The following is a 115068-nucleotide window of genomic DNA, read 5'->3' as shown; positions in this document are numbered from 1 at the left end:
ACCCAGGACGACTCCCACTCGTACGTGACCGCCGAGCAGGCCTCGGGCGAGATCAAGCACCTGCTCGACTTCGTGCTGTCGCTGCTGCGCGACTTCGGCCTCGACGACTACTACCTCGAGCTGTCGACCCGAGACCCCAAGAGCGACAAGTTCATCGGTACGGACGAGCAGTGGGCCGTGGCGACGAAGGTCCTGGAGGACGTGGCCACCGAGAGCGGCCTCGACCTGGTGCTCGACCCGGGCGGCGCGGCCTTCTACGGCCCGAAGATCAGCGTCCAGGCCAAGGACGCGATCGGCCGCACCTGGCAGATGTCGACGATCCAGTACGACTTCAACCAGCCGGCCCGCTTCGGCCTGGAATACCAGGCGGCCGACGGCACCCGCCAGGAGCCGGTGATGATCCACTCGGCCAAGTTCGGTTCGATCGAGCGCTTCTTCGGCGTCCTGGTCGAGCACTACGCGGGCGCGTTCCCGGCGTGGCTGGCCCCGGTCCAGGTCGTGGGCATCCCGATCCGCGACGACCACGCCGACTACCTGACCGGCTTCGTCACCAAGCTCCGCGAGGCGGGCATCCGCGCCGAGGTCGACTACTCGGACGACCGCATGCAAAAGAAGATCCGCACGGCGCAGCAGCAGAAGATCCCGTTCATGGCCATCGCCGGTGACGACGACGTGGCCGCGGGCACGGTCTCCTTCCGCTACCGCGACGGCTCCCAGCGCAACGGCGTTCCTCTCGACGAGGCCGTCGCCCATGTCGCCGAGATCGTCCGGTCGCGCACCAACGTCGGCCCGACCGCCCCGGTGGCCGTCGCCGAGTAGGTCCTGCTTTCGGAGTCCGGCCCCGGTTGCTTCTGGCTTCCGGGGCCGGATTTTGGTTGGTGAGTTTCTTGCGGTTGACGGTCGGGGGCGAGCCGGTGGCGGCTGAGGGATCGGTCGCCGGCTGCTGATTGCCCGGGTGAGCCGGGTGGTCACCTGACGGTGAGGGGTCCGGCTGCCGCGCTGTGGTCGCTGGACAGCGAGTCGCTCGGGCGGGCGGGCCTGGGTGGTGGGTCAAGGGAGCAGGACCGTGCCGCTTGCGGTCAGCATGGTGCGCCTGGGTGGTGGGTCAGGGAGTCTGCTGTTGTGGTCGGCAGGTCGCGCCTGAGCATGAGTCACCGCAGCTGAGCAGGTCATCGTTTCGCGCTGGCTGGATGTCGGTCATGGCCCGATGGGTTCGCGCCTCCCCGTGGGCGGGCGGTTCTGATCTGCTTTTCCTCCCCTCAGACTTGGTTGATCTCCCCGGGGCGGCAGCCACAGCTCATCGTGAGCGAGGGCGGGACGCAAGCGCAGTTTGCTTGCGTCCCGCCCTCGCTTGCGATTCGCTTCGGCAGCCGACCCGGGGAGATCAACCAAGGCACCCACCGCAAGAAAGCTTCATCCATCTCCCCAGGCGGTCGGGGTCTGGGGCAGCGCCCCAGGGTCTACCCCCGACGATGGTCGAGGCCAGCAGCAAACCGGAACGAGGCCCGCGGGAATCGACCTGACCGACCCGGCCGACAGGCTGCCCATCCTGTGGTTCCAGCAGTCCGGCGACGAGGAGCCTCGCCAGCGCTGGCGAGCGGACTTGTGGACCGACCCGGCCGAGGCCCAGCCCCGCATCGACGCCGCAGTCGCGGCGGGTGGTCGCCCCGGCGTACTGGGTTCTGGCCGACCCGGAAGGCAACAAGATCTGCCTGTGCACCTGGCAGACCCGCGAACGCTGACGGGCAGCCGCACTGCTAGCTGAAGCGTTTGGCGTCGACCTGGGGCGCTGCGCCGAAGGCGCGTTTGTAGTCGCGGCTGAAGTGGGCCGGGCTGGCGTACCCCACGGACGCGGCGATCTGCGCGAGGCTCGCGTCTTTCACCGCGACCAGTCGCCGCGCCTCGTGCAGCCGGAGTTGCTTGTGATAGAGGATCGGCGTCGTGCCCGTGGCCGCCTTGAAGCTGCGGTGGAACGAGGTGACGCTCATCCGCGCCCGCCCGGCGAGGTGATCGACGTCGACGGGTGTCCCCAGATGGCCATGCATCCACGCGGTCACCTCTCCGATGCGGGCGAGCACGGAGTCGGCCCGCACCAGATCGAGCAGGATGTCGCCCTCGGGGGCGGTCAGCACCCGGTACAGGATCTCTCGTTTCACCCCGTCCGCGAGGATGCGCGCGTCGACCGGGTCGTCGAGCAGCCGCAGCAGCCGCAGGACCGGTTCGTGCACCGCGCCGGGCAGCGGCTGGATCGTCAGGGCTTGGCTCGGCCGCGGCGGGGGAGCCGGCAGTTCGGCGGCGAGGGCGCCGAGCACCCGGTGATCCAGGGCGATCTCGACCGCCAGGTACGGCGCCTGCTCCGAGGCCTCGGTGACCTGGGCCAGCGCGGGCAGGTCGACGCCGGCCATGACCAGGTCACCCTCGCGGTAGGCGACCTCCCGATCGCCCAGCAGCAGGCGCTTGGCTCCCTGGAAGACCAGGTACAGGGACGGCCGGAAGATCAGGGGGATCGGCGGCTCGGGCGCTCGGGCCCGGTACAGCTGAAGCCCATCTATGCGTCCTTGGGCGTCCGGCCGGTCGGCCGCCGCCGCGATCCGTGCGCGTATCTCCGTGTGCAGCGTCGTCATTCCGGCTCCCGGATGATCAAGCGTTCCCGCAGTACGACACCGTTGTGAGCGGGTATCACCCCAGGTGGGTGCCGAACCAGTCGAGGATGCGCTCCGGGTGACGCTGGAACCATTGGTAGCCGTCCCATCGGTTGGGTGTTCCGTCGATCCAGAACATCGACTTCTCGGCGGCGCCGATCGCGGCGAAGGCGTCCTCGAGGTCCGACGGCCGGGTGAGCGTGTCGTCCCGGACCCCGTACGTGAGCGTCGGCATGGTCACCGAGGGCGCCCAGCGGCTGGTGGTGCCGTCGCTCAGCGAAGCGCCGGTCCGCAGCCGGAACCGGCGGTCGACCTCGTCGGCGTGCTCACCCAGGCCGTCGCGTTGGAGCGCGGTCTCGAGGAAGGCTCGGGGTGACAGCAGCAGCGGCGCGACGAGGCAGCGTACGTCGGTGAAGGCTCGCGGGTCGGTGTCGATGGCCCGGAACGTGGCGTTGGCGCCCATGCACCGGGCGAACAGGCCGAGGGCCATGGACGCCAGGTCGGGGCGGGAGCGGATGTAGGCGAGGGTCCCGAGGACGTCGCGCGCCTCGAAACGATTGTTGGACTGGAGGTTGCCGTTGGCCGCGCTGCTGTGCCCGCAATTGCGGAAGTCGAAGGCGAGCACGTTGTAGCCGTTGTCGTGCAGGATCCGGTAGTCGCGGATGAAGTCGACCTCGGTGTCGTTTCCGGGCCCGAAGACGGACTTCCACGGTTCGAGGTGGGCCGGCAACCCGTAGCGGTTCATGGTGAAGGCGTGCATCGACACGATGAGCTTCGTCGAGCCCTCTCGCGGGATGTACCAGGCCTCGAGCGGCGTGCCGTCCGACGACGGATAGGAGATGTCCTCGTGGTCGAGGCCCTCGTCGGCCGGGGTGCGCAGCAACGGGGAGCGCGAGGAATACGCGAGACCGGTCGCGTAGGAGTCGAGAGTCGTGTCGAGATCGAGAGTGCCGATGGTGGTCTTGTCGGGCATCGGTGGATCCTCTGTTCCGGTGCGTTCAAAGGGCCGGTTCCGGCCCTTCGAAAACGCTACGCATCGGTTCAGTTCGAATGAATGTCTGCTGTCGCCGCATCCTTGCCAGATCCTGCGGGCCGTTCCGCCGCGGCGGAGGGCGTCCCGGACTCGGCGCGCGAGATGCGCAGCCACACGACGAAGCCCCAGATCACGAAGACGGCGTAGACGGCGTACAGGACGGCCGACGGGTAGTAGCGGAAGTGCAGCAGCTCGGGCACGCCGACCAGGTCGACGGCGATCCAGCAGAGCCAGAACTCGACCCAGCCGCGGGCCAGCGCGTACGTGGCCAGCATCGAGCCCACGAAGATCCAGGAGTCGGCCAGGTAGTACCACCAGGGGACCGGGAAGCCGGCGCCGACCGCGCGGAACACGTAGAAGCACAGGACCACCGCGAACAGGGCCAGGCTGCCGTAGACGACGCGTTGCCGGGCCGTGGCCCAGTGCGGCCGGACGGCCGTGCCGTCGGAGCTGCGCCGGCTGTTCTGGTTCCACCGCCACCAGCCGTAGACGCTGGCGATCACGAAGAAGACCTGCCGGGCGGCCTGGCCGAACAGGGGCGTGCCCTGGTCGTTGCCGATCGCCTGGCCCGCGAAGACGGTGAACAGCAGCACATTGCCGACGATGCCGACCGGCCAGGCCCAGACGCTGCGGCGCATGCCGAACAGCGCCGACCCGAGCCCGAAGGCGTTGCCGACGATCTCGCGGTAGTAGATCGCCTGGTCGGCGGTCACCTGCCACTTGGCGTCGTAGAAACCGGAGAGCAATTGGTCGGCCCAGTGCACGGTTCATGGTAGGCCGCCGGTGGCGGGGGCATAGTGGTTCCGTGACCGAACCCACCTGTCCGATCGAGACCCGGCTCTATGAGAACGGGAAGCCGATCGCCAAGGACTTCCGGTACGACCAGGTGGCCGGCCTTCTCGAGCAGCACCCCGGCTCGGTGCTGTGGATCGATCTGTTCGATCCCGGCGTCGACGATCTCGCGCTGGTGGCCAAGGAGTTCGAGCTGCACCCGCTGGCCGTCGAGGACGCGGTGGCCGACCATGAGCGGCCCAAGATCGACCGTTACCCGCACCACGTGTTCCTCAACGTCTACGCGGTCGACATCGCCACCGGGGACGCGGGGACCCAGTTCGGCAAGACCGAGATCAGCGTCTTCGTCACGCCGCGGGCCCTGATCACGGTCCGCAAGTCGACCAGCGACACCACCAAGTTCGTCGAGCGCTGGGACGCCGACGGCGAGCTGGGCGCCGACGGCAGCGGGGTCGGCTTTCTGCTCTACGGCCTGCTCGACGTGGTCGTCGACGGGCAGTACGCGGCCACACAACGGCTGGACGCCGCGATGGACCAGGTCGAGGACCAGCTGCTGGAGGAGGGCGGCGCGCCGCGGGCGACCCGCATGCGGGGTGTCGAGATGCGCAAGCTGCTGGCCGCGCTGCGCCGGGCGGTCGCGCCCATGCCCGAGCTGGTGAGCCAGACGATGCGGACCGATCTGGGCCTGGTCGACGCGAACCTGCGGCCCTACTACCGCGATGTCGAGGACCACGCCACCCACACCGTCGACGACGTCGAGCACCTGCGCGACCGGATCGACGCGCTGCTGCAGACCGACCTGGCCGAGCAGGGCAACGTCCTCAACGACACCACCCGCAAGCTGGCCGCCTGGGCCGCCATCATCGCTGTGCCGACCGCGGTGACCGGTTACTTCGGCCAGAACCTGCCCTATCCGGGCTACGAGAAGCTCTCCGGTTTCGTGGTCAGCACGGCGACGATCGTGGCCGTCTCGGCCCTTCTCTACCTCTATCTGAAGAGGCGCGGCTGGCTCTGATCGACGGGACCCCGTACGCCGTCCGGTTGGCGTAACCTGCCGGTCATCCGGCGGGGGAGGGCAGGCATGTTCGCGCTCATCTGGGGTGCTGTGCGAGCCCGGACCGCGCAGGTGCTGACCATCCTGGTGCTGACCGCGCTGGCCGCCGCGGTGGCCGCGGCCGGTCCCTGGTACGCCTACGCGAGCATCAACCGGGCGGCCGCCTCCGACGTGGCCGCGGCCCCGGCCGAGCAGCGCACCGTGTCGGTGCAGCAGATCGCCGACCTCGACGGCGACCCGCGGGCCGCGATCGCCGGGCTCACGTCGACGGTGCAGGGGCAGCTGCCGTTGCCCCAGGTCGATCCGGTCACCGGGCTCGCATTGCCGATGACCGTCAACGCCGGTGGGGGCGTCACCGTCATGAGCGTCGCCTACCGCGACGAGTTCTGCGCCAACGTCCGCCTCGACGGGCCGTGCCCCGCGTCGCCCGGGCAGACGGCGATCAGCGTGGCGGCGGCCCAGCAGCTCGGCCTGGGCCTGGGCGACAAGCTGACCCTGCGGTTCTCGCCGAACGCCCGGCCGGTCGACCTCACCGTGGTCGCGCGGTACTCGTACACCGATCCCGGCGGTCCCTATTGGAGCAACGCGCTCTTCGAGGCCGGCCGCGGGCTCGACCCGGCCTTCACACCGCTCGACACGTTCCGGCTGGAGCCGCTCTGGGAGCCCACCGTCACCTTCGACCTCACCGTGCCCGAGCGGCTCCTGCGCGGCGACGGCGGCTTCCGGCTCGGCCGGGTCCTGCGCGAGGCCGACGCCCGCATCGCCGCCTCGGGGCTGCGCCTGGTCAACGCCACCGGTCCGCTGCTCGCCGCGATCGACCGCGACCGCGAGGAGATCCGGCTCGGCGTGGTGATCGCGATGGTGCAGACCCTGGCGCTGACCTGGTTCGCGATCGGGCTGGCGGGCCGTTACACCGGGCGCGACCGGCGCGGCGACGCCGCCCTGCTCAAGCTGCGCGGCAGCACGCGGTCCGCGATCCTGCGGCTGGTCTGGGGCCAGCACCTGCTGCCGCTGACCGCCGGCGCGCTGATCGGCCTGCCGCTCGGGTGGTTGCTCGCGCGGGGGCTGGCCGGGCCGGTCAGCTCGGCGGTCCAGCAGCGCGAGGCCCTGCTGCTCTCGCTCGCGGCCGTCGGCGCGGTGCTGCTCGGCGGTCTGGTGGTGCTGGCCGCCGTCGAGGCCGTGGCCCTGCGCCGCCCGGTCGCCGATCTGCTGCGCCAGGCCGGGCCGGGCCGCGGCGACTGGCGGGCCGGCCTGGCCGACCTCCTGCTGCTGACCATCGCCGCCGCGGCCGTCTATCAGGCCCGGTCGAGCGCGCCCGACAGCGGTCTCGCGCTGGCCGCCCCGGGCCTGGTCGCGCTGGCCGTGGCGCTGGTGCTGGCCCGGCTGCTCGGCCGCGTGGCCGACCGGGGTGGCAGCGCGGCGATGCGGAGCGGGCGTCTGCGGCTCGGCCTCACGTCGGTGCAGGTCTCCCGGCAGCCCGGCAGCGACCGGGTGTTCGCCCTCATCGTCGTCGCGGTCGCGCTGTTCGCCACGACGCTCGGTCTCGCGCTGGGCGACAGCCGGGCCCGCGTCACCCGCAGCGCCGCCGAGCTGGGCGCCGACCGGGTGGTCCCGGTGCAGGCGCCCAACCGCACCGCGCTGCTGAACGCGGTGCGCCGCGCCGATCCGGAAGGCGACGAGGCCATGGCCGTCGTCGTCGATCGGGTCAGTGTCCCGCCGGTGCTCGCGGTCGACAGTTCCCGGCTCGCCGCGGTGGCACGGTGGCAACCCGGGTACGGTCCGGCCGGGTTGCTCGCGGCCGCGACCGCCGAGAGCCCGGGCCCGCCGCCCACGGCCGCGATCACCGGCGACCGGCTCACCCTGCGGCTGCGCAACGAGGGCCGAGATCCGGCCGCGGTCGGGCTGTCGCTGCAGCACGAGGGCACCGGCGCGCCGGTTCAGGTCCGGTTCGGCACGCTGCGCCCGGGTGAACAGACCCTCACCGCGCCGGTCACCGGCTGCGCCCGGCCGCCCGGCTGCCGTCTGCTGCGCTGGCAGCTGAGCAGCCCGGTCGAACCCAACGGCAACGTCCCGCCGGCCCTGCCCGGCAGCGCGATCATCGTGCGCTCGCTCGACCAGGCGAACCCGTCCGCCGCCCTCCTCGGCCGGACGGAACTCGGCGACCTCGCCCGGTGGCGGCCCGGCACGGCCGGTGCGGAGCTCGACATCGCGGCCGTGGACGGCGGGCTGCGCATCGCCCGCGACCGCAACTTCGCCGGCAACCCGGACATCGGCATCCAGGTGTACGCCGTGGACAGCGCGCTCCCGCCGCCGGTCCTGCTGACCGGGACACCGCCCGTGGACTGGCGTTTCGGCGAGCCCTCGCTCACCTCGTTCGGCGGGCAGCCCCTTCCCGTACGGGTCGCCGGCGTCACCGGGGTGCTGCCGGTGCTGGGTCGCGACGGCGTGCTCGCCGATCTCGACACCGCCCGCCGGATAGCCGGCGACGCCAACGCGCCCGGCCAGTTCCAGGTCTGGCTCGCGCCCGGCGCCGGGGCCGGGGTGATCGACGCGCTGCGCGGGGCCGGGCTGATCGTCGGGGAGGCGGAGACGGTCGCCCGCCGGTCCGACCGCCTGGCCGAGCAGGCGCCGGCCGCGATCGCCCGGTTCGGGCTGATCGCCGGCGGGGTCGGGCTCCTGCTGGCCGCCGCGACCATCGGGGTGGCCGGTGCCGTCGACCGCCGCAGCCGGCTCGACCAGCTGCGCGCGCTGCGGCTGCAGGGGCTCCCGCTGAAGGCCGCGGTCGGCACGGCGTACGCGGGAACCTGGGTGTTGATCGTCACGGGTCTGCTGGCCGGGCTGCTGGCCGCCGCCGTCGCGAACCCGCTGGCCCGCGTGGCCGTGCGCGGCTTCACCGACGGCTGGAACGTGCTGCCGCCGCCGGGCGCCCTCGGCTGGGCCGCCCTGGGCCTGGCCGGGCTGATCGCGGTCGTGGTGCTCGGGCTGGTCGGGTGGTTGTCGGTGCTGCCGCTGGTGCGCGGGCTGCGCGGGCGGGTGGGCGCCCGATGATGTCGCTGGTGCTGGCGATGGTCTGGACCAGGCGCGGCCAGGCGGTCACGCTGGCGTTGCTGGCGCTGTTCGCCGTGGCCTCGGCGGTGGCGTCGCCGGCCTATCTGGCCGCGGTCGACCGCGCGGTCGCGGCCGGTCAGATCGAGACCGCCGTGCCCGGCGAGCGCAGCCTGGTCATCGCCGGCACCCAGGACGCCCGGGTCGACAGCGGCGGACCCGAGTTCGCCGACGTGGGGGCGGCCCTGGTCGAACTGCCCGGCTTCAGCTATGTCTACGGCTCGTCCTACCCGACCATCGGCCTGGAGAAGAGCACCGCCTCGGCCCACCGGATGGTGTTCCGCCAGAACCTCTGCACCCACGTGCGGATCGTCAGCGGTCGCTGCCTGGTCGGCGAGGACGACGTCATCGTCGGGGCGCGGACAGCCGAACGCCTCGGGCTGGCCGCCGGCGACCGGGTCACCCTGACCTACGCGGCGTTCGTCGACGACCGGAACGACCCGCGCTGGCAGAAGGACGGCGAACCCAGGGACCTCGTGATCGCGGGCACCTACGACGTCGCCGACCCGGACGACGCCTACTGGGGCACGCACGGCTACTTCACCACCGTGCCCGGTCTCGGCCCGGTCGAGCCGGTCTTCACCGGGCAGACCACGTTCGAGACGATGGACCACGGGCTGACCGACCTGTCCATCGACGGGGTGGCCGGCCCGGAGGCGCTGAATGCCGACCGGCTCGGCGAGCTGCGCACCGGGCTGCTGACGGTGACCCGGAGGGCCACCGAGATCGGTGTCGATCTGCAGGTCGACACCGCGATCCCGGCCCTGCTCGACCGCATCGAGTCGGGCCGCGCGGCCGCCCACCTGCTGGTACCGGTGCTGGCCTTGCCGCTCGTGCTGCTGGCCTGCTTCAGCATCTTCCTCGCGGTCAGCTACGGCACCCAGGGCCGCCAGTCCGAGCTGGCCGTCGTCGCGCTGCGCGGCGCGCGCTGGTGGACCCGCTGGTGGCTGGCCACCGGCGAGAGCCTGGCGGCGATCCTGGCCGGGGCCGTGGCCGGCTGCCTGGCCGGGCAACTGCTGGTCAACGCCGTGGCCGCGACCCGGTTCCCCGGCGTCGGCGTCGATCCGGGCTGGGCTTCCCTGCGGTACGCCCCGTACGCGGCCCTGGCCGCCCTGGCCGCGGCCGTGCTGGCCCAGCGCCGCCAGCTGCTCAGCCCGGTCGCCACGCTGCTGCGGCGTCCGGTGACGGTGAAGGGCCATCGCGCGTTCGCCCTCGACGCCGTGATCGTGCTGCTCGCCGTGGTGTTCGCCGGGCAGCTGGCGATCTCGGGCGGGTCGCTCACCGGCGTCGGTCTGCTCGCGCCCGCGTTCGTCCTGCTGGCGCTGGCGCTGGTCGCCGCGCGGGCCGTGCTGCCGCTGGTCACCCGGTACGCCACGCGCTCGCTCGCGGCCGGTCGGCTCGGGCCCGCGCTGGCCGGTTTCCCGCTGTCCCGCCGGCCCGGCGCCCAGCAGCTCTTCGCGCTGCTGGTCGCCACGGTGGCGGTGGCCGGCTATGCGGCCTGCGCGATCGACGTGGCCGCCCGCGGCCGGGTGGTGCAGGCCGAGCTGGGCGTCGGCGCGAGCCGGGTCCTCGAGATCGAGCCGGTCGACCGCAGCCGGCTGCTGCACGCCGTGCGCCAGGTCGACCCGGCGGGTGAGTTCGCGATGGCGACCGCCCGCCTGCGCAACAGCGACGGCCGCGAGCCGCTCGGCCTGGCCGTCGACGCGACCCGGCTGGCCGCCGTGGCCACCTGGCCCGACGGCGGGCCGCCGGCGCCCGAGGTGGCCCGCGACCTGCGCCCGGCCGCCCCGGCCCCGCCGGTGATCGGCGGTCCGGAGCTCACCGTCGAGGCGACCACCACCGGTGTCGTGAAGGGCAAGGAGCTGCGGCTCGGCGTGGCGCTGTCCTCGCTGACCGGGCTCGGCGACAGCTTCGTGCAGCTCGGCGACCTGCGCCCGGGCACGTCGACCTATCAGCAGCGGGTCAGCGGGTGTGCCGAGGGCTGCCGGATCAACGGCTTCCAGTTCATGGTCAACGGCTCGGTGGTCGGCGTGACCGGCGGGGTGACGATCGAGCGGGTGGGCAGCGGCGGCCCGGGTGACACGGTGGCGGTGAGCGACGCCGCCGGCTGGCGGATGTCCCGGTACGGGACACTCAGCTCGGCGCCCACGGGCTTGCGTATCGACGTGGACGCACCGGGCGGGCTGCCCGAGGGCGCCTGGGTGCAGCCGGTCGACACGCCGTACCCGCTGCCGGTCGCCTACGCCGGCGCCGCGCCGCCCGGCGACGTGCTGACCGGTCTCGACGGAAAGGCCATGTCGGTGACCGGGGCCGGCGATCTGCCCGCCGTGCCCCGCCTCGGCCGGCACGCCAGCCTGGTCGATCTCGAGTACGCCGACCGGCTGGCCGTGGACGCCGCCCCGGCCCTGCTGCCCGAGGTGTGGCTCGCCGCCACCGCCCCGGCCGACGTGGTCGACCGGCTGACCGCCCAGGGCCTGACCGTCCGGTCCGACTCCCGGTCGGCGCAGGTGCTCCGTCAGCTCGGCGAGCAGGGGCCGGCGCTGTCGCTGTGGTTCCACCTGCTGGCCGGCGGGCTGGCCGTGCTGCTGGGCGCCTTCGCCCTGGTGCTGGCGGCCGCGGTCGACCGGGGCCGCCGGGTCGAGGACCTGTCCGCGCTGCGCGTGCAGGGCCTGCGCCGGCCCACGATGAGCCGGGCGACGCTGTGGACCTATCCGGCGCTGGTCGGCATCGCCGCGGTGGCCGGCATGCTCACCGCGCTGGCCGGGTGGGCGGCGACCGGGTGGGCGCTGCCGCTGGCCGGGGTCGCCCCGGCCGACCTGCCGTTGCCGTCCTGGCCGCGGGTCCCGGTGCTGGCCGGCGCGACCGTGCTCGTCCTTATGCTGCTGGCAGCCGTGGCTCTGGCCACCGGTCGAGACCTCCGCCGCCGGATAACGCCCTGACCACCTGATCCTTGGAGGAACCGATGAAGACGCTCAGCGTGGTGGACGCCGACCTGGCCTGGGACAGCGATCTGACGGTGCTGCGCGGCGTCTCGGTCGAGGCCCGCCCGGGCCAGATCCTGGCGATCACCGGCACCTCCGGCGCCGGCAAGTCGACCCTGCTCAGCGCGATGGCCGGCCTGCTCATCCCGGCCCGGGGCGAGGTGCTCGTCGACGGGGAACGGCTCACCGGCCGGGATCAGGCGGTCAAGCTCGGCGTGGTGCTGATCCCCCAGGACAACGGGCTCGCCGCCATCCTCACGGCGGCCGAGAACATCGCGGTCGCGGTCATCGCCACCGGCGGCACGGCGGCCGAGGCGCGGCGGCGCACCGCCGAGGCGCTCGAACCGCTGGGCCTCTCGGGTCAGGCCAACCAGCTCATCGAGGAGCTCTCCGGCGGGCAGCAGCAGCGCACGGCGATCGCCCGCGGGCTGGCGTTGCAGGGCGACATCGTGCTCGCCGACGAGATCACCAGCGAGCTGGACGCGGCCAACCGCCAGCGGGTCATGGAACTGCTGCGCGCCGAGGCGGCCCGCGGCGCGGCCGTCGTCTTCGCCACCCACGACCCCGAGGCGGCCGCGGCCTGCGACCGGGAGCTTCACCTGGGCGACGGCGAGGCCGTCTGGGTGCGCTCCTAGCCGCCGGTCCCGGCGCCGGTGCCGGTGTCGCGGGCGAGCTTCAGGCGACGGGTTCGGTGCCGCCGGGGACCAGGGTGACCTCGCCGTCGATGTGCTGGACGGTGAAGAGCGTGCCCGGCGGATAGCTGCCCAGCACCTCGGGCGGCAGCTGCACCGTGCCGTCGCCGGCGACCACGGCGAAGTCCTGGCCGTCACGGCCCTCGGCGCCGACCCGGCCGTCGCGGATCGTCACGGCCCGGCCCAGCCGGGCGCCGACCTCGTTGTCGTGCGTGACCACGACGATCGTGGTCTGGCGTTCGGCGTTCACCGTCTCCATCGCGGCGAGCACCTCGTCGCGGCCCGCGGTGTCGAGGCGGCTGGTCGGCTCGTCGACGAGCAGCAGGCCCGGCCCGGTGGCGATGCCGACCGCGAGCGCGGCGCGCTGCCGCCCGCCCGGGGTCAGGTCGGCCAGGCGCTGACGGCCCTGGCCGGGCAGGCCGACCAGGTCGAGGATGCGGTCGGGGTCGTCGAGCGTGATGCCCCGGGTGTGCGCGGCCCGGCGCTGGGCCAGCCAGATGTTGCGGTGCAGGGACGCGTACGGCAGGAGGTTGCGGGCCGCGCCCTGCAGGACCACGCCGATCTCGGTGCCGCGCAGGCGCGAGATCTCGCCGTCGGAGAGCTTGCCCATGTCGTAGGTGCCGATGTTGATCCGCCCGGCCGAGGGCCGCATCAGGCCGGCCAGCAGCGCGATCAGCGTCGACTTGCCCGAGCCGGACGGGCCGACGAGCGCCAGCGTCTCACCGGGCGCGATGGAGAGATCGACACCGGCCAGCGCGACCACATCGCCGGCCTCGGCGCGATAGATGTGCACCACGCGCCGGCACGCGACAGCGAGTCCGTTCATGCCGGTCACGCTAGCGTTTTTTCCCGCCCGGTGAGGACCCGCGAACCGGCCGCATTCTAGGCTGTGCGGGTGCGCGACATCGCCGTTTTCTCCGGATCCGCCCACCCTGAACTCGCCGCCGAGATCTGCGACCACCTCGGAGTGCCGCTGCTCCCGATCCGCACCTCCCGCTTCGCCAACGACTGCATCGAGGTGCAGCTGCAGGGCAACTGCCGCGAACGTGACGTCTTCCTGATCCAGCCGCTCGTCCCGCCCGTCCAGGAAAATCTCGTCGAACTGCTCTTCATGCTCAACGCGGCCCGGGGTGCCTCGGCCGGGCGCATCACGGTCGTGCTGCCGCATTACGCGTACGCCCGCAGTGACAAGAAGGACGCCCCGCGCATCTCGATCGGCGGCCGCCTGGTCGCCGACCTGCTCACCACGGCCGGCGCCGACCGGGTGCTGGCCATGACCCTGCACTCGCCGCAGGTGCACGGCTTCTTCAACATCCCGGTCGACCACCTGCACGCGCTGCAGGAGCTGGCCCGGCACTTCCGGCGGTACAACCTGAGCAACGCCGTGGTCGTGTCGCCCGACCTGGGCAACGCCAAGGAGGCGGCGGCGTTCGCCCGGCTGCTCGGCATCGGCGTCGCGGCCGGCGCCAAGCAGCGCTACGCCGACGACAAGGTGGTCATCAGCACGGTGATCGGCGACGTGGCCGACAAGGACGTGATCGTGCTGGACGACGAGATCGCCAAGGGCAGCACGGTCTTCGAGTTGCTGGACAGGCTGCGCGAGCGCAACGTCCGCAGTGTCCGGGTCGCCTGCACGCACGGCCTCTTCGCGGGCGACGCGATCCAGCGGCTGTCGGCCGAGAAGGAGATCGAAGAGATCGTCAGCACCAACACGGTGCCGATCCCGGCCCAGAGCCACACGGAGAAGCTGACCGTGCTGTCGGTGGCCCCGGCCCTCGCCGAAGCGATGCGCCGCATCCACAACGGCGAGTCGGTCAGCGCGCTGTTCGCATGAGCGTCGGCCGGGTGCTCGACGCGCTGCTGGCCATGCAGCGGCAGAGCTGGGAGCAGGGCGTCGCCGCCCAGGCGGCGCTCGACCTGGGCCGCGACGACCTGGCCTTCCTGATGGCCGAGTCGGCGGTCGCACGGCAGTCGGCCGACGGCCGGCTCGGCGGCCCCGACGACAACGCGGTCAACGGCGCGGCGTGCGGGGAGGCGGTCGTGCGGGCCGGCTTCACCGGGGCCGCCCGGCGTCAGCTCGACTTCCTGCTGCGTTCCGCGGGGCGTGCGGACGACGGGACGATCTTTCACGTGGTCGGGCGGCGTGAGGTGTGGGCCGACACCATCCACATGGTGGTGCCCTTCCTCGCCCTGAGCGGTGAGCTGGACGAGGCGGTCCGGCAGGTCCACGGGCATCGGCGGCACCTGTGCCGGGACAATCTCTACTCGGCGATCAGCCCGGGGCGGCCGGCGCGCTGGGGCGGCGGCAACGGCTGGGTGGTCGCCGGGATAGCGCGGGCCATCCGGCTCGCGCCCGCGCTGCGCTCGACCGACCTGCCCGGGCACGCCCGCGAGGTGCTCGACGCCTGCCTGGCCTTCCGGCGCGCCGACGGGCTGTTCCACGACGTGCTGGACGACCCGGAGTCGTTCCGCGAGAGCAACGCCGCGCAGATGTTCGCCTATGCGGCGCTGACCGGCGTGACCGACGGCTGGCTCCCGGATGCGTACGCCGCGGTGGGCCTCGACCTGCTGGCCGCGGCCACGAGAGAGGTGGATGAGCACGGGCTGGTCCGCAACGCCTGCGGGACGCCGACCTTCGACCGCCCGGGCACGTCGGCCGAGGCCCAGGCGTTTCATCTGCTCGCGACCACAGCCGCCGAGCCGTTCGCCGCGGCCCGGTGAGGGCCGCCGCGAACGGCTCGGGTGCGCATCCCTGGGGAGGCCCGGTTACTTCCCGGCGCGGACCGGGAACCAGCTCGACCGGTCGGCCGGGTCGGCGATGGTCGCCGAGCTCAACATCGCCTTCAACGTCGCCTGGGTGATGCCTGTGCCGGCGTTGTTGACGCTGCCGTCGGCGGCGGTGGCCGTGATAGCCGCCAGCCAGGTGCGGTCCGCATTGAGCCACACGCACCAGTCCACCTTCGGGCACCTGACCTCACCGGGCGCGATCTCGAGGTTCGCCTCGCTCGCCCGGTACGGCCCGGCCGAGATCACGATCGAGGCCAGGCCGGCCGGCGTCCGGAGCTGATCGACGTCCTGATAGGTGTGCGAGCCCTGGACCAGCCGGAGGTGGGAGTCGTCATCGAGCAGTCCGTAGGTCGAGCTCAGCGTGCCGGCCGAGTCCAGCGACCAGCCGGACGGCAGCTCAGGGAGCTTGACGCCGACCCGCAACGGCTCGGCGGTGTCCGTGGTCCGCACCGCCGCGGCCACGGTGGTCAGCTGGGCCTTGTCCATCCACGGCGGCCCGGCCTTCGGCGGCTCCGGGTAGATGGTGGTCGTGTCGCTGGGGTCCGGCTCCGGGACGCCCGCCCCGCGCCCGGTCCGGTGGTAGGCGGCGACCAGGGCGTACGCGTTCTCGGCGTACTCCCAGACCAGGGCCGGCCCGGGGTCCGGCTCGTCGGCGAACCTCACCTCCGGCACGTACCACCCCGGTCGGCCGTCGACGTCCACCTTCTGCCCGCCTTCGGTGTACGCCTTCGCCGAGAACACCCCTGGCCGGAAGAGAGCGACCAGGCCGGCGGCCCGTGCGGTGTCCTGGGGCGTGGTGATCGTGGCGAGCTGGTAGCCGTCGGTCACCTGAGCGGTCTCGCTGATCGTGAAGCCGGCCGCCTCGGTCGTGACGATGGTGCCCTGGAACGGGCCCGCCACAGTCAGCATCGCCGGTCCGCCGGCGGCCGGCGCCAGGTCGTCGCCGCCGCCGAGGGCGTTCGGCGCCACGGCCACCACCGCGACGGCCAGCGCCGTGGCCGCCGACGCCACTGCGGCGGCTCGCCGGTTTCGTTTACGCCGCCGGCCCAGTCCGAGGATGTCGTCGGGCGTGAACCGCATCGGCGGCGCATTCTCCTCAACCATCGGCAGAATGTCGTGCAAACGCTGTGACATGCTTGTCCCCCTCCAGGTCGGTCAGGTTCGGGCCGAGGATCCTGCGCATGGCTTCCAGCCCTCGGGATGTGTAGTTCTTGACGGTTCCTTCGGGACGGCCGAGCGCCTCGGCCGTCTCCGCGACGCTGAGGCCCTCGATGAACCGCAGCACCAGCACCGAGCGCAGACCGACCGGGACGCGCAGCAGGGCCGCGTGCAGGCGAAGGCGTTCGTCGACGGGCCCGGAGTGGTCGGCCAGGCTCACCTCGGGCAGGGCGTCACCGGCTGACCGCTCGCGCCGCCACCAAGGCCGGCGCTTCTCGGAGATCGCCGCTCGCACGACGGCCTGACGCGCATACACGGCCGGCTGCTCGATGCGCTCCCACCGCGGGTACATCCGGCTGAGCACGGTGGCCACCGCGTCCTCGGCGAGTTGCCAGTCGCCGCACGTGATGTAGGCGAGGGCCCGCAGCCGTTCCAGGTGCGCCGCCACGAACTCGCGGAAATCTCGGTCGGTTTCGCTCACGTCAGTAAGACGGCCTCGAGGCGCGGGAGGTTATAAAAAATTCTCGTCCGATCAGGGGCGCAGGCGAAGGGCGGGGCCGAGTGGCCCGCCGTGGCCGCGTCTCATCCTGTTCAGGAGCGAGCTCGGTGCAGGTGCTGAAGACGGGGGACGAGGAGGGCAGTCATCGTCCCCCGCGGCTTCGAGAAACAACCGCCGGGTGGAACGGGGAACTCCTTTCGGCCGCTGATGTCGAGGTGCGCGCCCTTGGTCTGGGAGCGCTCCCAGAAGCACTTTAACGGCTGGCGGGAAGTGGCGCCAGAGGCCGGCGGCACGGCGGCTGCCGGCCTCTGGGTCGGTCAGGTGGTGGCGGTGCAGGTCACCGTCGGGGCCGAGGCCGTACCGGAGGCGATGAACCCGAAGCTCGCGGAGCCGCCGGCCGGCACGGCGCCGTTGTAGGCGACGTTCTTGGCCACCAGCGAGGTGCCGCTCGCCGTGACGGTCGAGCTCCACGACTGCTGGACCGACGGCGCGCTGCCGTAGGCCAGGTTCACCGTCCAGCTCTTCAGGGCCGCCGACCCGGCGGTCACCTTGACCTCACCCTGGAAGCCGCCCGACCACTGGCTGCTGGTCGAGTACGTCGCCGAGCACGCGCCCGAGACCGGCGGCGTGGTGGTCGGCGGGGTCGTCGGGGGAGTGGTGGGCGGTGTGGTCGGCGGAGTCGTGGGCGGCGTGGTCGGCGGGGTGGTGGGCGGTGTGGTCGTGCCGCCGAAGTTCACGTCGCTGCAGAAGTAGTAGGACTGGTCGAGGTGGCTGGCCTGCCAGATCGTGTAGACCAGGGCCCGTCCGCTGCGGCCCGGCGCCGAGACCGGGACGTCGATCTCCACACCGTCGGCGCGCTGCGTCCACTGCGCCGCCGGCGTGTTGCCGATCTCGGACACCTCGTCGAGGTCCGACCACTTCAGGGCCTGGGTCACCGGGTTGAAGCCGGGCTTGCTGACGTACACCCGGATGTAGTCGGCGCCGTGCCGCGCGCCGTCGAACAGCTTCACGTTGAAGCTGGTGCCGACGTTCGTGGCCTTCCAGTCGCCGAGGGCGTCCATCGCGTTGTAACGACCGTTCTCGGTACGCCCGCCGCTGCACAGCTGGCCGTCGGGGATGGCGCCCTGGTGGTTGCCGCCCACGTTCTCGCGGAACAGGCCGTTCCAGTTCCACATGGCGCTCGGGTTGGCCTGCCAGGCCTGCCAGCACATGGGGTCCTGGGTGGCCATCGCCGGGTCCTGGAACTTGCTGCCCCAGCGCTCGAAGCAGCCGTAGTTGCGCGACGCCGGGCCGGTGATGTTGCCGTGTGCGCCGGCCGGGGAGGACGGCGCGAACAGGAAGGTGAGGCCGGCGAGCAGAAGGCCCGCCAGCGCGCTGAAGACGATTCTGGATTTCATGAGGGCATGCGCTCCGCATGGTCGGTGGCCCGGTGGACAGGCCAGGGGAATCCGGCGAGAGCTGCCCTCTGCTCCCGGATCACAGACACCGGCGGGTGTCGTAACACGGTCGCATAAAATCGACGAGTGTCAATAGTGTGACGATGGGCGGATGGATCCCGTACGCGAGGCGGCCGAGCTGATCGGCCGGGCCCGCCGGCTCGTCGTCTTCACCGGCGCCGGCATGTCCGCCGAAAGCGGCATCCCGACGTTCCGCGATGCGCTCACCGGCCTGTGGGCCCGCTTCGACGCCGAGGCGCTGGCCACCCCCGAGGCCTTCGAGCGCGATCCGGCTCTGGTCTGGGGCTGGTACGAGGGGCGCCGCGCCGCGGTCGAGCGCGTGCGGCCCAACGCCGGCCACGAGGCGATCGCCCGGCGCGACTGCACGGTGATCACCCAGAACGTCGACGACCTGCACGAACGGGCCGGTTCCGCCGACGTCGTGCACCTGCACGGCAGCCTCTTCACGCCCCGCTGCTCGGTCTGCGCCACGCCGGCCGTGCCGCCGGCGGCGCCCGGTGGATCGGCCGGCGCCACATCGGCCGGCGCCACATCGGCCGGGGCCATGTCGGCCGGGGCCATGTCGGCCGGCGCCGCGCCGGCTGTGCTGCCCGGCGGGGATGAGGGGCCCATCGAGCCGCCGGCCTGTGCGGTCTGCGGGGCGGCGGTGCGGCCGGGCGTCGTGTGGTTCGGTGAGCAATTGCCGGCCGAAGCTTTCGAGCGTGCCGTCGACGCGGCCGCCCACTGCGACGTCCTGCTCACCGTCGGGACGTCGGCCCTGGTCTACCCGGCCGCCGACCTTCCGTGGGTGGCGGCCCGCAGCGGTGGCGCCGTCATCCAGGTCAACCCGCAGCCGACCCCGCTCGACCCGATCTGCGCCGTCAGTCTGCGGGCCCCGGCGGCGGCCGTGCTCCCCGAGATCATCAGTTGAATGGTTGCAAACCTGGCGAACCGGCACCACGCACCCCGTAGCGCGCGGATCATGTCGTCATGGGTGTCATGGCTTACCCCCTCCGGTACGCGCTCGCCGATCTTGCCCTGGCTCTCAGCCGGGTCTCCCACGAACCTGCTCTCGTCCAGTCCACGGCGGCCCGCGCCGCCGCCGACATGATCGGTGACGGCGCCGGCGTGCAGTTGCTGCGCGACGACGGCCGTTACGACTCGATCACCTACCACCACATCGACGACCAGCGGTCGGCCTCGCTGGCCCGGGTGCTCGACCACGTCGACCAACTGCCCGACGACGACTTCTCGACCGCGCTGGCCGCCAGCCGCCGGCCCATCGTGCTGGCCGGCGACGGCATCGAGCCGCTGGCGGGTGAGGAACACGAGATCCACTCCGCGGTGCTGTGCCCGGTGATCGTCGACAACACGTACGCGGGTTATCTGGTCCTGACCCGCGAAGCGCCCGGCTCGTCCTATTCGACGGCCGAGGTCGAGCTGGCCCGGGACATCGCCGGCGAGCTCGCCCTGGCCTGCTCCAGCGCCCGGGCCCTGGAACGGCTGCGGGCCAGCGAGGAGCGCTACCGGCGGGTCCTCGAGACGATCCCCGAGGGTGTGCTCCAGATCGACCCGGACGCCGTGGTGACGTACGCCAACGAGCCGATCGGCGTCGTGCTGGGCATGCCCCGGTCGCAGCTCGTCGGCGTCTCGTTGCGGGGGTTCCTCAACGACCAGGGCCAGAAGGAGCTGAACCGGCGGATCAACGAGTGCCGCGACGGCCGGTCGACGGTCGGCGGCACCCGTCTCATGCGCGCCGACGGCTCACAGCGCAGCGTGCGCATCAGCATGATGCCGCTGATGGGTGATCACGGTGAGTTCACCGGGGTCGTCTGCATGGTCACCGACACCACCGACCACATCGACGCGCGCGGGCTCAAGCGCCAGCTCGACCACCTGCGCCGGCTGGACAGCCTGGGCCAGCTCATCGGCGGCATCTCGCACGACTTCAACAACCTGCTGACCGTGGTCGGCGGCTCGGCCGAGATGATCTCGTCGACCACGGACGAGAGCAGCCAGCAGCACAAGCTGGCCGTCGACATCCTCGACGCGGTCGGCACCGGTCGTTCGCTGACCCACCAGCTGCTCGCGTTCGGTCGCAGCGACGGCAACCGCCCCGAGATCATCCCGATTCCCGACCTGCTCACCGACGTGCAGTCGCTTTTCAGCCGTACGCTCGGCGAGCACATCGGCCTCGACCTGGCGTTCGGCCCCGACGTGTGGGCCGTCCGGGCCGAGCGCGGCCCGCTGGAGCAGGCGCTGGTCAACCTGGCCGCGAACGCCCGCGACGCCATGCTGCACGGCGGCATGCTGCGGGTGGCGGCGATGAACGAGCTGGTCGAGCCGGGCAAGGGGCCCGAGGGCGTACCGCCGGGCCGGCTCGTGCACATCGTCATCACCGACACGGGTGTGGGCATGACCGACGAGGTGCGTCAGCGCGCGCTCGAGCCGTTCTTCACCACCCGGCCGACCGCCGCGGGCCTGGGGCTGGCCACCACGGCCGGCATCGTGCAGGGGATCGGCGGCCACATCGAGCTGGAGTCGGAGCCCCGCATGGGCACGACCGTCCACCTCTACCTGCCGGCGGCCGAGGAGAAGACGGTGACCGCCTCGGGCCGCCAGGGCGCGCCCGCCGTGATCGGCCGGGTCCTGATCGTCGAGGACCAGCCCGAGGTCGCGCAACTCGTGCAACGCCTGATCGAGCCGGCCGGTTACGCCATCACCGTGGCGACCGACGCGCTGCAGGCGGTGACCCAGGTGGCCGCCGGGGCGCACCCCGACCTGCTGATCACCGACGTGGTGATGCCGACGATGACCGGTCCCGAGCTGGCCGCGGCCCTGCGGACGCACCAGCCGCACCTGCCGGTCCTCTACATGTCCGGCTACACCGCGGCGTCGCTGGGCCCGCAGCTGCAGCTCGACGACAACAGCATGCTGATCGAAAAGCCGTTCACCCGGTCGACGTTGCTCGGCGCCATCCGCACGCTCGCCGGCACCAGCCCGACCGACGCCGCGGCGCCCAAGTGAGCACGCTGTCCGGCACCATCTCGAACGACACCGGCACGTCCAAGTAACGGGAATTTCGCTACTCCGACCGAAGGGGCGAAACCGGGCGCGAACGCTTGCCTTGCGATACGGACAAACAGCAATATTCCGGAGCACTGTCGGCTTCGGAAGGACCAACGAGTGACTCAGCATGGCACGCGGGACCGGTCGAGCGTCGGATCACGCGCCGACACGCACGGCACGTCGACCATGGACTTGAGTGGACGGTGCGTCGGCAGCGCGTACATGCTGCAGCGGCCCCTCGGGCAGGGCGCGACCGGCACGGTGTGGGAGGCGCTCGACCGGGCCACCGGCGAGGCGGTCGCGGTGAAGCTGCTGCACGAGAGCCTGCTGCGGCAGCCCCGGCTGGTCACTCGTTTCGTGCAGGAACGCACGATCCTGCGCATGCTGCGGCACCGCAACGTGGTGCGCGTGCACGACCTGTTCAGCGTGGGCGAGACCATCGGCCTGGTGATGGACCTGGTCAGCGGGGGCAGCCTGCGCGACCTGCTGCGTGACCGGCCGACCGTGGCCCCGGGCGAGGCGGCCCGGCTCACCGCGCAGGTCGCCGCCGCCCTGGCCGAGGCGCACGACCTGGGCGTGGTGCACCGCGACGTGAAGCCCGACAACATCCTGCTCGACACCACCGACGGCCGCCTGGACACCCGGCTCACCGACTTCGGCGTGGCCCGGATCCTGCACACCCCCAGCATGACCACCCCCAACGCGGTCGTCGGCACCCCGCACTACATGTCGCCCGAGGCCTTCCACGGCGCCGCGGCCAGCCCGGCGACCGACATCTACGCCCTCGGCGTGCTGTTTTACGAACTGGTCAGCGGCCGGCCGCCGTACCTGAGCGACTCGATCCCCGACCTCATGCGCCGGCACCTCGAGGGCAACCCCGTCCGCCGCTCCGGCCTGCCCGACCCGGTCTGGGACGTCGTCCTGGCCTGCATGGCCCAGAAGCCGCGCCTGCGCCCGACCGCCGCCGAACTGGTCGCCGACCTCTCCGACGTGGCCCGCCGCTTCGCCGGCACCCCCGCGCTGCCGCCACCGGCGGACGCGCTGGCCGAGCCGCCGCGCTCCGAGCCCTTCCTGCGGCCGGCCCTGGCCAGCATCGATTTCCCGTCGCCTTCGTTCGCGGCCGTCGACGACGGCTGGCGCTTCTCCCCGACCGGCGACCGGTCCGCACCCGCGCCCGCCGACCGTCCTTTGATCCCGGCGGCCGCCGACCGTTCCTCGAACTCGTCGGCGTCCCACCGCGCCGCGCTTCCGCCGGCGACCGACCGGGCCTCGCGTTCGTCCGGCTCTCCGCTCGCGTCGGACCGTGACCGCGCTCCGCTCGCGTCGGACCCTGACCGCTCTCCGCTCGCGTCGGACCCCGACGGGTCGTCGCCGGCGTCGGGCGCGCACCGGTCGGCGTCGGGCGCCCACCGGTTGTCGCTCGTGCCGAGCGCCGACGGGTCGTCGCCCGGGCCGGCGGCGGGCCGTTCCGACCGCGGGCCGGCCGACGCCGACCGTGCCGCGCCGGCCGGCTCCCGCGCGGCGGAGTCGATCGTTCCCCCGCAGCGGCACCCCGGGAAGCGCAACGCCGTCCCCAGTTGGCGCTGGGCCCGTCCCGGCGCCACGATGTCGCTGATCGCCGCGGCGATGGTCGCCTCCGCCGTAGCCACCATCGCCTGGAACCTGGGCCGCGCCGACGGCGAATCCCGTGACCTGGCCGCACCCCAGATCATCGTCGCGCCCGCTTCCGCAGCCGCCGCCCCGGGCGCCGCCCCCGTCGCGCGGCGCAGCGCCACCACGCCCGCCACCCGGGCCGCCGACCGTCGCCTGACCGGCAACACCCGGCCCCTGGCCACGTCGAGCGCTCCGGCCGCCGCGGAGCCGGCTCCTACCGCCGTACGCCCGAAGGCCGCGCCCCGGCCGACCAAGCGCAAGCCCACCCGATCGCCGCGTCTCGAAGCCCAGCCGTACGGTCCGTGGCAGTGCAACCAGAGCTTCGCGATCGACCTCCGCAGCAAGAGCGCCGCCCGCGTCCAGCCCTGCTACATGCTCGGCCGCGACGTCCGTTACCAGGCCTCGGTGACCGCGCCCGGCGGCGGCCGGGGCCACATCACGGTGGCCCTGAGGGACGCCGACACCGGCCGCGTCGTCGGCGCCACCAAGAGCTGCGACGGCCTCGCGTTCGACGGCGACATCGCCACCCGCACCTGCGGACCGGCCTCGACCCGACCGGCTCGCGGCCGCAGCTACGCCGTCGTCATGTCTTTCAACTACGACCGCGACGGCCGCACCCTCACCAGCGAAGCCCGGAGCGCCACCTTCACCTGGTGATCCTGTCGGCCCACCGGGCGTCTCGGCCCGCCGGCCCGCCGTCGCCGACGGGGGCGGAATTAGGTGGAGGGGTTCTGCGTTCTGGCCTACCGTGATCCGCATGTTCGCACTCGGTCTGCAGCTGCCCCCCGGGGCGGCTCCCGTGTGCGCGCGTTTCCTCAGCGGCGCCGATACGCGAATCTGACCCTTCCCCACCAGCAGCAGAACCGTAGGGGGAGGGTGGTTCCACCCTGCGCGGTTCTGGCGCGCTCTGCCTGGCAACAGGCGCGCATCCCCAACGCCCTTACATCCAGTGAGGACAGAGAAAACCATGGCCAAGAGCCAGTTCATCCGCACCAAGCCGCACGTCAACATCGGCACGATGGGGCACGTCGACCACGGGAAGACGACCCTGACCGCCGCGATCACGAAGGTTCTCGCCGACCGCGACCCGGCCTCCAACCGGTACGTGGCGTTCGAGGGCATCGACAAGGCGCCGGAGGAGGCCGCCCGCGGCATCACCATCACCATCGCGCACGTCGAGTACGAGACGCCGGCCCGGCACTACGCGCACGTCGACATGCCGGGTCACGCCGACTACGTGAAGAACATGATCACGGGCGCGGCTCAGGTCGACGGGGCGATCCTGGTCGTCTCGGCGCAGGACGGCTCGATGCCGCAGACCCGCGAGCACGTGCTGCTCGCCCAGCGGGTCGGCGTGCCGTACCTGGTGGTGGCGCTCAACAAGAGCGACGCGGTCGACGACCCGGAGCTGCTCGACCTGGTCGAGCTCGAGGTCCGGGAGCTGCTGAGCGAGTACGGGTTCCCCGGTGACGAGGTGCCCGTGGTCCGGGTCAGCGCGCTGAAGGCCCTGGAGGGCGACCCGCGGTGGGTGAAGTCCATCGTGGAGCTGCTCGACGCGGTCGACAGCTACGTGCCGGTCCCGCCGCGCGAGCTCGGTGAGCCGTTCCTGATGCCGATCGAGAACGTGCTCACGATCAGCGGCCGGGGCACCGTCGTGACCGGCAAGGTGGAGCGGGGCACGCTGCGCGTCGGCGAGCCGGTCGAGGTCGTCGGGCTCGGCCCGACCATCGCGAGCGTGGCGACCGGTCTCGAGACGTTCGGCAAGTCGCTGGAGTCGGCCGAGGCGGGCGACAACGCGGCCGTCCTGCTGCGGGGCATCAAGCGTGAGCAGGTGCAGCGCGGTCAGGTGGTGGCGGTTCCGGGCACGGTGACGCCGCACCAGAAGTTCGAGGCGCGGATGTACGCGCTGACGAAGGAGGAGGGTGGCCGGCACACGCCGTTCGAGACGAACTACCGTCCGCAGTTCTTCTTCCACACCACCGACGTGTCCGGTGGCCTGGACCTGGGCGGGCTCGACCTGGTCATGCCGGGCGACACGCTCGACAAGGTGACGGTGACGCTGGGCAAGCCGGTCGCGCTCGAGGTGGGCGCCGGCTTCGCGGTGCGCGAGGGCAACCGTACGGTCGCCGCCGGCACAGTGACGGCTCTGCTCGACTGAGACAGCGGGAATGACGGGTGGCCGGTGAATGCCGGCCACCCGTCTCGTCTTGGGTCACGTCTTGGGCCGGGGCGCCAGGGCGACCAGCAGCAGCAACGGGATCAGCGCGGCCATCGTGGTGTCCAGCCCGATCCGGTCGGCGACCCAGCCGATCAGGGCCGGGCCGAGCAGGATCCCGGTGTAGGTGAAGGTGGTCAGCCGCGACACCAGCACCGCCGTGGCGGCGCCGGACAGCCGGCCGACGGCGCTGAACGTCAACGGCACCAGCACCGACGAGCCGAGCCCGGCCAGCGCGAACCCGGCCACCGCCACGGCCGGGCGCGGGGTCAGCACGGCCACCGCGAGCCCGCCGGCCGCCGTCATCGCCCCGAGCCGGAAGAGCGCGTTGCCGCCCCGGCGGCCGGTGAGCCGGTCCCCGGTCAGACGTCCCAGGGTCTGCCCGGCCGTGTACGCGGTGATGGCCGCCGCGGCCAGGCTCAGCGAGGCACCCCGTTCCTCGTGCAGGAAGATCCCGCCCCAGCCGAGCGTCCCACCCTCACAGATCATCAGCACGGTCGCCGTGAGACCCAGCACGACCAGCGATCGGCTCCAGCCGCCGCGCGCGACGGTGCCGGTGGTGGCCGGCTCGGACGCGGCCCGGCCCGTGTCGGGCAACCGGCGGCCGACCAGCAGACCGCCGACAAGCAGGACGGCGGCCGCACCGACGAGATGGGTGGCGAGCGAAACCCCGGCCTGGGCCAGCGCGGCGGTGGAGAGCGAGGCGACAACCGCGCTCGCGCTCCAGGCCGCATGGCAGCCGTTGAGGATCGGTCGTCCGGCCGCCCGCTCGACGCCGACCGCGCTCGCGTTCATGGCCGCGTCGGTGGCGCCATGGACCGCGCCCAGCACCGTCCCTCCGGCGATGAACCACCACGGCCCCGGCGCGACGGCGATGCCGGCCAGCAGCAGCGGCATGATCCCCAGGGCCACCCGCAGGATCGCTCTCGTGCCGACCCGGGCGGTGAGCGGGCCGACGGTCTGCATGCAGGCCAGCGCGGCCAGGGCGAACAGCAGCCCGCTGAGCCCGAACCGCGCGTCGCTGAGATCGTGGGTGGTCTTGAACGACGGGGCGCGCACGATGTAGGTGGACAGCGTCAACCCGTTCAGAAGGAAGACCGCGGTGACGGCCCACCGGTCGTGTCTCTGCTGTGGCGTGGGTCGATCGAGGGTACGGGGACTGACGGTCACGCGGGCCTCCCGTTGCCGGACGCGGAACCCGGGCGGGTCCCATGTCTCCGACGAACGGCGCCTCCCGGATCTGGACACCAGCAGCGTTCTTTAAGGTTGACGCGTGATGTTGCCGCTGCCCGAGGGCGAGTTCGACGCGTACCTGTTCGACTGCGACGGCACGATCGCCGACTCGATGCCGATCCACTACCAGGCCTGGCAGTTGGCATTGGAGGAGTGGGGCGCCGAGTTCCCCGAGGAGCTGTTCTACGCGTGGGGCGGTCGCACGCCGGCCTCGGTGATCGCCGACCTCAACGCCCAGCAGGGCCTGGCGATGCCGGTCGAGGTCGTGGACGCCCGCCGCGAGCAGATCTTCCAGGAGCTGCTGCCCACGGTCGAGGCGGTGCCCGAGGTTCTGGAGCACATCCTCGACGCGTACGGGAAAGTGCCGTTCGCCGTCGTCTCCGGAAGCAGCCGCGAGTCGGTGACCGCGTCGCTGACGACGCTGGGGCTGCTCGACCGGTTCGAGGCGATGGTGTGCGCCGGTGACTACCTGAACGGCAAGCCCGACCCGGAGTGCTTCCTGATCGCGGCGTCGCTGGTCGGCGTCCCGCCGGAACGCTGCCTGGTCTTCGAGGACACCGACTTCGGCGTACGCGCCGCCGCAGCGGCGGGGATGGCAGCCGTACGCGTCCCGCCGCCGTGGCAGCGGCACCCGGCCGGGCTCAGCTGAGCCGGGGCAGAGGCCGCCGGATTCACCTGTAGCGGCACCCGGCCGGGCTCAGGCGAGCCGGGGCAGAGGCCGCCGGATTCACCTGTAGCGGCACCCAGCCGCGGCTCAGCTGAGCCGGGGCAGAGGCCGCCGGATTCACCTGTAGCGGCACCCAGCCGCGGCTCAGCTGAGCCGCCGCTGAGGCCGCCGGCGTCCAGTCGCCGAAGCCGATCTGCTCGGCCGTCGCGCTTGGCGTGTAGCGGCGGCACCCGGCCGGGCTCTGCTGAGCCCGGCCGGACAGTCCTGGTTGAGGCGGCCGGTTTCGCTTGTGGCGCGGCAGCTCGGCTGGGCTCAGCTGAGCCGCAGGTAGTCCAGGTTGAAGCCGCCGGTCTCGCAGAAGACGGTGACCAGCTGGTCGCCCGCGGCCAGCGTCACCGGCACGTGCACGGACTGGTAGGCCGCCCAGCCGCCGGTGTCGGGCACCGACACGGTGGCGAGGTTCGTACCGGCCGCGTCCCGGAACGAGATGGCGTCCGCCGCGACCGCGCCCGAGCCGTTGGCGACCCGCAGCTCCAGGTCGTACGAGCCGGCCTGTGCGACGTCGACGCGGTAACTCAACGAGTTGCCGGCGGCGGTCCAGCCGATGTTCTTGCCGCCGCTGGCGCCCGCGTTGCTCTCGACGAAGTTCGCGCCGCCCTCGGTCCAGCCGGTCTGCGCGGCATAGGACTCGGCTTCGACCCGGGCGCCGATCGGGGCGCCCTTCGGCGTGACGGTGACCGTGACGCTCACTTCGTCGCGGGACGCGCCGTCGGTCACGTAGAAGGTCAGTTTCTGCGTGCCGGCGGTGGTCGGGCTCAGCGTCACCACGCCGGTCGCCGCGTCCAGCGAGACGCCGGCGGGCAGATCGGTGGCGTAGTAGGCGAGCCGGTCCCGGTCGCGGTCGGTCGCCGACAGCCGGAACAGGGTCGTCGCGTACTGATCGGCGGTGAGCGCCGGCACGTCCCGCAAGACCGGGGCGTGGTCACAGCGGGGCGGATCGGCCTTCCACCGGTACGTGGCGTAGGAGCCCGCCGGGACGCTGACGACGAACGACTGGCCGCCGAGCACGACCCGGACGCTGCGGGCCGACGCGGCGGAGTTGCCCAGCACCGCGGTGAACCGGTCGCCGTCGCGGTAGACGACGTTGCTGACGCCCGCGGCCGGCGCGCTCGATTCCACGCGTACGTCGTCCGGGGACAGATAGCGGGCGAACTCACCCAGCATGTAGAGCTCGTCGCGGACCGAGAAGGTCTTGGTGTCGGTGTTGACCTTGACCAGCCGGTCGGGCCACTTGGTGGTGCGGCCGACTTCCTCCCAGTCCACATTGTTGTCGCGCTTGTCGGTCCAGTGCAGCGTGCCGCCGGTCTGGTCGGTGGCCTGCGCCCACAGCGTGTAGCTGCTCGCGTCGAGCCGGAAGTAGTTGAGCACGGTGGCCGGGTTGAGGTCGCTCGTCTCGGTCATGTGCACCGGCTTGCCGAACTCCCGGCGGGCGTCGCGCATGACGGCGGGATCGCCCCAGTACGGGTGGAAGGCGATGGCGTCGGTGGCCTGGCGCGTGGCCGGGTCGTTCATGATCCGGTAGTAGTTCTTGGTCGCCGTGCTGTTCGGGTCGCGCCAGTCCCAGAAGTTGAAGTCGTGCACGTAGAGCTCGGTGTCGAGGCCGGCCCGGCGCACCTCACGTTTGATCGCGACGGCGAGCTTCTGCTGCTGCTCGACGCTGATGTCCATGGCCGGGTAGACGACGTCCATACCGGGCTCGTTCAACATCGTGATCGCGTCAACATTGATTTCGTGTTGACGCATTGACTGGATGTACTTGACGTAATAGCGAGCGAACACGTCGATACAGTCGTCGCGCAGCTTGCCCACCTGGTAGTGCTCGGTGGTGCTGCCCGGCTTGAGCGCGACCTCACCGGTGAAGCGGTTGTTGGTCTTCATCCAGGACGGCGCGCTCCAGGCCGACGCGAAGAACGTGGCCCGGGGGTTGTACTTCTGGATCAGCTTGACCGCCTCGACCATGTGCAGGTCGATGTCGCGCTGGATGGAGAAGTACTTGAGGCCGAAGTCCTCGGTGACGCCCGCGGGCAGCTCATCGTAGGACCAGAACGGCAGGTGCTCAATCAGGTCCGGGCTGCCGATGGTCAGTCGGAACCGGTCGAAGCCCGCGCCGGTCTTCGGGTCGACCAGCAGGCGCACGGCCTTCTCGCGCTCGGCCGGGGTCAGCTTCCACAGGTTCGACACGCTGGTTTCGTCGATCGACATGCCGATGCCGCTGTAGCGCTGTCGTCGCTGCGACGGGTCGACGACGACGGTCGCGTCCACAGCCTTGCCCACACCGTCCCCGACCCGCGTCGTGGGCAGCGGCACCCAGGCATCGGCCGCCCCCGTCGAGTAGGTGCCCGTCACCGTGCTTCGCTCACCACCTGCCGTCGCAGGCGGGGCTGCCAGCAGCGCCGCGGCCGTCGATGCCACGGCCAGGGCCGCGGTCAAGGATCGCTTCACAAGATCTCCCAGGATATAGATCATCCACTATCCGCCCCGGGAGTTTATTAAGGTCTTTAACTAATAGGCAACACTTCGGAAACCCGGAACCGGGAGACGCCACCCGCGGCGTCGTCCACAAGCCAGAGTTGTCCACAGGTCAGCCCCGGTCTGACGAGCATGTCCGCCAGTTCCACAATCCACGCTGAGATGCAGTACAGACGTGCTGTCCACACGCACGTGTTTCCACAGCCGGAGCCACGCCTGGCGCGTATGTCCGTCGCTTCCCCGGTCCGGACTGAGCTGCAGCGTGCTTGCCGGTCTGTGTCTGCGGCGAGAGCCATCGTTCGGCATGAACGTGCGCGTCTCCTGATTCCGCGATCGGGGCCGAGAGGCGCCGTCTGACGTTGTCCACGGGTTGGGGTGGCCCACGGGTCGACCGGCCAGACTGCGCACGTCGGCTTCTTGCGCGACGGTTGTAGCTGATGGTTCCCAGCGGCACTCACATGTGGAGGTCAGCTTTCGTCGTCCGGGCGACGGATCGCGGCGGCCAGGGACGTGAGGAAGTCGGGGTTGTCGTCCGGGGCGACGAAGACGGGGCGGGGGCGCAGCTGCACCTTGGGGACCGGGCGGCCCTTGACGAACCAGGCGATCGCTCCGAACGGGGAGATCAGCAAGATGGCGAACATCCAGGCGGTCCACGGGGCTGTGCGGATCTCGTTCTCGTCGGCGCGGAGGCAGTCGACCAGGGCGATGATCACCAGCGCGAGGTCGAGCAGGAGCAGGAGAACGAAGACGCTAGCCATGTCCGGAAACGATCCCGGCTGACGGGGCGGCCGGACGGTCCCGGGCGGGTGCTTTCCGGTGGCGGCCGAGCTCCCGCGGTTCTGCGGGGAGCAGGGCGTCCGGGTGAGGTTCGCCGTGCGCGGGGGGGCAGGCTTTCGCCGGTATCGGCGGGTGGGCGTTCGGGTGAGAGCTGCGCGGCGGGCGGGCTTTCGCCGGTATCGGTGGGTGGGCGTTTGGGTGAGAGCTGTGCTGCGCGGGGGGCGGGTTTTCGCCGGTATCGGTGGGTGGGCGTTTGGGTGAGAGCTGCGCTGCGCGGGGGACGGGCTTTCGCCGGTCGTCGGTGGGGTGGGAGCTTGGATGAGGGGCGGTCTGCGCGGCGGGGGGCCGGGAGGGTGATCTGCCGAAGCGGGCGGCGGGCTGTCCCGGGCGGCCGTGGGGGCACCCGGGACCGGCCGTGGCTAGAGGGCGCTCACCAGTGCGGGCAGGTAGCCGTACGTGTAGCCGTTGACGTTGGGGTGGAAGGAGTTCTGTGGGGGGACGACGGTGAGGCCGTTCAGGTAGGGCGACGACGAGCAGATGCCGTGGCCGGCGAACTCGTCGCGTACGTCCGAGAAGGTGAAGCCGGCTGCTCGGGCGCGAGCCTCGATCACGTCGTTGAGCACCTGCGCGCCCTCGTTGAGAGCCCGGCGCTTGGCCAGGCTCATGCCGGCCAGCCCGCATGACGCCGACGCGGTGTCGAACAGGATCGGGTAGCCGAGCACCACGACCTTCGCATTCGGGGCCTTGCGTTCGATGGCCGCGTACGTGGCGTCGAGCTTGCCGGGCAGCGAGCCGGTGATGTCGGTGCGCGCGGTGGCGACCTTGTCGAGGCAGGCCGCGTCGGTGCCGACCTGGCAGCCGAGCACGGTGGGCGCGAAGCCGGCGTCGTTGCCCCCGATGGTGATGCTGATCAGGTCGGCGCGGCTGCTCAGGAACGGGATCTGCAGGCTTCGTACGTCGTTGGTCACGGCGCCGCCGCAGCTGAGGTCGGTGAACGACTTCGGCTTGTTCCGCGCTGCCCACTGGCCGGGGTAGCCCTGCTTGCTGCGCAGGCAGAAGATGTTCTGACCGGGCGCGCCCACGCCCGAGGAGTAGGAGTCACCGAGGGCGACGTAGTCGGTCACGGCTGGGTCGACGGCCGCGGCGGCGGGGGCCGCGACGACCAGCGACAGCAGGGACGTGGATATGAGACAGCCGAGAAGGGAAAGACGTCTGCCCATCGAGTGGCCTCCGGTCCGTGGGGGAGGGAAGCCGGAGCGCTCCGGTTACTGAACGGTAATTCAGTGTTGCGGGAAAAGAAACACGGTGACATTGCTGTTACGGGCTAGTAACGTTCATCGATGTCTTCGGCGTCGGCGCCGCCCCGGGGCGACGGGCTTTCACACGAGCGGCACAGCTGATCTTCAGGATGCCCTCAGACGGCCTCGCTAACGTCGGACCATGGAAGAGGAACGGGCACGCCGGATGGTCGAGACGCTGCGGGCACGCGATGTCTTCGCCCATGTGAAGTTGCCGCAGGCCGGCGTCACCCAGTACGGCATCCGCGTGGTGCTTCCCGACGGCCGCGAGGCCATCTGGGACAACGACGGCACGGCCGGGCTAGAGGCTCAGATCATGCGTAACGGCATCCTGGTCGGTTTCGTCCCCTCGATCCCCGACTCGGAGAACTTCGGCGACGGCCAGATCATCGAGGCGATCGCCACCGCCGACTACGACCGCCCGGTCGGCCGGTCCATCCCGTCGCGGCCCCGGCCCGCGGCCGACCGCCCGCCCTCGCCGATCTCCCTAGCTCAGCGCCTGCGCGGCGGCTTCCGCTCCTGACGCCGAGTCAGGGCTGATGCTCATGCCACCGGCTCGGGGCTGACGCGCACAACGCCGGCTCAGCGCTGATGCTCATGCCGCCGGCTCAGGGCTGACGCGCACAACGCCGGCTCGGGGCTGACGCGCACAACGCCGGCTCGGGGCTGACGCGCACAACGCCGGCTCAGGGCTGACGCGCACAACGCCGGCTCAGGGCTGACGCTCATGCCGCCGGATCGGGGCTGATCAGCTCGATCAGCCGGTCCAGCGCGACCGGCCACAGCTCCGGCGTCAGGCTGCCCAGCAGCGTCTCGGCCAGCGCCTGGGCGACCATGTCGATCTGCTCCTGTACGGCGGGGTCGAGCACGACGGGCGGCGCCTCGGACGGCGGTGACGGCTCAGGGGCGAGGCCCGGCGGTGACGGCTCAGGGGCGAGACCCGGTTCGGCGGGGCCCGCTTCGGTGAGGCCCGGTTCGTCCGCGACGAGCCCGGGGGCGCCACCGTGCGTACCGGGATCGGCCGGCAGGTCCTCCGGGGCGCCCACCAGATGCAGGTGACCGGTCGCCCGGGTCAGTGCCGTGTAGAGCAGCCGGTGCCCGCGCGGGTCGTCGTCGACGATGAAGCCGGGCTCGACCACGATCGCCGCGTCGAACTCGAGACCCTTGGCTTCGTGCGGGCTCAGCAGGGTGATCGCCGGGCCGCGGCCGTCGCCGGGAGCCGTTCCCCAGGGCAATTCCTCCGCCCGCAGCGCCGCCTCGATCTCGTCGCGGCAACGGGCCGGGCAGATGACCACGACCGAGCGCCCGTCCGCCGCGTGGTCGGCGGCCGCGGCGACCACGACGGCGGCCCGCCCGGCCGGGTCCACCGGGGCGATCACCGGGTCGGCCGTCCCGTCCCGCACGGTCGTCGGAGGCTGCACGCTGGGCGCCGCGGTCGGCAGCAGCTCGGCCGCGAGGTCGAAGATCTGGCGGGGCACGCGATAGCCGAAGCGCAGCTCGCGGTGCACGTGCGGCATCTCCGACGGCAGGTGCGCGAGCACGTCGTGCCAGTCGTCGCGCGCCCACGGGCCGGTCGACTGGGCCATGTCGCCGACCACGGTCAGCGAGCCGGTCGACGAGCGGCGGGAGACCGCGCGCAACTGCATCGGCGAGAGGTCCTGCGCCTCGTCGACCACGACATGGGCGTACGTCTGCGGTTCGAGGCCGGACAGGTGCTCGGCCTCGTCGAGCAGGGGCAGGTCGGCGTCGCTGAACGGCGGGTCCTCGGCCGTCACCCGGCACAGCGCGTCGATCTCGCGGTCGGTGAACTCGCCCGCGGCCGCCTCGGTCAGCAGAGCCCGCGAGGCGAACAGCTCGGCCAGGAACGTCGTCGCCTCGAACTCGGGCCACAACCGGTCGGCCAGCTGATCGGCCGCGTCCAGGATCAGCCGCGGGTCCTGGGTGCCGGCCACCAGCGCCGCCCGCAGCAGGCGCCGCCGGTCGCCGGCCGTCGCCTCGCTGGCCTTGGCCGTAGCGATCACCCGTTCGATCGTCGCCGGGTCGAGCCGCACCACCCGCCCCCGTACGGTGATGACCGACGGCAGGTAGGCCTGACGCTTGCGGCGTTTCTCGAGGGCCCGGCCGAGCAGGCCGGCCATCCGCGCCTCGCCCTTGAGCCGGGTCACGTACGGCGCCTCGGGCCGGCCGGTGACCGCCTTGGGCAGCAGCCCGTCGATCGAGCTGTGCGCGACCCCGTCATGACCCCAGGCTTCGAGCAGCGCGCGGGTGCGCCGGGCGAACGCGTGCGACGGACCCACGACCAGCACCTCGCCGCTGGTCAGACCCAGCTCGGGGTCGTCGAGCAGCCAGGCCACCCGGCGCAGCGCCGTGTCCGTCTTGCCGGTGCCCGGACCGCCCACGATCATCAGCACGCTCTCGGGCGCCGTGCGGATGAGCTCGTCCTGGGCGGTGCGGATGGACTCGGCGTACTCGCCGGCTCCGGCCAGCAACTCGTCCGGCGGCCCCGGGCGGGTCAAGGTCAGCTGCCTTCGAGCGGCACTTCGAGGCGTACGCTGCCTCGCAGATCGAGATAGACGCGGTCGGGCGCGCGAACCACCCGCATCACCACGTCGTCACAATTGGGACAGCGCGCCACCAGCCCGGGCGCCTGGTGCCACAGCATCAGGGTGGCCACCGCGTCGGTGTGCGTGCAGCCGGCACACATGAAGCGCGCCGAGGTCACGTCGACCGCGAAGATCTCGCGCAGATCGCCGGCCATGGCGTTGCCGTCGAGCGCCGCCGCCCTGTCCCCGGGTGCTGTCACGACGTCCCTCCGAAGCGTTCGGTGCGGATCCGGCGCGGGTCATGACCGAGCGCGACCAGAATGTCGGCTGCGGTCTCGACGAACGTCGTGGGTCCGCACACGAAGCAGTCCGGTGCGAAGTCCGGCGGCCAACCGTACGTGTTCAGGGCGGCCACGTCGATCCTCTTCGGGGGCGAGGGCCAGTTGTCGGGCGTCTTCCGGGTGTAGACGTAGTGCACGTCGAGCCCGGCGTCGTCGCGGACACGGCGGCGCAGCTCGTCGGCGTACAACAGATCCTCCGGCGTCCGTACCGAATAGATCAGCCGGAACGGCTGCTTGGTGCGGGCCAGGGCCCGCGCCCGCACCATGGCCATCAGCGGCACTACGCCCGAGCCGCCGCCGAGCAGCAGAACGGGCGCCGGCTGCTTGTCGCGCCAGACGAACCAGCCGCCGACCGGGCCGCGCAGCTCGACCTGGTCGCCGACCTGAACGGTGTCGGTCAGGTAGGGCGACACCTCACCGTCGTCGAGCCGCTGGACGGTCAGCTCGACCTTGCCGCCGGGCTCGGGCCAGGCCGAGGCGATCGAATAACTGCGCTGGGCGCTGTATCCGTCCTCGGCGGTCAGGCGTACGTCGACGTGCTGGCCGGGCAGGTGGCCCGGCCAGTCCGGAACGTCGAGCACCAGCGTGCGTGCCGTCGGCGACTCCCAGCGGGCTTCGGCAACGGTCGCCGCCCGCCAGATCAGTCGCCCTGATACCGCTGTTCGCGCCATGGGTCTCCGTACATGTGATAGCCGGCGGCCTCCCAGAAACCGGGGTCGTCCTCGGTCATCAGCTGCACGCCGTTGACCCATTTCGCCGATTTCCAGAAGTACAGGTGGGGAATGAGGAGCCGGGCCGGGCCGCCGTGTTCGGGCTCGAGATCCTCACCATCGAACTTGTACGCCACCCAGGCCTTGCCGTCGAGCAGATCTTCCATCGGTACGTTGGTGGTGTAGCCACCGAAGCTGTGGACCATCGTGTAGTCGGCCGCCGACTCGACGTCGGCCAGCAGGGTGTCGAGCGAGACGCCCCGCCAGGTGGTGCCGAGCTTGGACCACTTGGTGACGCAGTGGATGTCGACCGTGACGTCGTCGGCCGGCAGCGCCTGGAACTCCGTCCAGTTCCAGCTCTTCTGATCGCCGGTCTCCGTGGTGACGGTGAAGCGCCAGCGGTCGAGCGGGATGCGCGGGGTCGGCCCGGCCGAAAGCACCGGGAAGTCGTGGGTGAGGTACTGACCGGGCGGCAGTCCGGGCACCGACTCTCGTCGGCGGCCGCCGAATCCCCTGGAAATGATGCCCATGGGTGATGAGTAAACCGGATGATCTTTTCGGTGGACAGCACTCAGAGCCGGATCACGTCGCTTGTGGCGCCCGACACGACGACCCGGTGCTCCAGGCCCGGGACGAGGTCGACGAACCGGGCGATAGTGGTGGCCGGGTAGGTGCGCACGGTCGTCCACTCCGCACCCGCCCGCTGCTGGATCTCGACGGGTACGCCGGTGACTCCCACGACGACGACGGTGAGCTTGCCCGGGCCGGGGCGGACGAGCCGGATGTCGAGCCGGACGGGCGCTGCGGACGACGGGGTGGCACTCGGGCTCGGCGTCGCGGTGGCACTCGGGGCCGGGCTGGACGAATCGGTGGGCGTGGGCGTCTCGCTGGGGGTGGGCGTTTCGCTGAACGTGGGGGTCTCGCTCGGCGTCGGGCTGGGCGTGACCGTGGCCGGCGGTTCCGGCGTGGTGGTCGTGACTTCGGGGGCCGGCGCCGGCGCGACGGTGGTGACGGCCGGACTGGGGCTCGGTGGGGCGACGGTGGACAGGGCGGCCGCGGCGTCGATCAGACCGGCGCCGAAGTCGTCGTCGCGCCCCGGCTGGCCCAGGTCGACGGCCGACGACGCCAGCGCGGACTCCACCTGGTCGGGCGTGAGCGACCGGTCGGCCCCCTTCAGCAGCGCGGCCACGGCGGCGACGTGCGGCGCGGCCATGGACGTGCCGTTCATCCGTACGTAGCGGTCGCCCGGGAAGGTGCTGAGGATGTCGCTGCCCGGGGCGGCCACGTCGACGTACCCGCCGCGGTTCGAGTATCCGGCGACGCTGTCGTTCCAGGCGGTCGCGGCGACGGCGATGACACCCGCGTCGGCCGCCGGGAAACTGACCGGGCTGCCCTGGGCGCGGGCGTTGCCGGCGGCCGCCACGACCACGACACCCTTGCTGCGCGCGTACGCGACGGCGTTGCTCACCGCGGCGACCTGCCAGGTCGAGCTGATCGACATGTTGATGACGTCGGCCCCGTGGTCCGCGGCGTACGCGATGCCGTTGGCCACGTCCGACATGTAGCCGGAGCCGTCCGCCCCGAGCACCCGGACCGGCAGGATGCGGGCCTGCGGCGCCATGCCCGCCACGCCCACGCCGTTGCCGGTGAGCGCGGCGATCGTGCCGGCCACGTGCGTGCCGTGCCCGTGCGGGTCGACGGACGTGCCCTCGGTGTGGGTGATGAAGTCGGCGCCCGGCAGCACCTGCCCGGCGAGGTCGGGATGCGTGGCGTCGACACCGCTGTCCACAACCGCGACCGTGGTCCCGGCGCCGGTCGAGCGCGGCCAGGCGCCGTCGACCCGGACGCGGGCGAGATCCCACTGGGCGGGCAGGAGCGGGTCGACCTGGGCCACCGTCACCGGGGCGTCCAGCTCGACGCTGACGGCGCCCGGCGCGCGCTGCCCGTCGGCGACCAGCGCCGCGGCCGAGTCCCGGTCGGTGGCGGTGCGGGCGGCCACGACGGGACGGCCGTCGCGGTCGAGGCGGGTGCTCACCACCCGTACCGGACGGGTCTGGGAGACCACCGGCGGCAGCAGACCGGCCGGGCTCACGGAGAGATTGTGGGTCACCGGCCGCCAGGCCGGCTCCGGCTCCGGCAGCGCCAGCGCGACAGCACCCGCGACGGCGGTCAGGACGACGGCACCCACACTCAGCTTCTTCATGTCAGACCGATTCGGCAGCGCCGGTTGACATGACGGGGAGCGATGCGGTGCGACTCGGTTTCGCCGTTCGTTCGGTGGTTTTAGAGCGCTATGTCCGTCTCGGTGGAACGATCGGACCGAGGTCGCCCCGCGACCGATCCGCCCTGGGACGAGGACCCCGCGCAGATGACAGTGCAGGACGAGAACGGTGTCTACCGATCGCTGGCCCGGGAACGGCGCAACCAGCGGCGCAAACAGCTCGGCGTGGGGCTGGCCGGCCTGGCCGCGATGGCCGGGGCGGGCGCGTTCGTCGTGCAGAGCCAGCTGATCGACCTGTCCCGCACGACAACCCTGCGGGAGCCGAGGTCGATCGCGCCGCTGCCGTCGCCGTCGCCCTCCCGGCCGTCGGCCGCGGCGTCGCGGTCCCGGGCCGCCGGGCCGGCGATCGGGCGGGTCACCCGTGCCGGCGTACGACAGGAGGCCAGCCCCGTGCCGCCGCCGCCCTCCTCGGCCTCGCCCACTCCGGCCGCGTCGCCGGGTGTGGCGGCCGCGGCCCGGCTCACCAAGCACGACGAGCGGACCGATTCGGGCACGATCCGGGTGACCTCGGCCGGCTTCGACCTCACGGGCCGGCCGGAACTGGCCATCGCGGGCGACCCGGGGTGGGTGGTCGGTGCGGCCCGCTGCACCAAGACGGTGCGGTCGGCGTCCGGGGAACGGGTACGGGTGATGCCGTCGATGCTGGTGTGCTGGCGCACGTCGCCGAGCCGCAGCGTGGTCACCGTGGCCGTGGCCGAGCAGGGACGCCCGTCGTCGGGTGAGAGCGTCGCGGTTATCGACCGGGAATGGGCCCGGCTACGCGTCGGACCCCGGGGCCGTTGAGCAGCCCCGGGGTCCTCGGCTTGCGGTGCTTCGTCAGGCGACCTTGATCGAAGCGGTGGTGACGCCGGCGACCTCGGTCGTGGTCGGGACGACCACGCGGACCGTCGCGCCGGACGGCAGACCGGTGACGGTGGTGTGAGCCTTGGCCGCGGTGAACGCGCGGACCGTCACCCACTTGCCCTTCACGTACTCCTGAACCGCGACCTTCTGCCCGGTCGGCCCGGTCAGCACGACGTCGAGCGAGTGCGCGGCCTGGCTCCGGACCGCCGCCTGGCTCCGGACCGTGAAGGTGGTGAGCGGCGAGACGACCTCCACCGAGGTGGCGGTGGCCGGGACGACCAGCTTGATGTCGAAGCTGGCGGTGGCCTTCACCGAGATCGCCACCCGGCCGTACGCGTCGGTCTTGGCGTTGGTGAAGCTGTACCTCGACGAGCCGGCGCTCGCGAGGCCGATCTGTACGGCCTTGCCGGCCCAGGCCGAGCCGGACGCGGTCACGGTGTAGGTGATCGTGCTGGTGCTGCCGTAGACGGCGGAGGTCGGCGAGGTGGTGACGGTGATGGTGGGCGCGAGCTTGGTGGTGGTCTTGCTCGGGGTCGGCGTCGCGGTCGGCTTGCTGGCCGACGGGGTCGGGGTCGGAGCGCCGGTCGTGGTCTTGGAGGGCGACGGGGTGGGGCTGCTCGTGGTCGGGGCCGGGCTCGTGGTCGGGCTCGTGGTCGGGGCCGGGCTCGTGGTGGCCGGGCTCGTGGGGGTCTTCGTGACCGCGGCGAGTGCGGCGGCGGCGTCGATGCGGCCGTAGCCGAAGTCGTTGTCGCGGCCCTTCGGGCCCAGGTCGACGGACGAGCTCTCCAGCGCGGCCTGCACCTGGTCCGGGGTCAGCGCCGGCTGGTAGGCCTCGAGCAGCGCGGCGACCGCGGCGACGTGCGGGGCGGCCATGGAGGTGCCGCTCATCGAGACGTACCCGGTCTTGCTGCCCAGCGCCGTCGGATAGGTGCTGAGGATCGAGGAGCCGGGCGCGGCCACGTCGACGTAGCTGCCCGCGTTCGAATAGGTGGCCACCTTGTCGGACGAGTCGGTCGCAGCCACCGCGATGACGCCGGCGTCGGCGGCGGGGTAGCTGGTCGGGCTGCCCTTGGCCCGCTCGTTCCCGGCCGCGGCGACGACGGTGACACCCTTGCTGCGGGCGTACGTGATGGCGTTGGTGACGGCGCTGACCTTCGACGAGGAGCCGAGCGACATGTTGATGACGCTCGCCCCGTGGTCGGCGGCCCACACGATGCCCTCGGCCGCGTCGGACATGTAGCCCGACCCGTTCGAGCCGAGTACCCGTACGGGAAGGATCTTGGCATCGGGCGCGATGGCGCTGATGCCCAGCCCGTTGCCGGTGACGGCCGCGATGGTCCCGGCGACGTGCGTGCCGTGCCCGTTGGGGTCGGTGCTGACGCCGGCCTTGTCGGCGACCGCGTCATAGCCGGAGAGGACGTTGGCGGCCAGGTCCGGGTGGTTTGCGTCCACGCCGGTGTCCAGCACGGCGACGGTCACGCCGGAACCGGTCGACTTGGGCCAGGCGGTCTGGACGGAGATCTTGCTGAAGTCCCACTGCTGGCTGCGATACGAGTCGCTGCCGGTGGGAACGGCGGTGGCTGTGGTGACCGCGTCGAGCTCGACGCCTACGGCGTTCTGGGCGCTCTGGCCGGCCTTGACGGCCTTGGCGGCGGCGGTCTTGCTGGTGGCGGTGGTGACCTTGATGACCGGCTTGCCGTCGGCGTCGAGGCTCGTGGTGACGACGCGCACGGGCGCCTGCGTCGACACGGTGGTCGGCAGGAGTTCGTCGGGGGTCTCGGTCAGGTTGTACGTGGCCGGGTGCCACTCGCTCGCCGACGTGACAGTGGTGGGCAGGGCGATCGCGGCGCCTCCGGCTACGGCGCCGATGGCAAGTGCGCCAACCGCATAACGGCGCAGGTGCTTCTTCATGGTCGTCCTCCCCTTGGTGGTCAGGGAGAGGAATCGGCCGTGCGTCGGCTGTCGCCAGACTTTTCCGTGGTGCAGATGCGTTGCCGGCTCAGAGGCCGGGTGATCGGGTCAGAACGGGCTGACGGTGAAGGTCGAGCCGCTGCTCACGATCGTCGCCTTGGCCGCGTCACCGGCGGTCGTCGCGCCGCTGGCCACAACGGTCACGGTGTAGCTGCCCTCGGGTACCGGACCGCTTGCGCTGGTGCCGTCGGGGTTGAAGCGGTCACCCTTCAGGTCGAGGGTGCAGATGAGCTCGGTGTCGTTGACCACCAGCACCTGCTTGCACTCCTGTACGCCGCGGTTGGTGGCCGGGTCGTAGGCGTCCTTCACGAGGAAGACGTGTGCGGTCGCATCCGTCGCGGCGGCCGTGTCTTTGAAGGTCAGCTGCTGGAAGCCGACTCCCCGGACCGAGATGTTGACTCTGGATCCGGGAGGTGCAGTGTCAGGCGTGACGGTCACGCCGTTGCTGTACTCGAAATAGATCGGCGTATCCGCCGTCAGCGGGTCGCCGTCCGCTTCCTTGCCGTTGTTGTCCGGATCGGAACTGATCACCGGGCCGCCCGGAGTGTTGACGGTGAGCGTCAGATTGGCGCCGGCCGACCGCGCCGCCGTCACCGCGGTGAAGCTCTTGCCGTTGGCCGCGACCCGGACGTTGGTGAGCGAGGCGCCGCCGATGGACGCCGTGGTCGAGTTCCCGGCGGCGGAGAACCCGACACCGGTCACCGTGATCGCCTGTCCGCCCGAGACGGGGCTGCTCGCCGGCAGGACAGCGCTGATCAGCGGCCGCACGGCCAGCGTGTACGGCGCGGTGGCGAGCAGGGTGCTCGTCGATGTCGAGTCGCTGTCGTAGACGCAGATGTTCCACTTCGCCGTCGTCTGGTTGCCGATCAGCACGAGCCCGGACGGGTTGACCGTGCTGGCCTGGCCGTCGACCGTGGCCGGGTAGGAAGCGGCCGGGACCTGGAAGCCGATCTTCGTCTGGGAGATCCGCTTCACCAGGTCGGGGTCGACGGTGAGCACGCCGGCCGTCGTGGTGGTGCCCTCCCCGGCGATGGCGGCGACGGCCTTGGCGCTGGTGCTGCAGGCGGTCGACTTGCCCCCGACGTACTGGAACTGAACCGTCGGACTGGCGCCGGCCGGGAACGGCCCCGGGTTCGTCGCGGTGGCGGCGACCGTGCCGGTGATGGTGTTGCCACCGCCGCTCGGCCCACCGATGCTGCTGAGCGTCATCACCGGGGGCGCAGCCGCCGCGGCCGTGGCGGTGGCGGTGACGATGAGCGCGGTGGACGCGCAACTCGCCAAGGCGGCGCGAACGAGCGGAACGGTGCGCACAGCGTAATCCTCCCGATGGCTGAGGCAGCGGCCGGCGAGTGGAGTCGGCGCACGTGGAGCCTAGTGAGCCCGGCTCCGGGGTTTGCGGAAAACGCGGGATATGGTCCCGATGGCGGATGGTTCGATGGCTTTGAGCCAGATTTGCCACGCCTCCTGGAAAGATGAGACGCATGGCCGAACACGGACACGAGCCCTCATCGAAGAGCCGCGCCGGCATCTCGACCCAGCGCAAGGCCGCCATCGGAGCGGTAGGACTGGCGGCGGTCCTGGGCGTCGGCGGACTCCTGATCGTTCAGAACTCGAGAGACGACACCGAGCTGCGCGATGTCGCCGCGCCGGCGGCGCCCCAGGTCACCAGCGCGGACCCGGCACCCTCGAGCGCGCCGGTCACGTCGTCGACCCCGACCACCTCGTCGGCGTCGCCGACGGTCACGGCTCCGGTGTCGCCCGCGGCCACGGCCGTCCAGAAGGTGGACCCCGAGGTCTCCAAGGAGATCGTCGCCGCCCGGAGCAAGGCCGCCGCCGACGGCGTGCCGCTGCGGCGGGGCATCAGCAGCAAGTCACTGACCACGGTGAAAGACGTGAAGGTGGAGAATCTCGGGTCCGCCCGGTCACCGGAAGGGACGCTGAAGGTGGTGTCGGCGCGGGCTGACCTCACCGGTTACGAAGAGCTGTCCTGGGTCGGCGGTGAAGGCGAGCCGGTAGGCCCGGCCCAGTGCACGCAGAAGTTCCGTCTGAGCAACGACATGAAGCCGATGGAACGCCGGTCCTTGCTGGTGTGCTGGCGGACGAGCGCGGAGCGCAGCGTCTACACCGTCGCGGTCAACCCGAAGGCGCGGCCGTCGAAGGAAGCAAGCGTCGCGGCCATCACCAAGGCTTGGGCGAAGCTTTCCTGAGCTCGCATTCGACAACGTACGGCAATCGGCCGGTCGCCTCGGGGCGATCGGCCGATCTGCGTTTCCGCGACCTTCGTCCGTGACAGCATCGGAGTTTTGAGAGGTCGATTCGCCGATGGTGATTCGACGTTGCCGACAACTGCAAAGGACAAGAAAATGCGCGACCAGAAAACGGGCGCCGCAGAAGTATCCGTCCGTAACGGCAATCCCTTCACCCGGCGCCGGAAGCTGGCTGTCACGGCCGGAGCGACCGGGTTGCTCGGTCTCCTCAGCGCCGGCGTCGGACTGCTGGCGTGGGACGACCCCACCTCACCCGAGAGGAGGCTGCCGGTGGCGGCCGCCCCGGCCGACAGCGCGGGAGCGCCTACGGCGGCCCCTGCTCCGGCCGGCGGCGCGGGGGCGACTACGGCGGCCGCGAGCCGGGCGCCCGAGCGGGAGATCCAGTCTTTGATGGAGGCCGGGGACGTGTCCCGGGCCGTTGCGGAGAAGTGGGCCGCTGCCCGGAGAGCGAACGTGGAAGCCGGCACGACTGTCCGGCGGCCGCTCGTCGGAGGCGGAGGCGTGGTGAACGACGCCGACGTCGTCGTACGGACGGTGGACGGCATTCGGGTCGTCTCGGCGGATCAGGACCTGACCGGGCAGCGGGAACTCGGATGGGTGGCCGACCGGGGCGTGCCGGTGGGGACCTCACGATGCTCGCAGACCTTCCGGCTCAGCCGGGACGAGCCGGCTCGGAAGCGGCCCACGTTGCTGGTCTGCTGGCGGGTCAGCGCGGATCGGAGCGTCTTCACTGTGGCCACCGGAGCGGAACCGTCGAAGCGGGGGAGTGTCGCCCTGATCGACAAGGTGTGGGCCGGCCGCTGAGCCTGAACAAGGAGAAGCCCGGAGCCAATGGCTCCGGGCTTCTGCTATGACTCGTCGGGCTTTACGCGAGTCGCCTGGTGACTAGAAGTCGGCGACCGTGAACGTCGAGCCGCTGGACACGACGCTCTGCGTGGGAGCGCTCGCGGCCGGGGAGCCGTCGCTGACCACGGTCAGCGTGTAGGTGCCGTTCTGCACTCGGGTGCTAGTGGCGTTGGGAATGGCAGTGCTGGCGTTGAGCGTGATCGCACCGCTGATTAGGTTTAGATTGCAGAACAGTTCGGTGTCGTTGATGACGGTGGGCGTGGCGCACTCGGCCACAGCCGGGTTGTTGGCACCCGGCGTGTAAACGTTGCCAGTGGTGCCCCGAGCGTCAACGAGATAGATACGCGCTGCAGTGGCCGCGCCACCAGTGGCGGTGAGGATCGTCGTCGCCGTGTCGAGGTTGAGCGACTGGAAGCCGACACCCCGGATGTTCACCCAGATGTTGGAGGTGTTCGGAGCGGTGTTCGGCGAGGCGATGATGCCGTTCACGTAGTTGAACGCCGACGCGAGCGTCGCCGTACCGGTCGCGGTCGTCACGGTGAGCGGAACGCCCGCCTGAGCGGCGCGCGAGGGCGTGACCGCGGTGAAGGTGCTGGCGTCGATCGGCGTGATGTTCGTGAGCGCCACCCCGCCCAGGCTCGCGGTGATCGCGCCCGGGGTGATCGGGAAGTTGGCACCGGTCACGGTGATCGTGTCACCGCCGATCGACGAGCCGCTCGTCGGCGAGATGCCGCCGCTCGCCACACTGTTGATGGTGGGCGGCGACGCAACGGTGTAGGCCGCATTGGCCAGGAGGCGAGCTCCGGTGGTCGCGGCAGAGTAGATGCACGCGTTGTAAGTCGTACCCACGGCCGAGGCCGCGGACGGCAGCGCGAAAGCACCGCGGTTGTTGGCGCTCTTCAGGACGTTGCCGTACGTGCCGGCTCCGGGGCCGGCCGGGTACGTGGCCGGGCAGACGTCCGACGAGGTCAGAACGGCGGGAGCCGTGGCACCGGTCAGGAAGTTGTTGGTCGACGACACAACCAGGTTGGCGCCCGTGCCGCCGATCGAGCTGCTCAGGCTGACGGCCGGAAGCGAGACGTTGTAGGCCGCGCTGCTCGACGAGACCAGCGGAGTCGTGCCGTTGACCAGAGAAGCTCCGGAGTAGATGCAGACACTCCACGGAGTGGCGGCCGACAGGCTGCCCGACACGCCGACGGGCACGGGCACCGTGCCGACGGTGTTGGAGCCCGTGTTCGGGGTGATCGGCGACGTCACCGCACTCGTCGAGTAGGTGCCGGAGCAGCTGTTCGCGCCCGGGCTGAAGACCGCCGCATTGGCCGCCGCCCACGACAGGGTAGCGGGCAGCGTGACGGTGATGGTGTTGCCGCCGCCGCTCGGTCCCGAGGTCGGGTTGACGGTCGAGTTCGGCACCACGGTGTACGTAGGAGGAGTGGTCGCGCCGTTCAGCAAAGTGTTGTTCGGCGAGGCCGTGCCCCCGTAGGCACAGACCTTGTAGCTACCGGCGGTCGCGGTGGTGGGGACTGTGAAGGTCGCCCTGGTTTCAGACACCCGGCTACCGCCGGTGCCGACGAATGCCACGAACGGTGACGCGGCAGTGGCCGTGTAGGTGCCGGGGCAACTGGTGGCGTTCGTCAGGACGAACGCGGGCGTCGCGGTGAGGAAGGTACCGGCGGCACCGGTCACCGTGACCTGAACGTTGGTCGGGCCGCCGCTCGGAGCGATCGACGTGATGTCGGCGACGGCGAATGCCGCTGACGGTGCGACGAGAACGGCGGCCGCCGTCGCACCTACGGAAAGCGCGGTAACTCCCAGCGCTTTCACCTTTGACGTGGACTTACGCATGCGTTGGTCCTCCTACGGTCTTTCGAACCGCATCGGTAGGTGTGTGTTGGGCCTCGACCAGCTGCGCTTCGTCGGGCCGTCTCGCCGGAAGCGTAACCAAACGTGAAGGGCCAATTGCCCAGAGTGATAAATACCGTTGGACTTGTTTGTGGTCTGGCCTTCCGAGCCGTTTCCCCTTGGCGAAATCGGCCGCCGCCGAGCGTCTTTCGGTGGTAATGGGCGCCCTTCGCGCTCGGGGTTGACGTCGGCTGCCACGCCCGCTAAGTTCTTCTCAAGAAGAGTAATACTCAGTTTGAGAGTAACGGTGGTGGCGATGCAGGACGAGGCGGAGTTCCTCGCGCGATACGACCCGGCGGCCTACCCGGCGACGGCGGTGACCGTCGATGTCGTGGCGCTCACCATCCGGGCCGGTCGGCTCTGCGTGCTGCTGGTCGAGCGCGGTGAGCAGCCGTTCGCCGGCCGTCGCGCTCTTCCCGGCGGTTTTGTCCGCGACGAAGCCCTCGAAGCGGCTGCGCTGCGCGAGCTCATGGAAGAGACAGCCCTCCAGCCGGGTGAGGGTGAGCTCGAGCGGGTCCACCTCGAGCAGCTCAAGACTTACGGCGACCCCGGCCGCGACCCGCGCATGCGGGTGCTCACCGTCGCCTACCTGGCCTTCGCGCCCAGCCTGCCCGATCCGCGGGCCGGCTCGGACGCGGCCGCGGCCTACTGGGTGCCGGTCGACGAGGCCGTCGACCTGGCCTTCGACCACGACGTCATTCTCGCCGACGGGCTCGACCGGGCGCGTTCGAAACTCGAATACACGCCCCTGGCCACGGCTTTCGTCGACCGGGAGTTCACGGTCGCCGAGCTACGGCAGGTCTACGCGGTGGTGTGGGGCGAGGAACTGCACGCCGGGAACTTTCACCGCAAGGTGCTTTCGGTCCCGGGTTTCGTGGAGGGCACCGGGCAGACGTCGCCCCGGGGCGGGGAGCGCGGCGGCCCCAAACCGAAGCTCTATCGGGCCGGCGACGCCAAGCTGCTGCATCCCGCGCTGCTGCGGCCCGGTCGTGAGGACGACGTCCGATGAGCTTCGCGGAGGCCGTCGCGCGCATCGAGCAGGCGAGCAGCTTCGCCGAGCTCGGTGCGGGAGAGGCGGCCTACCGGTCGTACGCGAAGGTCGTACACCCGGACGCGGTGACCGGAGCGCAGCGCGCGACCGCCACCGAGGCCTTCGCCAAGCTGTCGCGGCTTTATCGCGAGCGGAGCCGGCGTGTGGCCGTCGGCGACGTCGCGGATCTGGTGACCGGCGACCGGGGCACGCTGGTGAAGATTCCGCGGGACCCGGCCGACAGCGACCTCATGGAGGCCGAGGCCGACGCGCTGCGTCGGCTGTGGGATCAGGGTGACCCCAAGTATCGGCCGTACGCACCGATGCTGGTCGAGAGTTACCGGCACGAGGACGACGAGCGGAAACGCCGGCGCGTCAACGTTCTGCAGCGGCTGGATGGGTTTGTGCCGCTCAGTGAGGTCGGGAAGCGCGATCCGCGCGACGTGGCTTGGATCTGGCGTCGGCTGCTCGTCGGCTTGGGATGGGCTCACCGCGCCGACGTTGTGCATGGGGCTGTTCTTGAGGAGCACGTGCTGATTCACCCGGAGCAGCACGGTGTTGCGCTGGTCGACTGGTGTTACTCGGGGACGCGCGTCAAGGCGATCGTTGCCCGGCGGCGCGACGCCTACCCGCCGGAAGTTGTCAACGACAAGACCGCGGGACCGGCCACCGACATCTATATGGCTACCGGGCTGATGACCCGGCTGATGGAAGACCCGCCCCGGCGGCTGCGGCGGTTTGCCGACGGGTGCGCCTACGACAAGCCGCGCATGCGGCCGCAGGACGCTTGGCGGCTGCTCGATGAGCTCGACGAAGTTTTGCACAGCCTCTACGGGCCGCGGACCTTCCGGCCCTTCACGATCTGACGGGAGAAACACCATGGGAAGCGGACGCTGGTCGACCGACGTCTACACCGCCGCCGACAACTACCGGCGGGCCTCGGGGGTGAGCGCCTTCGCCTACAGCGACAACGGCGCTCGCCAGGCCCACCCGGCGCTCGACCCTCGCAATGTCGGCAAGCGGGAGAGCCGGGACAGCGACGAGCACCCCTTCAGTACGCCGATCGCCGTGCTGTTCGACGTCACGGGGTCGATGGGTGGGGTGCCGCGGGTGCTGCAGACCAAGCTGCCCCAGCTGCTCGGGTTGCTGACCCGCAAGTCGTACGCGACCGACCCGCACATCCTGTTCGGCGCGGTCGGCGACGCCAGCTGCGACCGGGTGCCGTTGCAGATCGGGCAGTTCGAGTCGGACAACCGGATGGACGACGACCTGGCCCGGATCGTGCTGGAAGGGGGCGGCGGCGGGCAGATGATGGAGTCGTACGAGCTGGCCATGTATTTCATGGCGCGGCACACGGCGCTCGACTCGTTCGAGAAGCGGGGGCGGCGCGGCTACCTGTTCCTGATCGGCGACGAGATGCCGTACGCGAAACTCAAGCCGCGCGAGGTGGAGAAGTTTCTCGGGGAGCGGGCCGAGCGGATGAGCACCGAGGCCATCGTCGCCGAGCTGACCCGGATGTACGACGTCTACTACCTGTTGCCGGTCGCGGCCGGTCACGGTGGCAACCGGGATGTGCTCAAGCGGTGGCGGGAGCTGCTGGGACAGAACGTGCTCGAGCTCGACGACCTGGACGCGGTGTGCGAGACGATCGCCCTCACCGTGGGTCTCGGTGAGGGCACCATCGACCTGGACGCGGGGCTCGACGATCTGGTCGAGGTCGGGTCCGCGCACCGGGGCACGGTCGGTAAGGCTCTCGCTCCGCTGCAGCGTGGCGGGGTGGTGCGGCGCACGCAGCTGCCGGTGGGGGACGCGGGCTCGGGGAACGAGCGGCTGTGAACGAGCATGTCGCGGTCGTCGACCTCGGTTACGGGGACGCCGGCAAGGGGACGGTGGTCGACGCTCTGTGCGCGGCGGCCACCGTACGGGCGGTGCTGCGGTTCAACGGGGGAGCGCAGGCCGCGCACAATGTGGTCACCGAGGACGGGCGGCAGCACACGTTCGCGCAGTTCGGCTCGGGGACGCTGCGTGGTGTGCCGACGCACCTGACGCGGTTCGTGGTGGTCGATCCGCTCGCGCTGGCCGCCGAAGCGGCTGCGTTGGGCAACCCGTTCGAGCTGCTCACGGTTGATGGCGACGCGCTTTTGGCCACTCCGTGGCATCGGGCGGCGAACCGGCGCCGGGAGGCGGCTCGCGGCGTGAGCCGTCACGGTTCGTGCGGGATGGGAGTCGGCGAGACGATGGCGTACGCACTGGGTCACGCCGACGCCCCGCGCGTCTCCGACACCCTTTCCCGTACGAGGTTGCGCCGCCGGCTGGCGGCGGTGGAGTCCGATCTGGGGCCAGCCGGCGTGCCGCTCGACGACGTCGTGGAGGCGTTCCTGGCGTTCGGTCGCACGGTGTCGATCGTCGGGCCGGGTTACGAGCAACGGCTCCTGCGCGAGGGGCCGTGCGTCTTCGAGGGGGCGCAGGGTGTGCTGCTCGACGAGTGGCGTGGCTGGCACCCGCACACGACCTGGTCGACTACGACCTTCGGCAACGTCTCGGCGTTGTGCGGGTCGTATCGGCGGCTCGGGGTCGTCCGCACCTACACCACCCGGCACGGGGCGGGGCCGTTCGTCACCGAGGATTCCGCGCTCGACCTGCCCGAGGGGCACAACGCGACCGGTGAGTGGCAGGGAGCCTTCCGGGTGGGGCACTTCGACGCGGTCGCGCACCGGTACGCGGTCGAGGTGGCCGGTGGCGTCGACGGGCTGGCGGTGACGCACCTCGACGTGCCGGGACGCTGCCCGGAGCTGCGCCTCTGCGAGTCGTACGCGATCGACGGCGAGCCGTGGACCCGGATCGTGCCGGGGCCGGCGCGCGACCTCGACCACCAGGCGGCCCTGACGCGGCGCCTCGAGCGGGCGCGACCCGGCGCGCTGCGGCGGCCGGACGACTGGGCCGTCGCGATCGGTGGTCTGCTCGGCGCGCCGGTGGTGATCGAGTCCCACGGGCCGTCCGCCGCCGACAAGAAAATACTTCAATTGCATTCTTAGGTGCGGCTAACCTAATCAATTTATATCGTGGTGTGGTTCGAGCAATTCCGGGAAATGGTTTATGGTCGACGTGACCGGGTTGTAGATATGGGAGGCGACACCATGACTCAGATGCTCGAAATGCCGCGTGTGCAGACGTGCACCGTCACCAGCTGTGGCTACAACCACGACGGGTGCACGGCGTTCGCGGTGACCATCGGCAGCGCGATCTCGGCCGAGTGCGACACCTTCGTGCTGTCCGGCGACAAGGGCGGCATGGGCAAGGCGCTGGCGCAGGTGGGAGCGTGTAAGCGCGCCGACTGCGTGCACAACACCGACCTCGAGTGCCACGCCCCGGCCATCGTCGTCGGTGAGTCCGGCGAGAAGGCCGACTGCCTCACGTACGACAAGGGCTGAACCCTCCGCGTCTTGCGCCCGCCGTCGCTGTCCGCGACCGGCGGGCGTTTTGTTGGAGTGCTTTGTTGAGGTTAGGCGAACCTATCTTATGGTGCCCTCATGTGTTTCGGGCGCGAGAATTCACAGATACATGCCGGTGCTCGGCTCGCTCTTCGGAACGGTCATGGGCTCGTTGCCGGTCTTGAGCGCGTAGAGCTCGGCGAGGGTCGCCCCCGACGCGCCGACGCCGGCCGACCGGCCCAGCCACGCGACCGCCTCGGCGTACGGGAGACGTCCGACCTCGATGCTGGCCAGGCAGCGACCCGGCCGCACCACCGCCGGGTGGAGCGAGGCGAGGTCCTCGTTCGTCGTGATCGCGATCAACGCGTTGCGGCCCTGACCGAGCAGGCCGTCGGTCAGATTGAGCAGCCGTGACAGCGACTGGCCGGCGCTCGCCTTGGCCTCGCCGCTGATCAGCTCGTCGCAGTCCTCGAGCATCAGCAGGCGCCAGCGCGGCTCGTCCTCGTCGTCGCTGCCCAGCGCGACGCTCATCAGATAGGCCGGGTCGCTGAACAGCCGCTCCGGGTCGAGCACGCAGTCGACCTGGCACCACGAACGCCACTGCTGGGCCAGCGCCCGCAGCGCGGTGGTCTTGCCGGTGCCCGGCTCGCCGTGCAGCAGCAGGAGGCGGCCGCTGATCGACTCGCTGGTCAGCGCCATCAGACGTTCCAGGGTGGCCGCCACCGTGCTGCTGTAGTTGGGCCGGATCGTCTCCCACGGCGCGGCGTCGATCTCGCGGGCGGCGCGGCGCGGGCCGTGCGGCCCGAAGTGCCAGAAGCCGATGGGCACGTTGTCGGGCGTCGGCTGCGGCTCCTCGACGGCGTCCCGGATCGTCGCCTCGAGGACGGACTCGGCCAGGTCGGCGCTGATCGCGGTGACCGTGACCCGGGCGCGGCGGCTCTGCTTCCACCGGGTGACGTGCAGGGTCCAGCCCTCGCCGACGGCGAGCCGGCCCTGGCCGTCCTCGTCCACGGCGTCCCGCACGACCCGGGCGTCGTCGGTGATCAGTGGGGCGTCGGAGCGCACGTTCTCGAGATACTTGCTGCGGCCGTACGGCTCCCGGCCCGTGACGAACGCGTCCAGCGCGAGCAGATCCACCACGTCGACCAGGCGGTCACCGTCGTCCACCGCACCGGCCAGCGGCAGCGCGGCCGACGCCGGCGCGGGCGGCGCCGCGTCGAGGTGCCGCTGGCCGAGCCGCTCCACGGCCTGGTGGGGTGCGCGCATGTACCGATGATCGTCCGTCGATGCCCGGATGGCACCCTAATTTCCGCGAGTTCGCCCCGATCGGGCTGCACCACCACCCGCCGGGTACGGGGAGGCTCGCGACAGCAGCGCCGCGCCCTACGCGTCGACCCGACGCCTCACGCCGTTCCGGCTGCGGGCGGCGGCTTCGTGTCGGCGGCCGGGCTTACCCGGGCAGTCGGGTGAGCACGAAGACCGGGATGAGGCGGTCGGTCTTCTTCTGGTAACCCGCGTAGTTGGGGAACGCCGCCACCGCGCGCTCCCACCAGGCCGCCCGTTCCTCGTCCGACACCTCGCGGGCCAGGTAGTCGTACTCCTCGGTCCCGTCCCGCAGTTCGACGTGCGGGTTCTTGCGCAGGTTGTAGACCCAGACCGGGTTCTGAGGCGCGCCGCCGAGCGAACCGACGACGGCGTACTCACCCTCGTGCTCGACCCGCATGAGCGGCGTCTTGCGAAGTTTGCCGCTCCGGGCGCCGGTCGACGTCAGCAGCACCACCGAATACCCGTACAGCTCGTTGCCCTCGGCGCCGGCGCTGCCCTCGATCTTCTCGGCCTGCTTGCGAGCCCAGTCGGACGTGCTCGGCGCGTACTCCCCGTTCAGCGGCATGGCCCCACCGTATGTCCTCCGAAGCATTGTCGATAACGAGCAGTCGAACTCACGCCCGCGCCGCCGGTCGCGCGTCGTCGCGTTGCTACGTTGTCGCCGCGTCGCCGCGTCGCCGGTCAGCGGACGCCGATGACTGCGGCGTCGGTGCCGCCGCGCCACAGGACGCCGGCCTCGGTGAAGCCGGCCACCCGCAGGGCGTCGACGTGCCACAGAGCCGGCGGGTTCCACTCCTGGCTGTGCCGGTTCCGGGGGTAGATCTGCTCCCGCTCCACGGCCTTCGGCGCGAGGAACTCGTCGGCGGCGGCCCGTTCCCACCACTCGGCCCAGCCGGTGGCCGCCCCGGCGGCATACCGGGCCTCGCGCTCGGCCCGTGCGTGATCGCGGAGCCGCTCGGACAGCGCGGGCAGCGAATCCTCGGGCATGTGGTCGGCGTTCACGAAGATCCCGCCCGGCCGCAACACCTCGCAGATCTCGCCGTAAAGCGTCGCCACCCGCTCGGCCGGCAGCCAGTGCAGGGCGGTCGCGGTCAGCACCGCGTCGAAGCCGGCCTCGGGCAGCTTCGCCCGCCAGCCGGGATCGCCGAGGTCGGCGTCGACCACCTCGCCCCGGTCGCGCAGCGAGGCCGCCGCGATGGCCATGAGCACCGGGTCCTGATCGAGCACGGTGACCCGCGCCCGGGGGAACCGCGCCAGCGTCCGCAGCGAGATCGTGCCGGTGCCGCCGGCCAGATCGAGCACCTTCGGCGCCGTCCCGTCGGTGGTCGCGGCGACCGCCGACAGCATGGCGGCGAACCGCTCCTCCCGGTCGGGCAGGAACGCCTCCTGCTGCCGGTCCCAACTCTCCTGCCAGATCCGCGGGTTGCTCAGGTAAGCAGTCATGCCGCCAACGCTAGTTACCGCGCCGTGTCGTCACAACCTCGTCCCACCGCTAGACGCCCTCCTTTCGCCGGTCGATCAGCCTCTCCACGAAGGCCTTGAGGTCGCGCCGTTCGATCGCGGCCGCCATCAGGTCAGGGAACGCGTCCGGCGTGCACGCGAAGGCCGGCACGCCCAGCGCGGCCAGCGCCGCCGCGTTGTCGTGGTCGTAGGCCGGCGCGCCCTCGTCGGAGAGCGCCAGCAGCACCACGACCTGCACGCCGGCCGCGGTCATCTCGGCCACCCGGCGCAGCATCTGCTCGCGGATGCCGCCCTCGTAGAGGTCACTGATCAGCACGAAGATGCTGTCGCGGGGCCTGGTGATCAACTGCTGGCTGTACGCGAGGGCCCGGTTGATGTCGGTGCCGCCACCCAGCTGCGTTCCGAACAGCACCTCCACCGGGTCGTCGAGATGCTCGGTCAGATCGACCACCGCGGTATCGAACACCACCAGCGACGTGCGCAGCGACTTCATCGACGCCAGCACCGCGGCGAACACGCCGGAGAACACCACCGAAGCCGCCATCGACCCGGACTGGTCCACGCAGAGCACGACGTCGCGCTGCACGGCCGAGGTGCGCCGCCCGTACCCGATCAGCCGCTCGGGGATCACGGTGCGCTGCTCGGGCTGGTAGTGCTTGAGGTTGGCCCGGATGGTGCGGTCCCAGTCGATGTCGGCGTGCCGCGGCCGGTGGATGCGCGCCGCGCGGTTGAGCGCCCCGGTCACCGCCGCCCGGGTCTTCTGCTCGATCCGCTTCTCCAACTGCTCGACCACGGTGCGCACCACCTGGCGGGCCGCGTCCTTGGTCTGGTCGGGCATCACGCGGTTGAGCGACAGCAGGGTGCCGACCAGGTGGACATCGGGCTCGACCGCGCTGAGCATCTCGGGTTCGAGCAGCAGCCGGGTCAGGTCGAGGCGCTCGATCGCGTCCTGCTGCATGACCTGCACGACCGTGCTCGGGAAGTACTCCCGGATGTCGCCGAGCCACCGGGCCACCTTCGGCGCCGAGCCGCCCAGCCCGGCCGAACGGCGGTTGCTCCGCTCCTCACCGCCCTCACCGCCGCCGTCGTAGAGCGCGGCCAGCGCGGAGTCCATGGCGCCGTCACGTCCCTCGGCCTTGCCCAGCGACTGATCGGCCGGCCCGCCCAGCACCATGCGCCAGCGCCGCAGCCGCTCCCGCGTCGCCTCGTCCGTCGTCTCGTCGGTCATCGCGCCTCCCCGGATGCGGTGATCTCGTGGCCCAGCAGGGCGCTGAGCGTGGGCAGCACCAGGTCGGCCCGGGCCGGGTCGAAGCCGAGCCCACCGTCGGCCGACGCGTCGCCCGCGGCCCGCGGACCGGCCAGCCGCTCACCGATCGCCCGCCGCTCGCCGGCCTCGAACGCCCCGAACGTGCGGCGCAGCAACGGCAGCACGTCGTCGAAAGCGTCCGCCGGGATGTCGGCGAGCCAGTCGTCGAGCAGTTCCAGCAGCGCGTCGTCGTGCACGAGCAGCAGCCCGCCGCCGGACAGGAAGCCCTCGACCCAGGCGGCCGCGTGGGCCGGCGGCGTGCCGACGGTCAACGGCAGTCGCAGCCGGCGACGCACCTCGGCGCCGTCGAGGCGTCCGGCGTCGAGCAGCAGGCGGGTCAGCCGCCCGGCCAGCAGACCGTGCAGGTCGGCCCGCCCGGTCAGCGAGGCCAGCGTGGACAGCCAGCGTTCGCGCAGGTCGGCGTCGTCGAGCAGGCCGACCGCACCGTGCACCCCGTCGACGCGGTCCCGCAGCACCTTGGCCGCCTCGTCCGACAGCGAGCCCACGGCCGAGGGCAGCCCGGCACAGGCCCGGCCCAGCAGACTGGCGGTCACCGCGGCCAGTCCGGCCACATCCGTACGCCGCACGTCGCCGTACCGCAGGGTGCGGGCGAGCGCGGGGATCGCCGCCATCAGGTGGTTCACGTCGGCGTCGAGCGCGGCCCGGACATCGAGGGCGGCCAGCACCCGGGGGTAGGCGTCCGAAAGATCGGCGAGCAGACACGTCTCGACCAGCGCGGTGACATCGGCGAGCGTCTCGGCCCGGTCGGCCGCCCGCACCACCTTGGCCGTCGCCGCAGCGGCCACCGTGGTGCCGTACATGCTGCCCTCGACGAGGCGGATGGCGAACTCGGGCTGCCACCGCAACCGCCACTCCTCGCGGAAGGTGCCGGTGCCCCGCCGCGTCGTTTCCGGCTCACCCCACGGCACCTTGATCGTGCGCAACCTGTGCAGCAGCCGGCTGCGCCGCAGGTCGGTCTCCTTGCGCAGGTCGAGGTCGAGGGCGCGTTCCAGCGCCTCCGGCTTGAGCCGGGCCGCGCGCTGCTGGGTGGCGAGGTCCTTGGCCAGCGGTACGGCGGGCATGTCGTCGGGCACCCCGCCGAGGCGCTCACCGACGACGAGCTTCCGGGTGATCAGCTCGACCCGCAGCGGCTCCCCGTCGCACATGACCGACTCGGCGGCCTCGGTGACCTCGGCCAGCCCCGCGAGGGGGCGTCCCCGCAGGGTGGCCAGCGCCTCGGCCAGCCGGGTCGCTTCGATGACGTGCGCGGAGGAGGTCGGCACGCCCTCGGAGCGGAGCACCCCGGCCGCGTCGACCAGCCAGCGCGGCACCACCTCGTCGGCCGAGGTGAACAGGTGGTGATACCACCCCGGGGAGCTGACACCCGCGCCGTAACCCGACCACGACGCCAGCCGGCCGTAGGTCCACGGCACCCAGGTGAAGTCCACTTTGGCCTTCCGGCGGCCCTTGAGGAGCGCGGTGTCGTCCTTGACGGCGACCTTGCGGGCGAGGGCGGGCACGTGCCAGGCCCCGCACACGACGGCGATGTCTTCGTACTTCTTGCGCACCTCGCGCAGCACGGTCCGCATGTATGCCTCGCGCACCAGGTCGTCGGGGTCCTCGGGCGACTGGTCGCGGATCGCCGTCATCGCCTCGGCGATCGCCTCGAACGCCGGCATCCCCCGATGCTCGACGACGTCCTCCCACCACCGCTCCGGATCGTCGTAACCGGCCGCGGCGGCCAACTCCCCGATCGGGTCCACCGGCCGCAGCGGCATCGCCGGCTCCTCGAGCCCGTTTTCGTCCGGCCCGTTTTCGTCCGGCCCGCCTTCGCTAGGCCCGCTACGGCCTGGGCCGCTCTGACCCGGCGTGTTGCCGACCGGCGTGTTTGCGCCCGGCTCGCCTTCCGAGGCTTCAGCGGCGGCCGAAGGCGCGTTGTCATCGGCCCTTGGAGCGTTGTCGGCCGCTCCGGGAGAGTCGGCGCCTGACCCGGGGTCAGTGCTTTCACCGCGCTCGTCGTCGGCGGGATCGCCGTCGGCCTCGGGCGACGCCGGTGGAAGCTCGGCCTGGGGCGACGCCGGTGGAAGCTCGGCGTCGGGCGCGGGCCGGACCGGCGCGGCCGGCCGGGCGTCGCCGCTCAGGCGGTAGGCGAACGGCAGGTCGAAGAAGCGCACCGGCACGCCGCGCTCGACCGCCCACCGGATCGCCTGCCACTCGGGCGAGAAGACCGCGAACGGCCAGAACGCCGCCCGTCGGGGATCGTCCGACGCGTAACCGAGCAGAGCCACCGGTGGCTCCAGCCCGGCGTCGGCCACCCAGCGCACCAGCGCATCGGCCTCGGGCGGGCCCTCGACGAGCAGCACGTCGGGCGGTTGCCGTTCGAGCTCCTGCACCACCGCCCGGGCCGAACCCGGACCGTGGTGCCGGATGCCGTAGAGCCGCTCAGGCATCGCGGGCGGCCCGGTAGAAATCGCGCCAGTCGGTCCTCTCCCGCACCACGGTCTCGAGGTATTCCCGCCAGACGACACCGTCGGAGACCGGGTCCTTGATGACGGCGCCGACGATGCCGGAGGCCACGTCGCCGGGGTGCAGGCGGCCGTCGCCGAAGTGAGCCGCCAGCGCCATGCCACTGGTGATCACCGAGATCGCCTCGGCCGTGGAAAGCGTGCCGGTGGGCGACTTGAGCTTGGTGCGGCCGTCCTCGGTGAGACCGCCGCGCAGCTCGCGGAAGATCGTGACGACCCGGCGGATCTCGTCGAGCGCGGCCGGGACCTCGGGCAGGTCGAGCGAGCGGCCCAGCTGGGCGACCCGGCGCGCGACGATGTCGACCTCGTCGTCGGCCGAGGCGGGCACCGGCAGCACGACCGTGTTGAACCGGCGGCGCAGCGCGCTGGACAGCTCGTTGACCCCCCGGTCGCGGTCGTTGGCGGTGGCGATCAGGTTGAAGCCGCGTTGCGCCTGCACCTCGGTGTTGAGCTCGGACACCGGCAGCGTCTTCTCCGAGAGGATCGTGATGAGCGCGTCCTGCACGTCGGACGGCACGCGGGTCAGCTCCTCGAGCCGGGCGATCGTGCCGGTCTGCATCGCCCGCATGATCGGGCTGGGCACGAGCGCGGCCTCGGTCGGGCCCTCGGCGATCAGGCGGGCGTAATTCCACCCGTAGCGGATAGCCTCCTCGGCCGTGCCGGCGGTGCCCTGCACGAGCAGCGTGGAGTCGCCGGAGACGGCGGCCGCGAGGTGCTCGGAGACCCAGGTCTTGGCCGTGCCGGGAACGCCGAGCAGCAGCAGCGCGCGGTCGGTCACGAGCGTGGAGACAGCGACCTCCATGAGGCGGCGCGGTCCCACGTACTTCGGGGTGATCTTGGCTCCGTCGCCGAGCAGATAGGTCACCACGGCCTGCGGGGAGAGGCGCCACCCGGGCGGGCGGGGCCGATCGTCGGTCGAGGCCAGCAGGGCCAGCTCCTCGGCGTACTGATCCTCGGCGTGCGGGCGCAGTGCGGTCACGTGAAACTCCTTGGTCTTCGCCAGAGCCGAAGGCTATCGCCCGCCTCTGACAAAAATCGGTGGTCGTGGTCCAGTGTGGATGGTGCTGGTCAGGCGGCTCGGAGCTCGTCCACCATCTCGCGGCGGAAGGTCAGGGTGCGGGCCAGATCGGCGACCGGGCGGACCCGGGAGGGGTCGGCCGGCTCCTGGTCGAGTTGCAGGGCCAGGCGGCCGACGAGATCGGCGTAGTCGGGGGGCATGGACAGCGCGGCCGCGCGGCACAGCTCGCCCAGCTGCCAGCTGTGCCGGTCGGTGCGGGCACGGTGGGCGATGGTCTCGAGAACCGCGACGGAAAGCTCCTCGGGCCAGTGACCCGGATGCAGGGCGAGCAGACGCGTGGCCAGCCCGTCGTCGCGGCGCAGCGCGTCGGCTGCGAGGCGGCCGAGCACGTCGGCCGGCAGCACGAGATGCAGATCCCAGCGGACGGACTCCCGCAACGCCCCGGACGCCTCGCGGAGCAGTGCGGCGGCCCAGACGACGTCTTCCTGCACGACCGCGGCCTTGGCCCAGCCGTGCAGCAACGGTGTCTCCCAGTCGTTGCCGCGCGCCAGCCGCAGCATCGTCGCCGGATCGGACCAGATGTCGAGTGGAGCGCCGGCGACGATCTCCTCGAGCAGCCAGGCGCTCACCCCGATGCCTCGCGCGGGCGTCGAGGCCACGCCGTCGCGGCGCAGGGCGGGGTCGAGCTCCTCGGGCGGTGTCACCACGAGCCGGTCGGCGCCCAGCAGCCGGCGCTCACGCCGCACCAGAGCCAGGGCGCGCTCGGCCATCCGGCCCCGCACCTGCGAGCCGGGCAAGCGCCGGAGCAGGTCGAGCGCGGCCTCGCGGACCTCTTTGCGCCGGTCGTCGAGCGCTCGCTCGAGGAACGGGTCGTCGGCCGGGGAGAGCCCGGTGGCCAGCGCCCCGAGGAACCGGGCGCGGTCGTCCGAGGACTCCTCGGCCCACGTGCTCTCGAGCAGCTCACGGGCCTGAGCCGGGTCGGTCGCCCGCAACTCGGTCAGGTGGCCGAGGCGTTCGCCCGAGCTGCCGGTGTGCCAGTCGGGGAGGACCACGGCCACCGGCGTCTCGTCCCGCAGCCAGCGCCAGTCGGCACGCATGCCGGCCAGCCAGGCGCCCCGGCGCCCGGCGACCCGGGCCAGCGCCGGACGGACGATCGAGTTGCGCCGGCCGGCCTCGAGCAACGCCGGCAGAGCCGTCGGCGGCACGTGCCCGCCCCGCTCGGCCGCGGCGGCGAGCCACTGGGACAGCAGCTCCTGGGCGAGCTGGGCGCCGCCGGGAACGCCGGCGCCGAGAATGCGCTGAAGGCGGGCTCCGGCTGCGGCGGGCAAGGGCGCGTCGGTCTCGTCCGGGGCGGCCGGCACGGCCTCGCGACCGGAGCCGGGCAGCACGCCGGCCCGTCGCCGGGTGAGCGCGACGGCAGCCGCGTCGAGCAGCGCGGCCCGGCCCGTCCAAGGCCGGCGATTGGTGCCGACCAGCGCGGCGGCCAGCAACTCGGGCGGCAGCTCGGCGTGACGCGGGGCGCCGGGATCGGGCACCGGGGGAGCGGCCGCGACGAACGCGCCGTCGACCCAGGCGGCGAGCGGCCGCAGGCCGGTGGGTGACCACTCGGCGGCCACGGTCGCGGGACGTCCGCCGGCCGCGGCCAGCAGCCACCACGGCTCGCGATGGCCGGCCGCGAGCGGGAGGGCCGCGCCGGCGCGGTCGACCAGCCAGCCGTCGGCGGCCGGGACAACCCCGGCGAGCAGCACAGGAGCGTCGTAGCGCCACGGCTCGGCGGCGACGGTCGAGCTGTAGCCGGCGAGGGCCTCGGTCAGCCCGGCGGCGCCGTCGGGCTCGCCGAACGGTTCGACGGCGCTGACCCGCTCGGCGACCAGCGCCCGGAGCGGGGCGGAACCCGGGTAGAAGGCGAGCTCGCCGCGGAACTCGGTGCCGGGGACGAGATCGGAGATCAGCGGCTGGCCGGGCGCCGCGAACGCGAGCACCAGAGCGAACCGGCCCTGCGCCGAGCCGCGCAGCCACGTGCGCCGCGTGGTCAGCGCGCCGTCGTCGACCTCGACCTGGCCGAGCACCTGCCATCGGTCGGTGACGCGCGGGCCGGCCAGCACGTCGTCGGTGGCCACCGGGAAGCCGATGCGGCTGCGCACGGTGGCGGCCAGCTCGGGCGGCAGCTCGGCCAGGCGCTCGTAGCCCGAGACGAGCAGCCTCAGCAGGGCCAGCTCGCCGAGCAGCCGATCGGCCCAGTGCGGCCCGATGCCGGCGATCGAACCGAGCCGCCGCACAGCGTTGGCCGCGGTGGGCGCCTGCGCGTCGACCAGGCGGGCGGCCATCGCCTCGAACGGCTGGTGGCCGCCGCGTTGCGCCCCGGCCAGGCCCTGCCGGATCTGATCGTCGAGCCAGCGGCGCAGCTCGGTCATGCCGCCCGCGACCCGCTCGGCGCGCTGCTCGACCCGCTTGGCCGCGGCGGCCGGATCGGGCGTCGACGTGGTCTTGGGCTTGGCGACGGCGCGGGCTGCCCGTGCCGCCTGCCATTCGCGGGCGAAATCGGCCGGCGGGGAATCCGACACATCGGACTCGGCCCAGAGCAGCAGGAGGCCGAGGGCATGCTTGCAGGGAATCTTGCGACTCGGGCACGAGCACTTGAAGGCCGGACCGGTCAGATCGACGCAGACCTGGTACGAGCGGCACTGCCCCCACAGGATGTCGTCGAGCCGCCCGGTGACCGACCACGCGGATCGGGCGGACAAAGCTCGCGCCGCCCGCACCGACGGAGGATCGGGGGCGAGCGTCTCGACCTGGGCGGCCGGCCATCGTTCTGCGGTCACGGGAAAACCCTAGGCCGGAGGTACGACAATTTCCCCGCCCCCGCTCGCGTCCGGGACAGCCGGTGAAATGATCGGAAGCCGAGCTCACTGAGGGGGAACGATGAGGGTCGTCATCTTCGGATCGACCGGCATGGTCGGCCAGGGCGTCCTGCGCGAGAGCCTGGTCGCGCCCGACGTCGAGCAGGTGCTGGCCGTGATCCGCACGCCGACCGGGGTCTCGCATCCCCGGTTGCGCGAGGTGAAGCTGGAAGATTTCGCCGATCTGACGCCGATCATCGACGAACTGCGCGGGTACGACGCGTGTTTCTACTGCCTGGGTGTCTCATCGGTCGGCCTGGACGAGGCGGCCTACACCCGGGTCTCCTACGACTACCCGATGGCCGCCGCGCGCACGTTCGCCGGCCTCGACCCCCAGACCACCTTCGTGTACGTCTCGGGGGCCGGCACCAACGTGCGGGGCCGCCAGATGTGGGCCCGCGTCAAGGGCCGGGCCGAGCGCGACATCATCGAGCTGCTGCCCAACGGCTACGCGTTCCGTCCCGGCCTGATCCAGCCGACGCGCGGGGTCCGCTCGAAGACCGGCTGGTACAACGCGATCTACACCGCGGCCGGACCGCTGATCCCGCTGCTCGAGCGCATCGCCCCGAAATACGTCACCACCACCGACCGCGTCGGCCAGGCCATGCTGCGCGCCGCCCGCGTCGGCTTCCCCGATCACATCGTCGAGAACGCCGACCTGCGCTGATCCGTCCGGGCGTCAGCCGTCGGCGCCGTGGCCCGCGGGCACACGCTCGGCCGGCTCCACAGGCGGCGGGGGAGTGCCGTCGCCGAAGGGGCGGCCGCCCAGCTTCTCGCGGTCGTGCGGTGTCAGCCAGCCGCTCAGGTCGGGACCCTTGGGGACGATCTGGGTGGGATTGATGTCCTTGTGGACGATGTAGTAGTGCTTCTTGATGTCGACGAAGTCGATCGTGTCGCCGAAGCCGGGCGTCTGGAACAGATCCCGGGCGTACGCCCACAGGACCGGCATCTCGGTCAGCTTGCTGCGGTTGCACTTGAAGTGCCCGTGGTAGGCCGCGTCGAAGCGGGCCAGCGTCGTGAACAGCCGCACGTCCGCCTCGGTGATCGTGTCGCCGACGAGGTATCGCTGGCCGCTCAGCAGGTCCGACAGCTGGTCGAGCCGGGCGAAGAGCCGGTCGTACGCCTTCTCGTAGGCCTCTTGGGTCCCGGCGAAGCCGGCCCGGTAGACGCCGTTGTTGACGTCGGCGAAGACGAACTTGTTGGTTTTGTCGATCTGGTCGCGCAGCTCCTCCGGATAGAGCTGGGGCGCGCCCTCGCGGTGATGGCGCTTCCACTCCAGCGACAGGTCGATGGTCATCTGCGCGAAGTCGTTCGTCACCACCTTCCCGGTCGGCACGTCGACGATCGCGGGCACGGTGATGCCCTTGTCGTAGTCCGGGATCCGCTTGAAGAAGGCCTCCTGGAGCCGTTCGATCCCGAGCACCGGGTCGCGGCCGTCCGGGTCCAGGTCGAACGTCCAGCTGCGCTCGTCGTGGGTCGGGCCGGCGATGCCCATCGACAGCACGTCCTCGAGGCCGAGCAGCCGCCGTACGATGATCGCCCGGTTGGCCCACGGGCAGGCCCGCGCCACCACCAGGCGGTAGCGCCCGGGCTCGACCGGAAAGCCGTCCCGGCCGTCCTCGGTGATCCGGGTAGCGATGTACCGCTGGTCCCGCGTGAATTCGCCCTGGGTGTTCACATACGCCATGTCTCCATCCTGCTGCTTCGACGGCGAGCCCGCCCAGCGAAGCGCGAGGTGACCGGCGGCCGGGATGCCCGGCGGCCGAGGTGACCGGCGGCCGGGATGACCGGTGGCCGGGATGACCATGCCCGGGCCGCCGATCGCCGTGGCGTCTGACAGAGTTGCCTGATGGCCGCCAAGATTCGGAGCTACCTCACGCAGTGGACGGTGTTCGTTCCGGTCATCGCCATCGTGACTCTGGCCTTCACCTGGGGTCGTGACCTGTCTCCGCTCGTCGTGGTGGTGGCCGCCGCCCTGCTCGGCGGCGCCGTGCTGGCCGCCGTCCACCATGCCGAGGTCGTCGCGCACCGGGTCGGGGAGCCGTTCGGTTCGCTCGTCCTCGCCGTCGCGGTCACCATCATCGAGGTCGCCCTCATCGTGACTCTGATGATCAGCGGCGGGGAGAAGGCGCAGTCGCTGGCCCGGGACACCGTCTTCGCGGCCGTGATGATCACCTGTAACGGCCTGCTGGGCATCTCGCTGCTGGTCGGCGCTCTGCGTCGGCACGTCGCGGTCTTCAACGCGGAGGGCACCGGCGGCGCGTTCGCCACGGTCGCCACCATCGCCACGCTCAGCCTCGTGGTGCCGAGCTTCACGACGAGCCGTCCCGGTCCGCAGTTCTCGCCGGCCCAACTGGCCTTCGCCGCCGTCGCCTCGCTCTCGCTCTACGCCCTCTTCGTCACCGTGCAGACCCGTCGCCACCGCGACTACTTCCTGCCGATCACGTCGAGCGGCAAGGTGATCGACGTGGAGGAGCACCTCGACCCGCCGAGCAGCCGTCTCGCGCTGGCCAGCCTGGGGGTCCTCATGGTCGCCCTCGTCGCGGTGGTCGGCCTGGCCAAGGGCGTCTCCCCGTCGATCGAGGCGGGCGTGGAGTCGATCGGTCTCCCGCAGGCCGTGGTCGGGGTGGTCATCGCCCTGCTGGTGCTGCTGCCCGAGACGATCGCGGCCGTCCGCGCGGCCGCCCGCGACCGCGTGCAGACGAGCCTGAACCTGGCGATCGGCTCGGCGATGGCCAGCATCGGCCTGACCATCCCGGCGATCGCCATCGCGATGATCTGGCTGGAGGGTCCGCTGCTGCTCGGTCTCGGCGGCACCCAGATGGTGCTGCTGGGCCTGACCGTCGTGGTCGGCACGCTCACGATCGTCCCCGGACGCGCCAACGTCCTGCAAGGCGGCGTCCACCTCGCGCTGATGGCCGCCTTCCTCTTCCTGGCCGCCAGCCCCTGAGCCTTCCCGGCCGCCGGCTCCTGAGCCTTCCTGGCCGCCAGCCCCTGAGCCGATCCCCGGGCGGCGGCCCGGGGTCAGGCCGAGTCGCGTTCGACCAGCGCCGGCTCGTAGATGACCGATGACACCCGCATGTCCGGGTCCTCGATGCGGGCCAGCAGCAGGCGGGCGGCCTCGGCGGCCATGTCCTCGAGCGGGTGCCGGATGGTCGTCAGCGCCGGCGAGGCGGCGACCGCGGCGCTGCTGTCGTCGAAGCCGACCATGGCCACGTCCTCGGGCACACGCAAGCCCGCCTCACGCACCGCGGCCAGCGCCCCGAGGGCCATCAGGTCGTTGGCGACGAACACGCCGTCCGGCTGGGGGTCGCCGCCCAGCAGCTTCCGCATCGCGGCCTCCCCGCTGTCGCGGGTGAAGTTGCCCGTCTCGATCGGCACCCAGCCATGGCCGCGCCGAGCCAGCGCGCGGCGGAAGCCGGCGATGCGGTCGCTGCTCGCGGGCACGTCGGCCGGCCCCGAGATCATCGCCAGGCGCTGGCAGCCGCGGGACAGCAGGCGTTCGGCGGCGAGCGCGGCCCCGGTGTCGTTGGCCAGGTCGACGTAGTCGATCGGCACCGGCTCGGCGGGCCGCCCGATCTGTACGGCGGGGACGCCCCCGTCGGTGAGCAGGCGCGGCAGCGGGTCGACCGGGGGCAGCGACAGCACGACGGCGCCGTCCGCCTGGCCGTTGCGCAGGTCGCCGACGAATCGCCGGCGGGCTTCGTCGGTGCCGACGATCTGCAGGGCCAGCTGCACGCCCTGCCGGCGGAGCACGCTCATCAGCCCGCCGACGACCCGGCCGAAGTAGGGGTCGGCGAAGAACCGGCTCAGGAACGGGTCGTCGTCGTGCGAGTCGGTGTCGGAGACGACGAGCGCGACGGTGCCGCTGCGCCGGGTGACCAGCGAGCGGGCCAGCCGGTTGGGGACGTACCCGGTGCGGCCGACCGCTTCCCAGACCACCTCGTGCAGTTGCGGGTCGACGTTGCGGATGCCGTTGATGACCCGGGAGACGGTGGCCCGGGACACCCCGGCGACCCGGGCGACGTCCTCGAGGGTCGGGAGTCGCTCAGTTCGCATAGTCGTCTTTATAGCACAGCCAGAGAGCGCTCTCCGTCGGCTCGTTCCCCATCGGCCTCCCGGTTCCGAAACCAGCGGAAACGCGCGTACGTATTGACGTTCTCGACATCTCGGCGCAACATTCGGAAAGCGCTCTCCAACCCCGAAGGAGACATTCGTGAATCCCCTACGACCAAGGCGCTTCCTGACCTCGAGCGCGGTCGCGGCCCTCACCGCGACCGCCGTCCTCTCCGGTGTCCAGGCTGCTCAGGCTGCCGACACCCTGCTTTCGCAAGGCCGGCCCGTGCTGGCCTCGTCGACCGAGAACGGTGGCGCCCCGGCCGCCGCGGCCGTCGACGGCAACCTCACCACCCGGTGGGGCAGCGCGTGGAGCGACCCCCAGTGGCTCCGCGTCGATCTCGGCGGCACGGCTTCGATCAGCCAGGTCAAGCTCACCTGGGAGGCCGCGTACGCCCGGGCCTTCCAGATCCAGACCTCGGCCGACGGGGCCACCTGGTCGAACGTCTACGGCACGACGACGGCCACGGGCGGCGCGCAGACCTTGTCGGTCACCGGTTCCGGTCGCTATGTGCGGCTGTACGGAACGCAGCGGACCACCGGCTACGGCTACTCGCTGTACGAGTTCCAGGTCTACGGCACGCTCACCTCGGCGCCGCCCACGAACGGGCCCGGCTATGTGATGGCCGAACCGCCGGTGACCGGCGTGGTGCCCTCGACAGCGGTGCCGCCCGACACCAACCCGCCGACGACGCACCACGAGTTCCAGATGAACTGTTCGGTGAGCCGTGGCAACCTGAACGACGACCCGATCGTGTTCCCCGGCCTGCCCGGCGCGTCGCACTCGCACACCTTCATGGGCAACACCACGACGAACGCGAGCTCGACGTACAACAGCCTGAAGTCGGGCACCACCTCGTGCATCACGCCCGGTGACAAGACGGGGTACTGGATGCCGACGCTGCTGAACGGCGAAACCGCCGTGCAGCCGGTCGGACGGCAGGTCATCTACTACAAGTCAGGTGTCATCGACTACCGCAGCGTGCGACCGTTCCCGGCGGGCCTGCGTTACGTCGTCGGCAGCCCGACCGCCACGATCGACGACTTCCGCAACCACCCCGGCGCGGTCGAGGGCTTCGAGTGCGGCGACCTGTCGTTCAACTGGGACATTCCGGCCACTTGCGCCCCCGGCAGCCGGCTCAACGTCCGGTTCCAGGCTCCGAGCTGCTGGAACGGCCTGCACCTGGACACTCCCGACCACAAGAGCCACCTGGCGTACCCGGTCCTCGGGGTCTGCCCGGCGTCGCACCCGGTCGCCGTCCCGATGATCGAGTTCAAGATGGCCTGGCCGGTCAGCGGCAGCATGGCCGGCGTCCGCTTCTCCAGCGGGCGCGGCTTCTCGTTCCACTACGACGTCTTCAACGCGTTCGACGGGCCCACGCTGGCCGCCCTGGTCCGCCACTGCGTCAACGGCGGCCTCCAGTGCGACCCGCGCGGCTTCGACCTCTACAAGCCCGAGCGCGGCGCCGCGCTGAACGCCAACTACGAGCTGCCGTAACGCACGATTCAAGAAGCGGGCGCCGTGACGGCGCCCGCTTTTCTATGGCTTGGTGCTCGGCATTGTGGACAGTGCCAGTTGCCGCGTGCGCAGAATTTGCAACGCCAAATCGCGGGTCTGCGGCTCGACCCCGGATTTGTCCTCGCTGCGGGCAAGGTTCTCACTTTGTTCCAGATGGCCCTTGATGAGCTCGGTCGCCGTCTGGTCGAAGGCCGGGCCGGCCAGCGAGGCGGCCTCGACAATCTGTTCGGGCGTGACCATGCCCGGCATCGGCATGCCCTCGTGCGGGTTCTCGGCGGGCAGGCCGGCGCGCGCGTGCAGCTGCCGCAGAATGCTCAGCTCGGCGTCCGTGAAGGCCCTGACCTGCGTGGCCAGGGCCAGCGTGGCCGGCGTCCGGCTGCGTTTCGGTACGAGGTCGAGCAGCGGCAGGAGCTGCTCGTCCATCGCGATGTTGATCTCGATCCAGGCCAGGTCGGTGCCGCCGAAACCGGCCACCGCGGCCTGCCCGGCCGGGGCCCCGGCGGACGGGGCGGCGGGGGTGGCCGTCCCCGTCGAAGTGCAGCCGGCCAATCCGAGCACGCCGATGAGTAGTAGACGGGGAACAGCTTTCACGTCCGCGAGTCTGGCCGTTTAATGGCACCGGTGTCAATGATTCGATATTGATGGATGGAAACATCGCCGTAACCGGGATTTTCTGTTATTCGCGTCTCGCTTGTCCGTCCTGGAGGACGAAAAGCCGCGGTACAGTGCGGGGCGCCGCGACCAGGTCGCGGCGCCCCTCAACGCAGGTTCAGCGACGATAGACGCCGAGCTCCCACAGCGAGTAGCCGTACGTCGTCGCGCGTCCGACGCCGTTCATCCGGACATAACGGCCGGTGCCCGAGACGGTCAGCTCGTCGAGGCCGCCGTCCCCGCTCGTCGTCGCGTAGATGTTCGTCCAGTTGGAGCCGTCGTTCGACGTCTGGATCTGATAACCGGTCGCGTACGCCGCCTCCCAGGCCAGGCGTACGTGGTTGAACGACTGGACCGAACCCAGGTCGACCTGGAGCCAGGCCGTGCCGGTCCACTCGCTGGCCCAGCGGGTGCCGTAGTCGCCGTCGGTCGCGTACGACGGCAGCTGCGGCCCGTTCGTGCCGGTCGGCTGATAGGTGGAGGCCGTGGCCGGCTTGCCGCGCGACAGGTTCGTGCCGGTCTCCGGCGGAGCCACCACGCGGATGGACTTCTGCTCGATCCCGACGTTGCCGTGACCGTCGAAGGCGTACACGTAGACCTTCCACACCCCCAGCCGTTCCGGGGCCTTCGCCGTGAACGTGCCGTTGTTGTTATCCGTGAAGGTCACGTTGGTCAGCCCGGTGCCGCCGCCCGCGTGCTTGTCGGAGTACATGACGTTGTAGCGGATCAGGTCACCCTGCGGGTCCGAGGCGGTCACCCCGACGGTCAGCGAACCCCCGGCCGGTACGGCGGTCTGGTTCGACACCGTCATGGCGGTGATCTCCGGCGGCGTGTTGGCCGGCGTCCGGCCCGTCCACGCCCGGCTCAGCGAGTAGTAGCCGTGCCGCCGCCACCCGCCGGTGAACGTGTTCAGCCAGATCCCGCCGAAGTCGTTCTCGAGGCCGTAGTGGAACTCGGTCGCCCCGAGCGCCACGGTCGGATGCGCATTGATCGCGTTCCAGCTGCTGGCGTACTGGTCGCGCTTCTGCAGGTCGGTCGGCTCGGTCGGTACGCCGTTGACGTCGTTCGGCACCTCCCACTCGCCGGCCGGCCCTGCCTCGGTGATGATGTACGGCTTCGTGTAGCCGCCGGCCACCCAGTCCGGGTAGATGGTGCCGATCGCGCCGTACGAGTTGACCGCGAGCAGGTCGAGCGCCGGCGCGTACTGCTTGTAGTACGGCCACGCGCCGGTGTAGGCGTCCGTCGACGTCACCGGGTGGTCGGGGTCGGCCGCGTGGATGGCCTGCGCGACCTCGTTGACGAACGTGGCGTAGCCGACGCGGCGCGCCTCGACCTCGGCCGCGGACAGGCCGTGATCCTGCATGGTGAGGATGACCTCGTTGCCGACGTCCCACATCAGCACGCCGGGGTGGTTCTTCAACGTGTTGACCCGGGCCACGATCTCGGCCTTGACCGAGTTCTTGTACGCCGTGTCGTCGACGTAGTCGGCGCCCTGGTTCAGCCAGTGCCCGACGATCACCTTGATGCCCTGCCGCGACGCCCGGTCGAGCAGCGTCGGGGTGTTCGCGTCGTCCACGCCCCACGTCCGGATCGTGTTGACGCCCATGTTCTTCAGGTCGCGCAGGTATCCGTCGGCGGCGGCCTGCGGAGGACCGTACGTCAGGCCCTTGACCTGGTACGGGGAACCGTCGACCAGCAGCTGCCAGTTGCCCTGCGCGCCGGTCACCTTGACGACGCTCGGCCCGGCCGGGGCGGCCGGGTCGGTCATCGCCGCCGGCACCGTGCCGGTCGCGGTACGGGCCACGCTGACCGAGTCGACGCTGAGCACGCCGCCCGAGGTGGTGTCGGCGGTCGGCGTGGTGCGCCCGGCGATCGCGTTGGGCAGCGAACCGCCGATCGCGAGGTCGAGCCGCAGATAGAAGCCGTGGTGCACGGCCGCCCGCCACGCCGTCACCCCGACCTGGGACTCGCGGACGACCCAGGTCTGCCGGCCGTCGAGGTAGAAGCGGATCTCCTCGTCGGTCCTGGTCCGGTCGATGATCTGGGTGTACTCGTGATAGCCGGTCTGGCAGCCGGCGCAGGTAGCGAGGCCCGAGGAGCGGCCGTTGTACTCGGCGCACGGGCCGTCGGGCGCGGTGCCGCAGTGCAACGTCTGGGCCAGCTGGCTGCGCCCGTTGACGTTCGTCATGATGTCGGTCTCGCCGATGCCCGGCCAGTTGGTGTAGTTGCCGCGGTACGCCGCGCCGGTCGCCCGGAAGCCGGGCCAGTAACCGAGCGGTCCGGCCACGTCGGGCTGCTTGAGCACGGCGGTGAACTTGGTCTGCTGACCGGGCAGCGGCTCGAAGTCGGTGCGCTGCGTCTCGATCCGTCCCGACGTCCACGCGCCGCCGCCGTCCCGGACGGCCTTGATCGACAGGCGGCCGTTACCGTCGAGCGAGACGTTGGCCGTGCTCGCGCCGGCCGTCTCGACCGAGCCGGTGCCCCAGTTGGCGGCGCCGCCCGGGTAGGCGGTGCCGGTGCGCAGCAGCCAGTTGGCCGCCGACGGCGAGGTGCCGGCCGGCCCGTCGAAGGTGTCCTGCCACACGGTGGTGAAGTCGCCCGGCGGCTGGGTCGTCGGCGGCGGGTCGGCCGGCCCGCTGCCGATGCTGCCGTAGACCTTGAACTCCCACAGCGAGTAGCCGTAGCCGCCGTTGCGGGCGGTGCCGTTGAGCCGTACGTAGCGGCCGCTGCCGTTCACGGTCAGCGTCTCGGTGCCGCCGGTGCCGTTCGCCTTGGTGGCGATCGAGGTCCAGGCCGTGCCGTCGGGTGAGGTCTGGATCTGGTAAGCCGTGCCGTAGGCGGACTCCCACTGCAGCACGACTGACGTGATGGTCGCGGTGGCGCCGAGGTCGACGCGCAACCACTGCGGGTCGGCGAACTGGCTCGACCAGCGGGTGCCGGCGTTGCCGTCGGTCGCGTTGGCAGCGACAGTGTCGGCGGTCTCGTTCGAGGATGCGGTGGTGGGCCGGCCCTGCGACAGGAGGCTGTCGGCGGCCTGGGCGCCGGGCGGCGCGGCCAGGGTCAGGCACGCGGCGACGAGGCCGAGCACGAGGGGGATGACGACGCGGCGCCACGCGCGTGGCGGTGCTGAAGCCGGGTTCACGGGGACTCCTGGGGATGTCGGGACGCTGGGGGAAAGCGCTCTCCATGAATGGCCGCAGTGTTACGCCGGGCTTTCACGTGTGTCAATAGGCGATGCCGGTTCCGGTAGCCAGATCGGTAACAAAAGCGGACGATAGCGTCCAGCAATGCCCAAGTTCGTTGATGGCGGCCTTCCGCCGGGAGAGCGTTCTCCCAGACGATCGGCAGAGCGAGCGAGGAACGCGCCGGGAAAAGTTTTACGGAGCATGTCGAGAACGGCACGATGGCTCCGACCTCACCGCGACAGTGACGAACGACAAGGAGCTACCCGATGAAGTACATCCTGATGATGTTCGGTGACGGCGGCGAGATGGCGGCCACGGCCGACCCGGCCTGGGTGAGCGACATGATGACGTTCATGGGCGACTTCAACACCGAGCTGGCCGGGACCGGTGAGCTGGTCGACGCGCGCGGCCTGGCGTTCCCCTCCACCGCCAAGACCGTCAGCTACGAGGACGGCCAGGTCGCCGTCACCGACGGGCCCTACGCCGAGACCAAGGAGTCGCTCGCCGGCTACTGGATCCTCGAGGTACCGGGGGAGGAGCGGGCGGTCGAGCTGGCCGGGCGGGTCGCGTTCTGGGCGCGCAAGGTCGAGCTGCGCGAGGTCCCCGACGGCCCGCCGGACCACGAGGACGCCTGACCCGTACGCAGGCAGGGGTCGAGGGGTGAGTGCGGATGGGTGAGCGAGGGCTGGACGGGCTGCTGCGGGAGCTCGCGCCGCAGGTGCTGGGGGCGTTGGTGCGCCGCTACGGCCAGTTCGACGCGGCCGAGGACGCCGTTCAGGAAGCGCTTCTGGCGGCCGCCGTGCAGTGGTCGCGGGAGGGGGAGCCGACCAGCCCGCGATCGTGGCTGATCTCGGTGGCCACCCGGCGGCTGGTGGACGAGTTCCGCAGCGACAGCGCCCGCCGGCGGCGCGAGGCCGTGGAGGCGCCGGCCGATCCGGGCGGCGCCGTCCCGGAGCGGGACGACACGCTGGCCCTGCTGTTCCTCTGCGCTCACCCGTCGCTCTCGCCGCCGTCGCAGCTCGCGCTCACCCTGCGGGCGGTCGGCGGCCTCAGCACCGCGCAGATCGCGGCCGCGTTCCTGGTGCCCGAGCCGACCATGGCCCAGCGGATCAGCCGGGCCAAGCAGGCCATCCGCCGGAGCGGGGCGGACTTTCCGCCGCCGGCTCCGGGCGCCGAGCGGGTCGAGCGCCTGCGGGTCGTACGGCAGGTGTTGTATCTGATCTTCAACGAGGGATACACCGCCAGCGGGGGGCCGGAGCTGCACCGGGCCGAGTTGACCGGTGAGGCGATCCGGCTGGTCCGGCTGCTGCGCGACCTGGTGCCCGGCGATCACGAGACGACCGGCCTGCTGGCTCTCATGCTGCTCACCGACGCCCGGCGAGCGGCTCGGACGACCGCCGCCGGCGAGTTGGTGCCGCTCGACCGGCAGGACCGTTCGTTGTGGAGCCGGGAACGGATCGCCGAGGGCGTCGCGCTGGTGTCGTCGACTCTCGGGCGTGGACCGCTGGGGCCCTATCAGGTGCAGGCCGCGATCGCCGCGCTGCACGACGAGGCCGCCTCGGACGCCGAAACCGACTGGCCGCAGATCCTCGCGCTCTACGAGGTGCTCGAGACGATCTCGCCCGGCCCGGTCGTCACGTTGAACCGGGCCGTCGCGGTCGCCCGCACCCGGGGGCCGCTGGCCGGGCTGGCCCTGCTCGGGGACCTGGCGGGCGACGAGCGGATGGCCGGCCACCACCGGCTGGCCGCCGTGCGGGCCCACCTGCTCGAGCGGGCCGGCTTTGCCGAGCAGGCCCGGGAGGCCTATCTGGCCGCGGCCAAGCTGACCACCAGCGCCCCGGAGCAGCGCTACCTGACCGCCCGGGCGGCGATGGCCCAGCCCGACGAGGAGTGACTACTGAAGGAAGGATCCCAGCGGGGACAGCAGCAGCTTGCTGAGGCCCGCGGCCGTCCGGTCGAGCCCGGCCCGTTCCCGGTCGGTGGCCAGCATGTCGTGCCGGACGCCCCACAGCTTCTGGGCGTTGCGCCAGGCCACGTTGCGGGTGTACTCGACCGCCTCGCCCTGCCACCAGTCGTCCAGGCAGCCGTTCATCGTGTCGATCAGCAGCTGCCACTTCTCGAGATAGCCGCGCCGCAGGCCCGGGATCGCCTCGGCGAAGATGTCGTTGATCTCGAGGTAGTCGTGGTGCTGGTCGCTCTCGTCGATCGGGTCGGTGCCCAGGTGATCGAACGTCGTGACCAGCGCGAACGGCAGATCGAAGTTGATGTGCGCGTTGACGCCGGCGCAGGCCGACGGCAGCGGCCGGCAGTCCGGGCCGGGGATGCGCTGGAACAGGCACGCCCACACCTCTGGGCAGCGCGGGCTCGTCCCGGCGCCGGCCCACGCGCGCAGCGCGTCGAAGTAGCGTGCGGCGAACTCCACGTCGAGCCGCGACAGGAACGCCGGGTCCTTGAACTTGCCGGCGTACAGCCGCTCGAGCACACCCTCGGTGATCGTCAGGTAGAGCTTGTTGAAGTCACACAACGGGTTCCCGACCAGCAGCGGCGGCACGTGACCCAGGACTTCTTGAAGCGCCCTGAGCTGGTCGACCACGGCGGGGACGTCGTCGGGGTGGCCTTGCAGGAGATCGGTCATCTCCCGGTGCACAGGTCCCCAGACCGACTGGTTCATCGGTTCTCCTCCACGAACATCGGCGGAGGGCCCCCTAGCACCGCCCGGCGGCGGTGGCCGCCGGGCGGTGCTCCCCCGTGGCCTCAGACTTCCAAAACAGACGTACGCAGGGATCGGTAGATCTACGTATCCCGCGCGCGAAAGACCGGCGAAGATAACGGAACGGTCACGCCGCGGTCAGGAACACCCGGCTGGCCTGCACCCGCGTGCGCACCTGGAGCTTGTCGAAGATGTGCCCGACGTGGACGCCGACCGTGCGCTCGCTGATGAACAGCCGCTCGCCGATCTCGCGGTTGGTCAGGCCCTCGGCCACCGCGGCCAGCACCTCGCGTTCGCGGACGGTGAGCAGGCTCAGCTCGTCGGCCTCACCTGTCCCGGGCGCCGGGAACTCCCGCGTCGGGACGTCGTCGGCCAGCGTCACCTTGTAGCGGTGCGCGACCGAGACGATCTCGGCCGCGAACGGCCGCGCGCCCATCGCGGTCGCCGTGGCGTACGCCTCGCGAAGCGCCCCGATCGCCGCGGTCTTGCGCGATTTGCGCCGTAGCGCCGCCTCGGCCTGCCGCAGCCGCGAATAGGCGGCGGGGTAGGGCTGCCGGCGCTTGTCCCACGTGGTGGCCGCCTTGGCCCAGGGCGCGGGATCCTGCCGGCCCTCGACGCGGCTCAGCTCGGCCGCGCACAGGTCGAGGTAGCCGTCGATCACGCCGCGCACCGGCAGCGCGGCGTTGCCCACCCCGGCCGCCATCCGCTCGACGGCGACCGTGAGCCGGCGCAGCGCCCCGGCGTCGACCGGCTGGCCGGCCGCGTGCGCCTCGGCCTCGGCGCGCAGGCCGTGCCAGGCCAGGACGCCGATCAGCACCAGGTCGTCGGAGCGGGTCTCGGTGAGCCCGCGCTGCACCGCCGCCCGGGCCGTCGCGTGTTCGCCCTGCCACATCGCCAGCCCGGCGCGCAGCGTGAGCATGGGCAGCACGTGTCGGGCCCCGCCGCCGGCCAGCAGGGTGGCGACCGCGTCGAGATCACGGTGGGCCGCCTGGACGTCGCCGAAGCCGACCCACAGCCGGCAGCGGGCCAGCAGCAGCTCGACCGCGTCGGCGCCGGACGGCCGGTGCCGCATCGCGGCCTCGAGCACGGTGTCGGCCTCGCCCCACTGCCCGACCCGGAACAGTCCGTTCGCCGCGATCGCGAGCAGACGGGTCTGATAGGTGCGGCCGGCCCCGAGCGAGGCCAGACGCGCGGCGCCGCGCCGGGCGACCAGCACACCCTCCTCGATGTTGTTGAGCGGGCCGGCGAGCAGCTCGGCCAGGTGCAGGTAGGCCACGCCCAGCTCGTCCGGGTGCCCGCTGCGCTCGGCGATGTCGACCGCGTTGCGGATGACGGCCAGGCCCGCGTCGGGGTCCTCCCGGAACGCGGCGCTGAAACCGAGCGCGGCGCTGGCCCGGACCAGGTCGGCCGTTGAGCCGTTGACCTCGGCCATCTCGAGCGCGTCGACCGCGCGGGCGTTCGCGTCGGCGTAGCGGCCCAGGTGCAGCAGCAACTCGGCCAGGTAGGCGGCGGCCGAGGCCCGCTGGCGCGGCGAGCAGTCGGGCGCCTCGAGGGCCCGCTCGTACTCCGCCTCGGCGGTGGCCGTGCGGCCGGCCGCGGCCAGGTACCGCGCGCGGCGCAGGTGCAGGTCGCACTGGCTGGGCGCATCGGGCCGCCGGGACAGGTCGTCGAGCCGGGACAGCGCGCGCAGGTGCTCGCCGCACTGGTGGGCCGACTCGGCCGCGTGGGCCAGCAGCTCGGTGCGTTCGGGCGCCGCGTCGGTGGTCAGCTCGAGCGCGGACGACCAGTACCGATGGGCCTCGGTGAAGCCGTAGAGCTCCTCGGCCGAGCGGGCCGCGGCGACCACCGACGGCAGCGCGCGACCGGGTTCGCCGGCCTTCTGCCAGTGGTGGGCCAGGCGCGCGTGGTCGGGCTCGGCCGGCGTCCCGGCGCTCGGCTCCAGGGCCAGGGCGTACTGCCGGTGCAGCACCGTGGCCTCGGCCGGGAGGACCTCGGCGGCCAGGATCTCGGCGACCAGCCGATGCCGGAGCCGGTAGCCGTCGTCGGCGCCGGTCACGATGCGGTGGTCGACCGCAGCCCGGACCGCCTCGATCAGCTCGGCCTCGGACAGCGGCACGACCCGGGCCAGCACGTCGTGGCCGACCGGCTCGACCCCGGCGGCGATCGCGTGCACCACCGAGTGCGCGTGCGGCGGCAGCTCGTCGACCCGGGACAGGAAGATCTCGCGCAGGGTGTCCGACAGCTCGACCCGCCCGTCCCGCAGGTCACGGGCCAGTTCCTCGGCCACGAACGGGTTGCCGCCGCTCCGCTTGTACACGCGGTCGGCATCCTCGGCGTCGGCCTTGCCGCCGGTGATCGCGCCGACCAGCTCGACCGTCCGGTCGCGGTCGAGCGGGGCCAGGTCGACGACGCGGACGGACCGCAGCCGGCGCAGCTCGGCCAGCACCTTGCGCAGCGGGTGGGCGCCCTGCAGCGCCTCGGCCCGCACGGCTGCCAGCACGGCTATCCGGACGTCGCCCAGGCCGGCCAGCAGATAGAGCAGCAACTGCCGGGTGCTGCGGTCGGCCCACTGCAGATCGTCCAGGACCAGCAGCAGGCGACGGTCGCCGGCCACCGCCCGCAGATCCTGCGAGACGCGATCGAGGAGGGCGCCCGCGTCGCCGGCCGGCTGGACATTGTGGTCGAACTGCCGCAGAGCCTGCAGAACCGGATGCAGGGGGGAGGCGTCGCCGATGTCGAGGCACATGCCGGACAGCACGGCGAAACCCGCGTCGCGCATCGCCACGGCGGTCTCGCGCAGCAGCCGGCTCTTGCCGACGCCGCTCTCCCCGGTGACGAACACCGCGGAGGTGCCTCCGGGTCCCGCGCTGTGCAGGTCCGACTGGATCTGGGTCAGCGTGTCGGCTCGTCCGACCAGCGGCCCGTCCTCCTCGCTGGACATGGAGGTCACCCTAGTGCCCAGGCGCCCCGCCTGTTCTCGGCGGTTCGGTCTGATCTGGGTCACATGACGGACGGGTGTCAGGCGGTGCCGCGGCGCTGCCGGAGGGTCGGCGCAGCGCTGTCGGAGATACGTCGTTCTGCAGATCCGCTTCCCGACTGCGGCTGGCACCGTTCTCCCCGGGGCACAGCAGTGAACTGGGGGAGCGTGAGGACATGACCGCAATCGCTATGGCGGAGCAGGAGCGGCGTCAGACCGTCACCGTCCTCTTCATCGACATCGTGGGCTTCACGGCCCTGGTCGACGACCTGGACTGCGCGGTTGTCCGCGCCTTGCAGCGCGACTACTTCGGGATCGTCTCCGAGGTGGTCCGCGCGGGCGGCGGAGTGGTGGAGAAGTACGTCGGAGACGCGGTGATGGCGGTGTTCGGCACCGGCCCGGGCGGCTTCGGCGCGGAGGCGGCCGCCGCGGCGGTCCGGGTGGGCCTGTCGGTCCAGGAGGCGTTGAGGGGGCACCTCCTGGCCGGCAGGTTCGCCGTCCGCACCCGGGTCGGTCTGGCCACCGGCGACGTGATCGTCGACGTCGAGGCGGCCCGGGACTTCGGGCACGGCATGGTCAGCGGCAGCGTGGTCAGCACGGCGGCGCGCCTGCAGGCCTACGCGCCGCACGACACCGTGGTGGTGTGCTCCGAGACCCGGGCGGTCACCGATCAGCTGATCGCTTATCAGGAGCTGCCACCGGTACGGGTGTCGGGCAAAGCACGCCCCCTCGGTCTGTGGCGCGCGCTGGCTCCGCAGGGAGCCCGGACGGAGGCTCGTCAGCTGTGGGCGGTACCGGCGGTCGCATAGACCGTGTCCTAGCTCACGTACCGTATCTTTTGTCCGAATTATCGGTTCACAGGTGGGCCCGCCCGGCTCGGTTGACCAGAAGTGTCGGGGGCTCCCGGTAGGCTCGCCGCGACTTGACCACCATCTGGGCCGATCGGGAGTGCCACCTCGTGACCGCGGAGATCCTGTACGGGGCCGATGACCTCACGCACCTGGAGGGGCTGGACGCCGTCCGGAAACGCCCGGGCATGTACATCGGCTCCACCGACAGCCGGGGCATCAACCACCTCGCCAACGAGATCATCGACAACTGCACCGACGAAGGCGTGGGCGGCCACGCCACCAAGGTCGCGGTGATCCTGCACGCCGACGGGTCGCTGCAGGTCGACGACGACGGCCGGGGCATCCCGACCGCGATCAACACCAAGTCCGGCCTCAACGGCGTCGAGCTCGTGCTCACCCGGCTGCACGCCGGCGGCAAGTTCGGCGGCTCGGGCTACAAGACCTCCGGCGGCCTGCACGGCGTCGGCGCCTCCGCGGTCAACGCGCTGTCCACCCGCTTCGACGTCACGGTCAAACGCGACGGCAAGGTCCACGAGCTCTCCTTCCAGCGCGGCGTGCCCGGCTCCTTCGACGGTCCGGGCCCGCAGGCCCGCTTCCATCCCGAGTCCGGGCTGCGCGTCGTCCGCAAGATGAAGCGCGGCGAGCCCACCGGCACGTCCATCCGTTACTGGTACGACGCCCGCTACTTCGAGACGGGCGCCGGGCTCGACGTCGAGTCCGTGCGCACCAAGCTGCGCAACACGGCGTTCCTCGTCCCCGGCGTGATGTACACGCTGCGCGACGAGACGGCCGAGGAGACGACGAACGAGACCTTTCACTTCCCGCACGGGCTCACCGACATGGTCGAGTTCCTCACCCACGCCGGCGACAAGCCGGTCTCCGGCATCCTGCTGGTCGACGGCGAGGGTACGTACAAGGAGAACGCCGCCGACGCCAACGGCGTGATGCAGTCCAACGTCGAGCGGCGGGCCGAGGTCGAGATCGCCTTCCGCTGGGGCACCGGCTACGAGCGCACGATCGAGTGCTTCACCAACACGATCCGCAACGCGCACGGCGGCACCCACCGCAAGGGCTTCGAGCGTGCCCTCGTCCGCGCGCTCACCGACGCCATCCGCAACACGCGCGGCCTGCTCAAGCCCAAGGAGGACCCGCCTGTCCTCGACGACCTGCTCGAGGGCATGACCGCGGTCCTGCACGTGCGCATCCCCGAGCCGCAGTTCACCTCGCAGACCAAGGACGAGCTGTCCACCGCCGGCATCACCCGCGTGCTCCAGGGCCTGGTCGAGGCCCACATCAAGGAGTGGATCGAGGGGCGGCGGACCAAGGCCGAGGCCCGCACGGTGCTGCAAAAGGTGGTCGACGCCGCTCGCGTCCGGCTGACCCAGAAACAGCAGAAGGACGCGGCCCGCCGCAAGACCGCGCTCGAGGGCGCCTCGATGCCGCCCAAGCTGGTCGACTGCCGGGCCACCGGCATCGCCCGCTCCGAGCTCTACATCGTCGAGGGTGACAGCGCGCTCGGCACCGCCCGGATGGCCCGCAGCTCCGAATACCAGGCGCTGCTGCCCATCCGCGGCAAGATCCTCAACGTGCAGAAGGCGTCGCTGCAGCAGGTGCTCGACAACGCCGAGTGCTCGGCCATCGTGCAGGTGCTGGGGGCCGGCTCCGGCCGCACGTTCGATCTGAGCGCCATGCGCTACGGCCGCGTCATGATCATGGCGGACGCCGACGTCGACGGCTCGCACATCCGCACGCTGCTGATCACCCTGTTCGCGAAATACATGCGCCCGGTGATCGAGCAGGGCCGGCTGTTCGCCGCGATGCCGCCGCTGCACAAGGTCGTCACCAAGGGCCGCAACTCGCAGACCATCTTCACCTACACCCAGCAGGAGATGGAAGCGACCGTCAGCCGCGTCGAGCGCGGCGGCGGCGCCGTCAACAAGCCGGTCAACCGGTTCAAGGGCCTCGGCGAGATGGACGCCGACGAGTTGTGGGACACCACGATGAACCCGGCGACCCGCACCGTCCGGCGCATCACCCTGGACGACGCCGAACGCGCCGAGGCCACCCTCGAGCTGCTGATGGGCGAGCGGGTCGAACCGCGGAAGAACTGGCTGATCGAGGCGGCGGGCCGCATCGACCAAGAGACGATCGACGCCTGAGAGGTCCTGCTTCATGGCACGCCGCAAGAACAACGAGAGCAACCGCGTCGACCTGTCCGCCTTCGACCAGGCCGGCGCGCGCGTCATCGACAACCCGCTGACCACCGAGGTGGAGGACTCCTATCTGGAGTACGCCTACTCGGTCATCCACTCGCGGGCCCTCCCGGACGCCCGCGACGGCCTCAAGCCGGTCCACCGCCGCATCCTCTGGTCGATGTCCGAGCAGGGCCACCGCCCCGACCGGCCCTACGTCAAGTCGGCGCGCGTCGTCGGTGACGTGATGGGTAAGTACCATCCGCACGGAGACGTCGCCATCTATGACGCCATGGTTCGTCTCGCGCAGGATTTCTCGCTCAACGCGCCGCTCATCGACGGCCACGGCAACTTCGGCTCCCCGGACGACGGACCGGCCGCCTCGCGATACACCGAGGCCCGCATGTCGCGCGAGGCGATGCTGCTGGTCGGCGAGCTGGGCGAGGGCACGGTCGACTTCAAGCCGACCTACGACGGCAGTGACGTCGAGCCCCGGGTGCTGCCCGCCGCGTTCCCCAACCTGCTGGTCAACGGCACGTCGGGCATCGCGGTGGGCATGGCGACCAACATGATCCCGCACAACCTGGGCGAGGTCGTGGCCGCGGCGCGGCACCTGATCACCGATCCCGAGGCCGATCTCGACGCACTGATGCGGTTCGTGCCCGGTCCCGACCTGCCCACCGGCGGTCAGCTGCTGGGGCTCGACGAGGTGCGGCGGGCGTACGAGACGGGCCGCGGCGTGGTGCGCATGCGCGCGCGGGCCCAGACCGGACTGCTCGAGGGCGGCCGCGGGCGCCAGGCCATCACCGTGACCGAGCTCCCGTACGGGGTCGGGACCGAAAAGATCATCGAGGCCATCACCGACGAGGTGAAGGGCAAGCTGATCGTCTCGGGGCCCAAGCGCGGCCAGCGGCAGGCGGCCCGGCTGCAGGGCATCGCCGACGTCAAGGACCTCACCGACCGCGAGCACGGCACCCGGCTGGTGATCGAGTGCAAGGTCGGCGTCAACCCGCAGGCCCTGCTGGCCGACCTCTACCGGCTGACCCCGCTCGAGTCGTCGTTCGGCATCAACAACCTGGTGCTGGTCGACGGCCAGCCCCGCACGCTCGGGCTCAAGGCGCTGCTCGAGGTCTTCGTCCAGCACCGGTACGACGTCGTCACCCGGCGCACCGAGTTCCGCCGCACCAAGCGCCAGGACCGCCTGCACCTGGTCGACGGCCTGCTCGTCGCGCTGATCGACATCGACCGGGTGGTCGCGATCATCCGGGGCAGCGACGACGCGGCCGCGGCCAAGGCGTCCCTGATGAGCGAGTTCAACCTGTCCGAGATCCAGGCGACCTACATCCTGGACACCCCGCTGCGCCGGCTCACCCGGTTCGACCGCATCGAGCTCGAGACCGAGCAGGAGCGGCTGCGCAACGAGATCGCCGAGCTGAGCCGCATCCTCGACAACGACGACGTGCTCAAGCAGGTCGTGTCGGACGAGCTGGCCGCCGTGGTCAGCGAGTTCGGCGCGCCGCGGCGCACCACGCTGATCGACGGCGACCTCAAGGAGGTGCTGGCCGCGTCCGCGCCGGCCGGGCCACTGGAGGTCGCCGACGACCCGTGCCAGGTCATCCTCTCGGCCACCGGGCTGATCGCCCGGACGGCGGCCGAGAGCGAGGAGGCCGCCGAGGGGCGGCGCCGCTCGGGGCGGGTTAAGCACGACGCCGTACGCGCCGTGGTGCACTCGACCGCGCGCGGCCGCATCCTGCTGGTCACCAACCGCGGCCGCGCCTTCAAGACCGACGTGCTCCCGCTGCCGGTGCTGCCCGAGCAGTCGGGCACGGTGTCGGTGCGCGGCGGCATGTCGGCGTCCGAGCTCCTGCCGCTGGAAAAGGGCGAGAAGGTGATCGGCCTGGCCCCCCTGGGGGCGGGCGAGTCGCCGGGCCTGGCCCTGGGCACCCGGCAGGGCGTGGTCAAGGTGTGCACCCCCGAGTGGCCGGTGCGCTCCGACGAGTTCGAGGTGATCACGCTCAAGGAGGGCGACGAGGTGCTGCAGGCCTCGTGGCTGACCGACGGCTCGGAGTCGCTCGTCTTCGTGACCTCCGACGCGTCGCTGCTGCGCTTCCCGGCCAAGAACGTGCGGCCGCAGGGCCTCAAGGGCGGCGGCATGGCCGGCGTCAACCTGGCGGCCGGGGCCGACGTGGTCTCGTTCAACGCGGTGGCCACGGCCGACCACGACCACGGCGAGCCGATGGTGGTGACCTCGACCGGCACCCAGGTCAAGGTCAGCCCGTTCGCCTCCTACCCGGCCAAGGGCCGGGCCACCGGCGGTGTCCGCGTCCAGCGGTTCCTCAAGGGCGAGACGCGGCTCACGGTGGCCTGGGTGGGCCCGCGCCCGGTCGGCGCGAGCAACACCGGCGACCCGGTCGACCTTCCCGAGCCCGACGCCCGCCGCGACGGCTCGGGCGAGGCCGTCCTGATGGGCCCGCAGATCATCGGCCACCTGATCGAACGCGGCTGACAGAGCGCGGTCACGGCTCGATCCTCGGTCCGGCACTCGACGTGTCCGGGCCGAGGTCGAGCAGGTGGACGGCCCGTAGCGCCCCGCGGACGACCTGGTCGGCCAGTTCGGGGGAGACCCAGGCGTCCCGGGCCTCGACCGTGTAGAGCTCGTCGCCGCGGACCGTCCAGGTGGGGATGTCGCCGGCCAGGTAGGCCTCGAGCAGCGCCGGCTGTTCGAGACGCGGCGAGTCGCCGACCGGTTGGAAGGCGTGGTGCAGCGCCATCGCCGGTCCGGGCTGAGGCAGGCGGACCACCACCACCGCCCCCGAGCCTTTCGGCTGCAACACCATCCCGGCGAAGGCGCCGCCCTTCCAGCGCACCTCGGCGAACGTCACCGGCAGCCCGTCCGTCACGCGCTGCCAGGCCTGCCGGACCTTGACCTGGCCCCGCTGCGCCGGCCACGGCCACTGCCGGTCGTCCGGATCGATCGGGCTCCACTCGCGGTGGGCAGCCCACCGGCGCAGGCGCCGGCGGTCCCTCGAACGGGCCAGGAGATACGGGCCTCCGACCACGATGATCAGAGCGCCGGCGGCGTAGACGCTGGACCAGTCGTCACGGCGGTTGAGAGCCTTGGCCGCGAGCGAGCCCAGGTAGATCAGGACGAACCACAGCACCCACCGGCGCCCGCGCATCGTCATCCGGCGGGGGCCAGGGGGCGGTCCGGGCCGACGTCGAGCAGCCGGACGACGTGCAGGGCCCGCCGCACCGCCCGATAGACCTCGCCGGGTTCGAACCCGCTCTGCCGGGGCTCGACGGTGAACAGCACGGTGTCGCGCACCGTGAACGGCGGGATCTCCATGATGCGGAATGCGTGACGCAGCGCGGGTTGCTCGAGCCGGGGCGAGTCGCCGATGAACGTGTACGGCAACCGGGCGGCCATCGGCGGCTGCGTCTGTGCCAGTCCGACCACCACGAAGGTGCCCCGCCCGAACCGGTCGACGACCGCCCCGCCGAAGGCCCCGTCCGACCAGGTGACCTCGCCGAAGGTCACCGGCAGCCCCTCGATGTCGCCGCTCCAGGCCTGGACGACCCGGCTGGTCCCCCGCAGGTGCAGGCTCTGCCACGGCCACTCGTGCGATGTGGGGTCGACCGCGGAGCAGCCCATCGCGGTGGCCCACCGGGACATCGCCCGACGCGTCAGCGCGCTGAAGACCGAGTAGGCGCAGAAGGCGACGACGATCAGGCCCAGCGCGATCAGGCACGGTGACCGGGTCAGGAACAGCAGCGCCGCCACGGGGGCGGACCAGCTCGCGTGCAGCCAGTTCTTCGCTTCGACGCCCATCGACGTCAGGGTAGGCGGTGATCGCCAGCCCCCGGAAGAGGCGCCGCCCGGGGGAAGACGTTTCCGGTCGTCTCAGGAAGGGAGGCGGCGCCGGCCGGCGAAGCCCAGATCGGCCCGGTGGTACCAGCCCAGCTCGGCGTCGCCCTCGAGCCAGCAGAGGTCGACGTCGACCCCGTCCAGCTCGCCCGGGAAGTCGACCAGCAACGGGGCCAGGCTCTTGAGCACGGCCCCGGTCTGCTGCACCTCGGTCATCAGGTCGTCCAGGCGAGCGGTCGTCGCCTTCCACTCCGGCAGCCCGCCCAGCGGTGTCGGCGGCCCCCCGGCCACCCCGATCACCGCGCCCAGCTCGGCCGCGTCCGCTCGCAGAGCCACGATCTCGTCCAGTACGGGCCGCAACCGCTTCAGTTCGTCCCGCGCCTCACCCAGCGTGAACAACCCCATGCCACTGAGAGTGCCAGCTCATCGCCGGCGCGCCAAGGTCACCACGGGAACGGAAAGGAAAACGGTGCGCGGAGCGCGGCCGGCCCGCGAAAGATGGGCGTGCCGCCCGCGGCGAGGGACCATGGTGTCGTGGACCTACAGGTTGTGGAGCAGGTGGCCGAGCTCGGAGCGTGGATGGCCGAGGGCGGCGTGGTGGTTCTGAGCGGCGCGGGCCTTTCCACCGATTCCGGCATTCCGGACTATCGCGGCCCGTCCGGCTCGGCCCGGCGCAGCACGCCCATGACCTACCAGGCCTTCACCCGTGACCCGATCGCCCGTCGCCGCTACTGGGCGCGGTCGCATCTCGGCTGGCGCACCATCGGGGAGGCCTTCCCCAACGACGGCCACCGCGCGGTCGCCGGCCTCCAGCGCTGCGGCGTGGTCGGCGGCATCATCACGCAGAACGTCGACGGGCTGCACCAGGCGGCCGGCGCCGGCGACGTCGTCGAGCTGCACGGCAACCTGTCCCGCATCGTCTGCCTCGACTGCGGCGACCGCACCGAGCGCGAGCTGCTGGCCGCCCGGCTCGACGAGGCCAACCCCGGGTTCGAGGCCGCCGCTATCGCCATCAACGCCGACGGCGACGCCGAGCTCGACGACACCGACCTCGACGGCTTCCAGATCGTCGACTGCCTCGGCTGCGGCGGCATGCTCAAACCGGACGTCGTCTACTTCGGTGAGACGGTGCCGCCGGAGCGGGTGTCGCGCAGCTTCGAGCTCGTCTGCTCCGCCCGTACGCTGCTGGTCCTCGGTTCTTCGCTGACGGTGATGTCGGGCCGCCGCTTCGTTCTGCGCGCGGTCAAGGACGGCATCCGGGTCGCGATCGTCAACCGCGGAGTCACGCGCGGAGAGCCGTACGCGGGCCTCCACATCGATGCCCCATTGGGCATTGTCCTGCCCCATCTTGCTGCCGAGTTGTCCGCACCGGTCCATATTTGACCGGCAGCGGATCGGGCTGTTTCCCGGCAGTTACCGCACTGAAACTTAATTAATCGACCGGTCCCGTTGACGTGACCGGTCTCACTGGCGTTAACTGCCGAAACCGCTTCCGAAACCGGTTCCGAAATCCGGTGGCAATGAAGCGGTGACACGTCAGGAGGACCAGTGCCAATCACCATCGCCGATGTGGCGGCTCGGGCCAAGGTCAGCAAGACGACCGTGTCCCGGGTGCTCAACGGCAAGGGTGAGCTGGACGAATCGACCGCCGCGCGGGTCCGTGCGGTGATCGACGAGCTGGGCTACGTGCCGAGTTCCCGGGCCGTCGGGCTCGCCCGCGGGCGCACCCGGGTCGTCGGCATGCTGGTGCCCTCGCTCACCTGGCCGTGGATCGGCGATGTGGTCCAGGGCGCGGTCGACGTGCTCGAGACCGAGCGGTACGGACTGCTGCTGTTCACCTGCAACCGCGGCGAGGAGTCGATGCGCCAGTTCGGCGCGCAGGTGTCGGCCAAGTCGTTCGACGGCCTGCTGGTCATCGAGCCCGAGGGCACCCTCGAGTACATCGCCACCCTGCACCGCCGGGGGCTGCCGGTCGTGCTCATCGACGACCGCGACCAGACCTCGGGCGAGATCCCGAGCGTCGGCACCACCCAGCACGACGGCGCCGGCTCGGCCGCCCGGCACCTGCTCGAGATCGGGCGTACCCGGCCGCTGGTGATCTCGGGACCGGAGCGGTTCGGCTGCACCCAGCAGCGTTCGGCCGGCTTCGCCTCGGTGTTCGCCGAGGCGGGTCACCCGATCGACGGCGACCGGCAGCTCCTGGGCGACTTCACGGTCGCCCGCGGCGCCGACGCCGTGCGGACCGCGTTGAAGTCCGATGTGGATTTCGACGCCGTGTTCGCGCACAACGACCTCTCGGCCATCGGCGCGATGCAGGCGCTGCGCGAGGCCGGCCGCCGTGTCCCGCAGGACGTGGCAGTGGTCGGGTTCGACGACATACCGACCGCGGCGCACACCCAGCCGCCGCTGACGACCGTGCACCAACCGTTGCGCGAGATGGGTGAGGCCGCGGCTCGTACGCTGCTCGCCCACTTCGAGGGCACACCCCTGCCCAACCGTCCCACCATCATCCCCACCTCCTTCACCACGCGCCCTTCCACAGTGGCCTGAGCGCCACGCACCACGGCGCCGGCGAGCCTGCCGGTGCCGCGATAGCGCACGCCCCTTTCACCCCGTCACTTCCGAGGAGATTCTCGCGATGCAGAGAAGGAAACTGTTCGCGGTCGCCGCGGCGAGCGTGCTCGCCACGGGCGGTCTGGCCGCGTGCGGCGACTCGCCCAACGCCGACAACGCCAACAACGCGAACAAGTCGTCGGTCGACTTCCTCAAGATCGGCATGCCGAACGGCACCCAGACCGAGAACCACAACCCGTTCGCCGGCACCTCCTCGGCGAACGCGCTCGGCTACAAGTGGATGATCTACGAGCCGCTGACCCAGTGGAACCCGGTCCGCCCGGCCGAGCCGGCGATCCCGTGGCTGGCCAGCGGCGTCAAGTGGGCCGAGGACTACAAGTCGGCCGAGGTCACGGTGCGCGACAACGCCACCTGGTCGGACGGCCAGAAGCTCACCGCCGAGGACGTCGCGTACACGTTCAACCTGCTCAAGAGCAACGAGGCGCTGAACCAGAACGCCATCCCGTTCGACCAGATCACGGTGGCCGGCAACGTCGTGAAGGTGTCCTTCAAGACGCCGCAGTTCGTCAACCAGAACAAGATCATGGCGAGCACCCCGATCGTGCCCAAGCACATCTGGGAGAAGATCAGCGACCCGGCCACGGACGTCAACAAGACCCCGGTCGGCTCGGGCCCGTACACCCTGAAGTCCTTCACCCAGGCCGGCGTCACGCTGTCCGTGCGGACCGAGGGCTACTGGGGCACGGTGCCGCAGGTCAAGGAGCTGCGTTACGTCTCCTACGCGGACAACAACGCGCAGGGCACCGCGCTGGCGAACGGCGCCGCCGAGTGGTCGTTCGTCTTCCTGCCGAACCCCAAGGCGACCTTCATCGACAAGGACCCGCAGCACAACAAGGTGTGGGCGCCCGGCGTGCTCGGCATCCACGGCCTCTACATCAACACCACGATCAAGCCGTTCGACGACGTGAAGCTGCGTCAGGCGATGAACATGGTGATCAACCGGGCCGACATCTTCACCCAGGCCGAGGCCGCGTACTTCCACCCGGAGATCAAGAGCGTGACCGGCCTGCCGCCGGGCGCCGGTGACGCGTTCATCGCCCCGGAGTACAAGGGCAAGGAATTCTCGAACGACGTGGCCGGGGCCAAGGCCCTGCTGCAGAGCGCCGGTTACAAGCTCAACGGCAAGACGCTGACCGACCCGAGCGGCAAGCCGGTGAAGATCAAGCTGAGCGACCCGGCGCCGTGGTCGGACTACCAGACCACGCTCGAGATCATCAAGAGCAACTTCGCCGAGATCGGCATCGCGGCGACCGTCGAGAAGCCGAACCAGGACGTCTGGGACAAGAACGTGCAGACGGGCGCCTTCGAGGCCTCGGTGCGCTGGACGAACGGTGGCGCCACGCCGTACGACATCTACCAGACCGTGATGGACGGCGATCTGCTCAAGCCGATCGGCACCGCCGCTCAGCAGGGCAACTTCGGCCGCTTCAAGAGCCCCGAGGCGACCGCGGCGCTGACCGCCTACCGCAACGCCACGAGCGACGAGGCCCGCACCACCGCGATGAACCAGATCCAGAAGGTCTTCGTGGAGCAGGCCCCGATGTTCCCGATCGGCGCGGACAACGTCGGCGCGGCCTACAGCGACAAGAACTGGACCGGATGGCCGACGGACGCCGACCCGTACGCGGGCGCGCAGCCGACCCAGCCGTACGTGTCGCTGATCATCGGCAAGCTCAAGCCCGCCAACTCCTGACCGTGGTCACCGCTCCCGCCCGTGCCGCCGGGCGGGAGCGGCCTCCCGCGCTTACCGACAGAAGGACCCGGCATGACCGACTGCACCGGAGAAGAACGAAGTGGTTGTAGGGCCAGGAGGGCATGCCATGCAGGCACAGCCATGACCGACTGCACCGGAGTGAACGAAGTGGCTGTAGGGCCAGGAGGGCATGCCCCGGAGGCGCAGCCATGACCCAGGACGCTACGGCGCCGGCGGGCGAGGTGGTGCTCGAGGCGATCGGCCTGACCAAGCACTTCCCCGTACGCCGTGGACTGCGCCAGCTGCTCTCCCGAGAACGCACGGCCGTGCACGCCGTCGACGACGTGCGCCTCACCCTGCGCCGCGGCCACGTGGTCGCGCTGGTCGGCGAGTCCGGCTCGGGCAAGAGCACGGTGGCCCGCCTGCTCGCCCAGCTCTACCCGCGCACGGCCGGCGACATCCAGCTGCACGGCCGGTCCACCAAGGTCAAGGGCGGGAGCTCGTTCCGGGCCTACGCGGCCCGGGTTCAGATGATCTTCCAGGACCCGTTCGCGTCGCTCAACCCCGTGCACACCGTCCGGTATCACCTCACCCGGGCGCTGAAGATCCACGGCAACGCGGGCCGCACCGACGACGACCTCGAGAACGCGCTGCGTGACCTGCTCACCCGGGTCAGCCTGACCCCGCCCGAGCGCTACCTCGACAAGTTCCCGCACGAGCTCTCCGGCGGCCAGCGGCAGCGGGTGGCGATCGCCCGCGCGCTCGGCGCCGACCCGGAGGCGCTGCTCGCCGACGAGCCGGTGTCCATGCTGGACGTGTCGATCCGCCTCGGCGTGCTCAACCTGCTGCGCGACCTCAAGGAGCGCCTGAACCTGGCGATCCTCTACATCACCCACGACATCGCGTCGGCGCGCTACTTCGCCGACGAGACCCTGGTGATGTACGCGGGCCGGATGGTCGAGGGCGGCGACAGCGAGACCGTCACCCAGACGCCCGCGCACCCGTACACCCGCCTGCTGATCGACTCGGCCCCCGATCCGGACCGGCTGGCCGGCGAGGTGAACCCGCTCGACGAGGACCGGGGCAACGGCGAGCCGCCGAGCCTGATCCGCCCGCCGTCCGGCTGCCGGTTCCACCCGCGCTGCCCGATGGCGATGCCGCGGTGCGTCACCGACCTGCCGGTCCGGCTCGAGATCGGTGACGTGCCCGGTCACTGGGCCGCGTGCTGGCTCTACGACGAGGCCACCGTGGCGGCCGAGAAGCCCGGATCGGCCGCTTCGGCCGGCGTGGCCGAGGAGGTCCGGTCGTGAAGTACTTCCTCCAGCGCATCGCGTTCTACCTGTTCACCGCGTGGGCCGCGATCACCCTCAACTTCTTCATCCCCCGGCTGGTGCCCGGCGACCCGGTGCAGTCGCTGATCGCCAAGTTCCGCGGCCAGCTGAGCACCGAGGCGATCAACTCGCTCTACGTGCTGTTCGGCCTCGACGACGACAAGGGCCTGTGGGCGCAGTACATCGACTACTGGAAGCAGCTGTTCCAGGGCGACCTGGGCCTGTCGTTCACGTTCTTCCCGTCGCCGGTCTCGCAGATCATCAGCGACGCGCTGCCGTGGACGGTCCTGCTCGTCGGCATCACCACGGTGATCAGCTTCCTGATCGGCACCAGCCTGGGCGTGCTGGCCGGCTGGCGGCGCGGCTCGTGGACCGACGGACTGCTGCCGGTCACCACGTTCTTCTCGTCGGTGCCGTACTTCTGGCTCGGCATCATCGCGATCTACCTGCTGACCGGTCCGGACAGCTTCTTCCCGTCGTCCGGCGGCTTCGACTCGGCGCTGATCCCGGCCTGGGACCAGTACTTCATCCCGAGCGCCCTGCAGCACAGCCTGCTGCCCGCGCTGACCATCCTGATCTCGTCGGTGAGCGGCTGGATCCTCAGCATGCGCAACATGATGGTGACCGTCTCGTCCGAGGACTACATCACCGTCGCGCACGCCAAGGGCCTCTCCGAGCGCCGGGTCGCGGTCAGCTACGCGGCCCGCAACGCGCTGCTGCCGAACATCTCCGGCTTCGCGTTGTCGCTCGGCTTCATCGTCGGCGGCACCCTGCTGGTGGAGATCGTCTTCTCGTACCCCGGCCTCGGGTTCATCCTCCTGCAGGCGCTGGGGGCCAAGGACTACCCGCTGATGCAGGGCATCTTCCTGGTCATCACGATCTCGGTGCTGGTCGCCAACCTGGTGGCCGACCTGGCCTACCTGCTCCTCGACCCGCGCACCCGCAAGGACGGCTGAGCGATGACGACGATTCCCACCTCGAGCACCGCCCAGGTCATCCCCGGTCAAGGGGCGATGGCTCAACCGGAGAGCGCCAAGCCGGCCAAGGCCAAGCGGCGGCGGTTCCTGTTCCTGCGTAACGCCAAGGCGGTCATCGGCCTGGTCATCCTCGGCCTGTACGTGCTGTTCGCGATCATCGGGCCGTGGGTCACCCCGTACGACCCGGACGCGCGCAGCAACGACCTGATCCAGGCGCCGTCGGCCGACCACTGGTTCGGCACCACGCACCTCGGGCAGGACGTGTTCAGCCAGGTGCTCGACGGCACCCGCAGCGTGGTGTTCGTCGGCTTCCTGGCCGGCACCATCGCGACCGTGCTGTCCGTGATCATCGGGATCACCGCCGGCTATCTCGGCGGCCGGACCGACGACACCCTGTCGGCGCTGTCCAACGTGTTCCTGGTGATCCCGGCGATCCCGCTGATGATCATCATCACGTCGATCCTGGAGAACGCCAGCAACCTGCTGATCGCCCTGGTCATCGGGCTCACGTCGTGGTCCTGGAACGCCCGGGTGCTGCGCGCGCAGACGTTGTCGCTGCGCCGGCGCGACTACATCGAGGCCTCCCGGGCCACCGGCGAGAAGACCTGGCGGATCGTCGGCTTCGAACTGCTGCCCAACCTGACGGCGGTGATCGCCTCCGGGTTCATCGGCACGGTCATCTTCGCGGTGCTCTCGCTGATCACGCTGGCCTTCATCGGCATCGTGTCGAACGCCGGCTGGAACTGGGGCACGATCCTGTTCTGGGCCCAGGGTCAGCAGGCGCTGGCCCAGGGCGCGTGGTGGTGGTTCGTGCCGGCCGGTCTGGCCATCGCGTTCCTCGGCACCGCTCTCTCGCTGATCAACTTCGCCATCGACGAGTTCGTCAGCCCGCGGCTGCGCAGCATGGGCAAGACCAAGCTCAAGACGGCCTCCGGCGGCACCGTACGGATGCGGATCGGCTTCACGCCGGTGCTCGACAACTCGGCCGCCCCGCACACCCACGCCAAACCCATCCCGATCAACACCGGCGGCGCCACGCCGGTGATCCGAGAGACGGCGGGGTCATGAGCGACCGCGCCGGGGTGAGCGAAACGGCCGCAGGGCCAGGAGGGCACGACAGGGAGGCTCGGCATGGAACCCGTTCTTGAGATCCGCAATCTGAACGTGGACTACGGCCTGGGCGACCGGGCGGTGCACGCGGTCCGCGACGTCAACCTGACGCTGCACCGCGGCGAGGTCCTCGGCCTGGCCGGCGAGAGCGGCTCGGGCAAGTCGACCCTCGCCTACGGCCTCACCCGGCTGCTGGCCCCGCCGGGGGTGATCTCCGGTGGCGAGGTCATCTATCACCCGGAGCAGGGCGACCCGTACGACGTCCTGGGTCTCTCCGACAACGCGCTGCGGGCGTTCCGATGGGCCGAGACGGCGATCGTGTTCCAGGGCGCGATGAACTCACTGAACCCGGTGCACAAGATTTCGACCCAGCTGACCGACGTGCTCAAGGCCCACGACCCGAAGATGAGCGACCACAGCCGCAAGGCGCGGGCCCGCGAGATGCTCAAGCTCGTCGGCATCTCGCCGGACCGGATGGACGCCTACCCGCATCAGCTCTCCGGCGGCATGCGGCAGCGCGTCATGATCGGTATGGCCCTCATCCTGCAGCCGCAGGTGGTGATCATGGACGAGCCGACCACCGCCCTCGACGTGGTGATGCAGCGGCAGATCCTGGGCCAGCTGATCGAGCTGCGGGAACGGCTGGGCTTCTCGGTCGTCTTCATCACGCACGACCTGTCGCTGCTGGTCGAGTTCTCCAACCGGATCGCCATCATGTACGGCGGCCGGATCGTCGAGGAGGCGCCCGCGGCCACGATCTACCGGGACGCCCTGCACCCGTACTCGCGAGGGCTCCTGAGTTCGTTCCCCGCCCTGCGCGGGGCGCGCCGCGAGCTGACCGGTATCCCGGGGTCGCCCCCCGACCTGGCCGGCATGCCCAGCGGTTGCTCGTTCCACCCCCGGTGTCCCAAGGCGTTCGAGCCGTGCCCGACGCACATCCCGGTGCTCGGCCGGCCCGGCACCCCGGACGGAGCCGCACGTTCCGTCGCGTGCTGGCTGCATCCCACGGAGCAACCCGTCGGATGAAAGAGGGGGCCGGTCCGCACCGCGGACCGGCCCTCTCTCTTACCTGATCCCCTCTGGAGAGTCATGAACCCCACCACCACCCGCATCCCCCTCGCCACCGGTCTGCCCACGCAGTTCCTCTGGGGCGTCGCGACGGCGTCGTACCAGATCGAGGGCGCCACGACCGAGGACGGCCGGACACCGTCCATCTGGGACACGTTCTCCCGGGTGCCCGGCGCCGTGGTCGGCGCCGACAACGGCGACGTGGCGTGCGACCACTACCACCGGATGCCGCAGGACGTCGCGCTGATGAAGGGCCTCGGCGTGGACAGCTACCGCTTCTCGGTGGCCTGGCCGCGGATCCAGCTCGGCGGCCGCGGCCCGGTCAACCCGGCCGGTCTCGGCTTCTACGACCGGCTCGTGGACGAGCTGCTGGAGAACGGGATCGCCCCCTGGGTGACCCTGTACCACTGGGATCTGCCGCAGGAGCTCGAGGACGCGGGCGGCTGGCCCAACCGGGACACGGCCTACCGGTTCGCCGACTACGCCGAGCTCGTCTTCTCCGCCCTGCAGGACCGGGTCGACACGTTCACCACCCTCAACGAGCCGTGGTGCTCGGCCTGGCTGGGCTACAACGTCGGCGTGCACGCGCCCGGCCGCAAGGACTTCGACGCCTCGCTGGCCGCCACCCATCACCTGCTGCTCGGCCACGGCCTGGCCGTCCAGCGCATGCGGGCGGCCGAGACCCGGCCCCACACGTACGGCATCACGCTGAACATGGGCACGGCCGACCCGCACGGCGACACCGAGGCCGACCGCGACGCCGCCCGCCGGGCCGACGGCATGGGCCTGCGGCTGTACCTCGACCCGCTGCGCCGCGGCGAATACCCGGCCGACGTGGTCGCCGACCTGGCCGCCCGCGGCTCCGCGATGCCCGTCCAGGACGGCGATCTCGACATCATCTCCACGCCGTTCGACACGCTGGGCGTCAACTTCTACTTCGGACAGGACTTCGCCGGCACCGACGAGGAGGGCCGGACGGAGGACGCGAACGGCGAGCCGGTCGTGCGCTCGGTGCTGCCCGACACCGCGCGGACGGCGATGGGCTGGCCGATCACGCCCGAGCGCTTCACCCGGTTGCTGGTGCGCCTGCACCACGACTACCCCGGCCTGCCGATGGTGATCACCGAGAACGGCGCCGCCTTCGACGACCGGCCGGACGAGTCGGGCTACGTCGCCGACGACGACCGTACGGAGTATCTGGCGTCGCACATCGCGGCGGTCGCCGCCGCCCGCGAGCAGGGCGCCGACGTGCGGGGCTACTTCGCGTGGTCGCTGCTCGACAACTTCGAGTGGGCCGAGGGCTACGCCAAGCGGTTCGGCATCGTGCACGTCGACTACGAGACGCAGGAGCGCACCCCCAAGCAGAGCGCGCTCTGGTTCCGCGACTCGATCGCCGCCCTGCGCGCCTGATCCCGGCGTCAGCGCCGCGCCCCGACCGTCCCGGAGCGCGGCGCTGACGCCGCTCACGTCATCGTTCCAGCGTCACGCCGCGTTTCCGTTTCGGCGGCAGCGCGGCGATTCCCAACGGCCGCTAGCGCCGCGTTCGTTCGCCCGGGCGGCGCTGGCGTGGTGTGAAGGCCAGCATCTGCTCGGCCGGCGCGGTCAGCCCGCCCTCGGCCAGCAGCTGGGCGATCGGCAGCGTCGCCGCCCCCATCGCCACCGCGTCCACGCCGAGCTCGCAGACGGTGATCGTGGTCTGCGCGTACGGGCGGCGCAGCGCGTGCCGGGCCGCGGCGGCCCGGATCTCGGGCAGGAAGCGCGCGCCGAAGACGGAACCCGTGTCACCGCCGAGCACGATCCGCTCCGGGCTGAACAGGTTGATCAGGTCAGCCAGCCCGGCGCCCAGATATCCGGCCGTCTGCTCGAAGACCCGCGTGGCCTCACTCGTCAGCTCGGCGGTGCCCAGCAGCCGGGGCAGCAGCTCTTTCCCGTACGGCTCCCCGGTCGCGGCGGCCAGCCGCCGGCCGATGCGGTCGGCCCCGATGTACGCCTCCAGGCAGCCGCGCGCGCCACACCGGCACTCGTCGCCGTCGTAGATCAGCGTCGTGTGACCCCACTCGCCGGCATTGCTGTTGGCGCCCCGGTAGTAGCTGCGCCCGTCCATCACGACCGCCGCGCCCACGCCCGTACCGATCATGACGACGACCGCGTGCCGCGCGCCGCGCCCCGCGCCGAACCACATCTCGGCCTGGCCGTGCGTCTTGGCCCCGTTCTCCACGAAGATCGGCACCTCGGCCCCGGCCCGCAGCATGTCGCCCAGCGGCACCGCGTCCCAGCCGGTCGACTGCGAGTCGACCACGCCGCCCCGCCCGACCACCCCGGGGACGCCGACGCCGAAGCCCAGCACGTCGGCCGGGGCGATCCCGGTCTCGTCGAGCAGCGTGCGCAGGCCGGTCAGCACCCGGCCGGCGACCTGCTCGGGACCGTCGTCGTGCTCGAGGGTGACCGCGGCCAGGCGCGACATCTCCAGGTCGTACAGCTCGACCAGCACGCGGGTCTCACCCACGTCGGCGCCGACCACATAACGGAAGCCGGGCCGCACCCGCAGCAGCACCCGGGGGCGCCCGCCGTCGGAGCCGACCAGGCCGGCCTCCTCGACCAGCCCCTCCTCGATCATCTCGCCGATCAGGTTGCTGACGCTGGCCTGGCTCAGCGCCGTGCTCGCGGCCAGCTGCTGCCGGCTCTGCAACCCGCCGTGGAACAGGTCGGTCAGCAGGCTGGACCGGTTCGCCCGGCGCACGTCACGCACCGTCGTACGCCTGGTCTCCAACCTCGCACCCCCGCTTTCGGCCCGCTCCGAACTGTCATCTAACGCCAGGTGACCGGAAAAGGGTAAGCCGACGACATCCACGGCGGCATATCGTGCCCGGATGACCGACTACCGTGACGTGAACCGTGCCTCATGGGACGACCGTGCGGCCGCGCACGCGGCCTCCGCCGACTACGACGTGCGGCGCTTCGCCGAGCCCGACCATCTGAGCGCCGTGGTCCGGTTCGACCGCCCGCTGCTCGGCGACGTGTCGGGTCTGCGCGGCGTGCATCTGCAATGCCACATCGGCACCGACACCGTGTCGCTGTCCCGGCTCGGCGCCACGATGACCGGGCTCGACTTCTCGCCCAAGTCGATCGAGCAGGCCCGGAGCATCGCCGAGCTGGCCGGGGAGGACGTGCGGTTCGTCGAGTCCGATGTCTACGACGCGGTGGCCGCGGTGGGGGACGGCTACGACCTGGTCTACACCGGGATCGGGGCGCTCTGCTGGCTGCCCGACGTCCGGCGGTGGGCGCAGACCGTGGCGGCGCTGCTCCGGCCGGGCGGGCGGTTGTTCATCCGGGAGGGGCACCCGGTGCTGTGGGCGCTGGACTACGACCGTACCGACGGTGTGCTCGCGCTGCAGGAGCCGTACTTCGAGACCGAGAAGCCGCAGATCTACGAGGACGAGGGCAGCTACGCCACCACCGACGTCGCCTTCACCCACAACACGACGCACGAGTGGAACCACGGGCTCGGCGAGACCGTGACCGCGGTGCTGGAGGCCGGCCTGACGCTGACCGGCCTGGTGGAGCACACCACCGTGCCGTGGCAGGCGCTACGCGGGCAGATGACCGAGATCCAGGAGAACGAATGGCAGCTCACCGACCGCCCCGAACGGCTGCCGCACACCTACACGCTGCAGGCGGTGAAGCATCCCGTTTAGAGCTTGAACGATTCTGGGTATCGGTGGTCATCCCCACGGCATAGGAGGCCCGATGCGCGCAGGCTCGATCGGCGGGCTGCTTTTGATTATCTGGCTCGTGCTCGGCGGTGTGGCCGCGTACGAACGCGGTTACTTCTCCGACACCAGCGACACCAGTTGTGCCGAGTTCGGCACGATCGCCGTCACGACGATCGCCGGCCCACTCAACTGGATGGGCGTCAACCCCAAGATCACATGCGACATCGACGTCCCGGAACCCAGCAACTGACAGTGACCTCGTGAACGGCGCCGACACCCGTCGGCGCCGTTTTCGTGTCGTCTCGGTCGAACAGGACCCGCGCGATCCACCGGACAGCCGCTATGTCCGCGCCGCCCGTTTCCAGACGACCTGCTGGACGACCAGGGTGAGCACGCCGGCCAGCACGATCGCGGCCACGTTGATCAGCAACTGCAGGGCCGAGCCGGCCGCCTCGGCGCGAACGCCGTAGGCCAGGGCCACGGCGGCGTTGGCCGCGGCCGGGATCGTCGTCACCGAGATCAGCACGCCGACCAGCGTGCCGGCCTTGGCCGAGGTGAGCGACAGGATGCCGGCGACGCCCCCGAGAAAGCCGATGACCCAGGACAGGGCGTCGGGGCGCCAGATGAAGTCGGTCAGCGGCCGTTTGTCCAGCAGCATCGACTTGTCCATGAGGTCCGCGGCGGTCAGCAGCCATACCGCGACCACCGTGAGGATCATGCCGACCGGGAAGCCGACACCCAGCGCGAGCGCGGACCGGCGCACCAGGCCGGCCTTGCGCTGGACAAGCCCGACGCAGAGGGCGGCGAGCGGGCCGAACTCCGGGCCGACGACCATCGAGCCGACGATCAGGATCGGCTGGTCGAGCACGACCCCGACCGCGGCGATGATCATGGCGACGGTCATGAAGGCCAGGAAGGACGCCGAGAGCGCGGTCTCCTCGCCGGTCTGCTGCTCGATCTCGTGCCAGACGACCGCGTCCACACCGAGCCCCGGCACCCGTCGCTCGGCCCGGGCCGCCGCGTCGGAGAGCGTGGTGTCGATCCGCTCCATGACGATCCCGCCGTCGCGCTCGATCCCCAGGGCGCGCAGCCGGTCCAGAACCCGGCTGGCCCCCTCGCGGACGACGTCGAACTCGATCAGGTCACCCGGTGGGGACACCGCGGCCCCGGCGAGGACGACCACATGGGTGACCGCCTCGTCGCCGTCGAGGTCGGCCAGCACCTTCGCGGTCGACGACGTGGGCGCGATGACCCGTACATGCAGCATGAAGCCCCTCCGCTCCGGCGTGATCGCGAGTGTAGGGAGCTGTCGCCGCGGCACTGCGGTCCGGGCCGTCAACCCGTCGTGGGAGTGACGTGTCCGACCAAAGCCGTAACCCGGATGAGCCCTGCACGTTTCGCGCCGAAAAGGTAAGTTGATCGGTGTGACGGCCGTGGCGCGTGTCCTTCCCCGTGACTGGGACGGGCACCGCTTGCTGCGCTTTCTCACCGGGCTGGCGCTGCTAGCCCTGGCCTTCGCCACCCATCTGCTGCCCGCACCGGCCGCCGCCGCGCCCGCCGCGCCGGCGTCCGCACCGGCCGCTGTGGCCGAGGTCACCCGGGCCGAGCGTCCGGTCGCCGAGGCCGTCGCGACCGAGCCGCTGGTCCCGCCGGCCCCGGTCCTGCTCCTGCTGGTGCTGATGGCCGCGAGCGTCGTCGTCCTGACCGGCGTCGCGACACGCACTCCGGCCGTTCGCGGCCCGCCCCTGAGCTGACGCTCGGCAACGCATCCTGTCCGCGGCCCAGGGCCGCTTCTTTCAGCGTCGTCATCGGGTAGACCGTGTCCGCATGTGAGGTTGCGATGGAATCCGCCGTGCAAAGCTTCTTCGTCTCGCTGCCGCAGGCCGCCGCGCTGTGGCTCCTCCTCCTTCTGGCCATCGCCGTCGCCGCGACCCTGGCCGCCATCCCGACGCGCGCGCCCGCACCCCCGCTGACCGGGCCGCAGGCCGATGCCCTGCGCTTCGCCGGCGAGGTCGCCGTGGCGGCCGAGCGCGCCGCGGCCACCGCCGCCCGCCGCCGGGCCGAGTGGGCCGCCGCCCAGGAACAGGTGGACGCCGCCTGGCAGGCCTTCGACGACGCCGACCGGCTGGCCCGGGAGAGCCGCCGAGCCGCCGCGTACCCGCTGATGAGCCGCCGCCGCAAGCCCGGCGAGAACGTCGACCGGCAGCGCTACCTGCACCACGCCGCCACCGCGGCCTGCCGTCGGCGCGAAATCTCGATCGCCCAGCTCAACGACGTGCTCGCGCACCGCGGCTGGAACCCCCGCCTGCACCCGGTCGTCCAGGAGGGCCTGCTGCGCGCCGCCGTCCGGGCGCACCGCCTGTCGGAGTACGAGGACGCCCAGAAGCGGGAGCAGGCCGCCTGGCACGAGTCCGAGCTGGCCGCCGACGCCCTGCGCAGCCTGCGCGCCGAGGCCGCCGCCGCGCTGGTGCGGGCCGGCGTCGCCGGGCCGGTCGTCGCCGACGATCAATGGTTCGCCGACCAGTGGACGTCGACCGAGGTCCCGGCCATGGCCAAGGCGGCCGCCTGACTGTCGCCTGACCGTCGCCTGTGGAGGGCCTACCGTTCTCCCGCGGTTGTCAGGTTGTCCGGGTACCGTAACCGGGCAGGATGACCGCCGGGACGACCAGGGAAGCAGGGGGCCAGAGCGTGGCATCAAGTCCGGCGGGCCAGCCGCCCGCGATGCGGATGCACCGGGCCGCTCGGGTGGAGGACGCCTTCCACGAGATCATCGAGCGCCGGCTGCGCAACCGCGGCTGGCAGCCGGTGATCACGGCCTACACCGGCTACGGCGCGCCGGGCTGGGCCCGGGTGATGGCCCGGGTGGTGCTCACCCGCGGCACCTCCACGGCCAAGCGGCTGGAAAAGGTCCGGGGCTGGCGCAGCTTCACCAACTCGCCGGTCAACAACGCCGTCGTGAAGATCCAGATCGGCGACAGCATCACCGAGACCCGCACCGACCGCAGCGGCTACGTGGACACCCGCGTCAAGGGTGATCTCGAGCCCGGCTGGGGCAAGGTCCGGCTGTTCACCGAGGGTGCGGCCCCGGTCGAGGCGCCCATCCGGGTGGTCGACCCCGATTGCCGGTTCGGCCTGGTGTCCGACATCGACGACACGGTCATGGTCACCGCCCTGCCGCGTCCGCTGCTCGCCGCGTGGAACACGTTCGTCCTGGACGAGCACGCGCGGATGGCGGTGCCGGGCATGGCTGTGCTCTACGAGCGGCTGATCACGGCGAACGCGGGCGCTCCGGTCTTCTATCTGTCGACCGGCGCGTGGAACGTGGCGCCCACGCTGACCCGCTTCCTGTCCCGCCACCTCTACCCGGCGGGCCCGCTGCTGCTCACCGACTGGGGTCCCACCGCCGACCGCTGGTTCCGCAGCGGTCAGGAGCACAAACGCACCACGCTGCAGCGGCTCTCCCGGGAGTTCCCCGAGATCCGCTGGTTGTTGATCGGTGACGACGGGCAGCACGACCAGGAGATCTACTCCGAGTTCGCGCACGCCCATCCCGACAACGTGGCCGCGGTCGCGATCCGCCAGCTGTCGCCCACCCAGTCGGTGCTGGCCGGCGCCATCCCGGGCCCGTCCGGTGACCCCGAGGCGGTCGGCTCCGGTGGCAAGACGTGGTTCTCCGCGCCCGATGGGGCCGGTCTGTGGTCGCTACTCCGCGATACTGATGTCGTCTGACTCGTCGGCCGCCTCGGCGACCCGCTGGTGCAGTCGATCGCGGATCTCGTCGGGGGTGTATTGCCGGCGCTTGCGCTCGGCCCGTGCCACGACGACCCCGCTCGCCGCGACGCCCGCCAGTCCGGCCAATCCCACTACTTTCCACCAACGCATCACTTGAGGATAGACACGTGGACGCCGCTCTAAGCCTCGATGAGGCTCTCGACCTGACCCGGACAGGCGACATCTGGATCTTCCGGGGCCGCACGGGCGCCGACCGGGCGATCCAGACGCTGACCAACAGCCCGGTCAACCACGTCGGCATGTCGATCGTCGTCGAGGACATGCCGCCGCTCATGTGGCACGCCGAGCTGGGCCGGTCGCTGCCCGACCTGTGGTCCGGCACGTTCCAGCGCGGTGTCCAGCTGCACGACCTGCGCGACGCGGTGACGATCTGGGCCAACCGGTACGGGCAGCGGGGCTGGCTGCGTCAGCTCGAGCCCGGCGTCGGGAAGCCGATGGAGGACAAGGCCCTCAAGACGGTGGCCCGGCTCGACGGCACGCCGTTCCCCTCGTCGGCCCAGCTGGCCTGGCGGTGGGTGCGCGGCCGGGTGCCGCAGATCCGCCCCCGCTGGCGGGTCCGTGGCGGCAACGGCCCGGCCACCGACGCGGCGCTGGAGACGGCCTACTGCGCCGAGGTCGTCGCCGTCACGTACGAGGACATGGGTCTGCTGCCGCACGGCCGCCAGCCCAACTGGTACGACCCGGGCCGTTTCTGGAGCGGCGACGACCTGGAACTCTGCGACGGCTACAGCCTCTCCGACGAGATCGAGGTGGACGTCCCGGCGCCCTAGCGGCTAGCCGACCGGGCCGGCCCCCAGGAGCCCCCGGAAGTGGTCCAGCAAAAAGGTGCCCTTGAACTGAGCGGTCGCCTCGGCGCCGAGCAGGCCCAGCTCGGGAGCATGACCGGCGCCGCCGGCCGGGCCCAGCGTGAGGATGATGCCGTCCGGGAAGGGCTCGTGCACCGTGAGCGGCCCGCCCTCGATCAGGGCGCGGATGTTCGCGGCGACCACCTCGGCCTGGCGGCCGGCGGCCCGGCCGGTCTTCAGCTCGGGGGTGTCGTTCAGGTCCCCGACGGCGAAGACCCGCTCGTGCCCGGTCACCCGGAGGTGTTCGGTGACCGCCAGCCGGCCACCGGGCTGTCGGGCGGCGGCCAGCTCGGGACCCAGATAAGCGCTCGGGACAGTGCCGCCGTAGCAACGGAACCACAGGTCGGCGGTGAGCACCTCGCCGTCGCCGGTCGTCACCCGGAACGGGCTCACCACGCCGGCCGGGGTGTCCGGCGGGGTGTCGAGCTTGGTGTCGAGCAGAACCCGGACCCCGAGCTCGTCCAGCTGCCGGGCCAGCTCGGTGCGCAGCTCCTCCGGGAAGCGGCCGCCGAACAGGTCGGACGCCGGGTCCACGACGGTCACCGGCTTGTCCGGCCAGGCCGCCGCGATCTCTCCGGCGAACTCCAGGCCGATCGCCCCGGCCCCGAGCAGCAGCACGCCGGACGCCCGTCCGAGCGATGCGTGCAGGTCCTGCAGCTGCTCCGTCACCGCGGCCCGGGCGGTGGCCTCGATCCGGGTCGGGAACGGGCCGGTCGAGCCGGTGGCCAGCACGATGTAGTCGGCGTCGAGCCGGGCTCCGGAGGCGAGCTCGACCGTCTCGGGCCACACCCGCACCGCGGCGTCGCGCACGACCCGGCCGCGCGGGAGCAGACCGTCGTACGGAATGAAGAGCTTGTCGATCCAGGCCGGGTCGGCCACCGCTCGCAGGTGGGCCACGTGATGCAGGAACGTCTCCCGCGGCTCGACCAGCGTCACGTCCGCGATGTCGTCGAGAGCACGGGCCGAGACGGCGCCGCCGTAGCCACCGCCCACCACAACCACTTTGGCAGTCATTCGAGAATCACCTTTCGTCGGGTGTTCTCGACCCTGCTGCGGCGGGCGGCGGACTGGGAGGCCGCGCTCATGGTGGTAGCGGCGGGGGCACCTTCACCAGCTGGTGCGTCGTTACAGTCGACCGGTGGGCGACAACGAGCTGGGCATTTTCCTGCGAGCGCGGCGGGCCGAGGTGACGCCGGCCGAGGTGGGGCTGCCGCCGGGAACCCGGCGCCGCACCCCGGGCCTGCGTCGCTCCGAGGTGGCGATGCTCGCCGGGGTCAGCGTGGAATATCTGATCCGTCTCGAGCAGGGCCGCGACCGGCATCCGTCGGCGCAGGTGCTGGCCGCCCTGGCCGGGCCGCTGCGGCTGACCGCGACGGAGCGGGCCCACCTGTACCGGCTCACCAAGGCCTCGGGCGCGAGCTGCGCGGCCTTCGCCCAGGACCCGGTGCGAACGGTGCGGCCGGGGTTGCGCGCGATTCTCGACCAGCTCGAGCCGGCCGCGGCCGTGCTGGTCAACCAGGTCGGCGACGTGCTCGCGCACACCACCGGCTTCGGTCGCCTGGCCGGGCCGATCGGACTGCTGGACGGCGACCCGCCCAATCTCACCCGGTATGTCTTCACCGATCCGCGCGCCCGCGAGGCCTACCCGGACTGGGCCCACGTGGCCGACGAACAGGTCGCTGCGTTGAAGGACGGCCCGCCCCGGCCGGATTTCACCGCTGAGCTGACCGTCCTGGCCGGTGACGAGTTCACGGAGCGGGCCGAGCGGGTGCCCGGCCTGCCCCGGGCCCACGGGGTGCTCCGCCTGGAGCACCCCGAGGCCGGGTCGTTGCGGCTGACGTACGAGTTCCTGTCGGTGCCCGGCGACACCGGACTACGACTGATGATTCAACTTCCGGCCGACGAGGCGACCGCCGGCGCGTTGCGCGCGATGTCGCCGTTGAGGCTGGTCGCCCGGGCCTGAGAGACTCAGCGGCCCGAGCGGCGTCCGCCGACCCGGGTGCCCGACGAGAAGGCGGCGGCGCCGCCCGTGCCGGACTGGGTCGAGTGCACCGGCGTCGAGCCGGAGCGCGGCTGGTTGGATCGCGGCTGGCCGGACCGGGCCTGGCCGGATCGGGGCTGGCTGGATCGGGGCTGGCCCGCTCCACCGGCCCGGCGGGGACGACCGGCGCCGGCCTGCTCCGGCACGGCGGCTCCGCCCGGCTGAGCCGGACCGCGGCCCCGGCCACCACGACGGGGTGCTCCGGTGCGCGACGCTCCGGTGCCCTCGGCCATCGGAGCGGGCGCCGCCGTCGGCGTGACGAACGTACGCTCGCCCGGGGCCAGCTCGGCCAGCAGCGGGTCACCCGGCCGGGTGCGGCTGGTGGTCGGGCGTACGCCGGCCCGGCGGGTCAGATCGCGCACCTCGGCCTGCTGGTCGTCGGTCATCAGCGTGATGACGGTGCCCGCGGCCCCGGCTCGCGCCGTACGACCCGAGCGGTGCAGATAGGCCTTGTGCTCGACCGGCGGGTCGGCGTGGATCACCAGGGCCACGTCGTCGACGTGGATGCCGCGGGCCGCGATGTCGGTCGCCACCAGCGTGCCGGCGCTGCCGTCGGAGAACGCCGCCATGTTGCGGTTGCGGGCGTTCTGGGCCAGGTTGCCGTGCAGTTCGACGGCGGGCACCCCGGCCTGCACCAGCTGGCGGGTCAGCACCTTGGCCCGGCGCTTGGTGCGGGTGAAGACCACCGAACGGCCCGGGGCCGACAGCAGGTCGACCAGCACCGGGAAGCGGTCGTCGCCGCGCACGTGCAGCACGTGGTGCGACATCTCGATCGGCGCCTCGGTGGCCGAGTCGACGGAGTGCGTGACCGGCTTGTGCAGGAAGCGCTTGACCAGCACGTCGACCCCGTTGTCGAGGGTCGCCGAGAACAGCATCCGCTGGCCCTCGCGCGGGGTCTGCTCCATCAGCCGGCGCACCACCGGCAGGAAGCCGAGGTCGGCCATGTGGTCGGCCTCGTCGAGCACGGTGATCTCGATCGAGTCGAGCGAGGCGTGACCGTTGCGCAGGTGGTCGTCGAGCCGCCCGGGGCAGGCGACGAGCACGTCGACACCCGCCTTCAGGCCCTTGATCTGCGGGTTGGCGCCGACCCCGCCGAAGACGGTCAGGGTGCGCAGGCCCAGCTTGGCGGCCAGCGGCGCCATCGTGGCGTCGATCTGGGTGGCCAGCTCGCGGGTCGGGGCCAGGATCAGCGCGCGCGGGCGGCCCGGGCGGCGCTGAGACTTGGACGCGGCCAGGCGGGCCAGCACGGGAAGCACGAACGCGTAGGTCTTGCCGGAGCCGGTGCGGCCCCGGCCCAGCACGTCACGGCCGGCGAGCGAGTCGGGCAGCGTGGCGGACTGGATGGGGAACGGGGTGGTGATGCCGAGGTCGGCGAGGGCCGTGGACAGCACGGCGGGCACGCCGAAATCGGTGAAGGTGCTCATGTAGCGGGGACTCCAAAAGTGTCGAGGGGTCGTCCTGCCCGGCGCAGACTTTGTTCTCAGTCGCGGCGCGTGGTGGTCGATCCGAAGGACCGTGCGTGCGGCGCAGGTCCGGCAGGCGGCCCGAGGCAAGACTGGGCGGGCCGCGTGATCAAGCATACCCGCACATGCTCCGTGCGGTAGCCGGGCCGTGATGCAACCCTCCTGCACCCCAGAAAGACCCGGTTTGCACTGTATCGGCATCACCTTTCTCCTCAGCGCCGGAATCCCCCCTCCGGCCAGGTACGCGAGGAGACCCCCCTATGAGCGGTGCCACACCTGTTGCTGACCGCCGTCGCGAGGACATCGTCCAGGCCCACATGCCGCTCGTCGGCCATCTGGTCCGCGAGATGCTGGCGCGGGTCCCGGCCCACGTCAACCGGGACGACCTGCTCTCGGCCGGCTACGCCGCGCTGGTCCACGCGGCCCGGGGTTACGACGCCGAGCGCGGTGTTCCGTTCGCCCGGTTCGCCGCGGCCCGGGTCCGCGGCGCCCTGCTCGACGAGTTGCGGGGCCTCGACTGGGCCAGCCGCTCGGTGCGTCAGCGGGCCCGGCGCGCCGACACGGCCCGGCAGGAGCTGATCGCCGAGCTGGGCCGCATGCCCACGGTCCGCGAGGTGGCCGACCGGCTGGGCTGTTCGGTCGAGGACATCGAGCACGCCGACGACGACGTCCAGCGGGCTGTCGTGTTCAGCCTGCAGGGCTTCGCAACCGCCGGCGCCGACGACATGGTGACCGAGCCGAGCGCCGGTCCCGAGGAGATGCTGATCCGGCGGGAACGGCTCGGCTACCTGCTGGACGCGATCGAGGCGCTCCCCGAGCGGCTCCGCGCCGTGGTGCGGGGCTACTTCTTCGACGAGCGGCCGATGGCCCGCATCGCCGAGGACCTGGGGGTCACCGAGTCGCGGGTGTCCCAGCTGCGCGCCGAGGCACTGAAGCTGCTGCGGGACGGCCTCAACACCCACCTCGACCCGGCGCTGGCCGCCGAGAACCCGGTCAAGCCCGGGTGCGTCGCCCGTCGCCGCTCGGCCTACTACGACCAGATCGGCGACCGGGGAACACTGCAGTCGCGCCTCGCGCGCACCGGCCCGGACGGTCTGCCGGTCGCCGCTTAAGGGGGCCGGACGAAGCTGCTGCCCGACGATGGTGCCCGCCGCGGTTCGCGGCGGGCACCGACGCGTTTCGAGGGGCGCCGGGATTACTGGTTGGCGCAGGTGCCGGCCCTCTTCTGCGCCGCGATCGCCTTGGCCGCACCCTGCTTGTAGAGGGCCAGACCCTCCTTGGCCGGCTCGAGCTTCCAGGAGTCGGCCTCGTAGACCATGGTGTACGACTGCGCGGCGACCAGCTGCTTGGCGATGACGACGGCCCGGTCGGCCCCCTCCATCCGCGCGCTGGTGAGCTGGATCGCCAGGCCCTTGCGGGAGCAGGCCTGGTTGAGCTTCACGTAGTCGGCCTTGCTGATCGCCTGCTTGCCCGCGGCGGTGTACATGTCCCAGGCGCCGGCGAAGTCGCCCCCGGCGAAGCGGTCGAACACGGTCTGCGCGGCCGACTTGGCGGCTTCGATGCTCTTGGGCTCGGGGCCGCCCGCGGCCGCCTGGGCGGCCTCGCCGGCCGGGGCCTCGTCGTCACCGGTGCACGCCGAGGAGAAGGCGAGGGCGGAGGCAGCGATGAGGGTCAGAGCACCGAGGCGTCGGATCGGGTGGTTGTGAGTCATGACCGGGTTAATCCGGATCGGCCGTCGTGCGTAACGGCTCGCCGGGAAACTTGACGGATTGCCGACAGTTCACCGGCGAGCCGTAACCTGGCTCTCACGACTGGGAGCACGGGGATCGATGCGCTAATCTAAGCGTTTCCCGCACATAAAAAAAGACGCCGACTTCAAGGTCAGCGTCAACTGGTTCATCGATAAAGAAGGTCAACTGGTTCATCGATAAAGAAGATTGATCGATGAATAGCTCGTCAGGGTCCGTATTTTAACACAAAGGGGAGTGGCTTTGTCAAGCTCCGCCGCGGTGACGCGAGACGACGACCTCCGTGCCGAACAGGCGTACCTCACCACCCTCTACAACCGGCTGGACAGCCTGCGTACGCAGGCCGACGACCGTCTCCGGGCCATTCTGCTCGAGGGCGGCGGCACGCCGCAGGGACGCGCGCAACGTGAGGCGACCCGCAGTCATTACGCCGAACAACTCGCGCAGATGAATGCGGTCGAGAACGGTCTCTGTTTCGGCCGGCTCGATTTCGCGGCCGACCAGCCGCGCTACATCGGACGGCTCGGGCTCTCGGCCGAGGAACACGATCGTGACCCGCTTCTGGTCGACTGGCGGGCTCCGGCCGCCCGGGCGTTCTATCTGGCCACCGCGGTGTCGCCGGACGGGGTGACCCGGCGGCGCCACCTGCGCACCAAGGGCCGGACGCTGACCGCCATCGACGACGAGGTGCTCGATCTCGAGGCGGGCGCCGGCGGCCGCGAGGACGTGACCGGCGAGGCGGCGCTGCTGTCCGCGCTGACCGCCAGCCGCACCGGCCGGATGCGCGACATCGTCGAGACCATCCAGGCCGAGCAGGACGAGGTGATCCGGGCCGGTCTCAACGGCGTGATGGTCGTGCAGGGCGGGCCGGGCACCGGCAAGACCGCCGTCGCGCTGCACCGGGCGGCCTACCTGCTCTACACGTACCGGGCCCAGCTCACCAAGCAGGGTGTGCTGATCCTCGGTCCCAACCCGACCTTCCTGCGCTACATCTCCCAGGTGCTGCCGTCGCTGGCCGAGACCGGGGTGCTGCTCGCGACCCTCGGCGACATGTTCCCCGGCGTACGGGCCCGGGCCGTGGAACCGGCGGCCGCGGCCGCCCTCAAGGGCCGCACCGTGATGCTGGACGTGCTGGCCCGCGCGGTCGCCGACTGGCAGACCGTGCCGGCCGACTTCGTCGAGGTCGACCACGACGGCTATCCGCTGCGCATCGAGCGCGCCGTCCTCGAGGATGCCCGCGCGGCCGCCCGCCGACCCGGCCGCCCGCACAACGTGGCCCGGTCGATCTTCGTCACCGAGGCGATCCACGCGCTGTCGCTCCAGATCGCCGAGCGGATCGGCGCCGACCCGCTGGGCGGGGAGAACCTGCTCTCCGCGGCCGACCTGGCCGAAACCCGCCGCGAGCTGCGCGAGGACGTCGACGTCCAGCGGGTGCTGTTCGACTTCTGGCCGGTGCTGACCCCGCGCCGGGTGCTCCGCGAGCTGCTCAGCGACGCCGATCGGCTCGCGTCGGCCGGGACCGAGCTCACCGCGGCCGAGCGTGCCCTGCTGCTGCGCGATCACGACGCCCGGTGGACCCCGGCCGACGTGCCGCTGCTGGACGAGCTGGCCGAGCTGCTGGGCGTCGACGACACGCTCAAGGCCCGGCAGGCCGCGCAGGAGAGGCGCGAGGCCATCGAGTACGCCGAGGGTGTGCTCGAGATCGTCGAAGGCTCGCGCTCGCTCGACTTCGAGGACCAGGAGGAAGAGATCCTGTCCGCGATCGACGTCGTGGACGCGAGCGCGTTCGTCGAGCGGCACGAGGTGCTCGACACGCGCACCGCCGCCGAACGTGCGGCCGCCGACCGTACCTGGGTGTTCGGTCATGTCATCGTCGACGAGGCCCAGGAGCTCTCGCCGATGGCGTGGCGCCTGCTCATGCGGCGCTGCCCGAGCCGCTCGATGACCGTCGTCGGCGACGTCGCCCAGACCTCCGAGCTGGCCGGCACCACGACGTGGGAGCAGGTCTTCGAGCCGTTCGTGGCCCAGCGCTGGAACCTCGTCGAGCTGACCGTCAACTACCGCACGCCGGCCGAGGTGATGGCGGTGGCGGCCGACGTGCTGGCGGCGGTCGACCCGGCTCTCGAGCCACCGCGGTCGGTGCGCTCGGCCGGGGTCGAGCCCTGGGCGCTGCGGGTGCCGTCGGTGGCGCTGCCGTCCGAGGTGATCGCCGCGGTACGCCTGGAGGCGGCCGAGGCCGGCGAGGGGCGCGTCGCCGTGATCGTCCCCGAGGCGCGCGAGGCCGACCTGGGCCGCGAGCTCGTCGAGGCGGTCCCCGGCGCGGCCGTCGGTGAGCAGCCCGACCTGCTCAACCAGGTGGTGCTGCTCACCGTGCGGCAGGCCAAGGGCCTCGAGTTCGACGCGGTGATCGTGGTCGAACCCGACGAGATCATCGCCGAGAGCCCGCGCGGCCTGTCCGACCTCTATGTGGCGGTCACCCGGGCCACCCGTCGCCTCGGCGTGCTGCACACGGCCGACCTGCCCAAGGTGCTGAGCGCCCTGGCCTGACGCGTGCGGCAAAGGGGGGCTCGGCTTTCGCCGAGCCCCCCTTTGAGTCCGTTATGCGGCCGCGACCGGCACGCCGCGGCTGAACGTGGTGTGGCCGTGCGCGTTGGTCATCGCCAGCCGGCTGTGCATCGACGTGCTCTCGGCGATGCTGTTGTAGTAGCTGGCGCGGCGACGCGCGACGATGCTCTCCGGGTTGTCCGGCACCGGGGCCAGGTCGGGGTTCAGGTGCGTGTTCAGGCCGTCCTTGAGCAGCGACAGCGCCTCGGCGCGCAGCTGCGACACCCGCGACTCGGTGACCCCGAGGTCGGCGGCGATGTCGGCCATCGGGCGCTCGTTCAGGAAGTACTCGGTGACGACGACCTGCAGCCGCTCCGGCAGCGAGCTGATCGCGTGGTGCAGGTAGCCGATCTGCTCGCGGCGCAGCAGCATGTCCTCCGGGCCGGGCGTCTTCTCGGTGACCAGGTCGTCGGCGCTGCTGGTGGTGAAGCCCTGCAGCGACAGCACGGTCGCGCGCTGCACGTCGGTGTCGGTCTGCTTGAGCTCGCTGGTCGTGGTGCCGAGCGCCTGGGCCAGCTCGTCGGCGGTGGGCGTACGGCCCAGCGTGGTGGTCAGCTGCTGGCGGGTGGTGTCGGTGGCGCGGGCCTTGGTGCGCACCGAACGGGTCGCCCAGTCGAGGGCCCGCAGCTCGTCGAGGATGGCGCCGCGGATGCGGGTGCTGGCGAACCGGTGGAACGGGATGCCGCGGTCCGGGTCCCAGCTGCGGGCCGCGGTGACCAGGGCGTGCAGGCCGGCGCTGGTCAGGTCGTCCCGGTGGATGTGGTTCGGGATGCGGCTGAGCATGTCGCGCACCAGGTGGCCGACCAGCGGCATGTGGGTGCGGATGATCTCCTCCTGCTCGGCGGCGGACAGCACCGTCGTGGCGGCGGTGTCGGCAGTGAAGTCGGCAGCGGTCGTCGCGGTGCTGGTCATGTGTGGTTCCCCCCGTTGTCGGCGGCCCTTGTGGCTGGGCTCTCCGGCGTACACAGGGAGGTTCGTCAACGGTCGGGTCCCGTTGAAGTGACAACCGGGTGCGCGACGGTTGCTGTTACATGGCCTCGCTTCGCTCGGCGAGCGATCGCCTTGTAACCGGTGAGATGCCAGCTGTTACATGGCCTCGCTTCGCTCGGCGAGCGATCGCCTTGTAACCGGTGAGATGCCAGCTGTTACATGGCCTCGCTTCGCTCGGCGAGCGATCGCCTTGTAACCGGTGAGATGCCAGGCGATTTGCCGCCGTCCGCAAACCCCGCGGACGTCGACAAACCGACTGGCATCTCACCGGCGGCGATCGCGGGTCGGGTCGCTCACAGGACGAACTCGGGTCGCTCACAGGGGTGTGTCGGGTGGCTGGGTGTGTTGGTTTGAGCATCGGAATGGCTGTGGGTTGGTTGAGACTTCGGCGCTGCGTCTTTTCGCCGTTGCGGCGGCCTGGCACCTTGGGCGCATGGGTCTGACCGACAGCGCGTGGGTGATCAACTTGATCGCCGGCTTGGCGATCGCCGTCGGTGTGGTCGGCGTCGTGGTGCCGGTCGTCCCCGGCCTGCTCCTCAGCTGGGCCGGGGTGCTGCTCTGGGCCGCGCTCGGCGAGGGCAGCAGCGGGGTCCGCTGGCTGGCGTTCGGCGTGGCCACCGCCGTGGCCCTGCTCGGCGCCCTGGTGAAATACCTGGTGCCCGGCCGCCGCCTCAAGAGCGCCGGCGTACCCAACTCGGCCCTGCTGGCCGGCGGCCTGCTCGGGGTGATCGGCTTCTTCGTGATCCCGGTGCTCGGCCTGCCGCTGGGCTTCGTGCTCGGCATCTATCTGGTCGAGCGCGCTCGCCTGGGCGCGGGCCGGGCCTGGCCCTCCACCAAGCAGGCGCTGCACGCGGCCGGCATGGCCATGCTGATCGAGTTCACGACGGCGCTGGCGGTCGCCGTCATCTGGGTCTTCGGCCTGCTCTGGTCGGGCTGGCTGCTCCCCTGACGGTACGAGTCAGCGGCGGCCCGGGCGTCGGCGGCGGCGCTGGGTCAGCAGGAGCAGCAGCGGGGCGCCGGCCAGGACCAGGGCGACGGAGGCGGCCGCGAGGAACGACAGGGCCCGCGGCGGGTCGTCCTGCTTCGCGTCGGTGACTGCTGCCTTGGGCGCGACCGCCGGCTTCGGGGTGGGGGAGGGCTCGGCGGTGGCCATGTCCTCCGGGGAGACCAGCTTGCCGACCGACTCGTCCCGGGGGAGCGAGAACCCCCAGTCGAGCAGGGCGGCGCCCTGTTGCCAGCCCCGCAGCGGGCGCGCCTCGGCGCCCAGCAGAGTCACCACCAGGCGGCGGCCGTTGCGCTGGGCCGCGCCCACGTAACTGTGCCGGGCCAGCGTCGTGAAGCCGGTCTTGCCGCCCAGCGCGCCCGGGTAGTTGAAGATCAGCTTGTTCTCGTTCTGGAACTGGAAGCCGCCCTTCTTCAGGTGCGGCTGGGCCGGCATCTGGGCCCGCTCGGTGAGCACGTAGCGGCGGAAGTCGGCGTTGGCGAAGGCCACCCGGGCGATCAGGGCCAGGTCGTACGCGCTGGTGAACTGGCCCTTGCCGTCGAGGCCCGAGGGCGTGACGGCGTGGGTCTGGTAGGCGCCGATGCGCCGCGCTGTCGCATTCATCTCGGCCACCGTCCGGGCCACCCCGTCGGGCCCGCCGCCACCGGCCAGCCGGGCCAGCGCGTTGGCCGCGTCGTTGCCCGAGTTGAGCATCAGGCCCAGCCACAGCGTGGAGATGGGGTACTTGCCGCCCACGAGCAGCCCGACGGCCGAGCTGCCGGGCTCGATGTCCAGGTCGCCGGGGACCACGGTCATCCGCTGCTTGGGCTCGAGTTTGCCGATCACGGTGGCGGCCAGCAGGGTCTTCTGCACGCTGGCCGGGGTGTGGAAGACGTGCGGCCCGCACCCGCCCAGCACTTCGCCGGTGTCGAGGTCGGCGACCATCCAGGTGGTCGCCGTCACCGCGGGCGGCGGCTTGGCTCCGGCCGGGACGACCAGGCCGTGGGTCGCGAGCGCGTCCCCGCCGATCGCGCTGCCGACCGGGTCGTCGGGCGGCGGCACCGGGGGAGCCGGCCGGTTGGGCGGCGGGGCGACCTTCGGCTTGGGGCAGGGAACCTCGGCCCGCCCGGCCGCGGCGGCCGGTGCCGCACCAGAAACAGGGCCCGCCCCCAGGGCCGGGGCGGGAAGGGTCAGGGCGGCGGCGCAGACCGCCGCCAGAGCATGACGGATCAAGGCCAGGAGACTCCCGCCTCGAGCCGCTTGTCGAGCAGCTGCTTCAAGGGCACCGTCTCGCCGTCCCCGCCGCCCGCCCCGACGATCAGCCGGGGCGTGCTCGGGCTGAGGTCGGCGCCGGCGAAGCGGGCCCGCAGCGACCCCGGCACCGTCAGGACGTAGTACTTCCCGTCCTCGCCCACGGCGACCGAACGGTTGGATTTGAGGTACCAGCCACGCACATGTGTCCGATACGTGGCGCGGCCGTCGAAGGTTCGAGCCTGCAGCGTCCGGGGGGTCAGACCCCGCTCGGCCGCGCGGCGGACGAAGTCGGAGAGCAGGGCACCGGCCTCACGGGCCTCGGCGGCCCGGCCGGCCTCGAGCGCGGCGGCGTGACCGGCGATGGCCTGCCGCCGCTGTTCCTCCCAGTCGGCTCCGCGGTCCATGCCAGCGACCCTAGGTGATGCCCGCCGCCCGGGCCAAGCCGATCTATCCGCCGTGATTTCGGTGAATGCCGTCCCGCTATTTGTATACCGGCCGGGCCGCCGCGCGAAAAGAATGGCGAATATGCCCGAGACAGTTGCGCGCGAACCCGTTCACGAGCAACACTGGGCGCGGTTGGTCGGATGGACTCGGGAGTCGTCATGGCGCGCCAGGTAATCACCACTCTGATCGACGATCTGGACGGAAAGAAGGCCGATCGCTCGGTCGAGTTCAGTCTCGACGGCATTAACTACACGATCGACCTTTCCGAGGCCAATGCGGGGAAGCTGCGTAAGGCCCTCGACCCTTACATCAACGCCGGTACCCGGCTCGGCCGGGCGAACGGCCGGGTCTCGCCTCGTCGTCCGGGCCCGCCCGCGGGGCGGACGGCCGGCTCGCGTGACGAGAATCGCCAGATCCGCGAGTGGGCGCTGGCCAACGGGCATGAGATTTCCGAGCGTGGCCGCATTCCGCAGAGCGTGACGCAGGCATACCGGGCGGCGAACGGCCACTGACCGGCGGGCGATTTACGACGCGGGCCGGGAAAAGCCTCAGCCACAGCCGGCGAGCGGTGCCGGGTAAAACGGGCGGCCGGCGACGGGTAAAGCAAGCCCGTGATTAAGCCGTACGCAAAGCGCCGGTCCCGTCCTCGCCGGTGCCCGCGGCGTCGGCGAACGAGCGCAGCGCGTGCACCAGTTCCTGCCGGTCGGCCGGCGACATCCGCTCGAGCACCTCGCCGAGAGCCTGCCGCCGCCGTTCGCGGATCTGGTCGAGCAGCGTCCGGGCGGAGGTGGTGAGCAGCAGCCGCACCTCACGCCGGTCGCGCGGATCGGGCACCCGGCGCAGCAGGCCGGTGGCTTCGAGCCGGTCGCACAGCCGGCTGGCCGACGACGGCACGACCTCGAGCGCCTCGGCCAGACGACTCATGTTGGTGGGCCGGTTCTGCGCGACGATGGCCAGCACCCGCAGCTGCGCGGGCGGCACGCTGGGGGTCTGGGCCTGGTCGGCCGCGCCGAGAACGGTCACCAACGCGTCGACGGTCGACTCGACGGCGGCGGCGAGGTCCGTGACCCGGTTCATGGCGGCTGCACCTCGTTCGTCGGACGTACCCGGCTGCGCCATGCCCCTACCCGGCGGCGACGGGAATCATGCCGTCTGGCGGAGCCAATCGAGGCAGACCAGGACGGCGTCGTCCTCCTGGTCGACGCCCGCGTGGTAGTCGCGCAGGGCGCGGATCACCGTGCCGACCGCTTCGCTGGGTGGTTGCAGGCGCGTCCGGCGCAGGGCGCTGATGAGGCCGGCTTCACCGTACGGGGCCCGGCCGCCCGGTGTCGCCGCGTGCACGCCGTCGCTGATCACGAGCAGGCGGTCGCCCGGCTCGAGCTGGAACTTCTGGGTCTCGTACCGGCTGTCGCCGAACATGCCGAGCGGCAGCTGCTGATCGAGGCTGAGCGGCCGGATGTCGCCGTCGCGGGCGATCAGCGCTCGCGGCGAGCCGGCGTCGACCGCCTCGACCGTGCCGTCGATCAGGCCGATCTCGAACAGCAGGGTGGCCACGTGCGCCTTGCCGGCGTACCGCGAGTAGATGGCGTCGGAGGCCAGCTCCGCCTGCTCGACGATGTTGGCGCGGGAGCGGCGGGCGTTGCGCATGGCGTTGACCGCGACGGTCGTCAGCAGGGCGGCCTCGATGCCGTCGCCGTGGCCGTTGAGCACGGTGAGGGTGAGCCGGTTGTCGGTCAGCGACCAGTCGTAGTGATCGCCGTACATGGCGTACGCCGGCTCGAGCTGACCGGCCAGGCGGAACCTCTCGCCGCCGAGCGAGCGCCCGGGTAGTAACTCCCACTGCAGCTCGGCGGCCATGGTGAGGCGTTGCCGGCGGACGACCTGGCGGTAGCGGTCGGTGTCCTTGTCGGCGGCGCGGAGCGCGACGGCCAGCTCGTCGGCCACGGCGGCCAGTTCGGCGATCAGGTCGCCGTCGGGCGCGCGGGTGAGCCGGAGCCGCAGCACGCCCAGCCGGTCGCCCCAGGTGGTGAGCGGCAGCAGTACCCGGCCCGAGCTGTTGTCGGTCACCGGCTGCTGGCTGCCGAAGCATCGCAGCTCGAGCGGGCCGCCGGCCGGCGTCTCGGGACCGAGGACCGGCCACAGGGTGGTGACGGTCAGGTCGCTCAGGAGGACTTCCACCGTGTCGACCGGGAACCAGGTGCGCAGGTGTTCGGCTGCGGCCTCGGGAAGGCGGTCGGGCGGCGCGGCGCGCAGGAAGGAGCCGGCGGACGTCGGGCGTACGGACACTCGCTCTCTCCCTCTCCCACGCTCACGGGCAGTAGTTGCCGGGGAGCAAGCATCATAAGCGCCTGCTCCCTGGCCTGTGTCACGAGGTCTACGCGAACGATTTCTCGAAGTGGATCAAGCTCCCGTGCTTGGGCACGGAGTGCATGCGGACGTTCTCGCCCAGGGCCTTGATCAGCGCCAGGCCGCGCCCGCTCTCGCTGCCGGGCCCGGCCGGGCCGACCTGGTCGGGGTCGAAGCCGGCGCCGTTGTCGCGCACGTCGATCGAACAGTGGTTCTCGGCGACGTCCAGGCAGACCTCGAACATCTCGGCGCCGCCGGCGTGCCGCACGACGTTCGAGCAGGCCTCGGTGACCGCGATCTCGAGATCGTCCTGGGCCTCGTTGTCGATGTGCAGGACGGCGAGCGCGGAACGCAGCAACCGGCGGACGGTGGGCACGCTGTCCGCTTCCCGCGGCAGATCCAGCCGGACTGTCATACGCATGGCCTCTTGATTCCCGCTCGATCGGAGGCCTAATCGTGGCTGGTGGAGTACCACCTCATCCGATCCTCGACGGAAAACGTGTTATCCATGGGCGGCTTGGGCGTCTCCTCTCCCGTGGCCGGTTGAGGCCAGGCTGGGAACGCCTCACGAAAGGCTGGACAATGGCGGAGCAACCCGACATCGCGGTCGTGATCGCCGCGCGCGCCGGTGATCCGGTGGCGATCGACCGGCTGGTCGCCGGCTATCTGCCGCTGGTCTACACGATCGTCGGGCGGGCGCTCGAGGGTCACGCCGATGTCGACGACGTGGTGCAGGACGTCATGCTGCGCGTGCTGCGCAACCTGGGTGACCTGCGGGAGCCCGAGGCGTTCCGGTCGTGGCTGGTGGCGATCACCGTGCGTCAGGTGCGGGAGCGCTTCCGGGCCCGGCGCGGCGCCCCCGAGGCGCTGCTGCACGAGGACGTCCGCGACCCCGGGGCCGACTTCACCGACCTGGCGATCACCCGGCTCGAGCTCAGCGGTCAGCGCCGCGAGACCGCCGAGGCGACCCGCTGGCTCGACGAGGACAACCGGGAGCTGTTGTCGCTGTGGTGGCTGGAGGCCTCGGGCGAGCTCACCCGGGACGAGATCGTCGCTGCCACCGACGTCACCCGCCAGCACGCCGCGGTGCGCATCCAGCGGATGAAGGGCCAGCTCGAGACAGCCCGGGTCGTCGTGCGGGCACTCACCGCCAGCCCGCCCTGCCCCGACCTGCAGGCAGTTCTCGTCGAATGGGACAGGCGGCCGAGCCCGCTGTGGCGCAAGCGCATCGCCCGGCACACCCGCGAGTGCCGGCACTGCTCACCGTCCTGGAACGGGCTGGTCGCCGCCGAGCGGTTGCTGGCCGGCATGGCGCTGGTGCCGCTGCCGGCCGGGCTGCTCGGCAAGGGTGCGGTGGCCGCCAAACTGGGCACCACGATCACCGCGAAGCACCTCGCGGCCAAGGTCGGCTTCAGTCTCTCCCGCAAGGTGCTCACCGCGGCGCTCTCGACCACCGCGGTCGCCGGGGGCGCGGCTGCGGTCGTCGTCACCCAGCAACCCGATCCGCCGCCGGTGGCCACCGCGGCCGTGGTCGCGCCGAGGACGACGCCCCGGGCCGTGGCGCCGACGACGAAGTCCCCCAGCCCCAGCCCCTCTCCCAGCCCCTCGAAGAAGGTCACGCCCAAGCCGAAGCCCACCACCAAGGC

The 115068-nt window shown here is 71.6% G+C and carries 97 protein-coding genes (2 of these 97 running past the window's edge); 49 read left to right on the top strand and 48 right to left on the bottom strand.

The window, feature by feature from the left end; all coding sequences use genetic code 11:
• A protein-coding gene (gene thrS, locus HJC40_RS32925) for a threonine--tRNA ligase (RefSeq protein WP_250007178.1) crosses the window boundary here: on the top strand, window positions 1–819 show its 3' portion. Its footprint begins 1197 nt before the window's first position; the window shows 819 of its 2016 coding nt (coding positions 1198–2016); the start codon falls outside the window, past its left edge; the stop codon is at window positions 817–819.
• 938 nt (window positions 820–1757) lie between these two features.
• Here thrS and HJC40_RS32915 read toward each other — a convergent pair.
• From HJC40_RS32915 to HJC40_RS32905, 3 genes are all read right to left on the bottom strand, one after another.
• Window positions 1758–2624: an AraC family transcriptional regulator gene (locus HJC40_RS32915; RefSeq protein WP_250007176.1), complete on the bottom strand. Its 867-nt coding sequence runs from the start codon at window positions 2622–2624 to the stop codon at window positions 1758–1760.
• A gap of 55 nt (window positions 2625–2679) precedes the next feature.
• On the bottom strand, window positions 2680–3615 hold the full coding sequence (locus tag HJC40_RS32910; RefSeq protein ID WP_250007174.1) for an alpha/beta hydrolase: 936 nt from the start codon (window positions 3613–3615) through the stop codon (window positions 2680–2682).
• Window positions 3616–3683: 68 nt separating this feature from the next.
• Window positions 3684–4439, bottom strand: coding sequence for a nicotinamide mononucleotide transporter family protein (locus HJC40_RS32905; RefSeq protein WP_250007172.1), 756 nt, complete (start codon window positions 4437–4439; stop codon window positions 3684–3686).
• Between the two features lie 41 nt (window positions 4440–4480).
• Between HJC40_RS32905 and HJC40_RS32900 the strand changes: the two genes are divergently transcribed.
• The 4 genes from HJC40_RS32900 to HJC40_RS32885 all read left to right on the top strand — a co-directional run bounded on the left by HJC40_RS32900 (window position 4481) and on the right by HJC40_RS32885 (window position 12242).
• Window positions 4481–5482 (top strand): magnesium transporter CorA family protein, encoded by a 1002-nt coding sequence (locus tag HJC40_RS32900; RefSeq protein WP_250007170.1) that lies wholly within the window; start codon window positions 4481–4483, stop codon window positions 5480–5482.
• 66 nt (window positions 5483–5548) lie between these two features.
• The gene (locus HJC40_RS32895; RefSeq protein ID WP_250007168.1) at window positions 5549–8569 is read left to right on the top strand and encodes an FtsX-like permease family protein; all 3021 of its coding nucleotides are present in this window, start codon (window positions 5549–5551) and stop codon (window positions 8567–8569) included.
• Window positions 8566–11565, top strand: a complete 3000-nt coding sequence (locus HJC40_RS32890) for a hypothetical protein (RefSeq protein WP_250007166.1) — start codon at window positions 8566–8568, stop codon at window positions 11563–11565. The genes HJC40_RS32895 and HJC40_RS32890 overlap by 4 nt, the downstream gene beginning before the upstream one ends.
• 23 nt (window positions 11566–11588) lie before the next feature.
• Window positions 11589–12242, top strand: a complete 654-nt coding sequence (locus tag HJC40_RS32885) for an ABC transporter ATP-binding protein (protein WP_250007165.1) — start codon at window positions 11589–11591, stop codon at window positions 12240–12242.
• A 40-nt stretch (window positions 12243–12282) separates the two neighbouring features.
• On the opposite strand, the gene HJC40_RS32880 is transcribed toward HJC40_RS32885, so the two are convergent.
• On the bottom strand, window positions 12283–13125 hold the full coding sequence (locus tag HJC40_RS32880) for an ABC transporter ATP-binding protein (protein ID WP_250007163.1): 843 nt from the start codon (window positions 13123–13125) through the stop codon (window positions 12283–12285).
• A gap of 69 nt (window positions 13126–13194) precedes the next feature.
• Here HJC40_RS32880 and HJC40_RS32875 point away from each other — a divergent pair, with 69 nt between their 5' ends.
• Together HJC40_RS32875 and HJC40_RS32870 are read left to right on the top strand one after the other, a co-directional pair.
• The gene (locus HJC40_RS32875) at window positions 13195–14133 is read left to right on the top strand and encodes a ribose-phosphate pyrophosphokinase (protein ID WP_250007161.1); all 939 of its coding nucleotides are present in this window, start codon (window positions 13195–13197) and stop codon (window positions 14131–14133) included.
• A complete protein-coding gene (locus HJC40_RS32870) occupies window positions 14130–15020 on the top strand; it encodes a glycoside hydrolase family 88 protein (protein WP_250007160.1) in 891 nt (296 codons plus the stop codon). The genes HJC40_RS32875 and HJC40_RS32870 overlap by 4 nt, the downstream gene beginning before the upstream one ends.
• A gap of 45 nt (window positions 15021–15065) precedes the next feature.
• Here HJC40_RS32870 and HJC40_RS32865 read toward each other — a convergent pair whose 3' ends face one another.
• The 3 genes from HJC40_RS32865 to HJC40_RS32855 all read right to left on the bottom strand — a co-directional run bounded on the left by HJC40_RS32865 (window position 15066) and on the right by HJC40_RS32855 (window position 18140).
• Window positions 15066–16190: a hypothetical protein gene (locus HJC40_RS32865; RefSeq protein WP_250007158.1), complete on the bottom strand. Its 1125-nt coding sequence runs from the start codon at window positions 16188–16190 to the stop codon at window positions 15066–15068.
• On the bottom strand, window positions 16183–16725 hold the full coding sequence (locus tag HJC40_RS32860) for a SigE family RNA polymerase sigma factor (protein WP_250007156.1): 543 nt from the start codon (window positions 16723–16725) through the stop codon (window positions 16183–16185). Before HJC40_RS32860 ends, HJC40_RS32865 begins: the two co-directional genes overlap by 8 nt.
• Window positions 16726–17060: 335 nt before the next feature.
• Window positions 17061–18140, bottom strand: a complete 1080-nt coding sequence (locus HJC40_RS32855) for a lytic polysaccharide monooxygenase (RefSeq protein ID WP_250007155.1) — start codon at window positions 18138–18140, stop codon at window positions 17061–17063.
• Between the two features lie 151 nt (window positions 18141–18291).
• On the opposite strand from HJC40_RS32855, the gene HJC40_RS32850 reads away from it, so the two are divergent.
• From HJC40_RS32850 to tuf, 4 genes are all read left to right on the top strand, one after another.
• On the top strand, window positions 18292–19110 hold the full coding sequence (locus HJC40_RS32850; RefSeq protein WP_250007154.1) for an NAD-dependent deacylase: 819 nt from the start codon (window positions 18292–18294) through the stop codon (window positions 19108–19110).
• Window positions 19111–19178: 68 nt separating this feature from the next.
• On the top strand, window positions 19179–21206 hold the full coding sequence (locus HJC40_RS32845) for a response regulator (RefSeq protein ID WP_250007153.1): 2028 nt from the start codon (window positions 19179–19181) through the stop codon (window positions 21204–21206).
• Window positions 21207–21365: 159 nt separating this feature from the next.
• A complete protein-coding gene (locus tag HJC40_RS32840) occupies window positions 21366–23558 on the top strand; it encodes a serine/threonine-protein kinase (protein ID WP_250007152.1) in 2193 nt (730 codons plus the stop codon).
• Window positions 23559–23868: 310 nt separating this feature from the next.
• Window positions 23869–25059 carry an elongation factor Tu gene (tuf, locus tag HJC40_RS32835; protein WP_250007151.1) on the top strand — a complete coding sequence of 397 codons (1191 nt, stop codon included), beginning with the start codon at window positions 23869–23871 and terminating at the stop codon, window positions 25057–25059.
• Window positions 25060–25113: 54 nt separating this feature from the next.
• On the opposite strand, the gene HJC40_RS32830 is transcribed toward tuf, so the two are convergent.
• A complete protein-coding gene (locus HJC40_RS32830) occupies window positions 25114–26286 on the bottom strand; it encodes an MFS transporter (RefSeq protein WP_250007149.1) in 1173 nt (390 codons plus the stop codon).
• 106 nt (window positions 26287–26392) lie between these two features.
• Between HJC40_RS32830 and HJC40_RS32825 the strand changes: the two genes are divergently transcribed.
• Entirely contained in the window at window positions 26393–26998 is a 606-nt protein-coding gene (locus HJC40_RS32825) for an HAD-IA family hydrolase (protein WP_284044066.1), read from the top strand.
• Window positions 26999–27328: 330 nt separating this feature from the next.
• Here the strand turns inward: HJC40_RS32825 and HJC40_RS32820 are convergent, their stop codons facing one another.
• The 3 genes from HJC40_RS32820 to HJC40_RS32810 form a co-directional block, all read right to left on the bottom strand.
• Window positions 27329–29518 (bottom strand): carbohydrate-binding protein, encoded by a 2190-nt coding sequence (locus HJC40_RS32820; protein WP_250007145.1) that lies wholly within the window; start codon window positions 29516–29518, stop codon window positions 27329–27331.
• A 494-nt stretch (window positions 29519–30012) separates the two neighbouring features.
• Window positions 30013–30303, bottom strand: a complete 291-nt coding sequence (locus HJC40_RS32815) for a PLD nuclease N-terminal domain-containing protein (protein WP_250007143.1) — start codon at window positions 30301–30303, stop codon at window positions 30013–30015.
• A gap of 438 nt (window positions 30304–30741) precedes the next feature.
• A complete protein-coding gene (locus HJC40_RS32810) occupies window positions 30742–31542 on the bottom strand; it encodes an SGNH/GDSL hydrolase family protein (protein WP_250007141.1) in 801 nt (266 codons plus the stop codon).
• Window positions 31543–31762: 220 nt separating this feature from the next.
• Between HJC40_RS32810 and HJC40_RS32805 the strand changes: the two genes are divergently transcribed.
• Window positions 31763–32143 carry a hypothetical protein gene (locus HJC40_RS32805; protein ID WP_250007139.1) on the top strand — a complete coding sequence of 127 codons (381 nt, stop codon included), beginning with the start codon at window positions 31763–31765 and terminating at the stop codon, window positions 32141–32143.
• 202 nt (window positions 32144–32345) lie between these two features.
• Here HJC40_RS32805 and HJC40_RS32800 read toward each other — a convergent pair whose 3' ends face one another.
• Genes HJC40_RS32800 through HJC40_RS32780 form a run of 5 tightly spaced genes read right to left on the bottom strand, consistent with a single transcriptional unit; the run spans window position 32346 to window position 37417 of the window.
• Window positions 32346–34136, bottom strand: coding sequence for a UvrD-helicase domain-containing protein (locus tag HJC40_RS32800; protein ID WP_250007137.1), 1791 nt, complete (start codon window positions 34134–34136; stop codon window positions 32346–32348).
• A gap of 2 nt (window positions 34137–34138) precedes the next feature.
• Window positions 34139–34423 (bottom strand): DUF6510 family protein, encoded by a 285-nt coding sequence (locus tag HJC40_RS32795; protein ID WP_308200968.1) that lies wholly within the window; start codon window positions 34421–34423, stop codon window positions 34139–34141.
• A complete protein-coding gene (locus tag HJC40_RS32790) occupies window positions 34420–35175 on the bottom strand; it encodes a ferredoxin reductase (RefSeq protein WP_250007135.1) in 756 nt (251 codons plus the stop codon). Before HJC40_RS32790 ends, HJC40_RS32795 begins: the two co-directional genes overlap by 4 nt.
• Window positions 35145–35744: a sulfite oxidase-like oxidoreductase gene (locus HJC40_RS32785; protein WP_250007133.1), complete on the bottom strand. Its 600-nt coding sequence runs from the start codon at window positions 35742–35744 to the stop codon at window positions 35145–35147. The genes HJC40_RS32790 and HJC40_RS32785 overlap by 31 nt, the downstream gene beginning before the upstream one ends.
• A gap of 41 nt (window positions 35745–35785) precedes the next feature.
• Window positions 35786–37417, bottom strand: a complete 1632-nt coding sequence (locus tag HJC40_RS32780) for a S8 family serine peptidase (RefSeq protein WP_250007131.1) — start codon at window positions 37415–37417, stop codon at window positions 35786–35788.
• A 165-nt stretch (window positions 37418–37582) separates the two neighbouring features.
• On the opposite strand from HJC40_RS32780, the gene HJC40_RS32775 reads away from it, so the two are divergent.
• Window positions 37583–38278: a hypothetical protein gene (locus HJC40_RS32775; RefSeq protein ID WP_250007129.1), complete on the top strand. Its 696-nt coding sequence runs from the start codon at window positions 37583–37585 to the stop codon at window positions 38276–38278.
• 33 nt (window positions 38279–38311) lie between these two features.
• On the opposite strand, the gene HJC40_RS32770 is transcribed toward HJC40_RS32775, so the two are convergent.
• From HJC40_RS32770 to HJC40_RS32760, 3 genes are all read right to left on the bottom strand, one after another.
• A complete protein-coding gene (locus HJC40_RS32770) occupies window positions 38312–40249 on the bottom strand; it encodes a S8 family serine peptidase (protein ID WP_250007127.1) in 1938 nt (645 codons plus the stop codon).
• Window positions 40250–40357: 108 nt separating this feature from the next.
• Window positions 40358–41620, bottom strand: coding sequence for an IPT/TIG domain-containing protein (locus tag HJC40_RS32765; RefSeq protein WP_250007125.1), 1263 nt, complete (start codon window positions 41618–41620; stop codon window positions 40358–40360).
• Window positions 41621–41912: 292 nt separating this feature from the next.
• Window positions 41913–42110: a hypothetical protein gene (locus tag HJC40_RS32760; RefSeq protein WP_250007123.1), complete on the bottom strand. Its 198-nt coding sequence runs from the start codon at window positions 42108–42110 to the stop codon at window positions 41913–41915.
• On the opposite strand from HJC40_RS32760, the gene HJC40_RS32755 reads away from it, so the two are divergent.
• Together HJC40_RS32755 and HJC40_RS32750 are read left to right on the top strand one after the other, a co-directional pair.
• Complete coding sequence (locus HJC40_RS32755; protein ID WP_250007122.1) at window positions 42091–42516, top strand: hypothetical protein; 426 nt, start codon at window positions 42091–42093, stop codon at window positions 42514–42516. The genes HJC40_RS32760 and HJC40_RS32755 overlap by 20 nt on opposite strands.
• Before the next feature lie 156 nt (window positions 42517–42672).
• Window positions 42673–43380: a hypothetical protein gene (locus HJC40_RS32750; protein WP_250007120.1), complete on the top strand. Its 708-nt coding sequence runs from the start codon at window positions 42673–42675 to the stop codon at window positions 43378–43380.
• Window positions 43381–43461: 81 nt separating this feature from the next.
• Here HJC40_RS32750 and HJC40_RS32745 read toward each other — a convergent pair whose 3' ends face one another.
• Window positions 43462–45267 carry an IPT/TIG domain-containing protein gene (locus HJC40_RS32745; RefSeq protein WP_250007119.1) on the bottom strand — a complete coding sequence of 602 codons (1806 nt, stop codon included), beginning with the start codon at window positions 45265–45267 and terminating at the stop codon, window positions 43462–43464.
• Between the two features lie 313 nt (window positions 45268–45580).
• On the opposite strand from HJC40_RS32745, the gene HJC40_RS32740 reads away from it, so the two are divergent.
• The 5 genes from HJC40_RS32740 (at window position 45581) to HJC40_RS32720 (ending at window position 49785) form a co-directional block, all read left to right on the top strand.
• Window positions 45581–46333, top strand: coding sequence for an NUDIX domain-containing protein (locus tag HJC40_RS32740; RefSeq protein ID WP_250007117.1), 753 nt, complete (start codon window positions 45581–45583; stop codon window positions 46331–46333).
• The gene (locus HJC40_RS32735) at window positions 46330–47220 is read left to right on the top strand and encodes a molecular chaperone DnaJ (RefSeq protein WP_250007115.1); all 891 of its coding nucleotides are present in this window, start codon (window positions 46330–46332) and stop codon (window positions 47218–47220) included. Before HJC40_RS32740 ends, HJC40_RS32735 begins: the two co-directional genes overlap by 4 nt.
• A gap of 13 nt (window positions 47221–47233) precedes the next feature.
• Complete coding sequence (locus HJC40_RS32730) at window positions 47234–48190, top strand: hypothetical protein (RefSeq protein WP_250007113.1); 957 nt, start codon at window positions 47234–47236, stop codon at window positions 48188–48190.
• A complete protein-coding gene (locus HJC40_RS32725) occupies window positions 48187–49389 on the top strand; it encodes an adenylosuccinate synthetase (RefSeq protein WP_250007111.1) in 1203 nt (400 codons plus the stop codon). Before HJC40_RS32730 ends, HJC40_RS32725 begins: the two co-directional genes overlap by 4 nt.
• A 102-nt stretch (window positions 49390–49491) precedes the next feature.
• Window positions 49492–49785, top strand: coding sequence for a DUF1540 domain-containing protein (locus tag HJC40_RS32720; RefSeq protein WP_250007109.1), 294 nt, complete (start codon window positions 49492–49494; stop codon window positions 49783–49785).
• A 120-nt stretch (window positions 49786–49905) separates the two neighbouring features.
• On the opposite strand, the gene HJC40_RS32715 is transcribed toward HJC40_RS32720, so the two are convergent.
• The 7 genes from HJC40_RS32715 to HJC40_RS32685 all read right to left on the bottom strand — a co-directional run bounded on the left by HJC40_RS32715 (window position 49906) and on the right by HJC40_RS32685 (window position 60243).
• A complete protein-coding gene (locus tag HJC40_RS32715) occupies window positions 49906–51051 on the bottom strand; it encodes a DUF5925 domain-containing protein (RefSeq protein WP_250007107.1) in 1146 nt (381 codons plus the stop codon).
• 184 nt (window positions 51052–51235) lie between these two features.
• A complete protein-coding gene (locus tag HJC40_RS32710) occupies window positions 51236–51676 on the bottom strand; it encodes a nitroreductase family deazaflavin-dependent oxidoreductase (RefSeq protein ID WP_250007105.1) in 441 nt (146 codons plus the stop codon).
• A gap of 116 nt (window positions 51677–51792) precedes the next feature.
• Window positions 51793–52554 (bottom strand): class I SAM-dependent methyltransferase, encoded by a 762-nt coding sequence (locus HJC40_RS32705; RefSeq protein ID WP_250007103.1) that lies wholly within the window; start codon window positions 52552–52554, stop codon window positions 51793–51795.
• A gap of 49 nt (window positions 52555–52603) precedes the next feature.
• Entirely contained in the window at window positions 52604–53800 is a 1197-nt protein-coding gene (locus HJC40_RS32700; RefSeq protein ID WP_250007102.1) for a VWA domain-containing protein, read from the bottom strand.
• Window positions 53797–56328: a DUF5682 family protein gene (locus HJC40_RS32695; RefSeq protein ID WP_250007100.1), complete on the bottom strand. Its 2532-nt coding sequence runs from the start codon at window positions 56326–56328 to the stop codon at window positions 53797–53799. The genes HJC40_RS32700 and HJC40_RS32695 overlap by 4 nt, the downstream gene beginning before the upstream one ends.
• Window positions 56321–57382, bottom strand: a complete 1062-nt coding sequence (locus HJC40_RS32690) for an AAA family ATPase (RefSeq protein ID WP_250007098.1) — start codon at window positions 57380–57382, stop codon at window positions 56321–56323. The genes HJC40_RS32695 and HJC40_RS32690 overlap by 8 nt, the downstream gene beginning before the upstream one ends.
• 89 nt (window positions 57383–57471) lie before the next feature.
• A complete protein-coding gene (locus tag HJC40_RS32685; RefSeq protein WP_250007096.1) occupies window positions 57472–60243 on the bottom strand; it encodes an SWIM zinc finger family protein in 2772 nt (923 codons plus the stop codon).
• 100 nt (window positions 60244–60343) lie between these two features.
• On the opposite strand from HJC40_RS32685, the gene HJC40_RS32680 reads away from it, so the two are divergent.
• Entirely contained in the window at window positions 60344–60988 is a 645-nt protein-coding gene (locus tag HJC40_RS32680; RefSeq protein ID WP_250007093.1) for an epimerase, read from the top strand.
• Window positions 60989–61000: 12 nt separating this feature from the next.
• On the opposite strand, the gene HJC40_RS32675 is transcribed toward HJC40_RS32680, so the two are convergent.
• On the bottom strand, window positions 61001–62008 hold the full coding sequence (locus HJC40_RS32675) for a glutathione S-transferase family protein (protein WP_250007091.1): 1008 nt from the start codon (window positions 62006–62008) through the stop codon (window positions 61001–61003).
• Between the two features lie 162 nt (window positions 62009–62170).
• Between HJC40_RS32675 and HJC40_RS32670 the strand changes: the two genes are divergently transcribed.
• Window positions 62171–63271: a calcium:proton antiporter gene (locus HJC40_RS32670; RefSeq protein ID WP_250007089.1), complete on the top strand. Its 1101-nt coding sequence runs from the start codon at window positions 62171–62173 to the stop codon at window positions 63269–63271.
• 74 nt (window positions 63272–63345) lie between these two features.
• On the opposite strand, the gene HJC40_RS32665 is transcribed toward HJC40_RS32670, so the two are convergent.
• Window positions 63346–64380, bottom strand: coding sequence for a LacI family DNA-binding transcriptional regulator (locus HJC40_RS32665; RefSeq protein ID WP_250007088.1), 1035 nt, complete (start codon window positions 64378–64380; stop codon window positions 63346–63348).
• Window positions 64381–64537: 157 nt separating this feature from the next.
• Between HJC40_RS32665 and HJC40_RS32660 the strand changes: the two genes are divergently transcribed.
• A complete protein-coding gene (locus tag HJC40_RS32660; RefSeq protein ID WP_374273278.1) occupies window positions 64538–65935 on the top strand; it encodes a DUF1996 domain-containing protein in 1398 nt (465 codons plus the stop codon).
• Window positions 65936–65977: 42 nt separating this feature from the next.
• Here HJC40_RS32660 and HJC40_RS32655 read toward each other — a convergent pair whose 3' ends face one another.
• Window positions 65978–66547: a DUF305 domain-containing protein gene (locus HJC40_RS32655; protein ID WP_250007085.1), complete on the bottom strand. Its 570-nt coding sequence runs from the start codon at window positions 66545–66547 to the stop codon at window positions 65978–65980.
• A gap of 178 nt (window positions 66548–66725) precedes the next feature.
• The gene (locus HJC40_RS32650; RefSeq protein WP_374273276.1) at window positions 66726–69749 is read right to left on the bottom strand and encodes a discoidin domain-containing protein; all 3024 of its coding nucleotides are present in this window, start codon (window positions 69747–69749) and stop codon (window positions 66726–66728) included.
• A 309-nt stretch (window positions 69750–70058) separates the two neighbouring features.
• Between HJC40_RS32650 and HJC40_RS32645 the strand changes: the two genes are divergently transcribed.
• Entirely contained in the window at window positions 70059–70427 is a 369-nt protein-coding gene (locus tag HJC40_RS32645) for a YciI family protein (protein WP_250007083.1), read from the top strand.
• Between the two features lie 35 nt (window positions 70428–70462).
• Window positions 70463–71686 (top strand): RNA polymerase sigma factor, encoded by a 1224-nt coding sequence (locus HJC40_RS32640; protein WP_250007082.1) that lies wholly within the window; start codon window positions 70463–70465, stop codon window positions 71684–71686.
• On the opposite strand, the gene HJC40_RS32635 is transcribed toward HJC40_RS32640, so the two are convergent.
• Both HJC40_RS32635 and HJC40_RS32630 read right to left on the bottom strand, forming a co-directional pair.
• Window positions 71687–72463 (bottom strand): DUF5995 family protein, encoded by a 777-nt coding sequence (locus tag HJC40_RS32635; protein WP_250007080.1) that lies wholly within the window; start codon window positions 72461–72463, stop codon window positions 71687–71689.
• Between the two features lie 166 nt (window positions 72464–72629).
• Window positions 72630–75443 (bottom strand): AAA family ATPase, encoded by a 2814-nt coding sequence (locus tag HJC40_RS32630; RefSeq protein WP_250007078.1) that lies wholly within the window; start codon window positions 75441–75443, stop codon window positions 72630–72632.
• Between the two features lie 212 nt (window positions 75444–75655).
• Between HJC40_RS32630 and HJC40_RS32625 the strand changes: the two genes are divergently transcribed.
• The 3 genes from HJC40_RS32625 to HJC40_RS32615 all read left to right on the top strand — a co-directional run bounded on the left by HJC40_RS32625 (window position 75656) and on the right by HJC40_RS32615 (window position 81028).
• A complete protein-coding gene (locus HJC40_RS32625; protein WP_250007076.1) occupies window positions 75656–76288 on the top strand; it encodes an adenylate/guanylate cyclase domain-containing protein in 633 nt (210 codons plus the stop codon).
• 149 nt (window positions 76289–76437) lie between these two features.
• A complete protein-coding gene (locus HJC40_RS32620; RefSeq protein WP_250007281.1) occupies window positions 76438–78489 on the top strand; it encodes a DNA topoisomerase IV subunit B in 2052 nt (683 codons plus the stop codon).
• Between the two features lie 13 nt (window positions 78490–78502).
• Window positions 78503–81028: a DNA topoisomerase (ATP-hydrolyzing) subunit A gene (locus HJC40_RS32615; protein ID WP_250007074.1), complete on the top strand. Its 2526-nt coding sequence runs from the start codon at window positions 78503–78505 to the stop codon at window positions 81026–81028.
• 10 nt (window positions 81029–81038) lie between these two features.
• Here HJC40_RS32615 and HJC40_RS32610 read toward each other — a convergent pair whose 3' ends face one another.
• The 3 genes from HJC40_RS32610 to HJC40_RS32600 form a co-directional block, all read right to left on the bottom strand.
• A complete protein-coding gene (locus HJC40_RS32610; protein WP_250007072.1) occupies window positions 81039–81707 on the bottom strand; it encodes a hypothetical protein in 669 nt (222 codons plus the stop codon).
• Entirely contained in the window at window positions 81704–82351 is a 648-nt protein-coding gene (locus HJC40_RS32605; RefSeq protein WP_250007070.1) for a hypothetical protein, read from the bottom strand. The genes HJC40_RS32610 and HJC40_RS32605 overlap by 4 nt, the downstream gene beginning before the upstream one ends.
• A gap of 72 nt (window positions 82352–82423) precedes the next feature.
• Window positions 82424–82792, bottom strand: a complete 369-nt coding sequence (locus HJC40_RS32600) for a DUF2203 domain-containing protein (RefSeq protein WP_250007068.1) — start codon at window positions 82790–82792, stop codon at window positions 82424–82426.
• A gap of 93 nt (window positions 82793–82885) precedes the next feature.
• On the opposite strand from HJC40_RS32600, the gene HJC40_RS32595 reads away from it, so the two are divergent.
• From HJC40_RS32595 to HJC40_RS32560, 8 genes are all read left to right on the top strand, one after another.
• On the top strand, window positions 82886–83770 hold the full coding sequence (locus tag HJC40_RS32595; protein WP_374273270.1) for an NAD-dependent protein deacetylase: 885 nt from the start codon (window positions 82886–82888) through the stop codon (window positions 83768–83770).
• Window positions 83771–83935: 165 nt separating this feature from the next.
• The gene (locus HJC40_RS32590; protein ID WP_250007065.1) at window positions 83936–84937 is read left to right on the top strand and encodes a LacI family DNA-binding transcriptional regulator; all 1002 of its coding nucleotides are present in this window, start codon (window positions 83936–83938) and stop codon (window positions 84935–84937) included.
• Between the two features lie 88 nt (window positions 84938–85025).
• Window positions 85026–86714 (top strand): ABC transporter substrate-binding protein, encoded by a 1689-nt coding sequence (locus HJC40_RS32585; RefSeq protein ID WP_250007063.1) that lies wholly within the window; start codon window positions 85026–85028, stop codon window positions 86712–86714.
• Window positions 86715–86923: 209 nt separating this feature from the next.
• Complete coding sequence (locus tag HJC40_RS32580; protein WP_250007061.1) at window positions 86924–88024, top strand: ABC transporter ATP-binding protein; 1101 nt, start codon at window positions 86924–86926, stop codon at window positions 88022–88024.
• Window positions 88021–89001 (top strand): ABC transporter permease, encoded by a 981-nt coding sequence (locus tag HJC40_RS32575; protein WP_250007059.1) that lies wholly within the window; start codon window positions 88021–88023, stop codon window positions 88999–89001. Before HJC40_RS32580 ends, HJC40_RS32575 begins: the two co-directional genes overlap by 4 nt.
• A gap of 3 nt (window positions 89002–89004) precedes the next feature.
• Entirely contained in the window at window positions 89005–90090 is a 1086-nt protein-coding gene (locus HJC40_RS32570) for an ABC transporter permease (RefSeq protein ID WP_250007057.1), read from the top strand.
• Between the two features lie 63 nt (window positions 90091–90153).
• On the top strand, window positions 90154–91158 hold the full coding sequence (locus HJC40_RS32565; RefSeq protein ID WP_250007055.1) for an ABC transporter ATP-binding protein: 1005 nt from the start codon (window positions 90154–90156) through the stop codon (window positions 91156–91158).
• A 63-nt stretch (window positions 91159–91221) separates the two neighbouring features.
• Window positions 91222–92610, top strand: a complete 1389-nt coding sequence (locus tag HJC40_RS32560; RefSeq protein ID WP_250007053.1) for a GH1 family beta-glucosidase — start codon at window positions 91222–91224, stop codon at window positions 92608–92610.
• 121 nt (window positions 92611–92731) lie between these two features.
• Here HJC40_RS32560 and HJC40_RS32555 read toward each other — a convergent pair whose 3' ends face one another.
• Window positions 92732–93970, bottom strand: a complete 1239-nt coding sequence (locus HJC40_RS32555) for an ROK family protein (protein WP_250007050.1) — start codon at window positions 93968–93970, stop codon at window positions 92732–92734.
• A 100-nt stretch (window positions 93971–94070) separates the two neighbouring features.
• Here HJC40_RS32555 and HJC40_RS32550 point away from each other — a divergent pair, with 100 nt between their 5' ends.
• Window positions 94071–94895 carry a bifunctional 2-polyprenyl-6-hydroxyphenol methylase/3-demethylubiquinol 3-O-methyltransferase UbiG gene (locus tag HJC40_RS32550; protein WP_250007048.1) on the top strand — a complete coding sequence of 275 codons (825 nt, stop codon included), beginning with the start codon at window positions 94071–94073 and terminating at the stop codon, window positions 94893–94895.
• Window positions 94896–94947: 52 nt separating this feature from the next.
• Window positions 94948–95163 (top strand): hypothetical protein, encoded by a 216-nt coding sequence (locus HJC40_RS32545; protein ID WP_250007046.1) that lies wholly within the window; start codon window positions 94948–94950, stop codon window positions 95161–95163.
• A gap of 90 nt (window positions 95164–95253) precedes the next feature.
• On the opposite strand, the gene HJC40_RS32540 is transcribed toward HJC40_RS32545, so the two are convergent.
• Window positions 95254–96180 carry a DUF389 domain-containing protein gene (locus tag HJC40_RS32540; RefSeq protein ID WP_250007044.1) on the bottom strand — a complete coding sequence of 309 codons (927 nt, stop codon included), beginning with the start codon at window positions 96178–96180 and terminating at the stop codon, window positions 95254–95256.
• Window positions 96181–96337: 157 nt separating this feature from the next.
• On the opposite strand from HJC40_RS32540, the gene HJC40_RS32535 reads away from it, so the two are divergent.
• The 3 genes from HJC40_RS32535 (at window position 96338) to HJC40_RS32525 (ending at window position 98642) form a co-directional block, all read left to right on the top strand.
• Complete coding sequence (locus tag HJC40_RS32535; protein ID WP_250007042.1) at window positions 96338–96667, top strand: hypothetical protein; 330 nt, start codon at window positions 96338–96340, stop codon at window positions 96665–96667.
• Window positions 96668–96765: 98 nt separating this feature from the next.
• On the top strand, window positions 96766–97482 hold the full coding sequence (locus HJC40_RS32530) for a hypothetical protein (RefSeq protein WP_250007040.1): 717 nt from the start codon (window positions 96766–96768) through the stop codon (window positions 97480–97482).
• Between the two features lie 80 nt (window positions 97483–97562).
• On the top strand, window positions 97563–98642 hold the full coding sequence (locus HJC40_RS32525; RefSeq protein WP_374273264.1) for an App1 family protein: 1080 nt from the start codon (window positions 97563–97565) through the stop codon (window positions 98640–98642).
• On the opposite strand, the gene HJC40_RS32520 is transcribed toward HJC40_RS32525, so the two are convergent.
• Complete coding sequence (locus tag HJC40_RS32520; protein ID WP_250007038.1) at window positions 98616–98795, bottom strand: hypothetical protein; 180 nt, start codon at window positions 98793–98795, stop codon at window positions 98616–98618. The two genes, HJC40_RS32525 and HJC40_RS32520, sit on opposite strands and share 27 nt — an antisense overlap.
• Before the next feature lie 17 nt (window positions 98796–98812).
• Between HJC40_RS32520 and HJC40_RS32515 the strand changes: the two genes are divergently transcribed.
• The gene (locus tag HJC40_RS32515; RefSeq protein WP_250007037.1) at window positions 98813–99475 is read left to right on the top strand and encodes a hypothetical protein; all 663 of its coding nucleotides are present in this window, start codon (window positions 98813–98815) and stop codon (window positions 99473–99475) included.
• 3 nt (window positions 99476–99478) lie between these two features.
• Here the strand turns inward: HJC40_RS32515 and HJC40_RS32510 are convergent, their stop codons facing one another.
• Window positions 99479–100564 carry an NAD(P)/FAD-dependent oxidoreductase gene (locus HJC40_RS32510; RefSeq protein ID WP_250007035.1) on the bottom strand — a complete coding sequence of 362 codons (1086 nt, stop codon included), beginning with the start codon at window positions 100562–100564 and terminating at the stop codon, window positions 99479–99481.
• A gap of 124 nt (window positions 100565–100688) precedes the next feature.
• Between HJC40_RS32510 and HJC40_RS32505 the strand changes: the two genes are divergently transcribed.
• Window positions 100689–101513: a helix-turn-helix transcriptional regulator gene (locus HJC40_RS32505; RefSeq protein WP_250007033.1), complete on the top strand. Its 825-nt coding sequence runs from the start codon at window positions 100689–100691 to the stop codon at window positions 101511–101513.
• A 5-nt stretch (window positions 101514–101518) separates the two neighbouring features.
• Here HJC40_RS32505 and HJC40_RS32500 read toward each other — a convergent pair whose 3' ends face one another.
• The gene (locus HJC40_RS32500) at window positions 101519–103015 is read right to left on the bottom strand and encodes a DEAD/DEAH box helicase (protein WP_250007031.1); all 1497 of its coding nucleotides are present in this window, start codon (window positions 103013–103015) and stop codon (window positions 101519–101521) included.
• A gap of 299 nt (window positions 103016–103314) precedes the next feature.
• On the opposite strand from HJC40_RS32500, the gene HJC40_RS32495 reads away from it, so the two are divergent.
• A complete protein-coding gene (locus tag HJC40_RS32495; RefSeq protein ID WP_250007029.1) occupies window positions 103315–104166 on the top strand; it encodes a sigma-70 family RNA polymerase sigma factor in 852 nt (283 codons plus the stop codon).
• Between the two features lie 83 nt (window positions 104167–104249).
• Here the strand turns inward: HJC40_RS32495 and HJC40_RS32490 are convergent, their stop codons facing one another.
• Window positions 104250–104765, bottom strand: coding sequence for a hypothetical protein (locus HJC40_RS32490; protein ID WP_250007027.1), 516 nt, complete (start codon window positions 104763–104765; stop codon window positions 104250–104252).
• Between the two features lie 298 nt (window positions 104766–105063).
• Between HJC40_RS32490 and HJC40_RS32485 the strand changes: the two genes are divergently transcribed.
• Window positions 105064–107349, top strand: a complete 2286-nt coding sequence (locus HJC40_RS32485) for an ATP-binding domain-containing protein (protein WP_250007025.1) — start codon at window positions 105064–105066, stop codon at window positions 107347–107349.
• 51 nt (window positions 107350–107400) lie between these two features.
• On the opposite strand, the gene HJC40_RS32480 is transcribed toward HJC40_RS32485, so the two are convergent.
• The gene (locus HJC40_RS32480; RefSeq protein WP_250007023.1) at window positions 107401–108318 is read right to left on the bottom strand and encodes a sigma-70 family RNA polymerase sigma factor; all 918 of its coding nucleotides are present in this window, start codon (window positions 108316–108318) and stop codon (window positions 107401–107403) included.
• 511 nt (window positions 108319–108829) lie between these two features.
• Between HJC40_RS32480 and HJC40_RS32475 the strand changes: the two genes are divergently transcribed.
• Window positions 108830–109345, top strand: coding sequence for a DUF456 domain-containing protein (locus HJC40_RS32475; protein ID WP_250007021.1), 516 nt, complete (start codon window positions 108830–108832; stop codon window positions 109343–109345).
• 9 nt (window positions 109346–109354) lie between these two features.
• Here HJC40_RS32475 and HJC40_RS32470 read toward each other — a convergent pair whose 3' ends face one another.
• Together HJC40_RS32470 and HJC40_RS32465 are read right to left on the bottom strand one after the other, a co-directional pair.
• The gene (locus HJC40_RS32470) at window positions 109355–110608 is read right to left on the bottom strand and encodes a D-alanyl-D-alanine carboxypeptidase family protein (RefSeq protein WP_250007278.1); all 1254 of its coding nucleotides are present in this window, start codon (window positions 110606–110608) and stop codon (window positions 109355–109357) included.
• Window positions 110608–111036, bottom strand: coding sequence for a hypothetical protein (locus HJC40_RS32465; protein ID WP_250007019.1), 429 nt, complete (start codon window positions 111034–111036; stop codon window positions 110608–110610). The genes HJC40_RS32470 and HJC40_RS32465 overlap by 1 nt, the downstream gene beginning before the upstream one ends.
• 198 nt (window positions 111037–111234) lie before the next feature.
• Between HJC40_RS32465 and HJC40_RS32460 the strand changes: the two genes are divergently transcribed.
• Complete coding sequence (locus tag HJC40_RS32460; protein ID WP_250007017.1) at window positions 111235–111588, top strand: Lsr2 family protein; 354 nt, start codon at window positions 111235–111237, stop codon at window positions 111586–111588.
• A 103-nt stretch (window positions 111589–111691) separates the two neighbouring features.
• On the opposite strand, the gene HJC40_RS32455 is transcribed toward HJC40_RS32460, so the two are convergent.
• The 3 genes from HJC40_RS32455 to HJC40_RS32445 all read right to left on the bottom strand — a co-directional run bounded on the left by HJC40_RS32455 (window position 111692) and on the right by HJC40_RS32445 (window position 113843).
• Window positions 111692–112153, bottom strand: coding sequence for a MarR family winged helix-turn-helix transcriptional regulator (locus HJC40_RS32455; protein WP_250007015.1), 462 nt, complete (start codon window positions 112151–112153; stop codon window positions 111692–111694).
• 66 nt (window positions 112154–112219) lie between these two features.
• On the bottom strand, window positions 112220–113362 hold the full coding sequence (locus HJC40_RS32450; RefSeq protein ID WP_250007013.1) for a PP2C family protein-serine/threonine phosphatase: 1143 nt from the start codon (window positions 113360–113362) through the stop codon (window positions 112220–112222).
• An 88-nt stretch (window positions 113363–113450) separates the two neighbouring features.
• Complete coding sequence (locus tag HJC40_RS32445; protein WP_250007011.1) at window positions 113451–113843, bottom strand: ATP-binding protein; 393 nt, start codon at window positions 113841–113843, stop codon at window positions 113451–113453.
• A gap of 161 nt (window positions 113844–114004) precedes the next feature.
• Here HJC40_RS32445 and HJC40_RS32440 point away from each other — a divergent pair, with 161 nt between their 5' ends.
• On the top strand, window positions 114005–115068 hold the 5' portion of the coding sequence (locus HJC40_RS32440) for a sigma-70 family RNA polymerase sigma factor (RefSeq protein WP_250007008.1). The gene runs 757 nt beyond the window's last position; only the first 1064 of its 1821 coding nucleotides appear in the window; its start codon is at window positions 114005–114007; its stop codon lies beyond the right edge, outside the window.

This window comes from Actinoplanes sp. M2I2 (assembly GCF_023544445.1).
In the GTDB taxonomy this organism is placed as follows: Bacteria; Actinomycetota; Actinomycetes; order Mycobacteriales; family Micromonosporaceae; genus Actinoplanes.
Note: the sequence above shows the minus strand (reverse complement) of the source record. Positions and strands in the feature narration are given on the sequence as shown.

Excerpts from the sequence above, each read along its gene's own strand:
- HJC40_RS32710 (WP_250007105.1), bottom strand. The coding sequence starts at position 51,676 with ATGCCGCTGAACGGGGAGTACGCGCCGAGCACGTCCGACTGGGCTCGC.
- HJC40_RS32785 (WP_250007133.1), bottom strand. The coding sequence starts at position 35,744 with ATGGGCATCATTTCCAGGGGATTCGGCGGCCGCCGACGAGAGTCGGTG.
- HJC40_RS32805 (WP_250007139.1), top strand. The coding sequence starts at position 31,763 with ATGGAAGAGGAACGGGCACGCCGGATGGTCGAGACGCTGCGGGCACGC.
- HJC40_RS32735 (WP_250007115.1), top strand. The coding sequence starts at position 46,330 with ATGAGCTTCGCGGAGGCCGTCGCGCGCATCGAGCAGGCGAGCAGCTTC.
- HJC40_RS32580 (WP_250007061.1), top strand. The coding sequence starts at position 86,924 with ATGACCCAGGACGCTACGGCGCCGGCGGGCGAGGTGGTGCTCGAGGCG.
- HJC40_RS32520 (WP_250007038.1), bottom strand. The coding sequence starts at position 98,795 with ATGCGTTGGTGGAAAGTAGTGGGATTGGCCGGACTGGCGGGCGTCGCG.
- HJC40_RS32790 (WP_250007135.1), bottom strand. The coding sequence starts at position 35,175 with ATGGCGCGAACAGCGGTATCAGGGCGACTGATCTGGCGGGCGGCGACC.
- HJC40_RS32545 (WP_250007046.1), top strand. The coding sequence starts at position 94,948 with ATGCGCGCAGGCTCGATCGGCGGGCTGCTTTTGATTATCTGGCTCGTG.
- HJC40_RS32865 (WP_250007158.1), bottom strand. The coding sequence starts at position 16,190 with ATGGTTGAGGAGAATGCGCCGCCGATGCGGTTCACGCCCGACGACATC.
- HJC40_RS32715 (WP_250007107.1), bottom strand. The coding sequence starts at position 51,051 with ATGCGCGCACCCCACCAGGCCGTGGAGCGGCTCGGCCAGCGGCACCTC.
- HJC40_RS32700 (WP_250007102.1), bottom strand. The coding sequence starts at position 53,800 with ATGACCGACGAGACGACGGACGAGGCGACGCGGGAGCGGCTGCGGCGC.
- HJC40_RS32570 (WP_250007057.1), top strand. The coding sequence starts at position 89,005 with ATGACGACGATTCCCACCTCGAGCACCGCCCAGGTCATCCCCGGTCAA.
- HJC40_RS32870 (WP_250007160.1), top strand. The coding sequence starts at position 14,130 with ATGAGCGTCGGCCGGGTGCTCGACGCGCTGCTGGCCATGCAGCGGCAG.
- HJC40_RS32455 (WP_250007015.1), bottom strand. The coding sequence starts at position 112,153 with ATGAACCGGGTCACGGACCTCGCCGCCGCCGTCGAGTCGACCGTCGAC.
- HJC40_RS32600 (WP_250007068.1), bottom strand. The coding sequence starts at position 82,792 with ATGGGGTTGTTCACGCTGGGTGAGGCGCGGGACGAACTGAAGCGGTTG.
- HJC40_RS32915 (WP_250007176.1), bottom strand. The coding sequence starts at position 2,624 with ATGACGACGCTGCACACGGAGATACGCGCACGGATCGCGGCGGCGGCC.
- HJC40_RS32495 (WP_250007029.1), top strand. The coding sequence starts at position 103,315 with ATGAGCGGTGCCACACCTGTTGCTGACCGCCGTCGCGAGGACATCGTC.
- HJC40_RS32825 (WP_284044066.1), top strand. The coding sequence starts at position 26,393 with ATGTTGCCGCTGCCCGAGGGCGAGTTCGACGCGTACCTGTTCGACTGC.
- HJC40_RS32665 (WP_250007088.1), bottom strand. The coding sequence starts at position 64,380 with ATGCGAACTGAGCGACTCCCGACCCTCGAGGACGTCGCCCGGGTCGCC.
- HJC40_RS32895 (WP_250007168.1), top strand. The coding sequence starts at position 5,549 with ATGTTCGCGCTCATCTGGGGTGCTGTGCGAGCCCGGACCGCGCAGGTG.
- HJC40_RS32525 (WP_374273264.1), top strand. The coding sequence starts at position 97,563 with ATGACCGCCGGGACGACCAGGGAAGCAGGGGGCCAGAGCGTGGCATCA.
- HJC40_RS32645 (WP_250007083.1), top strand. The coding sequence starts at position 70,059 with ATGAAGTACATCCTGATGATGTTCGGTGACGGCGGCGAGATGGCGGCC.
- HJC40_RS32560 (WP_250007053.1), top strand. The coding sequence starts at position 91,222 with ATGAACCCCACCACCACCCGCATCCCCCTCGCCACCGGTCTGCCCACG.
- HJC40_RS32615 (WP_250007074.1), top strand. The coding sequence starts at position 78,503 with ATGGCACGCCGCAAGAACAACGAGAGCAACCGCGTCGACCTGTCCGCC.
- HJC40_RS32775 (WP_250007129.1), top strand. The coding sequence starts at position 37,583 with ATGACAGTGCAGGACGAGAACGGTGTCTACCGATCGCTGGCCCGGGAA.
- HJC40_RS32610 (WP_250007072.1), bottom strand. The coding sequence starts at position 81,707 with ATGACGATGCGCGGGCGCCGGTGGGTGCTGTGGTTCGTCCTGATCTAC.
- HJC40_RS32480 (WP_250007023.1), bottom strand. The coding sequence starts at position 108,318 with ATGACCAGCACCGCGACGACCGCTGCCGACTTCACTGCCGACACCGCC.
- HJC40_RS32460 (WP_250007017.1), top strand. The coding sequence starts at position 111,235 with ATGGCGCGCCAGGTAATCACCACTCTGATCGACGATCTGGACGGAAAG.
- HJC40_RS32630 (WP_250007078.1), bottom strand. The coding sequence starts at position 75,443 with ATGTCCAGCGAGGAGGACGGGCCGCTGGTCGGACGAGCCGACACGCTG.
- HJC40_RS32855 (WP_250007155.1), bottom strand. The coding sequence starts at position 18,140 with ATGAAATCCAGAATCGTCTTCAGCGCGCTGGCGGGCCTTCTGCTCGCC.
- HJC40_RS32585 (WP_250007063.1), top strand. The coding sequence starts at position 85,026 with ATGCAGAGAAGGAAACTGTTCGCGGTCGCCGCGGCGAGCGTGCTCGCC.
- HJC40_RS32745 (WP_250007119.1), bottom strand. The coding sequence starts at position 45,267 with ATGCGTAAGTCCACGTCAAAGGTGAAAGCGCTGGGAGTTACCGCGCTT.
- HJC40_RS32625 (WP_250007076.1), top strand. The coding sequence starts at position 75,656 with ATGACCGCAATCGCTATGGCGGAGCAGGAGCGGCGTCAGACCGTCACC.
- HJC40_RS32540 (WP_250007044.1), bottom strand. The coding sequence starts at position 96,180 with ATGCTGCATGTACGGGTCATCGCGCCCACGTCGTCGACCGCGAAGGTG.
- HJC40_RS32910 (WP_250007174.1), bottom strand. The coding sequence starts at position 3,615 with ATGCCCGACAAGACCACCATCGGCACTCTCGATCTCGACACGACTCTC.
- HJC40_RS32890 (WP_250007166.1), top strand. The coding sequence starts at position 8,566 with ATGATGTCGCTGGTGCTGGCGATGGTCTGGACCAGGCGCGGCCAGGCG.
- HJC40_RS32705 (WP_250007103.1), bottom strand. The coding sequence starts at position 52,554 with ATGACTGCTTACCTGAGCAACCCGCGGATCTGGCAGGAGAGTTGGGAC.
- HJC40_RS32475 (WP_250007021.1), top strand. The coding sequence starts at position 108,830 with ATGGGTCTGACCGACAGCGCGTGGGTGATCAACTTGATCGCCGGCTTG.
- HJC40_RS32510 (WP_250007035.1), bottom strand. The coding sequence starts at position 100,564 with ATGACTGCCAAAGTGGTTGTGGTGGGCGGTGGCTACGGCGGCGCCGTC.
- HJC40_RS32730 (WP_250007113.1), top strand. The coding sequence starts at position 47,234 with ATGGGAAGCGGACGCTGGTCGACCGACGTCTACACCGCCGCCGACAAC.
- HJC40_RS32670 (WP_250007089.1), top strand. The coding sequence starts at position 62,171 with ATGGCCGCCAAGATTCGGAGCTACCTCACGCAGTGGACGGTGTTCGTT.
- HJC40_RS32445 (WP_250007011.1), bottom strand. The coding sequence starts at position 113,843 with ATGCGTATGACAGTCCGGCTGGATCTGCCGCGGGAAGCGGACAGCGTG.
- HJC40_RS32680 (WP_250007093.1), top strand. The coding sequence starts at position 60,344 with ATGAGGGTCGTCATCTTCGGATCGACCGGCATGGTCGGCCAGGGCGTC.
- HJC40_RS32500 (WP_250007031.1), bottom strand. The coding sequence starts at position 103,015 with ATGAGCACCTTCACCGATTTCGGCGTGCCCGCCGTGCTGTCCACGGCC.
- HJC40_RS32695 (WP_250007100.1), bottom strand. The coding sequence starts at position 56,328 with ATGCCTGAGCGGCTCTACGGCATCCGGCACCACGGTCCGGGTTCGGCC.
- HJC40_RS32880 (WP_250007163.1), bottom strand. The coding sequence starts at position 13,125 with ATGAACGGACTCGCTGTCGCGTGCCGGCGCGTGGTGCACATCTATCGC.
- HJC40_RS32850 (WP_250007154.1), top strand. The coding sequence starts at position 18,292 with ATGGATCCCGTACGCGAGGCGGCCGAGCTGATCGGCCGGGCCCGCCGG.
- HJC40_RS32845 (WP_250007153.1), top strand. The coding sequence starts at position 19,179 with ATGGCTTACCCCCTCCGGTACGCGCTCGCCGATCTTGCCCTGGCTCTC.
- HJC40_RS32490 (WP_250007027.1), bottom strand. The coding sequence starts at position 104,765 with ATGACTCACAACCACCCGATCCGACGCCTCGGTGCTCTGACCCTCATC.
- HJC40_RS32550 (WP_250007048.1), top strand. The coding sequence starts at position 94,071 with ATGACCGACTACCGTGACGTGAACCGTGCCTCATGGGACGACCGTGCG.
- HJC40_RS32770 (WP_250007127.1), bottom strand. The coding sequence starts at position 40,249 with ATGAAGAAGCACCTGCGCCGTTATGCGGTTGGCGCACTTGCCATCGGC.
- HJC40_RS32780 (WP_250007131.1), bottom strand. The coding sequence starts at position 37,417 with ATGAAGAAGCTGAGTGTGGGTGCCGTCGTCCTGACCGCCGTCGCGGGT.
- HJC40_RS32565 (WP_250007055.1), top strand. The coding sequence starts at position 90,154 with ATGGAACCCGTTCTTGAGATCCGCAATCTGAACGTGGACTACGGCCTG.
- HJC40_RS32740 (WP_250007117.1), top strand. The coding sequence starts at position 45,581 with ATGCAGGACGAGGCGGAGTTCCTCGCGCGATACGACCCGGCGGCCTAC.
- HJC40_RS32720 (WP_250007109.1), top strand. The coding sequence starts at position 49,492 with ATGACTCAGATGCTCGAAATGCCGCGTGTGCAGACGTGCACCGTCACC.
- HJC40_RS32675 (WP_250007091.1), bottom strand. The coding sequence starts at position 62,008 with ATGGCGTATGTGAACACCCAGGGCGAATTCACGCGGGACCAGCGGTAC.
- HJC40_RS32810 (WP_250007141.1), bottom strand. The coding sequence starts at position 31,542 with ATGGGCAGACGTCTTTCCCTTCTCGGCTGTCTCATATCCACGTCCCTG.
- HJC40_RS32635 (WP_250007080.1), bottom strand. The coding sequence starts at position 72,463 with ATGAACCAGTCGGTCTGGGGACCTGTGCACCGGGAGATGACCGATCTC.
- HJC40_RS32815 (WP_250007143.1), bottom strand. The coding sequence starts at position 30,303 with ATGGCTAGCGTCTTCGTTCTCCTGCTCCTGCTCGACCTCGCGCTGGTG.
- HJC40_RS32595 (WP_374273270.1), top strand. The coding sequence starts at position 82,886 with ATGGGCGTGCCGCCCGCGGCGAGGGACCATGGTGTCGTGGACCTACAG.
- tuf (WP_250007151.1), top strand. The coding sequence starts at position 23,869 with ATGGCCAAGAGCCAGTTCATCCGCACCAAGCCGCACGTCAACATCGGC.
- HJC40_RS32750 (WP_250007120.1), top strand. The coding sequence starts at position 42,673 with ATGCGCGACCAGAAAACGGGCGCCGCAGAAGTATCCGTCCGTAACGGC.
- HJC40_RS32465 (WP_250007019.1), bottom strand. The coding sequence starts at position 111,036 with ATGGACCGCGGAGCCGACTGGGAGGAACAGCGGCGGCAGGCCATCGCC.
- HJC40_RS32605 (WP_250007070.1), bottom strand. The coding sequence starts at position 82,351 with ATGGGCGTCGAAGCGAAGAACTGGCTGCACGCGAGCTGGTCCGCCCCC.
- HJC40_RS32885 (WP_250007165.1), top strand. The coding sequence starts at position 11,589 with ATGAAGACGCTCAGCGTGGTGGACGCCGACCTGGCCTGGGACAGCGAT.
- HJC40_RS32640 (WP_250007082.1), top strand. The coding sequence starts at position 70,463 with ATGGGTGAGCGAGGGCTGGACGGGCTGCTGCGGGAGCTCGCGCCGCAG.